Annotated in this window: 95 protein-coding genes, 1 tRNA gene, 3 pseudogenes and 2 other annotated features (1 of these 101 only partly in view); of the genes and pseudogenes, 78 read left to right on the top strand and 21 right to left on the bottom strand. The window is 30.6% G+C overall.

The window, feature by feature from the left end:
* Positions 1-145 precede the first annotated feature (145 nt).
* Together KPL51_RS06110 and KPL51_RS06105 are read left to right on the top strand one after the other, a co-directional pair.
* Complete coding sequence (locus tag KPL51_RS06110; protein ID WP_216158483.1) at positions 146-403, top strand: YkuS family protein; 258 nt, start codon at positions 146-148, stop codon at positions 401-403.
* Between the two features lie 198 nt (positions 404-601).
* Positions 602-1,270, top strand: coding sequence for a LysM peptidoglycan-binding domain-containing protein (locus tag KPL51_RS06105; protein WP_216158481.1), 669 nt, complete (start codon positions 602-604; stop codon positions 1,268-1,270).
* Positions 1,271-1,328: 58 nt separating this feature from the next.
* On the opposite strand, the gene KPL51_RS06100 is transcribed toward KPL51_RS06105, so the two are convergent.
* Positions 1,329-1,985, bottom strand: a complete 657-nt coding sequence (locus KPL51_RS06100; RefSeq protein ID WP_216158479.1) for a PIN domain-containing protein — start codon at positions 1,983-1,985, stop codon at positions 1,329-1,331.
* A gap of 201 nt (positions 1,986-2,186) precedes the next feature.
* Between KPL51_RS06100 and KPL51_RS06095 the strand changes: the two genes are divergently transcribed.
* The 3 genes from KPL51_RS06095 to KPL51_RS06085 all read left to right on the top strand — a co-directional run bounded on the left by KPL51_RS06095 (position 2,187) and on the right by KPL51_RS06085 (position 5,383).
* Positions 2,187-2,930 (top strand): tRNA1(Val) (adenine(37)-N6)-methyltransferase, encoded by a 744-nt coding sequence (locus KPL51_RS06095; protein ID WP_216158477.1) that lies wholly within the window; start codon positions 2,187-2,189, stop codon positions 2,928-2,930.
* 197 nt (positions 2,931-3,127) lie between these two features.
* A complete protein-coding gene (gene rsmI / locus KPL51_RS06090; RefSeq protein ID WP_216158475.1) occupies positions 3,128-3,970 on the top strand; it encodes a 16S rRNA (cytidine(1402)-2'-O)-methyltransferase in 843 nt (280 codons plus the stop codon).
* A 312-nt stretch (positions 3,971-4,282) separates the two neighbouring features.
* Entirely contained in the window at positions 4,283-5,383 is a 1,101-nt protein-coding gene (locus KPL51_RS06085; protein ID WP_216158473.1) for a C40 family peptidase, read from the top strand.
* Positions 5,384-5,543: 160 nt separating this feature from the next.
* Here KPL51_RS06085 and KPL51_RS06080 read toward each other — a convergent pair whose 3' ends face one another.
* Positions 5,544-5,789 (bottom strand): AbrB/MazE/SpoVT family DNA-binding domain-containing protein, encoded by a 246-nt coding sequence (locus tag KPL51_RS06080; protein WP_216158471.1) that lies wholly within the window; start codon positions 5,787-5,789, stop codon positions 5,544-5,546.
* A gap of 673 nt (positions 5,790-6,462) precedes the next feature.
* Between KPL51_RS06080 and fsa the strand changes: the two genes are divergently transcribed.
* Entirely contained in the window at positions 6,463-7,107 is a 645-nt protein-coding gene (fsa, locus tag KPL51_RS06075) for a fructose-6-phosphate aldolase (RefSeq protein ID WP_216158469.1), read from the top strand.
* Between the two features lie 366 nt (positions 7,108-7,473).
* Here fsa and KPL51_RS06070 read toward each other — a convergent pair whose 3' ends face one another.
* Positions 7,474-8,118: a PspA/IM30 family protein gene (locus KPL51_RS06070; RefSeq protein WP_216158467.1), complete on the bottom strand. Its 645-nt coding sequence runs from the start codon at positions 8,116-8,118 to the stop codon at positions 7,474-7,476.
* Positions 8,119-8,419: 301 nt separating this feature from the next.
* Between KPL51_RS06070 and KPL51_RS06065 the strand changes: the two genes are divergently transcribed.
* From KPL51_RS06065 to KPL51_RS06040, 6 genes are all read left to right on the top strand, one after another.
* Positions 8,420-9,010 carry a DUF1836 domain-containing protein gene (locus KPL51_RS06065; protein ID WP_216158464.1) on the top strand — a complete coding sequence of 197 codons (591 nt, stop codon included), beginning with the start codon at positions 8,420-8,422 and terminating at the stop codon, positions 9,008-9,010.
* A gap of 714 nt (positions 9,011-9,724) precedes the next feature.
* Positions 9,725-10,669: a carbamate kinase gene (gene arcC, locus KPL51_RS06060; RefSeq protein WP_216158463.1), complete on the top strand. Its 945-nt coding sequence runs from the start codon at positions 9,725-9,727 to the stop codon at positions 10,667-10,669.
* Between the two features lie 28 nt (positions 10,670-10,697).
* On the top strand, positions 10,698-11,906 hold the full coding sequence (gene arcA / locus KPL51_RS06055; RefSeq protein WP_216158461.1) for an arginine deiminase: 1,209 nt from the start codon (positions 10,698-10,700) through the stop codon (positions 11,904-11,906).
* Between the two features lie 42 nt (positions 11,907-11,948).
* On the top strand, positions 11,949-12,947 hold the full coding sequence (gene argF / locus KPL51_RS06050; RefSeq protein WP_244998016.1) for an ornithine carbamoyltransferase: 999 nt from the start codon (positions 11,949-11,951) through the stop codon (positions 12,945-12,947).
* A 230-nt stretch (positions 12,948-13,177) separates the two neighbouring features.
* Positions 13,178-13,384 (top strand): hypothetical protein, encoded by a 207-nt coding sequence (locus tag KPL51_RS06045; protein WP_216158459.1) that lies wholly within the window; start codon positions 13,178-13,180, stop codon positions 13,382-13,384.
* A 280-nt stretch (positions 13,385-13,664) separates the two neighbouring features.
* A complete protein-coding gene (locus tag KPL51_RS06040; RefSeq protein ID WP_216158457.1) occupies positions 13,665-15,578 on the top strand; it encodes an EAL domain-containing protein in 1,914 nt (637 codons plus the stop codon).
* Between the two features lie 67 nt (positions 15,579-15,645).
* Here KPL51_RS06040 and ispF read toward each other — a convergent pair whose 3' ends face one another.
* Both ispF and rluF read right to left on the bottom strand, forming a co-directional pair.
* Positions 15,646-16,113 carry a 2-C-methyl-D-erythritol 2,4-cyclodiphosphate synthase gene (gene ispF / locus KPL51_RS06035; RefSeq protein WP_280526757.1) on the bottom strand — a complete coding sequence of 156 codons (468 nt, stop codon included), beginning with the start codon at positions 16,111-16,113 and terminating at the stop codon, positions 15,646-15,648.
* A 671-nt stretch (positions 16,114-16,784) separates the two neighbouring features.
* Positions 16,785-17,570, bottom strand: coding sequence for a 23S rRNA pseudouridine(2604) synthase RluF (gene rluF / locus KPL51_RS06030; protein WP_216158455.1), 786 nt, complete (start codon positions 17,568-17,570; stop codon positions 16,785-16,787).
* Positions 17,571-17,885: 315 nt separating this feature from the next.
* Here rluF and KPL51_RS06025 point away from each other — a divergent pair, with 315 nt between their 5' ends.
* Entirely contained in the window at positions 17,886-19,046 is a 1,161-nt protein-coding gene (locus KPL51_RS06025) for an N-acetylglucosaminidase (protein WP_216158453.1), read from the top strand.
* A gap of 52 nt (positions 19,047-19,098) precedes the next feature.
* On the opposite strand, the gene KPL51_RS06020 is transcribed toward KPL51_RS06025, so the two are convergent.
* A complete protein-coding gene (locus KPL51_RS06020) occupies positions 19,099-19,671 on the bottom strand; it encodes an anti-sigma-I factor RsgI family protein (RefSeq protein WP_216158451.1) in 573 nt (190 codons plus the stop codon).
* A 128-nt stretch (positions 19,672-19,799) separates the two neighbouring features.
* On the opposite strand from KPL51_RS06020, the gene KPL51_RS06015 reads away from it, so the two are divergent.
* Together KPL51_RS06015 and KPL51_RS06010 are read left to right on the top strand one after the other, a co-directional pair.
* On the top strand, positions 19,800-21,155 hold the full coding sequence (locus tag KPL51_RS06015) for a GAF domain-containing sensor histidine kinase (RefSeq protein ID WP_216158449.1): 1,356 nt from the start codon (positions 19,800-19,802) through the stop codon (positions 21,153-21,155).
* Between the two features lie 233 nt (positions 21,156-21,388).
* Positions 21,389-22,948, top strand: coding sequence for a hypothetical protein (locus KPL51_RS06010; RefSeq protein WP_216158447.1), 1,560 nt, complete (start codon positions 21,389-21,391; stop codon positions 22,946-22,948).
* 311 nt (positions 22,949-23,259) lie between these two features.
* Here KPL51_RS06010 and cls read toward each other — a convergent pair whose 3' ends face one another.
* Positions 23,260-24,714, bottom strand: a complete 1,455-nt coding sequence (gene cls, locus KPL51_RS06005; protein ID WP_216158445.1) for a cardiolipin synthase — start codon at positions 24,712-24,714, stop codon at positions 23,260-23,262.
* Between the two features lie 218 nt (positions 24,715-24,932).
* On the opposite strand from cls, the gene KPL51_RS06000 reads away from it, so the two are divergent.
* Both KPL51_RS06000 and truA read left to right on the top strand, forming a co-directional pair.
* Positions 24,933-26,471 (top strand): YiiX/YebB-like N1pC/P60 family cysteine hydrolase, encoded by a 1,539-nt coding sequence (locus KPL51_RS06000; RefSeq protein ID WP_216158443.1) that lies wholly within the window; start codon positions 24,933-24,935, stop codon positions 26,469-26,471.
* A 95-nt stretch (positions 26,472-26,566) separates the two neighbouring features.
* On the top strand, positions 26,567-27,304 hold the full coding sequence (truA, locus tag KPL51_RS05995; protein WP_216158441.1) for a tRNA pseudouridine(38-40) synthase TruA: 738 nt from the start codon (positions 26,567-26,569) through the stop codon (positions 27,302-27,304).
* 152 nt (positions 27,305-27,456) lie between these two features.
* Here truA and KPL51_RS05990 read toward each other — a convergent pair whose 3' ends face one another.
* Together KPL51_RS05990 and KPL51_RS05985 are read right to left on the bottom strand one after the other, a co-directional pair.
* Positions 27,457-27,642, bottom strand: a complete 186-nt coding sequence (locus KPL51_RS05990; protein ID WP_216158439.1) for a hypothetical protein — start codon at positions 27,640-27,642, stop codon at positions 27,457-27,459.
* 24 nt (positions 27,643-27,666) lie between these two features.
* Positions 27,667-28,524: a putative ABC transporter permease gene (locus KPL51_RS05985; RefSeq protein WP_216158437.1), complete on the bottom strand. Its 858-nt coding sequence runs from the start codon at positions 28,522-28,524 to the stop codon at positions 27,667-27,669.
* A gap of 210 nt (positions 28,525-28,734) precedes the next feature.
* Between KPL51_RS05985 and KPL51_RS05980 the strand changes: the two genes are divergently transcribed.
* From KPL51_RS05980 to KPL51_RS05920, 13 genes are all read left to right on the top strand, one after another.
* A complete protein-coding gene (locus tag KPL51_RS05980) occupies positions 28,735-29,310 on the top strand; it encodes a nucleoside recognition domain-containing protein (protein WP_216158435.1) in 576 nt (191 codons plus the stop codon).
* 69 nt (positions 29,311-29,379) lie between these two features.
* Positions 29,380-29,898 carry a spore maturation protein gene (locus KPL51_RS05975; RefSeq protein WP_216158528.1) on the top strand — a complete coding sequence of 173 codons (519 nt, stop codon included), beginning with the start codon at positions 29,380-29,382 and terminating at the stop codon, positions 29,896-29,898.
* Positions 29,899-30,125: 227 nt separating this feature from the next.
* Complete coding sequence (locus KPL51_RS05970) at positions 30,126-30,851, top strand: ABC transporter ATP-binding protein (RefSeq protein ID WP_216158433.1); 726 nt, start codon at positions 30,126-30,128, stop codon at positions 30,849-30,851.
* Positions 30,844-32,508 (top strand): putative ABC transporter permease subunit, encoded by a 1,665-nt coding sequence (locus KPL51_RS05965; RefSeq protein ID WP_216158431.1) that lies wholly within the window; start codon positions 30,844-30,846, stop codon positions 32,506-32,508. The genes KPL51_RS05970 and KPL51_RS05965 overlap by 8 nt, the downstream gene beginning before the upstream one ends.
* An 82-nt stretch (positions 32,509-32,590) precedes the next feature.
* Positions 32,591-32,825: a binding site (T-box leader), on the top strand.
* A gap of 151 nt (positions 32,826-32,976) precedes the next feature.
* Complete coding sequence (gene metG / locus KPL51_RS05960) at positions 32,977-34,917, top strand: methionine--tRNA ligase (RefSeq protein ID WP_216158429.1); 1,941 nt, start codon at positions 32,977-32,979, stop codon at positions 34,915-34,917.
* A 244-nt stretch (positions 34,918-35,161) separates the two neighbouring features.
* Positions 35,162-36,679: a DUF445 family protein gene (locus KPL51_RS05955; RefSeq protein WP_216158427.1), complete on the top strand. Its 1,518-nt coding sequence runs from the start codon at positions 35,162-35,164 to the stop codon at positions 36,677-36,679.
* A gap of 97 nt (positions 36,680-36,776) precedes the next feature.
* Complete coding sequence (locus KPL51_RS05950) at positions 36,777-37,544, top strand: TatD family hydrolase (RefSeq protein ID WP_216158425.1); 768 nt, start codon at positions 36,777-36,779, stop codon at positions 37,542-37,544.
* Between the two features lie 282 nt (positions 37,545-37,826).
* Positions 37,827-38,867: a resuscitation-promoting factor gene (locus tag KPL51_RS05945; RefSeq protein WP_216158423.1), complete on the top strand. Its 1,041-nt coding sequence runs from the start codon at positions 37,827-37,829 to the stop codon at positions 38,865-38,867.
* A gap of 193 nt (positions 38,868-39,060) precedes the next feature.
* Positions 39,061-39,624 carry a ribonuclease M5 gene (gene rnmV / locus KPL51_RS05940; RefSeq protein ID WP_216158526.1) on the top strand — a complete coding sequence of 188 codons (564 nt, stop codon included), beginning with the start codon at positions 39,061-39,063 and terminating at the stop codon, positions 39,622-39,624.
* Complete coding sequence (rsmA, locus tag KPL51_RS05935; RefSeq protein WP_216158421.1) at positions 39,605-40,441, top strand: 16S rRNA (adenine(1518)-N(6)/adenine(1519)-N(6))-dimethyltransferase RsmA; 837 nt, start codon at positions 39,605-39,607, stop codon at positions 40,439-40,441. The genes rnmV and rsmA overlap by 20 nt, the downstream gene beginning before the upstream one ends.
* A gap of 77 nt (positions 40,442-40,518) precedes the next feature.
* Positions 40,519-41,670, top strand: coding sequence for a DUF7922 domain-containing protein (locus KPL51_RS05930; RefSeq protein ID WP_216158419.1), 1,152 nt, complete (start codon positions 40,519-40,521; stop codon positions 41,668-41,670).
* A 111-nt stretch (positions 41,671-41,781) separates the two neighbouring features.
* Positions 41,782-42,366 carry a hypothetical protein gene (locus tag KPL51_RS05925; RefSeq protein ID WP_216158417.1) on the top strand — a complete coding sequence of 195 codons (585 nt, stop codon included), beginning with the start codon at positions 41,782-41,784 and terminating at the stop codon, positions 42,364-42,366.
* A 220-nt stretch (positions 42,367-42,586) separates the two neighbouring features.
* Positions 42,587-43,420 carry a YhfM domain-containing protein gene (locus KPL51_RS05920; protein WP_216158415.1) on the top strand — a complete coding sequence of 278 codons (834 nt, stop codon included), beginning with the start codon at positions 42,587-42,589 and terminating at the stop codon, positions 43,418-43,420.
* Positions 43,421-43,534: 114 nt separating this feature from the next.
* On the opposite strand, the gene KPL51_RS05915 is transcribed toward KPL51_RS05920, so the two are convergent.
* On the bottom strand, positions 43,535-43,717 hold the full coding sequence (locus KPL51_RS05915) for a hypothetical protein (protein ID WP_224853912.1): 183 nt from the start codon (positions 43,715-43,717) through the stop codon (positions 43,535-43,537).
* Between the two features lie 206 nt (positions 43,718-43,923).
* A complete protein-coding gene (locus tag KPL51_RS05910; RefSeq protein ID WP_216147183.1) occupies positions 43,924-44,124 on the bottom strand; it encodes a cold-shock protein in 201 nt (66 codons plus the stop codon).
* Positions 44,125-44,681: 557 nt separating this feature from the next.
* Between KPL51_RS05910 and KPL51_RS05905 the strand changes: the two are divergent.
* From KPL51_RS05905 to nrdG, 6 genes and pseudogenes are all read left to right on the top strand, one after another.
* Positions 44,682-45,041, top strand: a pseudogene (locus KPL51_RS05905) (ATP cone domain-containing protein); the annotation flags it as partial.
* A gap of 552 nt (positions 45,042-45,593) precedes the next feature.
* Positions 45,594-47,297, top strand: a complete 1,704-nt coding sequence (gene ltrA, locus KPL51_RS05900) for a group II intron reverse transcriptase/maturase (RefSeq protein WP_216158412.1) — start codon at positions 45,594-45,596, stop codon at positions 47,295-47,297.
* Between the two features lie 86 nt (positions 47,298-47,383).
* Positions 47,384-47,866: pseudogene (nrdD, locus tag KPL51_RS05895) on the top strand (anaerobic ribonucleoside-triphosphate reductase); the annotation flags it as partial.
* Positions 47,867-48,602: 736 nt separating this feature from the next.
* Positions 48,603-50,507, top strand: coding sequence for a group II intron reverse transcriptase/maturase (ltrA, locus tag KPL51_RS05890; RefSeq protein ID WP_216158409.1), 1,905 nt, complete (start codon positions 48,603-48,605; stop codon positions 50,505-50,507).
* Positions 50,508-50,606: 99 nt separating this feature from the next.
* A pseudogene (gene nrdD / locus KPL51_RS05885) lies at positions 50,607-51,905 on the top strand (anaerobic ribonucleoside-triphosphate reductase); the annotation flags it as partial.
* A gap of 76 nt (positions 51,906-51,981) precedes the next feature.
* Positions 51,982-52,482 carry an anaerobic ribonucleoside-triphosphate reductase activating protein gene (gene nrdG / locus KPL51_RS05880; protein ID WP_216158408.1) on the top strand — a complete coding sequence of 167 codons (501 nt, stop codon included), beginning with the start codon at positions 51,982-51,984 and terminating at the stop codon, positions 52,480-52,482.
* A gap of 197 nt (positions 52,483-52,679) precedes the next feature.
* On the opposite strand, the gene KPL51_RS05875 is transcribed toward nrdG, so the two are convergent.
* Complete coding sequence (locus KPL51_RS05875; protein WP_216158406.1) at positions 52,680-53,315, bottom strand: MBL fold metallo-hydrolase; 636 nt, start codon at positions 53,313-53,315, stop codon at positions 52,680-52,682.
* A gap of 340 nt (positions 53,316-53,655) precedes the next feature.
* Between KPL51_RS05875 and KPL51_RS05870 the strand changes: the two genes are divergently transcribed.
* Entirely contained in the window at positions 53,656-55,437 is a 1,782-nt protein-coding gene (locus KPL51_RS05870) for an N-acetylmuramoyl-L-alanine amidase (protein ID WP_216158404.1), read from the top strand.
* 77 nt (positions 55,438-55,514) lie between these two features.
* Here the strand turns inward: KPL51_RS05870 and KPL51_RS05865 are convergent, their stop codons facing one another.
* A complete protein-coding gene (locus KPL51_RS05865; protein WP_216158520.1) occupies positions 55,515-57,413 on the bottom strand; it encodes a type I glutamate--ammonia ligase in 1,899 nt (632 codons plus the stop codon).
* A 576-nt stretch (positions 57,414-57,989) separates the two neighbouring features.
* Positions 57,990-58,208 (top strand) — a binding site (T-box leader).
* 163 nt (positions 58,209-58,371) lie between these two features.
* Between KPL51_RS05865 and ileS the strand changes: the two genes are divergently transcribed.
* The 4 genes from ileS to KPL51_RS05845 all read left to right on the top strand — a co-directional run bounded on the left by ileS (position 58,372) and on the right by KPL51_RS05845 (position 67,536).
* The gene (gene ileS, locus KPL51_RS05860) at positions 58,372-61,473 is read left to right on the top strand and encodes an isoleucine--tRNA ligase (protein WP_216158402.1); all 3,102 of its coding nucleotides are present in this window, start codon (positions 58,372-58,374) and stop codon (positions 61,471-61,473) included.
* Positions 61,474-61,701: 228 nt separating this feature from the next.
* Positions 61,702-62,700, top strand: coding sequence for a LacI family DNA-binding transcriptional regulator (locus tag KPL51_RS05855; protein ID WP_216158400.1), 999 nt, complete (start codon positions 61,702-61,704; stop codon positions 62,698-62,700).
* Between the two features lie 173 nt (positions 62,701-62,873).
* On the top strand, positions 62,874-66,953 hold the full coding sequence (locus KPL51_RS05850) for a PDDEXK-like endonuclease domain-containing protein (protein ID WP_216158398.1): 4,080 nt from the start codon (positions 62,874-62,876) through the stop codon (positions 66,951-66,953).
* 202 nt (positions 66,954-67,155) lie between these two features.
* Positions 67,156-67,536 carry a HipA N-terminal domain-containing protein gene (locus tag KPL51_RS05845; protein WP_216158396.1) on the top strand — a complete coding sequence of 127 codons (381 nt, stop codon included), beginning with the start codon at positions 67,156-67,158 and terminating at the stop codon, positions 67,534-67,536.
* Between the two features lie 123 nt (positions 67,537-67,659).
* Here KPL51_RS05845 and KPL51_RS05840 read toward each other — a convergent pair whose 3' ends face one another.
* Positions 67,660-69,759, bottom strand: a complete 2,100-nt coding sequence (locus KPL51_RS05840) for a peptidoglycan-binding domain-containing protein (RefSeq protein ID WP_216158393.1) — start codon at positions 69,757-69,759, stop codon at positions 67,660-67,662.
* 414 nt (positions 69,760-70,173) lie between these two features.
* Between KPL51_RS05840 and KPL51_RS05835 the strand changes: the two genes are divergently transcribed.
* Positions 70,174-71,241, top strand: a complete 1,068-nt coding sequence (locus KPL51_RS05835; protein WP_216158391.1) for a mannose-1-phosphate guanylyltransferase — start codon at positions 70,174-70,176, stop codon at positions 71,239-71,241.
* A gap of 63 nt (positions 71,242-71,304) precedes the next feature.
* On the opposite strand, the gene KPL51_RS05830 is transcribed toward KPL51_RS05835, so the two are convergent.
* The gene (locus KPL51_RS05830) at positions 71,305-72,279 is read right to left on the bottom strand and encodes a TIM barrel protein (RefSeq protein WP_216158390.1); all 975 of its coding nucleotides are present in this window, start codon (positions 72,277-72,279) and stop codon (positions 71,305-71,307) included.
* Positions 72,280-72,694: 415 nt separating this feature from the next.
* Here KPL51_RS05830 and KPL51_RS05825 point away from each other — a divergent pair, with 415 nt between their 5' ends.
* The 5 genes from KPL51_RS05825 (at position 72,695) to KPL51_RS05805 (ending at position 79,168) form a co-directional block, all read left to right on the top strand.
* Positions 72,695-73,537, top strand: coding sequence for a CPBP family intramembrane glutamic endopeptidase (locus tag KPL51_RS05825; protein WP_216158388.1), 843 nt, complete (start codon positions 72,695-72,697; stop codon positions 73,535-73,537).
* A gap of 362 nt (positions 73,538-73,899) precedes the next feature.
* Positions 73,900-75,300, top strand: coding sequence for a hydroxymethylglutaryl-CoA lyase-like TIM-barrel protein (locus KPL51_RS05820; protein WP_216158386.1), 1,401 nt, complete (start codon positions 73,900-73,902; stop codon positions 75,298-75,300).
* 35 nt (positions 75,301-75,335) lie between these two features.
* A complete protein-coding gene (locus KPL51_RS05815; RefSeq protein ID WP_216158384.1) occupies positions 75,336-77,270 on the top strand; it encodes an aconitate hydratase in 1,935 nt (644 codons plus the stop codon).
* 4 nt (positions 77,271-77,274) lie between these two features.
* On the top strand, positions 77,275-78,279 hold the full coding sequence (locus tag KPL51_RS05810) for an isocitrate/isopropylmalate dehydrogenase family protein (RefSeq protein ID WP_216158382.1): 1,005 nt from the start codon (positions 77,275-77,277) through the stop codon (positions 78,277-78,279).
* 208 nt (positions 78,280-78,487) lie between these two features.
* On the top strand, positions 78,488-79,168 hold the full coding sequence (locus tag KPL51_RS05805) for a pseudouridine synthase (RefSeq protein ID WP_216158380.1): 681 nt from the start codon (positions 78,488-78,490) through the stop codon (positions 79,166-79,168).
* 17 nt (positions 79,169-79,185) lie between these two features.
* Here the strand turns inward: KPL51_RS05805 and KPL51_RS05800 are convergent, their stop codons facing one another.
* Positions 79,186-79,506 carry a DUF1540 domain-containing protein gene (locus KPL51_RS05800; RefSeq protein WP_216158378.1) on the bottom strand — a complete coding sequence of 107 codons (321 nt, stop codon included), beginning with the start codon at positions 79,504-79,506 and terminating at the stop codon, positions 79,186-79,188.
* 892 nt (positions 79,507-80,398) lie between these two features.
* On the opposite strand from KPL51_RS05800, the gene KPL51_RS23380 reads away from it, so the two are divergent.
* Positions 80,399-80,542 carry a hypothetical protein gene (locus KPL51_RS23380; RefSeq protein ID WP_224853915.1) on the top strand — a complete coding sequence of 48 codons (144 nt, stop codon included), beginning with the start codon at positions 80,399-80,401 and terminating at the stop codon, positions 80,540-80,542.
* Positions 80,543-80,587: 45 nt separating this feature from the next.
* On the opposite strand, the gene KPL51_RS05790 is transcribed toward KPL51_RS23380, so the two are convergent.
* Entirely contained in the window at positions 80,588-81,370 is a 783-nt protein-coding gene (locus KPL51_RS05790) for a 3'-5' exonuclease (RefSeq protein ID WP_216158376.1), read from the bottom strand.
* 180 nt (positions 81,371-81,550) lie between these two features.
* On the opposite strand from KPL51_RS05790, the gene KPL51_RS05785 reads away from it, so the two are divergent.
* The 7 genes from KPL51_RS05785 (at position 81,551) to KPL51_RS05755 (ending at position 88,912) form a co-directional block, all read left to right on the top strand.
* Positions 81,551-82,114, top strand: coding sequence for a class I SAM-dependent methyltransferase (locus KPL51_RS05785; protein ID WP_216158374.1), 564 nt, complete (start codon positions 81,551-81,553; stop codon positions 82,112-82,114).
* 121 nt (positions 82,115-82,235) lie between these two features.
* Positions 82,236-84,404: a DNA topoisomerase III gene (locus KPL51_RS05780; RefSeq protein ID WP_216158372.1), complete on the top strand. Its 2,169-nt coding sequence runs from the start codon at positions 82,236-82,238 to the stop codon at positions 84,402-84,404.
* A 131-nt stretch (positions 84,405-84,535) separates the two neighbouring features.
* On the top strand, positions 84,536-85,324 hold the full coding sequence (locus tag KPL51_RS05775; protein WP_216158370.1) for a pseudouridine synthase: 789 nt from the start codon (positions 84,536-84,538) through the stop codon (positions 85,322-85,324).
* A 355-nt stretch (positions 85,325-85,679) separates the two neighbouring features.
* Entirely contained in the window at positions 85,680-86,462 is a 783-nt protein-coding gene (locus tag KPL51_RS05770; protein ID WP_216158368.1) for a CAP domain-containing protein, read from the top strand.
* Positions 86,463-86,699: 237 nt separating this feature from the next.
* The gene (locus tag KPL51_RS05765) at positions 86,700-87,326 is read left to right on the top strand and encodes a CAP domain-containing protein (RefSeq protein WP_216158366.1); all 627 of its coding nucleotides are present in this window, start codon (positions 86,700-86,702) and stop codon (positions 87,324-87,326) included.
* A 201-nt stretch (positions 87,327-87,527) separates the two neighbouring features.
* Complete coding sequence (locus tag KPL51_RS05760) at positions 87,528-87,989, top strand: pyridoxamine 5'-phosphate oxidase family protein (protein ID WP_216158364.1); 462 nt, start codon at positions 87,528-87,530, stop codon at positions 87,987-87,989.
* Positions 87,990-88,069: 80 nt separating this feature from the next.
* On the top strand, positions 88,070-88,912 hold the full coding sequence (locus KPL51_RS05755) for a CPBP family intramembrane glutamic endopeptidase (RefSeq protein WP_216158361.1): 843 nt from the start codon (positions 88,070-88,072) through the stop codon (positions 88,910-88,912).
* Between the two features lie 282 nt (positions 88,913-89,194).
* Here KPL51_RS05755 and KPL51_RS05750 read toward each other — a convergent pair whose 3' ends face one another.
* Together KPL51_RS05750 and KPL51_RS05745 are read right to left on the bottom strand one after the other, a co-directional pair.
* Entirely contained in the window at positions 89,195-89,467 is a 273-nt protein-coding gene (locus KPL51_RS05750; protein ID WP_376770076.1) for a spore coat protein, read from the bottom strand.
* Between the two features lie 24 nt (positions 89,468-89,491).
* Positions 89,492-89,698 carry a hypothetical protein gene (locus tag KPL51_RS05745; RefSeq protein WP_216158514.1) on the bottom strand — a complete coding sequence of 69 codons (207 nt, stop codon included), beginning with the start codon at positions 89,696-89,698 and terminating at the stop codon, positions 89,492-89,494.
* Positions 89,699-89,977: 279 nt separating this feature from the next.
* On the opposite strand from KPL51_RS05745, the gene KPL51_RS05740 reads away from it, so the two are divergent.
* From KPL51_RS05740 to larB, 6 genes are all read left to right on the top strand, one after another.
* The gene (locus KPL51_RS05740) at positions 89,978-91,009 is read left to right on the top strand and encodes a glycosyltransferase family 4 protein (RefSeq protein WP_216158359.1); all 1,032 of its coding nucleotides are present in this window, start codon (positions 89,978-89,980) and stop codon (positions 91,007-91,009) included.
* 4 nt (positions 91,010-91,013) lie between these two features.
* Positions 91,014-92,003 carry a lysylphosphatidylglycerol synthase transmembrane domain-containing protein gene (locus tag KPL51_RS05735; RefSeq protein ID WP_216158357.1) on the top strand — a complete coding sequence of 330 codons (990 nt, stop codon included), beginning with the start codon at positions 91,014-91,016 and terminating at the stop codon, positions 92,001-92,003.
* A 68-nt stretch (positions 92,004-92,071) separates the two neighbouring features.
* Complete coding sequence (locus KPL51_RS05730) at positions 92,072-93,256, top strand: glycosyltransferase family 4 protein (protein WP_216158355.1); 1,185 nt, start codon at positions 92,072-92,074, stop codon at positions 93,254-93,256.
* Positions 93,257-93,329: 73 nt separating this feature from the next.
* Positions 93,330-93,405 (top strand) — tRNA-Ala (locus KPL51_RS05725).
* Positions 93,406-93,573: 168 nt separating this feature from the next.
* Positions 93,574-94,803: a nickel pincer cofactor biosynthesis protein LarC gene (larC, locus tag KPL51_RS05720; protein WP_216158353.1), complete on the top strand. Its 1,230-nt coding sequence runs from the start codon at positions 93,574-93,576 to the stop codon at positions 94,801-94,803.
* A gap of 52 nt (positions 94,804-94,855) precedes the next feature.
* Positions 94,856-95,602, top strand: a complete 747-nt coding sequence (larB, locus tag KPL51_RS05715; protein WP_216158351.1) for a nickel pincer cofactor biosynthesis protein LarB — start codon at positions 94,856-94,858, stop codon at positions 95,600-95,602.
* A gap of 246 nt (positions 95,603-95,848) precedes the next feature.
* On the opposite strand, the gene KPL51_RS05710 is transcribed toward larB, so the two are convergent.
* On the bottom strand, positions 95,849-96,979 hold the full coding sequence (locus tag KPL51_RS05710; RefSeq protein WP_216158349.1) for a glycosyltransferase family 4 protein: 1,131 nt from the start codon (positions 96,977-96,979) through the stop codon (positions 95,849-95,851).
* 184 nt (positions 96,980-97,163) lie between these two features.
* Here KPL51_RS05710 and KPL51_RS05705 point away from each other — a divergent pair, with 184 nt between their 5' ends.
* The 4 genes from KPL51_RS05705 to KPL51_RS05690 all read left to right on the top strand — a co-directional run bounded on the left by KPL51_RS05705 (position 97,164) and on the right by KPL51_RS05690 (position 100,381).
* On the top strand, positions 97,164-98,174 hold the full coding sequence (locus KPL51_RS05705; RefSeq protein ID WP_216158347.1) for a CotS family spore coat protein: 1,011 nt from the start codon (positions 97,164-97,166) through the stop codon (positions 98,172-98,174).
* Positions 98,175-98,178: 4 nt separating this feature from the next.
* Entirely contained in the window at positions 98,179-98,403 is a 225-nt protein-coding gene (locus tag KPL51_RS05700) for a hypothetical protein (RefSeq protein WP_216158345.1), read from the top strand.
* A 71-nt stretch (positions 98,404-98,474) separates the two neighbouring features.
* Positions 98,475-99,239 carry a spore coat protein gene (locus KPL51_RS05695; protein WP_216158343.1) on the top strand — a complete coding sequence of 255 codons (765 nt, stop codon included), beginning with the start codon at positions 98,475-98,477 and terminating at the stop codon, positions 99,237-99,239.
* An 86-nt stretch (positions 99,240-99,325) separates the two neighbouring features.
* Positions 99,326-100,381, top strand: coding sequence for a CotS family spore coat protein (locus KPL51_RS05690; RefSeq protein ID WP_216158341.1), 1,056 nt, complete (start codon positions 99,326-99,328; stop codon positions 100,379-100,381).
* A gap of 123 nt (positions 100,382-100,504) precedes the next feature.
* Here KPL51_RS05690 and KPL51_RS05685 read toward each other — a convergent pair whose 3' ends face one another.
* Positions 100,505-101,632, bottom strand: a complete 1,128-nt coding sequence (locus tag KPL51_RS05685; RefSeq protein WP_216158339.1) for a glycosyltransferase family 4 protein — start codon at positions 101,630-101,632, stop codon at positions 100,505-100,507.
* Between the two features lie 143 nt (positions 101,633-101,775).
* Here KPL51_RS05685 and KPL51_RS05680 point away from each other — a divergent pair, with 143 nt between their 5' ends.
* From KPL51_RS05680 to KPL51_RS05620, 13 genes are all read left to right on the top strand, one after another.
* Positions 101,776-102,780 carry a CotS family spore coat protein gene (locus KPL51_RS05680; RefSeq protein ID WP_216158337.1) on the top strand — a complete coding sequence of 335 codons (1,005 nt, stop codon included), beginning with the start codon at positions 101,776-101,778 and terminating at the stop codon, positions 102,778-102,780.
* A gap of 161 nt (positions 102,781-102,941) precedes the next feature.
* Positions 102,942-103,865 (top strand): sporulation peptidase YabG, encoded by a 924-nt coding sequence (yabG, locus tag KPL51_RS05675; RefSeq protein WP_216158335.1) that lies wholly within the window; start codon positions 102,942-102,944, stop codon positions 103,863-103,865.
* A 308-nt stretch (positions 103,866-104,173) separates the two neighbouring features.
* On the top strand, positions 104,174-104,410 hold the full coding sequence (locus KPL51_RS05670; RefSeq protein WP_164956945.1) for a Veg family protein: 237 nt from the start codon (positions 104,174-104,176) through the stop codon (positions 104,408-104,410).
* 290 nt (positions 104,411-104,700) lie between these two features.
* On the top strand, positions 104,701-106,263 hold the full coding sequence (locus tag KPL51_RS05665) for a DUF3794 and LysM peptidoglycan-binding domain-containing protein (protein WP_216158333.1): 1,563 nt from the start codon (positions 104,701-104,703) through the stop codon (positions 106,261-106,263).
* A gap of 323 nt (positions 106,264-106,586) precedes the next feature.
* The gene (gene ispE / locus KPL51_RS05660) at positions 106,587-107,429 is read left to right on the top strand and encodes a 4-(cytidine 5'-diphospho)-2-C-methyl-D-erythritol kinase (RefSeq protein WP_216158331.1); all 843 of its coding nucleotides are present in this window, start codon (positions 106,587-106,589) and stop codon (positions 107,427-107,429) included.
* A 178-nt stretch (positions 107,430-107,607) separates the two neighbouring features.
* Positions 107,608-107,799: a CLC_0170 family protein gene (locus KPL51_RS05655; protein ID WP_216158329.1), complete on the top strand. Its 192-nt coding sequence runs from the start codon at positions 107,608-107,610 to the stop codon at positions 107,797-107,799.
* A gap of 97 nt (positions 107,800-107,896) precedes the next feature.
* Entirely contained in the window at positions 107,897-109,357 is a 1,461-nt protein-coding gene (locus tag KPL51_RS05650) for a spore germination protein (RefSeq protein ID WP_216158327.1), read from the top strand.
* 30 nt (positions 109,358-109,387) lie between these two features.
* The gene (locus KPL51_RS05645; RefSeq protein WP_216158326.1) at positions 109,388-110,515 is read left to right on the top strand and encodes a GerAB/ArcD/ProY family transporter; all 1,128 of its coding nucleotides are present in this window, start codon (positions 109,388-109,390) and stop codon (positions 110,513-110,515) included.
* Complete coding sequence (locus tag KPL51_RS05640; RefSeq protein ID WP_216158325.1) at positions 110,505-111,680, top strand: Ger(x)C family spore germination protein; 1,176 nt, start codon at positions 110,505-110,507, stop codon at positions 111,678-111,680. Before KPL51_RS05645 ends, KPL51_RS05640 begins: the two co-directional genes overlap by 11 nt.
* A 61-nt stretch (positions 111,681-111,741) precedes the next feature.
* On the top strand, positions 111,742-112,371 hold the full coding sequence (spoIIR, locus tag KPL51_RS05635) for a stage II sporulation protein R (RefSeq protein WP_216158324.1): 630 nt from the start codon (positions 111,742-111,744) through the stop codon (positions 112,369-112,371).
* Positions 112,372-112,417: 46 nt separating this feature from the next.
* Complete coding sequence (gene ypeB, locus KPL51_RS05630; RefSeq protein WP_216158323.1) at positions 112,418-113,788, top strand: germination protein YpeB; 1,371 nt, start codon at positions 112,418-112,420, stop codon at positions 113,786-113,788.
* 280 nt (positions 113,789-114,068) lie between these two features.
* Positions 114,069-115,100: a D-alanine--D-alanine ligase family protein gene (locus tag KPL51_RS05625; RefSeq protein WP_216158322.1), complete on the top strand. Its 1,032-nt coding sequence runs from the start codon at positions 114,069-114,071 to the stop codon at positions 115,098-115,100.
* Between the two features lie 87 nt (positions 115,101-115,187).
* Positions 115,188-115,343, top strand: the start of a protein-coding gene (locus tag KPL51_RS05620) for a tRNA 4-thiouridine(8) synthase ThiI (RefSeq protein WP_216158321.1). Its footprint extends 828 nt past the window's final position; only the first 156 of its 984 coding nucleotides appear in the window; the start codon lies at positions 115,188-115,190; the stop codon falls past the right edge of the window.

Below are 115,343 nucleotides of genomic sequence, written 5' to 3'. Positions count from 1 at the left end.
TATAAATACCGAGTAGATAGTTTAAATAACTACTATTTGGTATTTTTTTATCTGGTTTTTTATTATATTAATGTAAAAGTATAATGGCGACATTTGAATACACTTTTTAAAATTGGAGATAATAACTTTGAAGGGAGTGTGAAATATGAAGAAAGTAGCAGTTCAAAATGGATTAACCGCAATTAGTGATTACTTATGTAAAGAAGGATATAAAGTTAAAGAATTTGATAATAGAAAAAAAAATGCAGGTAATTTTTTAAACAAGTATGATGCAGTTGTTGTTACAGGTGAAAATCAAAACGTTATGGGAATAGAGGATACTATCTCAAATACTTCAATTATTGATGCAACTGGAATGACAGCGGAGGAAGTTGTGCTACGAATAGAGAAAAGTAAAAAATAATATGATAGGAAATATTAGGAAATATAGAGATTGTTAACTTATATTTATGGGTTAACAATCTCATTTTTTACTAGGAATTATTCTAACATATATTGATAATATTATTTGAAACAAAAGAATTACGTGTATGAGATTTTTAAATTGTGTCAATAATTAAAATGTAAATAATTACTAATAAATATGAAAGGGGTTATAAATATGAAAATGAAAAAAGGAATAATTAGTGTTTCCACTATTGTTGTACTAATCTTAGGAGTATTTTTTGCTTTAAGGTTTATTGGAGGACGAGAGAATGCGACTAATATAAAAACACCAGCCGATAGTATAGTGAAAAGTGATAATTTAATACCAGAGGGTAATAATGAGGCATTAACAAATGAAGTAATAACAAAAAAAGTAATAACAAACGAAAATGAAGTCGAAAATATTCAAGGAAAAAGTAGTAATGAAATGGATTCAACTTATATAAATGACAAAACAGATGTTGGAATATATACTGTTAAAAAAGATGACACAGTGTTTAGTATAGTAGAAACATATATGCCTAGTCAGGATAAGATCAAAGTACTTGAATTTATTAAAAATAGAAATAGCATGGATGAAAAATATAAAATTGAAGTGGGGCAGAAGATAGTAATTCCTTACAAAAAATCAAATGAAACATCGAAAGAAACATCAAAAGCTGTAGTTGCAGATGATAATACTAGTAAGTATATGATTAAAAAACAAGATACTTTAACTTCAATTGCTAAAAATAATATGGCTACTTATAATGTAAAACAGGCCATAGAAATGTTAAAAGAAACAAATAAAATAACAGATGAGAATGCTATAAAAGAGGGTACACTTATCTATATACCTAAATAATAGCCATAAAAAAGAAGCATATTTTGAGAAATTCAAAATGGGCTTCTTTTTTAATTTGCTAAATCTTAAGTATTTTCATTTTACTACTTTCAGCAAAAATAAAGTCACCATCTAAAGTCAGTAAAAAATCTATATTATTAAATTCAGCAGTAGCTAGATGATAAGCATCATTTACAGACAATAAATTTTCACACATGAATTTTTTAACTAGAGAGATACATCCTTCAGTAATGTTAAGATATTTTATGTTTATAATTTTTTCAAGTTCAGATATTATTTCTACGGACTTATTGTAATAGATGTTCAATAGCTTTCTTCTCATGGAATTTTTTGAAATATTGTCAAAATATCTTTTATAGGGTATATGAATAAGTCTGTCTTCTTTTTTTTGCTTTAATATTTTTGTATCATGGCGGCTAAAGCTATTTATTATAGACTTAATGTTGTCAATTGAGTTATAGGGCCTAGTATTATTTATTTTGCACTCAATGTCGCTAACAAATAATTTGTAAAGTATTTGATTTAAAACCTCTGCGGATATGATACTAGTAGTGTAAAATTCCGAGCCACCTTCAGAAAGCTGTTTTAAGCAGGATAAACAATCACTATGCTTAATATCGTCATCATATATCAAGCTAAGTAAAAAAGACGCATCTAATAACACAGAATTTTTATTGAAGATTATATTTTTAAAAGGGTACAATATTAGTTCCATTTAAAACCTCATTAAAATCAATTATTATATAATATAATATATATTCAACAATAGCTAGTAATAGTAGTTTTATAAGCTAGGAATTATGAATTTATTAGTTTATAAATATGTACCCTCTTGATTTAGAAACAAAAATTGGGGTATACTTCTCTTAATGCTATTTATATAGTGAATGTAAATTACGTAGAAAGGGGATACATAATGGAGTTTTTAAGAGATGATGAGACTTTGGATGATCTTAATTTAAAGGATATCCAGGTTATTCAAAAGAAAGATGCTTTTCGATTTGGTATAGATGCAGTATTGCTTGCTAATTTTGCTAAAGTAAGAAGAAATGCTAAAGTTGTTGACTTATGTACTGGTACCGGTATAATTCCCTTCATATTAGCAGGTAAGACTTATGCAAGTGATATAATGGGTTTAGAAATTCAAGAAGAACTGGTTGACATGGCTAATCGCTGCGCTCAGTATAATAATTTAGAGCAAAAAATCAAATTTATATGTGGAGACTTAAAAAATACAGAACTTGTTAAAAGCATTCCAAAAGTAGATGTTGTTACGGTTAACCCACCATATAAGCTTCAAAATTCAGGACTTATAAATTTAAACGGTAAAAATGCTATAGCAAGACATGAGATTTGTTGCACGTTAGAAGACGTAATTATTGCAATTAGGATTATACTTAAGGATAGTGGAAGAGTATATATGGTACATAGACCAGATAGGCTAGTTGATATTTTATGCACCATGAGGAAGCATAAAATTGAGCCTAAACGTATAAGAATGGTGCATCCTAGTGTGAATAAGGCACCTAATATTGTTCTCATTGAAGGACAAAGAGATGGAGGAACCTTTTTAAAATGGGATACACCTCTCTACGTTCACACGTCGGATGGCGGATATACTCAGGAAATTAAAGATATGTACAATTCGGATAATATCTAATGATAGGTACAATTATTAAATTAGAACAGTTTAACGACATTTCAGAAGGAAAGTCTCCCGCTTCTATAAGTGGAAGTTACATGTCCTAATAAATAGAAAGCTTCAGTGGAAATATAAATCTCCTTCTGAAGTCGTTAATATTGCAGCTCCGCAGGAGATGATTTAATACAAATATTACATAGTAAAGGATGATAATAATGATAGGAAAATTATACTTAGTTCCAACTCCTATAGGAAATCTAAAGGATATTACCTTAAGAGCATTAGAAGTGCTACAAGATGTAGACATTATAGCAGCAGAGGATACAAGGCAAAGCTTAAAACTATTGAATCATTTTAATATAAAAAAAACACTTATAAGTTACCATCAACATAATGAACAAGGAAAAAGTGAAAACTTAATTGATCAGATTAAACAAGGTAAAAATATAGCTATAATTAGTGATGCTGGATCTCCCGGGATATCAGACCCTGGAAGTGTTATAGTTAAAAAGTGTATAGAGCAGAACATAAAATTTGAAGTATTGCCTGGAGCCACAGCAATCACTACTGCGCTTGTATATTCAGGCCTTGATACTACAAAATTTATATTTAGAGGCTTTTTACCTAGAGAGAAGAAAGAAAGAAAGCCTATTATTGATGATTTACTAAATAGAAGTGAAACTTTAATTTTCTATGAAGCACCTCATAGACTTGTAAGTACTTTAGAATTCTTATATGAGAATATTGGCAATAGGAAAATATCAATGTGCAGAGAACTTACAAAAATTTATGAAGAAATAATTAGGCTAACTTTAGAAGAGGCTATAGAATATTATAAAGAGAAAGCTCCAAGAGGAGAATATGTATTGGTAATTGAAGGTAAAAGTAAGGAAGAGATAGATAAAGATGAAAAAGCTAAATGGGAAATGCTAACTATAGAAGAACATATAGAAAGATACATAAGTGAAGGTATAAATAAAAAAGATGCTATGAAAAAAGTAGCAAAGGACAGAGGAATTCCTAAGTCAGAAATATACAAGCATTCATTAAATATTTAAACATATTTCAGGAGATACCCCCTTGTTTATGCAAGTGTGATTAAAAATTCCCTTTATAAATTCTTAGTATTGCACCGCACAAATCATTATTTAATCTCTAAAATGGTAAATTTATACATATTAATAAAAAAAACAATACATTTACACAAATTATTGTGAAATTACTTGTTTAAATATAGAAATATGTAAAAAAGTTTACAATTTAATCTATATTTTTCATTGAGGTTTGGCATAAAGTAGGTTATAATAAAATTGTTGATTTAAAAACAGCAAAAATGTATAATATTGAATTTGGATAAGGGGGAGATTAGATTGCGTAAAAAAATGATTTCATTGATAGTTACAATTGGATTAGTTACTACACTAAGTACACCGATATTTGCGGATCCATTATCAGATAAGCTTAATAATCAAAAGAGTCAGCTTGAGGAGCAAAAGAGCGCATATAAAAAAGCACAAAGTGTGGTTGACAATATAGAGATTTCTATTGAAAAAATGGATGCAGACATAGAAAAGATTTTCGCAGATGTACATAAAACAGAAGTTAAAATAGGTGAAACGCAGCAAGAAATAGAAAAAACAAAAAAGAGTATACAGGTCGCAGAAGCTAATATTAAAGAAGAGGAAGATTTATTTAATAAGAGAATGCGAAGCATGTATATGAATGGTGTGGATAGTTATTTAGAAGTTTTATTGGACTCAGAGGGAGTAGAAGATCTTATTTCAAGAGTTGAGAATATTAAAAAGATCGTGGAATATGATAATAAAATCATTGGAGAATTAACAGTTAAAAAAAGTAAAATTGAAGATCAAAAGGTAGCACTTGATGCTGAAAAAGATAAGCTAGTCGTTTTGAAAACTGATAATGAAAGTAAAATAGACAAGCTTAAAGCAAAAAAAGCAGAACAAAATGTATTAGTTATAGAAGCTACAAAGCAAGAGCAATTATACTCTAGCAAGATTGGTGATGCAGAGGCAATTGTAAATTCTACTATGAAGCAAATACAAACAATAAGAAATAATGCTCCTAAGTATACTCCATCTAGAGGATCATCATCACTTAGTTCAAGTTCAGTAGTGGCTTATGCAAGTAATTTCTTAGGGACACCATATGTTTGGGGTGCAGCAGGTCCTCAATATTTTGATTGTTCTGGTTTTATGCAATATGTATATGCTCATTTCGGAGTTGATATAAGTAGAACTACTTATACACAGATAAATGATGGAACATACGTAGCTAGAGAAAATTTACAAGCAGGAGATTTAATTTTCTTTGGTTCAGAATCAGATCCTCATCATGTTGGAATGTATGTAGGTAATAACTCGTATATTCACGCACCTCGTACTGGAGATGTGATTAAAATATCTGCATTAACAAGAAGTGATTATCTTACTGCAAGAAGAGTTAAATAATTTTGAACTTGGACAGGCTATTACAAATAGTCTGTTTTTTATTGTAAAAGAAGATCTTGAAATCTTAGTGTTTAGTAATATATGATTTTTAAAAACACTAATAAAAAGGAATCCTATAATTTATAGGATTCCTTTTTATTTATGTAAGTAATTATAAAACCTAATTTTCTTGTTTTAGTTGTTCTAAACAAGGCTTACATATGTTTTTACCTCTGTAGTTGACCACATCTCTTGCATCACCACAGAAAATACATGCTGGCTGATATTTTTTTAGAATAATTAGTTCGCCATCAACGTAAATTTCTAGAGCATCCTTTTCAGCGATATCTAGAGTTCTTCTAAGTTCTATTGGGATAACAATTCTTCCAAGTTCATCTACTCTTCTTACAACACCTGTTGATTTCATAATAATTCCTCCTTAGGGTAACAATTTCCGACATTCTAATATTGGAATATTAATAAATATGACGTATAAAGTCAAAATTTTTACTAGAACAATTTTATTAATATTACAAAATTAATAATTACTTCCATCTAAAGATAATATACTACCATATAATACAAATGTCAATATTTTTTAAAAAAAAATACAAATTTTTACTATACTTAGAAACTCTTTAAAATCAGTAAACAAGACTAAAATTATTCTATAAACCCATAAAATTCAATGGAAGAACCGCTTTTATATTGTAAAAATATATTGAAAGTAAAATAGTAATTTTATGGATATATACAATGATATAAATAATTATATGTCGAAGGCTTGTACTAATAAGTAAATATGTGAATCTCATATCTACATAAAAATAAAAATAAAATATAAATATTGAAAATATAGGGCTTTTTAAATATTAATAAGTACAAGTATAAATAAAAAAATAAAAAAATGGATTTTAAAAATAAATATTGTAAAAATAAAGGAAATTTATTTTTACAATTCATTAATAAAGAAAATCAATAAATATGTCTCTTAATATTAAATTAAAGGGCACAGACAAATTCTCTAATTCTAGTGTTTTCATATAAATAAAGTGTTATAGTTAGGTAGTAAACATATTTAAAATGAGGGAGAGAAAAACATGAAAATTTTCATTGATACTGCTAATGTAAACGAAATCAAAAAAGCTGCAGAATTAGGTATAATAGACGGAGTAACTACGAATCCATCTTTGATAGCAAGAGAAGGTCGAAATCTAAAAGAAGTAATAGAGGAGATATGTGCTATTGTTGATGGACCAATAAGTGCAGAAGTTATAAGTATGACTGCGAGCAAGATGGTTGAGGAAGGTAGGCAATTATCAAAACTTCATAAAAATGTGGTTGTTAAAATACCTATGTGCGAAGAAGGCCTAAAAGCAGTTAATATTCTATCAAAAGAAAATATTAAAACTAATGTTACCTTAATTTTTTCACCTCAACAAGCATTACTTGCTTCAAAAGCAGGGGCAAATTATGTAAGTCCTTTTATGGGAAGATTGGATGATGCAGGTACATCTAGCTCTCAAGTGATTTTAGACATAGCTCAAATTTTTAAAGGGTATAAAATAAATACGGAAATTATAGCTGCTAGTATTAGAAATCCTATACATATTTTAGAATGTGCAAAGGCAGGAGCTAATATAGCTACAATCCCCTACAAAATATTGATAGATATGATTAAGCATCCACTTACTGATAAAGGGATAGCTAAATTTTTAGCGGATTATAGTAATTCATTGAAATAACAGGGAAAACAAATAGCAGAAAAAGATAAAAATTGAAAGAAAAAAAGTAGTTTCATACTCTTTGTTCCACATAAGAATTAACAAGTTATACACAGTCCATAATGTACAATGTGGATAAAAAACTTGTCAGAATAGCTTTTAATATGTAAAACCCGCTAAATAGTGATCTTCAAAATAAATTAAATTGTCCACAGCTTCTGTTGATTAAATGTTAAAAACTGTGGACAACTTTATTATAATGTTCAAAATTTAGCTAATTGCAATATTATCTGTGGGTTAAATCAAAACTAATAAGAAAATATTTATAAAATTGTATAATATTGTTTATAAATAAGGATGACAAATTATTTGGGTTAATAACACTAATTACATGTATTTTTTTAGTTCATTATTTAAATCTATACAAGTAAGATTATTAATTTCGCTGCTTAACTCATTATCAAAACATAATTCTGTCAAAGCATCTACGAAGCATTCTTTTTTATTTATGCTTTTTTCTATGTTTGAAAGGGGGATATAATTATTTTTAGTTGAAATGTTACCAATGATTTCATTTATTTTTTTATGAGCATCAGCAGCATTGTATCTTGCAAAAGCGTCATTTCTATATATCTTTGTTTGATATACATTTTGTTCTAGTTCTCTTAGTTTTAATTTTAAAGCTTCACTCTTAGTATTTGCATTATTATAGCTCGTCTTTAACGAAGTAAAATATTTATCATTATCTAATTTTCTTTGGAGAATTTTTTTTGCAAGAACTTCATTACCTTTATTTAATGCAAGTTTAATTGTCTGGATATATTCATCAGATTCCTTAGATAAGCTTTCTATTCGTCTTTCAATTTCATGGTTATTACCTAAAATTTTAGCTGATGAAAGCCTAGCATCATTTAAGACACACTCCATATCCCTTATTTTTTGATCAAGCAATTCTAAGGGATTTTCAAATTCATCTAAAGTATTATTTATTTTAGATTTGAAAAGATAGGATAGTCTATTAAGAATTGTCATAGTTACCTCCTTATTTATCTGTTTTTATAAATGGTAGAAAATATATTAATAAAATTTAAATTTTAAAATAAAAAATTCATTTATAGTATTATGGTAATATATTTCGCTAGATATACTATAAGTTAAAAATACAATATTATATAAACCATAAGGTTAATTTTGTTTATGTACTTAAAGGAAAAAAATAAAATATAAAATAACTTGTAATAGGGTAATATATACCTTAATATAGATGTATATATCATATGGAGACTGATAAACATATTTTATTTAGGATAATAATTTTGGAAGGTGATAAATAGTGGATGAGGATAAATTTACTGTAGAAAATATAAATTTATTATCAAAAGAAATATCAGAAAACAGTATAATAACATATGAGGAGTTACCTCAGTATGACTTGTTTTTGTCTCAAGTTATTGATTACTTGAATGATAAATTTGAGGCTGATAATTATACTAATAATATAGTACAGAATTATATAAAAAGTGAAGTTATATCAAAACCTGAAGATAGTAAAAAAAGAGGATATACAAAATTACATCTTGCTCAGCTAGTATTACTTAGCTATATGAGGCCTATACTTACATCGGAAGAAATTAAAAAGGTTTTTAGATTAGCTTTTAATGAAATTAATGATAGAGATGATGACATTATTTCATGGGAAAATGCTTATAAAATTTTTTCTGATATGCAAAAAGAGAGTCTTGATGATTTTATAAAAAACAAGTTTTGTGATAAAGAAAAATTAGAAAAAATAATTGATGTACTAGATTTAAAAGAAAGCGATAAGGAAAGAATATCGGTGTTTTTAGTGGTAATGACATTAGTATCTCAAGCTAGTGCAATAAAAAAATTAGTGCAAAAAATCGTAAAAGACTATGAAACTTAAAATTTATAATTTATATAAAAAATAAAAGATCCTATAAAAATAGGAATCTTTTATTTTTTTTGTTATCTACAAGAACTATTTGAAGTATCTGATGTCATAATCTTAAAGGAATCTCCAAATATGCTGTTGGTATACATGATCTTCGTATCTTCAAAAACAAATGATGACTCATTATCTACTATAAAGTTTATTCCATTAACTGATTGTAGAATATCATCTTCTTGTTGTTCATCCAGAACAACTCCTAATATTGGACCACCTCAACCAAAGCCTTTTATAAGCAATCTAACTGAAGATTTACCCTTTTGCAAAAGCTGTTTCTTCAGAGCATTTTTAGTTATTTCATCAAAAGAAATATTCATAAATTGTCCTCCTTGTACCCGTTGGGGGTATACTATATTATTATTGTATGCTTTAAATATTATTATGTCAAACAAATTATATAATTATAAAAAAAGTTTTATAAAATTTATTCATTAAATGTATATATTTATACATTTAATATATAGTTTTATTCAATATTTAATAAGGTTATTAAGAATTTTAATAAGGTTATTAAGAATTTTAATAAATTAACAGGAAATGGGCAGAATACTTATGCAACTATTATGAAATTGCAATGGTTGACAAGGATTGTATAAGAGGATAGTATAAAAATATGGATAATTTAATGAATTGTAAAATTAGAAAAATAATAATGGGGGGGATTTAGTTATGAAAATAGTATTAGCATTAGGCGGAAATGCACTTCAATCAGATCCTAAAGACAAAAGCTCAGATGCGCAACTTAAGACTTGTAAGAGCACAGCTAAATCAATAGTTGATCTTATAGAAGAAGGCCATAGGATATCAATAGTTCATGGAAATGGGCCTCAAGTAGGGCAAATTGTTGCAGCAATAGAAGGTGCCCAAAAATTTGATGAGGGGAATGTATTATTTCCATTTGATGTATGTGGGGCCTTTTCACAAGGATATATAGGATATCATCTTCAAAATGCTATAGGTGAAGAATTAAGAAGCAGAAATATAGATAAGACTGTAGGGACTATAGTGACTCAAGTAGTTGTTGATAAAGACGATGAAGGATTTCAAAATCCAACTAAACCAATAGGTTCATTTTATACAAAAGAGGAAGCAGAAAAGTTACAAGCACAGCAGGGCTATATAATGAGAGAAGATGCAGGCCGAGGATATAGAAGAGTTGTAGCATCGCCAAAGCCAATTGATGTTATAGAGAAGAATTTAATAAAAGAATTAGTAGATATGGGAAATGTGGTTATATCTTGCGGTGGCGGTGGTATACCAGTTATTCGCCAAGATGGAATCGTTAAAGGGGTGGCGGCAGTTATAGATAAAGATTTTGCTGCTGAGAAACTTGCAGAAATACTAGATGCAGATGTGCTTCTAATATTGACAGGGGTAGATAGAGTTTGTGTAAACTATAATAAGCCAGACCAAAAGGAACTTACCCAAATAACTATTGATGAACTTAATAGTTATATTACTGAGGGCCAATTTGCTCCAGGAAGTATGCTTCCAAAGGTTGAGGCTTGTAAAAAATTTATAATGAATAATAAAGATAAAACAGCAATTATAGCATCATTGTCAAAAGCTAAAGAAGCATTAAAAGGGTTGTCAGGAACAAAAATAGTATATTAATTATTTTAAAGTTGGAGGGTAAAAGAAGATGGATAAGAAAAAAATAAATATATACTCAGAAATAGGAAATTTAAAAACCGTTCTTATACATAGACCTGGAGAAGAAATTGAAAATCTTATACCAGAGTATCTAGAAAGGCTTTTATTTGATGATATTCCATTTTTAAAGGTAGCTAGGCAAGAACATGACAATTTTGCTAAGATATTAAAAGAAAATGGTGTGGAAACCCTGTACCTTGAAGATTTAGCAGTAGAAGCAATAAAAGAACCTAAAGTTAAAGAACTATTTTTAGATGAGGTTATAGAAGAATGTGGTATAAATAAGACTGGAATTATAACATCTATAAAAGATTATTTATATTCATTGCCAGAAAGAGAAATGGTAGATAAGGTGATGGCAGGAATAAGAAAGAAAGAAATAGAACTTAAAGAACATTATGATGAATACCCATTTATAATGGATCCTATGCCGAATCTATATTTTACAAGGGATCCTTTTGCATGTATTGGAAATGGAATAAGTTTAAATTCTATGAAAACTAAAACTAGAAGACGGGAAACAATTTTTGGAAAATATATTTTTAAATATCACCCTGAGTTAAAAGATTCAGGTATTCCGTTGTGGTATGATAGGAATGAGGTATATAATATAGAAGGTGGAGATGAATTAATTTTATCAAAAGAAGTTATTGCAGTTGGACATAGCGAAAGAACTGATAAAGAAGCAGTTATAAATATGGCTAAAAACATATTTGAAAAAGGAGAGCATTTTAAAACAATATTGGTTTTTGATATCCCAAAAACTAGAGCGTTTATGCATCTAGATACTGTATTCACAATGATTGATTACGATAAATTTACTGTTCATCCAGGAATAGAAGGTACCTTAAAGGTTACAGCAATAAGCTACGATCACAAGAATAAAGAATTAATAAGCAGAGAAGAAGAAGGAAGTTTAGAAAAAATACTTTCCAATCATTTAAAAAAAGACATCACTTTGATACGTTGTGGTGGTGGAGATAAAGTTATATCAGGAAGAGAACAATGGAATGATGGATCTAATACATTAGCTATATCTCCTGGTAAGGTAATAACCTATGAGAGAAATTATGTTACTAACGAGATTTTAGATAAAAATAATATAACAGTACTTCAAATGCCTTCTGGTGAACTATCAAGAGGTAGGGGTGGCCCAAGATGTATGTCTATGCCATTCTATAGAGAGGATTTAATATAGTTATAAAAAATTAGAAGTAGAGACAGGAGAGGGGAATTTATTATGTTTAACTTAAGGAACAGAAATTTTTTAACACTTATGGATTTTTCACCAAAAGAGATTAATTATTTTCTTGATTTGGCTAGAGACCTAAAAAGAGCTAAATATTCAGGCACAGAGAGGCAAACATTAAAAGGTAAAAATATAGCACTTATATTTGAAAAAAGCTCCACAAGAACAAGGTGTGCTTTTGAAGTAGGTGCTCTAGACCAAGGAGCACATGTTACATATCTTGGACCTACAGGAACTCAGATTGGTAAAAAGGAATCTGTAGCAGATACGGCAAGAGTTCTTGGGAGAATGTATGATGGAATAGAATATAGAGGATATGGTCAAGAAGTAGTTGAAGAGCTAGCCAAATATGCAGGAGTACCTGTATGGAATGGATTAACAACGCAGGACCATCCAACACAAATTCTTGCAGACTTTTTAACAATACAAGAACATTTTACAAAACCACTAAACGAAATTAAATTTGTTTATGCTGGTGATGGAAGAAATAATATGGCAAATGCTCTTATGATAGGCGCTGCGAAGATGGGTATGGACTTTAGAATAGTTGCGCCAACTTCATTATTCCCTGAAGAAGCATTAGTTAGCAAATGTAGAGAAGTAGCTGTGACTACAGGAGCAAAAATAACTATTACGGGTGACGTAGCAAAGGGTGTATTGGATGCAGATGTTATATACACAGATGTTTGGGTATCAATGGGAGAACCAGATGAAGTTTGGCAGCAAAGGATTAGTGTATTAAAGCCATATCAAGTTAATAGTGAAATGATGAATTTGACACATAATAAGGATACCAAATTTATGCACTGTCTACCAGCATATCATGATTTGAAGACTGGTGTGGGTAGAGAAGTATTTGAAAAATTTGGAATGAATGGTGTTGAAGTTACAGATGAAGTATTTGAAAGTCGAGCTTCTATAGTATTTGATGAAGCTGAAAATAGAATGCATACTATAAAGGCAGTTATGGTGGCCACATTAGGAGATTAGTATGGCATCACCTCAGGTGATGATTTAAATGAAGAATTTGAATTATAAACAAGAAACTTTCGGATTAACTCTGAAAGTTTCTTGTTTTATATTTTATATACTCTATTCACATGGGCTATAAAAAATATATATGTGAATATATTAAAGTTTGCAATATTTTTAGCATAAACATCTGTATATAATAATATTTATTAATTTATAGCTAATAAATATAAAAGGGGTAGATGTAAATGCTAAATAAGATACCATTACTAATTTATGATCTTTTTGGAGACAAGGTAGAGGTTATGAATTATACGAAAGTTTACTTCCAAAATAAAAATGTTGAGGGGTATGTACTTCATGTAGAGCAACATGATAGAATTACATCTATAAATGAGTTTGACATAGAAAAGAGAGAAGATAAGTATTATTGTACTAGAAAGTTATTTAGTTAACTAAAATTCAAACATAGTTTTTAACAGGAAATTATTGAATCATACAGGCTTTATAATTATTAAAACTTGTGTGATTTTTTATGCTTGTAGTAATATAATATATTTGTAGTATAATCAAATAATGATGACTATATTTTAGCTTGCTAAATAGAGAACATTATCTAAAAAAAGTTTAAAATTTACGAGAATACATGTAAAATGAAATAAGTCTGGAGATAGGTATGTTTATCTATATTATAAATAGCAGAATAATAACAATAATTGATACAGGGGGTAAAATATGCTAAGCCAGCAAGAGAAGATAATGGTTTTAGAAAATTTTTCGAAGGAAAATCAACCTATAGAAATAATAAATGAATTAAACGATGGAGAATCTGGTGCAGCAGTCTATACTGTAGAATTTGGTGAGTCTCGAAAACTCGGAGTCTTAAAGATTCAGGAAATGAATGAAAGCGGATTACATAATAAAGCATTTTTACAATCAAGAGAGAATTGTGTTGAAGGGTATATACCTAAGATTATTGATGAAGTAGAAATTAAGTGTCAAAATGATTTAAGAAGATTTGGTGTGCTATATGAACTGGGAGGAGACAATGTACTTGGAATTAAAACTCTAAAATATTCATTGGAAAATGAATTGGCGTTAGTTAAGCAAACCTCAGAACAGGTAGCTAAATTTTTATATACTTGGAATAAACCACATACTTCAGAAATTAAATCTCCTATTGATATAATGAAAACATCTCTAGGTTATAGATTTATGGATGAGAAACAAACAAAGGCATTTGAAACATTAATGATTGATGAAGATAAAAAATGGTTAGTTATCGATGGAGTTGATAAATTTTTCCCTAATCCATACAAATTCTTTACAGATGCAGAGGTTTGGGATGGTAAGGAGATAAAGTATTTACATTCTTGTATACATGGTGATTTTCATGGAGGAAATATAATCGTTTCAGTGAAAAAACCCTCTATTATTGATTTTGGAAGTTACCAAATTCATAGTAATATTTTTTATGATACCAGATATTTAGAATTACATTCACTAATGGATTATTTAAAATTTGACAATAATAAACAAAGAAAATTTTGGATTAGTTTGTGTGAGGAATTAACTAAAAATGTAAAGTATGTTGATATACCTGACGGAGATGGGGCCAGTATACTTAGAGATATAATACCTGAATTAAGGCATGGAATAGATTATTTGCTTTCGGATTCTAGAAATAAACTATATGAGCCATCTTTTTATTTAGCTGGAGTTGCTGCAGGATTAAATTTCATTCGTAAAACAAAGGATGAAAATAAAAGACTGGCAGCAATGATATACACAATGTATAATTTAAGAGCTGTTTTAAAGCATGAACTTATAGATCTATATAATCCTAGTCTATCCTCATGTGCAAGTTTTCAATGGTTTTTAGATGAAACCTCAATAAGTGAATATTTAGATAAGGAATCAATATATAAGATTGATCAAAAGGCTTACCATATTTCAGGTATAATAAAAAATAAATCTATAGAGCTTACGGTGGAGCCTATTATAAACTTAAACACTGGCAAGGTTAACTCATTGGAAATATTAGTTAGGGATTCAAGATTAGAATTTTTCCCAGATGAGATGTTTGAAAAAGCTAGGCTTACTGGTGACTTAGAAAAGCTTACATTGCTTGCTTGCGATAAATTGTGCAATTATATAGATAAATTGAGGCCGTTTGTTGAAGGAGGGTTATTTTTTAAACTTCAATCAGATACAACAAGGCATACCATTAAAAAAGTTATAAAAAAACTACAGGGTACAAATTTAGTTTTAGAAATCACTCAACGTATACCAAGAAGTGCATTTTGGAGGAATTTTGCCAAGGAACTAAAATTTAAACTAGCAATGGAAAATTATGGAGAAGGAAATTCTAATATGGTGGAGCTAATAAAGATGAAGCCACATTTCATAAAAATTTCTCAACAAATTGTTAGAGATGTTCATAAAGACGAAATAAAAGCATTAATGGTAGAACATATGGTTAAAATGGCTATAAAAACTGACATGAAAATTATAGCTGAGGGAATAAGAACTTTGGAAGAAAAGAAAAAGTTAATAGAGCTAGGAGTTTCATATGGTCAGGGTACATATTTTTCTTCTGCCATGCTAATTGACCATGCAGACTATGAAATTTGGGAAAGAGGATTTTAATGAGTTAAGGACATTTCTTCATATGAAATGTCCTTAGTTTTTATTCTTTATACACTGTTATAGAAATTTATTTTAAAAGACATATGGCATTAGAAGAAATTCCTTCTAGTCTACCGGTAAAACCAAGACCTTCTTCGGTGGTAGCTTTAATATTAACTTTATCTATAGGCAATTGTAATGCAGTTGCAATATTTTTCACCATATAGGGAATATGTGGTGCCATCTTAGGGCTTTGTGCAATTATTGTAGCATCAATATTTTCAATTATATATTCACTGTCTTTAATTAAACTGCCTACATGTTTAAGTAAGACAATGCTAGAGACTCCTTTATATTTAGAGTCAGTATCAGGGAAATGCTTCCCAATGTCTCCAAGAGCTGCAGCACCGAGTAGAGCATCCATAATAGCATGAATAAGAACATCCGCATCTGAATGCCCCAATAATCCAGTTTCATTAGGTATGTTTACTCCGCCAAGGACTAAACTTCTTCCCTTAACTAATTTATGAACATCGTATCCCATTCCAATTCTCAAGCAAATTACCTCTTTTCAATTTAATTTGTTACTATTGTAGTACTTCAGCTAATGATTTTAATATAGCATTTTCTAAGAAGGTAATCAAGAAGTTTATAATCATTTAAATATGACATAATTTCATCCATGCCTGGTGAGTACCAATATGAGGTCTATGAGTGTAAGGTGGTAAAACTAGAAGAAATATCTGTTTTGATAATACAGAAGGCTCACAAACCACATTTGTGATGTGCAAACCTATAAGTGTAGCCACTCATAGGCTTATAGTAAAAGGTAAAATCACAGAAAAGTAGATAAAAAGTTATCAACATGTTATCAACAAAACTGTGGATAGTGTGGATAACTTTAAAATAATATTTTGAATAAATTTATTTAAAAGGCATATGTTTACATTGAATTTTTAAAAATATCTGCAATTAATACTAATAATCAGTCACAAAGACCAATTCCACAAGTTATGCACAGGGTAATTGTGGATAATGTGCATAAGTCTCCAATAGTATATATTAATTTTTAAAAAAGCTACATACTTTCATTATATTTGTGGATTAGTAAATGTTAATGTGTACAATTTGTTAGTCTAAATAAAAACTGGAATATATTTTAAATAGGTAATAAATTTATAAAAAGTATTGGTAATACTAGTAAAAAAGAGAAACATTTAAGGAGTATTATTTTGAAGCATCTTCAGTTTTAATTGAATCACAGATCAATTCGTTAATACCTAATAGTTCCTTTGAAGTTAGATGTCTCCATTTACCAAGTCCTAAATTATCTATAGAAACATTCATAATTCTAAGTCTTTCAAGTCTTACAACATCATAGCCTAAATACTCACACATTCTTCTTATCTGACGGTTAAGTCCCTCTGTTAAAATTATTCTAAAGATACATTTGCCTTCTTTCTTTACAAAGCAGTTTTTAGTAATAGTGTTAAGTATAGGTATGCCATTTGCCATACTTTTTATAAAAGCAGGGGATATAGGTTTATCCACAGTAACAACATATTCTTTTTCGTGATTATTACCTGAACGCAAGATTTTATTTACAATATCTCCGTCGCTGGTTAGAAAAATAAGACCTTGGGAAGCCTTATCAAGGCGACCAATAGGAAAAATTCTTTTCGGAAAATTTATATAATCTATAATATTGCCATTAATCTTATGCTCTGTAGTACAGGTTATTCCAACAGGTTTATTAAAAGCTAAATAAACGAAATCTTCTTTGTTTTTTAAGGGCTGCCTGTTTATTTCAATATAGTCTGCTGCAGATACTTGAGTGCCCATTTCAGGTATTTTACCATTTACGGTGACCTTGCCTGCATCAATCAGTTTATCTGCCATTCGTCTTGAACAATAACCAGTTTCACTAATGAATTTATTTAATCTAGTTTTTGAAATAATATTTTCATAGTTCTGGGTTATATTTTTCTCTTTTTCATTATGTAGAGTCTTCATTTTACACCGTCCTTTGGAATTATAAAGTAAAATTAAGTTGAATAATTCATATTATATGGTAAAATAGTTATAATATATGGTTAAATAGTCATACAAATATAAACAATTTTATAGTTATTGGACAAACTGCTTCTAAATATAAGTATTATTCTATTTAATTATATTAAATAATAAGCCAAATATAAAGGGGAATGTAAATTAATTAATCATATTTGTAGTAAGCGTGCTTACCAAGCTACATTAATGCACTAAGCCACATTAGTGGATTAAGCCACGTTAGTAGATTTTAAATAAAAAGTATAGGGGGAAGATAAATTGAAGAATAAAATTATTTTAAACAAGTTGAATTTATGCTTAGGTATAATGTGTTGCCTATTTATATTTATTCCAAATACTGTTATAGCGGCTACAAACCCTACCCAGTGGGAACAAAAAACTGTAAATGTGAATTCTGATAAAGTATGGAAGATTAAGTTTAACCAAGATATTAATGTGGACAACCTCGATAAAGGTGTTAAGGTTTATAATCCTGTTGGAATTTCAGCGGATGTAAAGATATCCTACGATTCTATTAATAATACCATAATAGTACAACCGCCAGTTGTTGGATATTTACCTGGGCAAACTTATTCACTACAAATAAGTGATACTATAAGGTCCTTAAATAGTAACCAACTTAAGGCACCTATAATTAAGAGTTTTACTATTGCAGTACCAGATAATGGACAATTAAAAGATGAAGGTAATAAAAAATATGTTTATAAGTCATATGATATCACATTAGATGAAATGGTAGGAGTGCAAAGTAAACAGGCTCCTATTAATTCTATATCTAATTATCCGGCTTTAATCCCTAGTGATATAGATATTCGCAATTATTTGAATCCTAAGAATTATGAATATCATGATTATGCTGTATATCAATTTTTAACACTAAATTATGTTGAAGGAATTACTGCAGAGGAATTGGATAGTACACTAACGGGACAGGGAATATTAGAAGGACAAGGGAAAACAATTTTAGATGCGTGTAAGCAATATGATGTGAACCCAGCCTATATTATTGCTCATGCCATATTAGAAAGCGGTCATGGAAAATCACAATTAGCTACAGGGTACCCAGTATGCATAGTTGCTGGCAAAGCAGTCCCAAGTAAAATTACATACAATATGTTCGGTATTGGAGCATGGGATATTAATCCTCTTAAATTAGGCTCAGAAAAGGCTTATAATGAGAAGTGGTTTACTCCTGAGGCAGCAATAGCAGGTGGCATTAAATGGATTTCTACAGGGTATATAAATAATACTATTTATAAGCAAAATACGTTATATAAAATGAAATGGAATCCAACCACTCCAAGTCATCAATATGCCACAGACATAGCATGGGCATATAAGCAGAGCTATTCTATTAAAGCAATTCTTGATAAATATACAAATGCAAAATTAACATTTGAAATGCCTGAATATAAATAGTAAAAAGGGTATCCTGTAGAGGATACCCTTTTCTGTCCAACAAAGGGTACCCTTATTCCATTGCTGCTTGACCATTATTATTTATGAACACTTTAAAATTATGAGTACCAGCATATTTTTGAAAATCACTTAAATCAATAGGTTCATTGGCTTTATTTCCAGAAATAAATATAGAAATTTTGAAGCCGTCGTCCGCATGTGCTTTAGTTAAATATTTTTGCTTAATAGATTCATCTAAAATCATATGTAAGGCTTCTGATAAGGACTCATTTTCTAATGGTAGGAGTTCTTTTATTTTATAGCCTTTAGAGTTAATACCCTCAACTTTTTTAATCTTATTTGAACTGGATACCTCCATTTTTATAGAACAATTCATGTCTACTATAACTGAAAAATCATATTTATTATCCAGATATAATTTTCTTATTGAGAATATAAGTATTAGCACGAAAGCAGAGGCTAATAAATATTTCCAAATAGCTATTCGTTTAAATTCTTCACCTGCATATAATTCACCTATTTTTGGATCTTCAGTGTGCTTTTCAAGAGTTGCAAATTCTTTGTTTGCGGTTATGATGAAGACTTTGTTTTTTTCAATATTAATTATTTTACCAGCTTTACGCATTAGGCACCTCTTTCATATGATAATAAGTAGTTATAGTAAATATTTAATAATGCTTGACATAAGGTGAAAAAATTGGTATTTTCATTGTAGAAACATACAAAATTGTTAATAATGAATAGAGGTAGATTATGAAAGAATTTTTTTGGAAAAATGCTTTCTTACTCATATGCATAGTAATTATATCAAATATTATATTTATTCATGCGAAAATTAAAAGTGTAACCATTAAAAAATCCAAAGAATTTGATAAAAAAATTAAGACTACTATTGACATATTTAGATCTACAACAAATATAAAAGATATTTTTAATTCATTATTGGAAAACTTATATGAAATTTCAGCCTATGATGCAGCTATAAGTATATTAAAAACTGATAATGAATTTAAACTTATGGCTTGTCATGGTTATGAAGAAAAAATAGATTTAAATAGTTATTTACAAGAGAGCAAATGTATTGAAATTATACAGAAAATTATAGAGTGTGGTAAGCCTAGTTATATTAAAGATTTAAATAAATCTGAATATACAAATTATAACACTTGCTTTCAATTAATATTATATCACATGAGAAGCATACTTATAGTTCCAATAATCTATAAAAAGAATATATATGGAATAGTGATTATGCTAAATAGTAAAAGGTCAGCATACGATGAAACAAAAATAACTAATACTTTTTCCTTTGTTAGTGAAGTAGCTGTAGCTATAGAAAATGCTATGCTTTTTCAAAAACTAAAAGATATGGATAAGATGAAAACAGATTTTTTGTCTACTGTTTCTCATGAACTTAGAACACCATTAACTTCTATTATTGGTTTCGCAGAAATGGTTAAGAGAAAATTTGAAGGTTCTATATTGAAAGGGCTAGATCTTACAATTGAAAAAAATCAAATTGCAGTAGTTAAAATAAGGAGAAATGTAAATATAATTTTATCAGAAGGCGAGAGATTATCTAGTCTTATAAATGATTTGTTAGATATATCAAGATTGGAAGCGGGAAAATTCAAATTAAATATGACGGAAATTGATATAGAAGAACTTATAACCCAGGTAATAACATTAACAAATCCAATTATTAGAAATAAATCACTTCAAGTTATACTAAGCATAAGAGAACCACTTCCCCACATTATGGCAGATAAGGATAAAATAATACAAGTGATAATTAACCTTGTTTCTAATGCTATAAAGTTTACTCAGGAAGGGTGCATAGTATGTACAGCAAGAGTAGTGAAAGAGAATATAATAGTATGTATTAGTGATACGGGTGTAGGTATTAGGGATGAAGATAAAAAGTTTATATTCGAAAAATTTAGTCAAGTTGGAGATATGCTTACCAATAAACCTAAGGGCACGGGGCTAGGACTAGCTATATGTAAGCATATTATTGAAGAGCATGGAGGAGAAATATGGGTCGAAAGTGAAACTCAAAAGGGGACTGATTTTTCATTTAGTATACCTATTTTAAGAATAAAAAAATAAAAGAGGATAATTGATATCACAGCATTTACATATAGAATAAAAAAGGTATTTAATGTATAATATAATCATTGGAAACTTATTGAAGATGTTACGGACTATAGCGAGTGCTGTTTATGATGAACGACTAATGAAGTGGTTAATTTAAAATAAATTAACCACTTCATTAGTCGTTATAATAGTTAAGCATTAGTAAATATAAATCCTTATAAAAGCGATAATGGGGGGGCAAAAAAATGAAGAAAAAAATGTTCATAATTAGTTTTATAGTGTTATTTTTAGCCATAATAGGATTTCAGTATAAAGTGGAATATGATATAAGGTCGCAGGTGCCATCTTCCAAATGGAGTAAAGAGGTTGCTATATCTAGTGGCAATGTTACATCCTTTCCTAAATCATTAAAAAATGATAAAAATAATATAGTAGCATTTAATGACGGTGGTAAGTTACGACTTGTAGAAACAGATGAATTAGGTAAAAAAATTGCGGAGAAAACCTTTGACACTAAGGATACTTTAATTAAAGAAGTTAATTTGTTAAAGGCACAAGGATTTTTTTATCTTAGTTTTAATTCCTATGAGAATGGTGCTAATTCTTTGAAAATCATAAAATTGGATAAAGGATTAAATAAGATAGATGCATCCAGAATAGAAAATATCACTGAGACCTGTCAAATAGGGGATGATATTCTAGTAGTTGGCTATAAGGAGAAAATTCAAGTATTAGATATGGCTAAAAATTCTAAGAAGGATTTTGATATAAAAGGGGCAACCTTATTATCAGGTGTGAAAACTGAAAATGGATTTATGTTTACATATTGCAATGGAGAAGAAGGCTTTAGTTATATAACTATGAAGAATGGAGTGGCATCAGCGCCTAAATTAGCAGGAGTACTTAATAAAAGTACAGCTATGTCATTCATACACACTGCAACCTCTAGCGATAGTAAAAACGGATATTTATTAGTTGAATATAGTGTGCAAGGAGAGATCATAGGGGCTAGAATTTTAGAATTTGCACTAGATGGGAGCAATAAAAATTCTAGTGAATTGTATGTTAATAATAATAAATATATATATAATGTGGTTGGAACCTATTCCAAAGAAGGTGCTAGGTTTTTTGCCACAACGGATAGAATATTTGGAACTAAAGACAAGCAGCAGGCGATAGTTGATTTTATTTTAAAAGATAATAAGGTAGCTAGCTATAGCTATGTAACTAGACTAGTTGGACTTACTACTTATCCTGCAATAAATGGAGATACAATTGCATACTGCAGTTATAATAAACCAAATTTATATGGAGTTTACCTAGCATCTCAAAATGAAGGGTTTAAGGTAGCTAATAATGTCCATCTACCTATAGAAACAAAGCAGGCAACATTAAATACACTGCAGGGGGCAATATACAGCTTAGTTTATATAATATATCCCATTAAATGGTTAATGCCTGTAATACTTCTAATATGCATTTTGACATTTTTTTCTTATAGTTTTTCAGACAAGAAAAAGAAAATATCTTTCATACTTATTTCTGTTGTGAGTTCTGCATTAAAAATATCAGTTGTATTAAGTAATTCCTATGGCGATAACTTGTATTTACTTCCGCAAATTTTAGCACACAAATGGGTTGCAGTACTTATAAGCATTTTTATAAGCACGATATGCTATTTCTTTGGATATAACCTTTACAGTGAAGATTTAGATGAAATGGTTATTAGTAGGTTTGGAATAGCGCTGTTATTAGATACAATGTTAACTATGATGATATTTGTACCTTTCTTTCTTACAATTTAACAACATCTCATCGCTGAAGATACTGATTTAATATTATATAGGAAACAGTTTGCGGAAGTGTCTGTGGATAACGTTTATACAGAACCGTAGGGAGAATTTATTCTTTACACGGTAAAGAAAGTATATATTACGTAAACTTCATTTGAGCAAGCTCTAGTAATTCTTAAATGATTTTAATGGGAGATGCGTTAAGAAAAGTGCATGTTTGAGCTTTTGCGAGTTTGCACTTTTTAGCATCTTTCATTAAAATCAGTTTAGAATTACTTAGCGCAGCCAACAGAAGTTGTAGTAATATATACTTTCTTTTATTTTTATAGTAAGGGAGAGAGTAATCTTGAAACAGATTCCTTAATCTTAACAATAAAACTTCTGTTTGTATATTTTTCTAGAGTTAGCTCATCGCAGAAATTTAGATCATCATTAAAAAAGCCGTCTAACTTAGAGGTTATTTCTTTATCATATATAAAAGCATTGATTTCAAAGTTCAAAGTAAAGCTTCTAATATCTAGATTAGCAGTGCCTACAGAGCTTATTGATCCATCAATGGAAAGAAACTTGCTATGAAGAAAGCCTTTAGTGTAGGTATAACATTTGACACCAGAATCTAGTAGATCTCCCATATATGAAGTGGAAGCCCAATACACAAAGGGATGATCAGGTTTACTAGGTATAATTATACGAACATCTACTCCAGATAGTGATGCTATTCTTAAAGCCTCTAAGATACTGTCATCTGGAATAAAATAAGGAGTTTCTATATAAATATTCTTTTCAGCCTTACTGATCATTTTTAAATATCCATTTTTAATAGAATTGAAAGTGGAATCAGGACCACTTGAAACCATTTGAAGACCGGTTCTACCAAGGTGAGGTCTGTGAGGAAAATACTTACTATCAAAAACGGAATCTTCATTGGCAGCAAATCTCCAATCCATTAGGAAGTGCAATTCTAGTGCATCTATTGCATCTCCTTGTATGAATAAATGTGTATCTCTCCAAAAGCCAAATCGTTTAGAGTGTCCTAAATATTCATCTCCAATATTAAAACCACCTATAAAGGCATACTTAGCATCAATTGTGCAAATTTTACGATGATTTCTAAAGTTTACTCTAAGATTTATATAAGGGAGAAAGGGTGGAAAGAAACAAGCAATTTTTCCGCCGGCTGCAGTTAAAGAAGCAAAAAATGATTTGGGAACCTTAAGGCAACCCATACCATCATAGAGTAATTTTACCTCTACTCCTTGTTCAGCTTTTCTACATAGGATTTCAAGAATACATTTTCCTAAGATATCATTATTAAATATATAATACTCCATATGAATATATACAGTTGCATCCTCTAGGTTTTTTTTGAGTTGATCAAATTTTGACTTTCCATCTATAAATACAGTTACATGGTTATTATTAGTGTAAAAGGCATTATCACTACAAAGGTTAAGCTCCATCATATCAGAATATTTGTTTAAAAATGGATTAGTTTTAATTAAATCTTCATTATTTAAAAATTCCTTTTGTTTGTCGATGATTGAGGTGAGATTTTCTTTTTCTCCTTTTTTTAGAGAAAATAGTTTTTTCTTTTTTAGATTTTGACCAAGAAATAAGTATAAAATAAACCCAACACTAGGTAAAAATAGTAAGACCATAAGCCAAGTCCAAGTGCTTGCAGGATTTTTTCGCTCAATAAATACAACGGCTATGGCGAAAAAAATATTAATAAAAAATAATAGATTAAAAAAACGTAATAATAGTTCGCTTGTAAACATAAGAACCTCCAAAAAAAATTCATTATATATAATAGTTATAGTATACATATAAAAATGCATAAAAAAACATATAAACGAAAATATCCATGTTTTTACTAGAAATTTTCTTGAGTTAATTAGAAATATTTCGATTTTATAATTTATATTAGTAAAGTAACAGCGAGTTCTATGGTATAATAACTATGAATTACTAAAGTGAATTTATGGGGGATAAGGGTATGGGCTTAGTTCATAGAACAGTTGATGAGGAAATAAACCAGTCCTTAAAACTTATAAAAGAATTGGAGCATATAGTGAATGAAATCCAGAAAAACAAAGACCTGTTTAATTCTGATATTCAAAATATGTCCCTAGGTGATAAACAAAATATATTAGATAAATGGGTTAGTTATGTAGGATGCTATAATGGATTGAATGAAATTAGGCAAAAATATAAAAATGAACTTAAATTAAAGCATAGGGAAGATTCACATACTAAATTTAAAAATGTGTTGTTAATTTATGCTTCAACAATAGCAATACGTAAAAACTCTGTATTATTAGCTAATATTATAGACAAAAACAAGTATTTGGAGTCAATGCTTAACGAAAGTAGGTCCGAATATAATATTAATAAAAAACAGTATTATTACATTACACAAGAAATCACAGAAATTTCTCAAATGATATCTTTGTTTAGAAATAAGCATTATTTTTATTTCATGCTAAATTGTTATGAAGTCTATGAGTATGAAAGCTATGAAAGTGAAAAAAAACTATTAGATTATGCAAGTGATAATTATTTGAATCTTATAAAACTTGTTAAAAATCATAGAAATATCGTTTTTAATAATATGATTGATTTCTTTGGAAAAAATGTATTTGATTTTTGGTTCCCATTTCAAAAGTGGGTTGCTATAAGTATTACTGGAGTTGATTATTCTAGTAGAAAACAGAAGTATGTTAGTAATGAAGATATTAATATTATCAAAGGTGAGTTGCAACCAGGCGATGTGCTTTTAAAGAGAAATAATTATCAACTAACCAACCTAGGATTGCCAGGATTTTGGACTCATTCTGCTATTTATATAGGCGAGTTAGGGGTGCTAGATGATTATTTTGTGGACATGCCATTAGGGGATTTTTTGTGCGTGTCAGATTACGTAAAAAAGGTTTATCCTAAAGTATATGATATCTTATGCGATAAAGGTGAAACCAATAGACAATATATTATAGAAGTTATTGCTCCTGGTGTGGTAATAAATCCTCTAGATGCTATTGCAAAAGTTGATTATTTTTCTGCATTACGCCCTAAACTATCTAAAGATGATAAACTAAAAGCACTATTTACAGCTTTTGAATATTTAGGGAAGTTATATGATTATAATTTTGATATTATGACTGATAATGCACTGTTTTGCAGTGAACTAATTTATAAGTCCTATTTATGTTCAAACAATAAGAAAGGACTTAATTTCAAATTAGAACCTAAAGCAGGTAGATTGTTACTTTCGCCTAATAGCATTATTGAAAAATTTGATGCAGAATTTGATAGTGAGGATGCAGAATTTGATTTTGTAGTATTTTATGATGGTAGTGAAAGAGAAAGAAAAGCAATTAGAAAAAGTGCGGTGGATTTAAAAATAACTTGGAAGTTAAATAAGTGGTCAATAGTAAAGCGTAAGATTATTTTAAATACAGAAACAAGGTATCCTATTGTGAAAATTCATTCAGCACTATCAAAGTTAAGAATTATTTTATACGGGATGTTTTACTAATTGTGATATATGTATATAATATAAAGTATGTAATAAAAAAAATAGTTAAAATATTAGATCAAACTCTAAAATAGAAAGTAGGATAAATAATAATTATGAGAAATATTAAAATTGTAATAGAATATGATGGTACTAAGTATAAGGGATGGCAAAGACTTGGAGATAGTGACAATACAATACAACACAAAATAGAAACTGTTTTAAGTAAGATGGCAGGAGAAAATATTGAAATTACGGCTTCGGGTAGAACGGATGCAGGGGTACATGCAACAAATCAAGTTGCAAATTTTAGAACGGAATGTTCTATGTCAGATCACAAAATCCGTAGTTATTGCTACGAGTATTTACCAGAAGACATTGTGGTTAAATCAGTACAAGAAATGGATTTGAATTTCCATGCTAGATATAATGCTAAGGTTAAAAAATATGTTTACAACATTTGTAATAATAGAGAGCACAATGTATTTAATAGAAAATATGAGTATCATATACCGCAATCTCTAAATATTGAAAATATGATAAAAGCATCAGAGATCTTAATAGGAGAACATAATTTTCAAAGTTTTACAACTCTTAAAACTAAGAAAAAATCTACTGTTAGAAATATTTACACTATAAACATTGTAAAAGAGGATGGAAACATAGAAATTAGTGTTCAAGGAAATGGGTTTATGAAAAATATGGTAAGGATCATAGTTGGAACTCTTGTTGAAGTTGGACTGGGTGAAAAAACTGTATCTGATATCAGTGAAATTCTAGATAAAAAAGAAAGAAAATATGCTGGACATATTGCACCAGCTAAAGGATTATTTTTAGAAGAAGTTAATTATTAAGGAATGAAGATAACCAAGTTATAATTTGTAAAATGTATGACTTGGGATTAATATAATAAAAGCACCTTATTTCCGAATATATAGTGTATTTGGAAATAAGGTGCTTTTATTATTCAATAGTTAAATGTGATCTATATAGTTTTATAGGAAAACTACAGTATACCCTCATTTTTCAATATATCTTCAATCTCATCAACTTTTTTAGAAAGAGTATAGAAGCTTTCTTTTAATGTATTTTTTGAAAGAGGAGTTTCTTTTATAGTTTTCTCTAGAGCCTCTATAGTCTCTAATGCATCATCGATACCCTTTTGTGCTAATTTTATATTATCTTCGATCATTTTTTTAATCTCCTTTAAATTATACTATTTTTTATTCTTATAAACTTTATTTTTAAAATCCTTCAAAATAGAATCTAAACCCTTAAATTTTAAGTCAGGAAAAGCTTTTATAAGTCTGGAATAATCAGGATATTTTCTAATAAATAAGGAATCATATTTTATTTTTAACTCTTTTATTATGTTTTCAACTTCAGACTTCTTTTTACTAACTTTCATTTCAGCGCTTTCGATTAATCCATCCAATCTGATTTTAAGTTCGGATATATCTCTAGTATTCCCTAAATTCAATTTAAACTCTGAAAGTTTATCAGTTAGTTCTGTATATGCTGTATTTAACTGAGTTAGCATGGACCTTAATTTAAATATTGTAATTACAGTAATCGTAAAGTCAACAATGAAATATACAAGCATAATATAGAAAAGTATTATGCCGGGTTTAGGTGGTATTAGATTTACTAGATAAACAATGTATGGATGAACTACCTTCAAAACAAACATGGAAACAATTCCCCATATAATAGAGAATGATAAGCAAATCCTTCCATGAAGATTAAAGGGCTCTTCACTGTAATCCCACCAAGTGCTATTGAATGCAGTTTCTAGAATGTATCCTGTTATATATTCTAGAGTAGAAGTCGTAAATACTGAACCTAAAAAAAGAAATAGATAATTAGCCTTTATAGGTTCTAGCAAAACAATTATTGCCAAAGTTCCAAACCCATAAATAGGACAAAATGGACCATGAAGGAATCCTCTATTAACAAATTCTTTTTTCTTTATTGTAGCATAGACTGTTTCAAGACACCAACCCATAAAAGAATAGATAATAAAATAATAAAGAAGTGTAAAAACACTAGAATTTAAGAAAGGTATATTAATCATAAAGTAACTCCTTTTTTATCGTTAATTATATATTCAACAAGAAAATAATAACACAAAAAGTGTTTTTATTATAGTCTGTGTAACGAATTAACTATTAATAGGTGAAATTAATAAAATATTAATATAGGCAATTATAGAGAAATAAATACATATATATTAATATTACAGGACTAAAGGCGATGGTTAATTTAAATTCTAGGAGGAAAAAATATGATAAATATTATCTGGTTTTTAATCTTATTCTTAGGGATAATTATTGGCATTTTTACAGGAAAAGGAGAAATTTTATCAAAGGCTGTTGTTTCTTCTACATCTGGTGCTGTGGAACTTGTAATAGGCCTGGTTGGAATGATGTGTCTTTGGTGTGGGATAATGAAAATTGCTGAAAAAAGTGGACTAACTGATAAGTTGGCAGTGGTACTTAAACCAATTTTAAAAATTATATTTAAAGGGGATGGAAAAACCCAGAAGGCAATGTCCAGTATTACTATGAATTTAACAGCAAATATGATGGGTTTATCTAATGCAGCTACACCATTTGGTATAAAAGCTATGGAGGAGATGCAAAAAACAAATAGTGAAAAAGATACAGCTAGTAATGATATGGCGTTATTTTTAGTGCTAAATGCTGCCTGTATTCAGTTTCTGCCAACAACGGTTATATCTATAAGGGCAGCTTATAATTCTCAAAATCCAGCAATTATTATATTGCCGGCCATAATTGCCACAGGTACTGCTGCAATTTTAGGTGTAGTTTATTGTAAAATTTTACAAAGGTATTTTTAATGAAAATACATGCATATTCATATTGAAATTTAGATAGGGTAGGTGAATAGGTTGATTTTAGGTAATTTAATATCATATATTTTAAAGGGTATAATTCCAATTATTATTGGATTTGTGGTAATATATGGAGTTATTAAGAAGGTAAAGGTATATGAGTGTTTTGTTGAAGGGGCCAAGGAGGGAATAAATATTTGTCTTAAAATTTTTCCATATCTTCTGGCTATGATTATAGCTGTCAATGTATTTAGAGCCTCCGGGGCTTTAGATTTTTTAATTTATTTAGTAAAGCCTGTTGTTGTTTTTATTGGACTCCCACCTGAAGTGGTCCCTCTAGTTTTAATAAAGCCTCTTTCTGGAAGTGGTGCTCTTGGAGTATTTACTGACATCATAAAACAATATGGCGCAGACAGTTACATAGGACGGGTGGCATCTATAATAATGGGGTCAACGGAGACCATCTTTTATACCTTGACAGTTTATTTTGGGGCGGTAAATATAAAAAATATAAGGCATACATTATTTGCAGCTATACTAGCAGATATTACAGCAATTATAATGGCAGTTAACCTAGCTAAGTTTTTCTTTTAACGATTTTTTTAGTATCTTAAGTGATAATTTAAAAGGAATTAATACTATAATAAGTAAGAGAGATAACATATATTGTAAGGAAATAAGAAGTATGGTATCATTAAATGTATATTAATTAGTTGTTAAATGTAAAAAACAGATAAGTACGTAAATAAACCTGAGCAAAATAATGGGGGATTACAATTACCTATTGTTATTTACTCCAGAGAAAGGCAGGAGGATAAAACATGATTGAAATTACAAATGTTAATAAAAGTTACAATGGCAAAATTAAGGCTGTAGACAACATTAATCTAACCATAAGGGATGGAGAAATATTTGGGTTTTTGGGACCCAATGGAGCAGGTAAAACTACTACCATAAAGATGATTACAGGAATATTAAGTGCTGATAGCGGAAAAATCACTATTAATGGGATTGATATAGAAAAAAATGACTTAGAGGCTAAAAAACAATTTGGATTTGTACCAGATAATCCGGATATGTTTTTAAGACTTAAAGGCATTGAATATCTAAATTTTATGGCTGATATTTATGAGGTGACAAGTACTATAAGAAAAGAAAGAATTGAAGCCTTAGGAAATAGATTTGAAATGAATAATGCACTAACAGACCAGATTCAAAGTTATTCTCACGGCATGAGACAAAAAATTATCATTATGGGGGTGCTCCTCCATGAACCAGAAGTGTGGATTTTAGATGAACCAATGACTGGACTTGATCCTAAATCTTCATATGTTTTAAAAGAAATGATGAGAGAACATGCAAATAACGGGAAAAGTGTATTTTTTTCAACTCATGTGCTAGAGGTAGCCGAAAAACTATGTGATAGGGTAGCCGTAATAAACAAGGGGAAAATATTATTCTGTGGAACTCTAGATGAATTAAGGGAGCATTTTAAAGCCAGTGGATCCCTTGAAAAAATCTTCTTGGAGATGACTGAAAATGAGTAAATTTATAGCGCTAACTAAGGTGCTATTAAAAACAGGAACTGGATCATCTAGTAGCAAGAAAAATAAAAAGAAGATAAAGGGATTATTGCTTGCACTACTTTTAGTACTAGCATTCACACCCATGGCAATAGGATTTGGAGAGTTCATATTTGCGGCCTATGATGGATTACACCAAATTGGTCAAGAAGCGGTTATATTGGGATTTGGATTATCCGTTGTTTGCGTTGTTATTTTCTTCTTAGGCATTTTTTATGCTATGAGCATATTTTACTTTTCTATGGATGTAGAAAATTTATTACCACTACCTTTTAAACCGTGGCATATTATGGGGGCTAAATTTACTGTAGTATTAATTTATGAATACATGACAGAAATCATATTTTTTGCTCCAACATTAATTGCTTATGGGCTAAAGAGTGGTGGAGGGGTATTGTATTATATTTATGGAGTTGTTATATTTTTACTATTGCCTATAGTACCATTAGTAATTGCTTCTGTAATAAATATGATTATAATGAGATTTACTAATATTGCAAAAAATAAGGACCGGTTTAGATTAGTAGGTGGGCTTATAGCTATGGGACTTGGTGTAGGAATTAATATATATATTCAAAAATTCTCACAAGATTTAAGTCAATCAGAAATTACTGAAATGTTTTCAAAGGGAAATAACTCCCTAGTTGATTTGGTAACAAAGATGTTTCCAAGTGCTAAGATAGCTGTAAATAGTTTGATTAATACTAATAATATTAAGGGTGTTATTAATCTAATTCTATTTATAGCCATAACACTGGTTGCAGTAATGATATTTATATTGTTAGGCCAAGTATTGTATTTTAAAGGAGTAATGGGAGTATCTGAAACATCCTCAAAGAGAAAGACTCTCAGTAGTAACGAACTTATAAAAAATACAACACAAAGTTCTTCCCTAAAGATATATATAATAAAAGAATTAAGGATTTTATTTAGAACACCAATTTATTTTATGAATTGTGTACTTATGAATTTTTTATGGCCATTATTTTTACTTGTACCAATTTTTGCTCAGAAGGGAGGTTCAGGACAGCTTAAGGAATTAACTGGGTTTTTACAAAGTGGTAAAAGTACAGGCATAGTATTAACTGTTTTTTTTGTATTTATGGTTTTTTCATCTTGTAGTAATTCAATTGCAACTACTGCAATATCAAGAGAAGGTAAAAATCTATTTATATTAAAATATATACCTATGAAATATAAAGATCAGCTTATGGCAAAAGTATTATCTGCGGTAGTACTCGGAGTAGCTGCTATGATTACGATAAGTATAATTGGTTTAATATTACTTAAGTTACCATTAGATTTAGTTTTATTAATGATTATAGTTGGACTTTTGGGAATAATATTTACATCCTTTATAGGAATATTTATTGATTTGAATTTTCCTAAACTTCAGTGGGATACAGAGCAGGAGGCAGTTAAGAGGAATTTAAATGTGCTGATTAGTATGATTGTTTGTATAGCTTTAGGTGCGCTTACGGTATTTATTGTTATCAAGTATGAATTAACTAAATGGTTTGTATTTGCATTAATAGTAGGTTCATATGGAATTTTAGATTTAGTACTATATTATCTACTAGGTACAAAAGGTGTAAGAATGCTAAGGAAAATAGAATCATAAAAATTGATTTTCTAAGTATAATTTTAGAAGTTTAGGAAAAAATATTGACAGAGTACTTTAATTGCAATATACTTATTATTAAACAAATGCGATGATGAGAAGAGTAATGAGCCTAAATGTTAAAAGCGAGCTGAGATAGGTGAAAATCAGTAGCATGGCGACTTATGAATATGGTCTCTAAGCAGATTATCTGAATTTAATTACTAGGATAATACGGTAGCAACCGTTATATTGACAGGTGATGATAGTCACCCATGGAGGTCTTTATAGTGATGTAAAGATGAATTAGAGTGGTAAAACGTTAATACGTCTCTAAACAGAATTTTTTTCTGTTTAGAGACTTTTTTGTATTCCCTAGAAAGCTCTAAGTTTTGGGGATTATTATTGGAAAGTAATATATTGTATTTATTTTCATGTATTTAAAATTAACAATTATAAATAATTATAAGTAAGAGAGGTAGGAGAACTATGACTAAAAAAACTTATTACATTACTACACCAATTTATTATCCATCAGCAAATTTACACATCGGTAATACTTATACGACAGTATCAGCGGATGCAATTGCTAGATTTAAGAGGCTTACAGGCTATGATGTAATGTTCTTAGCTGGAACAGATGAGCATGGTCAAAAGATTCAAAGAATAGCGCAGGAAAAAGGTGTCACTCCAAAAGCATATGTAGATGAAATAGTAGCGGGCATACAAGATTTATGGAATATGATGGACATAAGTTATGACAAGTTTATAAGAACTACTGATGATTATCATAAAAAGGCAGTTCAAAAACTATTTAAGCAGTTATATGACCAAGGTGATATATACAAAGGTTCTTATGAAGGGTGGTATTGTACCCCTTGTGAATCTTTCTGGACAGAAACTCAGGCGGTAGATGGAAAATGTCCTGATTGTGGAAGACCTGTAGAGAAAGCAAAGGAAGAGGCATATTTCTTCAAAATGTCAAAATATGCAGATAGACTTATAGGATATATTGAAGATCATCCGGAATTTATTCAACCAGAATCAAGAAAAAATGAAATGATAAATAACTTCTTAAAGCCAGGTCTTCAAGATTTATGTGTCTCAAGAACAACTTTTAACTGGGGAATACCAGTAGAATTTGATCCAGGCCACGTTATATATGTATGGGTGGATGCACTGTCTAACTATATAACGGCTCTTGGATATAATGGAGAAGATACTTCCATTTTTAAAAAATACTGGCCAGCGGATGTACACTTAATAGGTAAAGATATACTAAGATTTCATACAATCTATTGGCCTATTATGTTAATGGCATTAGGACTTCCTCTTCCAAAGCAGGTATTTGGTCACGGCTGGCTTCTTTTCGATGGCGGAGTAAAAATGTCAAAATCTAAAGGAAATGTAGTAGATCCGGTGATATTAGTTAATCATTTTGGAGTGGATGCTGTAAGGTACTATCTACTTCATGAAATACCATTTGGGTCTGATGGAATATTTACTAATGAAATATTCATAAAGAAAACAAATTCGGATTTAGCTAACGATTTAGGAAACTTATTATCAAGAACTGTAACGATGATAGAAAAATATTTTGATGGAGTTATTCCAGCGCCTAAAGATATAGCAGATGTTGATAACGAGCTTATAGAAATGGCACTTGCAGCACCAGGTAAGGTAGAAAAAGCCATAGATGAACTTAAAATTCCTGAAGCATTGGATTATGTTTGGGAACTTATTAGGCGGACTAACAAGTATGTAGATGAAACCTCGCCATGGATACTTGGAAAAGATGAAACTCAAAAGGGAAGACTAGGTACAGTATTGTATAATTTAGCAGAATCCTTAAGAATAATATCAGTGTTGTTATCAGCCTTTTTACCAACTACTAGTGGTAAAATAAATGCTCAGCTAAATGTAGAAGCAACCACTTGGGACAGTTTGGCATCATTTGATGGAACAAGTGCAGGAACAAAAGTTAATAAGGGCGAAGTAATGTTCCCAAGAATAGATGTGGAAGCTAAAATAGAAGAGCTTAATAAAATTGTAGAAGAGAATCAAAAAGCAATACAAAAACCTACTATGGAGAAAGTAAAAGAAGAAATAACAATAGAAGATTTTGAAAAAATAGATATGAGAGTTGTTAAAGTATTAGAATGCGTGCCAATGAAGAAATCTAAAAAACTTCTTAAGCTAAAAGTAGATTTAGGAGGAGAAATAAGGCAAGTAGTTTCAGGAATAGCCCAGAATTATAAACCAGAAGATCTAATTGGAAAATATGTAGTCCTAGTAGCTAATCTAAAGCCTGTTATGCTAAGGGGCGAATTATCACAAGGTATGATAATTGCTGCTGCGTCGCAGGACGATAGCAAGCTATTTGCAGTATCTATACCAGGAGAATTGCCCACAGGAAGTATAGTGAGGTAATTTAACAAAGCATGAAGTGCTAGCAAAATAGACTTCATGCTTTTGTATTTAAATCTTATATGCTCAAAACATCATAGTCTATTGAATTTTAACAACTATAGATTTATAATTAGATGTTGCAAATACTACAGAAAATTATAGGGTCAAAACAATTGAGAATTGTTTTGTACTCCAGAGAAACAGCAAGGGGCGAAACAATTAATAATTGTTTCGTACTCCAGAGAACTACAAGGGGGAAAATAATATGAAATTTTTCATAGGATCCTTAATTGGAGCTATTATCGGGTTCATAACAAATTGGTTAGCTATAAAAATGTTATTTAGACCACATCATGAGATTAGAATCGGTAAATTTAAAGTGCCATTTACTCCAGGGCTTATACCAAAGGAAAAGTTCAGGATTTCTAAAAGTGTAGGCGAGAGTATAGGGCAGCATCTTTTGACAAAGGAAACAATTATGAAGTCATTATGTAGTGAAAATATGAATGATCAATTGGACTTATGGGTGAAAGGTAAAATAGGATCTATAGAAAATAGTCAGGTTACAGTCGAAAAAGAGATGAAATCAGTACTAGGCCATGAATATTCTGATTTTATTAAGAGTACTAACAATAATCTTTCAAAATTACTTATAGATTATATAAATGAAGATGAGGTTAAAAAAGGGATTGCTAAATATGCAACAGCACAAATAATGTTAGAATTAAAGGCGAAACCACAAGCCATTTATGAAAGTAAATTATATAATTCAGTAAAAAGCAAAGTGCTAAATGCGGCAATTGAATATAAGGATACAGAGAATTTTTATGGGGAAATTGAAAAAATATTAGAAGAAAAGGTTAGTGCCCTAAAGGATTTGGATAAGAATTTCGAGGAAATTATACCTAAAGTCATAACAAACAATTTAAAGGTATATATTTATGGTAAAAGGCATGATATTGCCTTGGAAATAAAAAAAATAATGAAAGAAGAAAAAAACAGGCAGAAATTGAGGCAAATTGTAGGTGAGGTAATATCAACTAAAATAACCCCAATGATAGCAATGTTTATGAATGCAGACAGTGTTTATGAAAAAGTTGTAACTGGTCTAAATGAATTCTTAGATGATGATAAAAACCATAATGATATTGCTTCAATTATTAATGATACAATAGACAAACTTTTACAAAACTCAATATCTAGTGTGTTTTCTGAAATTTCTATTGATGGAATTAATGATGGGATAAAGCCTCTAATTAATTTATTTACAACAAAAATTGTAGATGAGAAACTTATTAAGAGCATTTTTGAAAAGATTGAAGGCAAGGTTAATAACTATGCATCTATTCAAGAGCTTTTAGAAACAACAGGAATAGACTATGAAAATGAAATAGAAAAAGTTTTAAAGGGACGAATAGAAGCATTGAATCAAAGTAGTTCAGTTAAAATAAAAACAACAGAAATAGTATCTGTAATGATTAATAGATTGTTACACATGGAGATGAAATTCATATTTGTTGGGGACACTGATAAAGTATCTCAATCTATTTCTAAAGTAGTTAAAGAATTATACAATAAATTTATAGAAAATAAGGCTGCAGATGTAATTGAAATATTAGATGTAGCTAAAATAGTCGAAGATAAAATCAATGAATTTGATGTAGCTTTTGCAGAAAAAATTATATTAGAGATTGCGAGTAAAGAGCTAAATGCAATAACCTGGCTAGGAGCACTACTCGGCGCAATCATGGGATTGTTATCTCCTATATTAGGTTCACTTTAAAGGTATTTAACAAGGTAATTATATTGCACAATGAAAGGAAGGTGAAACCTGTAATTAAACCTCTGGAACTAGGGGTGGTTAATTACAGGTGTTTATTATGATATTTGATTCGCATGCACATTATGATGATGAAGCATTTAATGAAGATAGAGAAGACGTAATACAGGGGTTAAAGGACAGTGGTGTAATAGGCATTTTAAACTGCGGCGCATCGCTGGAGGGTGCAAGAATGTCAGTAAAATTATCTAGTAAATATGATTTTATATACTCCGCAGTAGGAATACATCCTGAATATGCAGATATGGTTAATGAAGAAATTATTGAAGAACTTAGAAATTTAGCTCAGAATTCAAAAGTTAGAGCTATAGGAGAAATAGGATTAGATTATTATTATGAGGAAAACCCCGCTAGAGAAATTCAGAAGGCATCATTTAAACTTCAAATGGAGCTGGCAAGGGAACTTAAATTACCAGTGGTTATCCATGATAGGGATGCTCATAAGGACACTTTAGATATATTAAAGCAGTTTCCAGGGGTAATAGGTACCATTCACTGCTTCTCGGGAAGTGTTGAATTTGCACAAGAGTGTTTAAAACTGGGTTATTACATTGGGTTTACTGGAGTTATAACCTTTAAAAATGCAAAAAAAATAGCAGAGGTTGCAAGAGTTGTACCAATGGATAGGATACTTGTAGAAACGGATTGTCCGTACATGGCGCCTTCGCCACATAGAGGAAAAAGAAATCAATCTGATTATATTAAGTACATAATAGAAAGAATATCAGAAATTAAAGAAAAAACCATAGAGGAAATTGAAGTTGCAACAACAAATAATATAAAACAATTGCTTAAAATACATAAATAGCGTAAAATGGTTAGAAATAAAAATTATATAAAAAAATACATAAAATATTTGTAATTAAAATTGAAGGAGGTACATATAATTTTATTGGTAAATACTATTTTTACTGATTTACCCTGAAAGACTGGATTTGTTGTTCTATTTTGTAATTATAATTTTATATTATAATTGTATGCACAATGATGCATTAACAGTCAAAACTGAGAGTTGTGGGCTTAAAATTTGACTTATTTCTTGCTTCAAGGTATAATACCCAAGTACTCTTGACTAAGGGAGGGAATCTCTATGATGAAAAATGCGAAAAATAATCTGAAGAACTATTTTTCAAATGGTCCCAAGACAGTTTTTGTGGTAATGTTATTATTAACCTGCATTACGGTGACTATATTTAACATGAAAAAAGTTATATCTGTTATTGTTGATGGTAAATCTATACAAGTTATAACTTTGAAAAGTAATGTTAACCAAATACTAAAAACAAATAATATAGCGCTAGGGACAAAAGACCAAATAACAGTTAGTTTAGACAGTGAAGTAAAAGACGGAGACAAAATATATATAAAAAAAGCTGTAAATGTTAAAGTGAAAGTTGATGGGAAAGAATTAAATATTCAAACTGCTGAAAATACAGTAGCAGATATGCTAAAAGCAGAAAAAATTGTATTAAAGGCTGAAGACAAAATTACCCCATTAAAAAGTGAATCGCTAAAATCAGGGTTGCAAGTACAAATAACAAGAGTAAACACTGATATTCTTCAAGAAACTAAAGCGATTAACTATGCAACTGAATTTAAGAACAGTAATGAACTCGACAAAGGTGTAAAAAAAGTCATTCAAAAGGGAAAAGCAGGTCAGAAGGTTATTACCTCATCTGTTGTCTATGAAAATGGCAAAGAGGTATCTAGAAATTTAGTTAGTGAAAAACTTAAATCACAGCCAGTTAAACAAATAGTTGCCCTAGGTACTGTAGGGGTATACTCACCATCACGTGGAGGCGACGTTCGATATACTAAGAAGCTTAAGGTTAGGGCAACAGCATATACTGCTGATTATAATTGTACTGATAAAGGCCCTGACGATCCTTACTTAGGTATGACTTCCACTGGAGTGATGGCAAAAAGAAACCCTGATGGATATAGTACTATAGCCGTGGACCCTAGAGTTATTCCACTAGGAACGAAACTTTGGGTAGATGGATATGGATATGCCGTTGCAGAAGATATAGGCGGAGCTATAAAGGGTAAAATAATAGATCTTTATTTTGATTCCAGTGATGAAATGTGGGATTGGGGATCTAGAAATGTAGATATTTATATTTTAAAATAGGAGCATAAGCTCCTTTTTTTTGCTTTATAATTCACTATAAATAGTGTTCACTATTAATAATTAAAATGATATTATAGATACAATAATAAAAAGAAATACTTAAGGATATATTTTTTTTATGATGAAATAATAATAAGGAATGCCTTAGATAAATAGTATGGAGGATAACATGAGGGATAATATGAAGGATAATATGATTAAAGAAGTAATAGTAGTTGAAGGAAGAGATGACATTACCGCAGTTAAAAGAGCGGTAGATGCTGAACTTATTTCTGTAAGCGGCTTTGGAATTAACGAGAAAATAATTAATAAAATAAGAGAAGCTCAAAAACGAAAAGGAGTAATAATCTTTACTGATCCAGATTTTGCTGGAGAAAAAATTAGAAAAATTATTTCTAAAAGAGTACCGAATGTAAAACATGCATATATATCTCAAAAGGAAGGTACTAAAGATGGAGACATAGGTGTTGAAAATGCATCACCTGAAACAATTTTAAGAGCCCTACACACTGCAAAATTTGAAGTTCAAGAGAAAAGGAAAGAGTTTGACGTGCAAGATATGATATTTTTTAAATTAACAGCTGACATCAGAGCAAAGGAAAGGCGCCATGCGCTAGGAAACGAATTAGGTATAGGCTATGGTAACTCATCACAATTTATAACTAGGTTAAACAACTATGGAATTGTGAAGGAAGAATTTATAGAGGCCTTAAAAAAGATAGATAAGGAGATGAACTATGGAAAATTTAACTATTAGTGAGGTTGCAAAGAAATATGAATTTAGGTTTAAAAAAGGGCTGGGCCAAAATTTTTTAATAGATGATACTGTTCTTGATGACGTGGTATATGGAGCGGAGGTTAACAAAGAGGATTTTATTATTGAAATAGGACCAGGTTTTGGAACATTGACTAGAGCACTTTTGAAAAGAGCTAAAAAAGTGTGTGCTATAGAATTAGATGAAAAACTTTTTCCTATTTTAGAAGAGGAGCTTAAAGATTTTGATAATTTTGAGCTTATTCATAATGATGCTCTTAAAGTAGATTTTAATGAGTTAATGGGAGAAGAGAAATCTGTAAAGTTAGTAGCTAATTTACCATATTATCTTACAACTCCAATTATAGTTAACTTACTTACGAAAGGTTATAATTTTAAATCCTTAACTATAATGATACAAAAGGAGGTTGGGGTAAGAATAGATTCTGAGCCAAATTGCAAGGCTTATGGAGCTTTTTCAATATTAGTTCAATACTATTGTGATACGAAAATCCTGCGATTAGTTCCCCCTTCAGCATTTATACCAGAGCCCAAGGTAGAGTCTATAGTTATTAGATTGGATAAATTAGCAGAGCCAAGTGTTAAGGTTAATGATGAGGCCTTATTTTTTGCTATAGTAAGGAAATCTTTTAATATGAGAAGGAAAACCTTGTGGAATGGCATTAAAGATATAGGAATTGAGAAAGAAGAGCTGTTAAAATGTTTTGAAAGAGCAAACATTGATCCCGGTAGAAGAGGCGAAACCTTATCACTGAAAGAGTTCGCTGCACTTTCGGATGAAATAGGACTTGTAAAATAAATTTTCAAATGTTGTTCACTTTTTATTATATACTTCATATAGTATAATGAATAAGTTTTATATGGAGGTAAAAGAAGGTGACACCTAAAAAAAGTTATAGTAGGTACTTTATTATATTACAAGAAGATGAAAAAGGCTATTCTTTAGACTCTGATAAGATTCCTTCTGGATATGCAAAGCTTGAGATGAAAAACAATAAATGTAAGATTTCATACTACTTGCAAAACCTAAGGAAAGAAAAACAACCTTATTACATGATTTTAATATGTGGTAAGAAAGATGTAAATAAAATTATAAAACTTGGTAAATTGAACATAGACGATTATGGCAGGGTAGACATTTCTAATGAATATGATATGGAGAATATAGCAGACACTGGTATTTCTGCTGAAAAAATTATTGGGGCTGCAATTGTAAAATTCTTAGATAATAATGTGGTATCAATAATGAGTGGATTTTCAACAACAGACAAACCTAATGAATGGAGAAATTATAAGTTAGCGGATTTCAATAAGGAAAACAAAGAAACAAGAGACCAGAATTCAATAAATGAGTTTGATGAATATGAACAAAGTATTGAATTGATTAAAGTAAAAACTGAAGAAGTAGATGTTGAGCAGAGAAATAATACTTTAGACAGTAAAATACCAGATAAATTAGAAGAAGAGATTAAAGCAGAAACTCCTGAAGGTGTTTCTGATGTAACTAGAAATGAGAATAAGAAACAAGATAAAGAAAACAAAGAAAGCAAAGAAAACAAAGAAAACAAAGGAAATAAAGAAGATAAGTGTAATGACAAAGGTGAATACCCAAAAGGCGCCATGGGAGATTTCTTTAAATCAGTTGCACAAGATTTTGAGGAAGTACATGATTTTTCTAAGGAAATTAAATGGTGCACGTGGTACAAAGTCCATGTTCATAATCTAGAGAATATGTATGATTTCAGTGATTATAATAAATATACAATTGCATATTATCCTATGATTTGTTACTATCCATATATTAGAAACTACAAATCTTTTATGCTAGGATATAAATGTGATTCTAATGGAAAAATGAAGTATATTGTTTATGGAATACCTGGAAGCAAAGCTAAAGCTCAACAGCCTTATGGAGGAAAAACAGGTTTTGTAACTTGGATTTCAAATAATGAAAATGATGGAATGGGTCATTGGCTGATGTTTTATGATTTTAAAAAATCTACAATTGTTGTTCCTATAAAAAAATAATATATATAAAATAAAATGTGTGACTATATGATTTAGTCGCACATTTAATTTTTTAATATTCTTTTAGTTTGTATCATATAGTATATTAATATTAATATATGGAGGGACAAGTTGAGGGTAATATTTATAAATAGAAAAAAAGTTGGAATTATAATAATAATAGTGGGACTTATGATTTCCCTTTTAGGGATATCAAAACAATTTGATAAAAATTTTAAAGATACCATTCTTGTAGAGAATAATATTAATTTGTTAGATGATTATTCTGCTTTAGATGGAAGAATGAGCTATAAATTGCCAGAAGGATGGACAACAAAACAAAGAAACTTTCCTGGTGGTGAGATTTTGTATCATAACGATTTTCAATCTTCAGATGCATTAATTCATGGATTTGTAGAAGTGTGGAAGAGCAAGCAGGAACTAAAAGTATTCTTAGATAATAGCAAGAACATATCAGAGCAGCAAAATGTAATAAAAAATTATAGAATTGACAATGTTATTATAAATGGCAAAAAAACATATGTAGTGCAATACTCAATTAATATAACTGATAATAATTGGTACAAGGCCTATGAATACTTTATTGATGGGGGAAAAGAGTTTTATAGAGTCTCATTTTTCACAAGAAATGTTAATTTTAAAGAAACTTACGGAGCTATTTTTGAAAGCGTAGTAGATACAGTTAAAATCAATTAAAGTTGCTTAAAATGGGCTAAAGTATTATAATTTATTCAATGACATTTCAAAACAAACCACCGCTTCTTTATTGTAAGTGAATAAGGGGCCTTTAATAAGCTTTTAATGAGTTTTTAACTAAGAGAAGCATTATGCTTCTCTTAATATTTTATTGCGCTAGGAAATTGAAATAAAGCACACAAGCATACTTCTCAGAAGAGAGAACCTAGGAGGATAAAAAATGCATAGGAATAAAAATAAGCTCTTTATATTTTCTTTTATAATTATAGCTGCCTTTATATTTACAGGATGTAATAGCTTTGATGGTATTAAAGTAAAGCTTGGATTGAAAAATAATGATTTTGAGTATATTAAGCAGGGCAGAATTAAAAAGATAATAATACAAAGTACTAGGGATAAAAGCTTTAGGTTTGTAGTTACAGATGAAATAGCTATAAAAGATTTGTATGAAATTTTATCATCATCGAAGGAAGTTAGCGCAAAGTCAACACTAGACTCTGATTATATATTTGAAATGTATGAAGGTGTAGATAAAGTTCACAAATTCAACTATATAGCGGGTCTGGATGAAAAAGATGGAGCTAATTTATACAGTGAAGATAAGAGTTATATTGTATCTAAAAGAATTGACAATGATATCATACAGAACTTTTGGAATATTAGGAAGCCTATAGACTTTAAAACTGTATATTATGATTCAATCTCAAAGGTATTAGATGATTATGTAAAGGGTGAAGGTAAAAGTAAAAATTTAGTTCTTGATATAAGTGAAGATAATACAGTATCTAAATTTATACTATCAACGGATTTAGAATCCTATAGGAGTCAGTTGTTAGATAAGTATAATGCGGTATTACTAAAAGATAAAAAGAAAGATTATGATCAGTTAATAGAGGTTAAAACAGAAGGGTATAAAGCTACTATATACAAATCTTCTGTGACTATTAAGAGTTCAAGCAGTGATAAGGAAAAAAAATATTATGTAGTATCCAAATATGAAAAAGGTGCGTGGGTCATTGAAACTTTTGAAGATAAAGAACCTGCTAATTTCTAGGAAGGTTTTTGAAATTAGGAGAGCATCATAAAATAGGATTAATAATTGCATAGGTAATGATTTAATAATAAAAAGATGTATTTTTAAAATACATCTTTTTATTATTAAATTATATTAGAAAAGACTTTCCATTTTATCATTTGTCATATTAATAGGGGCTCCAATATTAAAATCAACTGAATCTCCTACTTTTGAATTTTTAGGTAAGCGAGTTATACTAACATCCATAGTAGTTCCATCTAAAAAATTTATAAAAGCATCTGTACTGTCCATATCTATTATTTTTCCAAACATCATGAAAACATCCTTTCATAAAACATAAACTATCTTTGCTATAGCTTTAGCAAAGATAACTAATATATTCATGAAGTGTTAATATTTTTATGAATGATGTGTAAAAACATTAGATTGACCACCTAACTTAAACTAAAAACCACCTATCACAAGGTGATAGGTGGTTTATCTATAACTAATTTATATTATAAATTAATTTAGATTTTGAATTATATTCTAGTAACGTTAGAAGCTTGAGGTCCTCTAGCTCCAGTAGTTATTTCGAATTGAACTTGTTGTCCTTCTTCTAATGATTTATATCCGTCTCCTTGGATAGCTGAAAAATGTACGAATACATCCTCTTCTCCCTCTACTGATAAAAATCCAAACCCTTTTTCTGAGTTAAACCATTTAACTGTACCTGTTTTCATATAACTTTCCTCCTGAATAAAAAAATTTGTAACATTTGTAACCTAAAACATTTGTAACATAAGTATTATAATACTACACTTTAGCATATTTTTAAATAGTTTTTTGAAAATAAATAAATAATATTGCTTTTATATAATTTATTTACCCAAAACACCTACAAACGCAACTTATTTTATCATTATATGGTTAATCTTAAAATATTTACAGTCTAGCTATTTTAGAAAACTATTAGTACCTATAAAACTATACTATTTATAATTATTTTAATAGAGTTTAATTTAAGTTACAAATATAGTTTGGCTTTTAATATTTTTTTTATACTATTTTTTTATACTATTTTATTTTTAAATTTTATGAGAAGAATATTAGTAAATTATAGTGTAGATAGAGGGTATAATGTCAACTGTACAATGAGGATAAAAAACCATAGAATATTGAGATATTAAAACACAATTGAGTGTATTATATGATAGAAGTTAATTTTGAAATTGATATAAAATTTTTACTAGAGTATAATAATCAAAGCACAAGATATTGTGTTCGGGAGGTTTCAAATATGCTACATGTTGTTAAAAGAGACGGACGAGAGGTCCAATTTGATTCAATAAAAATTACCAATGCCATAAGGGGAGCAGCGGATGAAATTGCTTTCAATTTAAAAGAAAGCGAAATTATAGAGCTAACTCAAAAGGTGCTAGAAAAAATTGAGGATTTGGACAAACAGCAACTTTCTGTGGAAGAAATACAGAATATTGTTGAAGATAAACTTTTAGAAAATGGTCATAAGCCTATTGGAGTAGCTTTTTCCAATTATAGGCGCGAACGTAACAAGATTAGGTCGATAAAATCAGACCTTATGAAAGCGATAGAAAAAATAGGAGTAGAGACAGATAGAGATAATGCTAATGTTGGTAATGTGCGACTTGAAAGCTAATTTGTAGGCTGGTGTGGAATTCACCTATCTTATCTATCTGAGATAACCCTACTGTCACATGCGTTTGGAGTAATCTGGGGGTGTGAAGCTGACAGGACAACGAGGTTGATGGTTTAATCTTAAAATAATCAACAGCTAGGGTGAAGATATATCATGGTTAACGTAAGTGAACTGTTGTTTAAGCATCGTGACGTTTGAACAAGCGAAATAAGATTGATACGCTTGAACCAAAAGGTAAAGGGACTGGAAGTATAACTGTTGCCGTTATATTTCAGATAGACAAAGCTCCCTCGGTGTATAGACAGAACCTAACATATATCATAAGTGGCTACAAATTAAAACAAGGTAAGCCCAATATTCTCCCACAAAGGGTAATGATTCTGTAAAGAAAAATGAAGGAATAGTGGGTATAGGATAGTGGAGAAAGCGAATGACTTTTAGTAATAGAAAGTATAGGAGTTCAAAATTTGCTCCAACCTGAAAGGGTGCAGACTTCCACATACGGTCTTTAATCGTATGAAAGGAGAAATTACTATGAATGAGAACAAGCCAAATTCGGTGACATTGAAAAATGAAGCTGGGGCTAACTTAGACGACAAGAACCTTAAAGTACAATGGAATACTTTCGATTGGAAAGAAGCAGAAAATGTTGTTAATAGACTTCAGACAAGGATTACGAAAGCTACTATCGAAGGAAATTTAAACCTAGTTAAAAAACTACAATACATGTTAGTAAACAATTTCTATGGAAAAGCAATAGCTATTAGAAAGATTACAGGAAACGTGGGTAGTAGAACTTCAGGCATAGATAATGAACTTTGGGATTCGCCTGAAAAGAAAATGAAAAACATATATAAACTTAACGTAGGAAACTATAAACCGAAAGAACTTAAACGAGTTTACATTGAAAAATCAAATGGTAAAAAAAGACCATTAGGTATACCAACAATGTATGACAGAGCCATGCAATCGCTATACACCTTATCATTAGAACCAGTAGCGGAAGCTACAGGAGATAATACAAGTTATGGATTTAGAAAAAGAAGAAACACACAAGATGCTAGAGAACAAATCTTCAGTTGTATGTGTAAAGGTACTAGTGCAAAATGGGTCTTAGAAGGAGATATTAAAGGTTGTTTTGATAATATAAGTCATGAATGGCTTATAGAAAATGTTACTATGGACAAACAGATACTAAGCAAGTTTCTAAAAGCAGGTTATATATATAAAAATACTTCATACAGAACTGACGATGGAACACCTCAAGGTGGAGTCATTTCGCCAATACTAGCTAATATGGCACTGGATGGAGTAGAAACTTTACTGAAAGAAAAATATTGGAAAAAAGGGAAAACAGGAACAACCATAAGTTATAGAAATAATAATAATAAAGTAAACTATATTAGATATGCTGATGACTTTATAATTATAGGCGATTCTAAAGAAAATCTAGAAGAAATAAAAATTATGATAATAGATTTTATGAAAATTAGAGGATTAGAATTATCTGAGGAAAAAACTATAATTACTCATATTGATGATGGATTTGATTTTCTGGGATGGAGCTTTAGAAAATATAACGGTAAATTATTAATAAAACCTAGTAAAAAGAATCAAGCAAAATTCATGGACAACATAAGAACAACTGTAATGAAAAATAGAGCAATGAGTCAAGAAGCGCTAATAAAGAAGCTAAATCCAATAATAAGAGGATGGGGAAAGTATCACCAAGGTGCAGTTAGCAGAGAAGCATATGAAAATATGGATAATGCTATACATGAAACACTATGGAGATGGGCTACTAGAAAACATGGTAAACAATCGTTGGGAGAAATAAAAGATAAGTATTGGAAAACTATAGGAACTAGAAATTGGGTGTTTTGTTCGGAAAATGCAAGATTAATAAAATCAACCGATTATAAAATAATTAGATACCCAAAACTAAAACTAGAAATGAACCCATTCTTATCAGATGGTAAAGAATACTACGCTAAAAGAAAATATGAAATAGGTTTAAAATACATGAGTGGAAAATTCAAAACTATATGGGAAAGACAAAATGGATTATGTTGCTTTTGCAAATTGCCATTAGAACCCCAAGGCGAAAAAGAATTACACCACATAATACCTAGAAAGCAAGGTGGAGACGATACAATAAGCAATTTAGCTTACTGTCACACTTATTGTCATAAAGGTCATCATGGAATCCAAAATATACAAACTGCTTTAGATATCTAAAGTTATAAAGGCTTGAGCTGTATGAAGGGAAACTTTCACGTACAGTTCTTAGACGGGAAAGAAGAAGAAATTTTTCCGACCTAGTCGACAATTTTAGTTCTAAGTTACTTAGAATTGCTAGTGAATCTAATAAATGGCATAATTTATCTATGATGCCTAAGCATTTAGCAAAAGCTCATGAAAATGGCGATGTGTACTACCATGACTTGGATAGTTATAATTTAACTGTAAATTGTTTACATATACCAACAAGAGAAGTTTTAGAAAGAGGTTTTAATACAGGCTACGGGTATATAAGAAAAGCAAAAAGGATAGAGTCAGCGGCAGAGCTTTCATGCATTTTACTTCAATCAACGCAAAATGATATGTTTGGAGGCCAGTCGCATCCGGATTTTGACAATGACATGGCTGCATTTATAGAAAATACAAGAGTAGAAATCAGACAAGAAATTAGAGAACTTGGTGTAGATGAAAATAAGATTAATGAGTTTGCGGAACGTAAACTAAGAAGGGCTATAGAACAATCTATGCAGGGCATAGTATATAACCTAAATACAATGCATGTGCGACTTGTTGGGTAATGAAAAGTTATCCCTTAAACCTACTATAGAGTTTCAGGGTGGTGGGTTAAGAACTAGTATCTCGAAGAGTGGAATGATAAGGTAACGCTTTGAAACGCTCTCTTTAATACTCCGACTTGCAAATTAAAATAGACTAATTATTTAAATGTAAGAAGCTCGGTGAAGTCAGTTGAGAGTCACCGTAATTACACGAAAACTGTCCAGAGGTGGATGGTGTGACCTATAGACTGGAAGTCCGTAAAATACTCATGGTTAGTATATACTAGGCATAGTATCGACGAACCTTCGACGTAAAGCACCTACAGTGTAGCAGACAGAAATGTATGTGTCCCACAAAGCTTTGGGAGCTATATTAGGATAAGTAAAATTGTGCGTTATGAAAGTCCTTTCGCTATTATAGGTAGCGAGCAAGAGTTGTATATAGCAGGTGTATAGAAGGAACCTAAAAGTATATGTAAGGATAGAGATGTTGGAACAAGGAAAGCTAAGAACGTGGAGGTGTAGTCGCCTAAGAAACGTTAATATGGAAAGGTCTAAAGGACTATAACATATTTTAATCTTAGTGAGAGTAGAGGCAAAGTACCAATGAAACCATGATAATAAATGATGGAGGGATAGCCTCAAGTCGGAATATATTAATTTAGTAAAATTGTAATAACCATAAGGTTCGAGTAAGACTAAAAGATGCGTAAACACGAATGTAAAGGAGTGTTGAAACAGACTTATGACGATAGTTAACGAAACCAATAAACCTAAAAAGAAGAAGAAATTAAGACATAATGAATACTATGATATTCAAAGTGTTTTTGATAATCTATATAAAAGAAGTTCAGAGAAGGCTATCTTTAAGAATATTTATGAGATAGTAATTAGTAGAGAAAATATCTTGTTAGCTTATAGAAACATCAAATCGAATAGGGGAAGTAAAACAGGAGGAACTAATAAGAAAACAATACTAGATGTTCAAGCAAATGATACAGAAAGTATAGTTGAGTATGTTAGAAACAGATTAGTGGACTATAAACCACATTCGGTTAAAAGAAAATTAATACCAAAATCTAACGGAAAATTGAGACCTCTTGGAATACCAACCATTGAAGATAGGTTAATTCAACAATGTATACTTCAAGTACTAGAACCAATATGTGAAGCGAGATTTCATAACGATAGTTATGGTTTCAGACCGAATAGAAGTACCCATCATGCCATAGCAAAAAGCTACAATAACATAAATGTAGTGAAAATGAATTATGTAGTTGATGTGGATATTGAAGGTTTCTTTGATAATGTGGACCATGGTAAGCTGCTAAAACAAATGTGGAGTTTAGGAATACAAGATAAAAGAATAATATCAATTGTGAGCAAAATGCTTAAAGCAGAAGTAGAAGGAGAAGGAATACCAACAAAGGGAACTCCTCAAGGAGGTATTTTATCACCTCTACTAACCAATATAGTATTAAACGAACTTGATTGGTGGATATCTTCACAATATCTTGATTTTCCAGCTAAACAGAGAAAAAGTGGCAAAGGTTATGGAAATATTTCTGAAAAGGATTATAAGAATAACTCCAATAGGTTACATTCTCTAAGAATGCATACGAAGTTAAAGCCATGTTTTATAGTTAGATATGTAGATGATTTTAAAATCTTTACTAACAGTTATAATAATGCAAATAAATTATTTATAGCCACCACTAAATGGTTAAAAGAAAGATTAGGTTTAGAGGTAAGTAAAGAGAAATCAAAAATAGTAAACCTTAGAAGTAATTACTCAGAATTCTTAGGTTTCAAAATGAAAGCAGATTTAAAATATAAAGAGGGTAAAACAAAATACGTTGTTAAATGTCATATAAGCGATAAAGCAAAGGAAAGAATTAAGTTAGAGGTTAGAAAGAAAATCCATGAAGTCAAAAACGATAATACACCCAAAAGTATGTATAAAATGAATAGTCTTATACTGGGAGTACATAACTACTATGGGGTAGCAACCCAAGCAAATCGTGACTTCAATGATATTGAACAGTGTGTTTACAGTAGTATTAGATATAATTGGAGAAGAATAGACAAAAGAAGAGGAGAATTCTCTAATACGTATTTAAAATTCTACAAAGATTACAAGCACAGAAAGCAGTTCTTCGTCAGGCAAATAGCATTATATCCTATAAGCGGAATTGGCTTCAAGAGACCTACTGTATTTAATAGGAATATTAATAATTATAGTGAAGTTGGAAGAAGTACAATACATGAAAAACTAAATTTTGAGAACAGCAGTAATCTAAAACACATAATGAACAATCCAATCATACAAAGAAGTGTAGAATACAATGATAATAGAATATCACTGTACTCATCGCAAAAGGGAAAATGTGCTATAACAAAGCTAAACCTAAATTTAGGGAACATGCACTGTCATCACAAAGTACCAAGATGTATGAACGGTTCTGATAAATACCAAAACTTAATCTTTCTAAATAAAGATATTCATCTGCTAGTGCATTCAAATAAAGGAACAACACAAAAGAGAATTATTCAAAAATATGGATTAGACAAAGAACTACTTAAAAAGGTTAATGAATTACGTAAATTAGTCGGAAATTACAATATTACGGAAGTCAAAATGACTTATTAAATAATTAATATATTTCGATGGAACGCCGTATGCGGTGAAAGTCGCACGTACGGTGTGGAGTGGGGGAAAAGATTGAGATAATATCAAAGTCTTACCTATCACTATAGTAGAGCAGGTTCACAAGTACCTTTTAGTTCAATGAATATTGGAATACCAGAATCTGAAGATGCAGCCCTAGTTTGTGAAATATTTTTAAAGGAATATGAAAAAGGACTTGGAAAAGGGGAACAACCAGTATTTCCAAATATAATTTTTAGAGTTAAAAAGGGTGTAAATAGAGAAAAGAATGATCCATATCATTACTTATATAAGCTTGCCTGTCGTGTTGCTAGCAGGCGAATGAACCCTACATTTATGAATTTAGATGCTGATTTTAATAAATTCTATTATGATCAAGGAATTACACCTGCTACCATGGGATGTCGTACTTATATTTGCTCTAATGTAAATGGAGAGGCAGGAACAAAGGGCAGAGGGAATATTGCACCTGTAACTGTTAATCTTCCTAGAATAGGCATATTAGCTAAGGGAGATACAAGTAAATTTTATAAATTACTTTATGCTAAGTTAGAACTTTCTAGAGAAGCACTTATGCATAGATACAATGTATTAAAAAAGTTAAGGGTTAAAGATTTACCGTTTGTAGCAGGCCAGGGGCTTATGATGGGCAGCGAAGGCTTAACGGACAATGATTCTATAGAACCTATCTTAAAAAATGGATCATGGGCTATTGGTTTTATAGGACTTGCGGAGACTATAGTAGCAATAACTGGAAAACATCATGGAGAAAGCGAAGATTCTAGAAAATTAGGTGTTGAAATAATATCCTACATAAGAGATTATACTGACAAGCTGATCCAGGAAACTAAGCTTAATTGGAGTACTTATGCAACACCAGCTGAAGGATTAAGTGGTAAGTTTATAATACAAGACAAGGCTGTATTTGGTGAAATAAAAGGTGTTACTGATAAAGAATATTATACAAATAGTTATCATATTCCAGTAGGATATCCAATATCGATTAAAGAGAAAATAGATATTGAAGCTCCTTATCATAAATTATGTAATGGTGGACATATTAGTTATATTGAACTTGACGATTATCCAACTGCAGAAATTATAATGGACATATTGGATTATGCATATAAGGAAACTAACATTAGTTATATGGGAATAAACTTTCATATAAGGTACTGTAAAGACTGTGGAACATATCTACAAAGTGGAGTTCAAAAATGTAGCAAATGTGGAAGTCATAGTATACAAGGAATTTCAAGAGTAACAGGTTACTTAAGTTTAGATGAAAGATTTGGTAGTGGTAAAACGGCAGAGAGAGCAGATAGAATATCTAATACTGATAATCATACATCTGCTTATTCAGATATACTAAAAGTTTAATTGGGATCATGAGCAATTATATAAAACAATTGCTCATGATTTTCATTTGCTTTATTTTATAAAAGGAGTGTATTTAATGAAACTTCAAATAGGCGGGTTTTTAGATAATTCATTAGTTAATGGTGCGGGACTTAGATCTGTAATCTTTGTTTCTGGATGTTGTCATAATTGTAAAAATTGCCATAATAATGCTATGCAGCATTTTGATTATGGTGATTCTACCTCAATAGATGATATTTTGGAAAAATTAGTGAAGAATATGCCTATAATAAGTGGTGTGACTTTTTCAGGAGGGGAGCCTTTTGAAAGTTCACTAGCACTATCAAAATTGTCAGAGGAAATAAGGACTCTAGGATTAAATATTTGGTGTTATAGTGGGTATACCTATGAAGAAATAATACATAGTGAGGATAGTAATAAACGAAGACTACTAAGCTTAATAGATGTACTTATTGATGGTGAATTTCATGAAGAATTAAAGGAAGATGCTAGCAAGTATACTGGCTCCTCGAATCAGAGAATCATTGATGTTCAGAAAAGTAGTTTAGAAAATGAAATCATTCTATGGAGTAAATAAATATATATAAGAAATGTCCTCCGATTGCGTAAACGGAGGACATTTCTTATATGTATTTATTTGTGTTGAAAAGTCATATGTTGTGTAGAATGCTATTTGAACGAACTTAGCAATTCTTAATTTATTTTAAGAAAATAAGTTTAGAATTGATTAGTGAAGTGAATTAGCATTCCTAGCAATATATGACTTTGTTCTTTTTAAATATAATTTAATATTTTAACAGCCATTGATTCCTGTATTTCATCATTAAGTATTAATTTATTACTATCTATTTTTACGGCATTTTTCATATGCATAAGAAATGTTTCTACTCCATCTAAGGGAAAGGATACTAGTGGAGTTTTATAGTGCATGGGTATAACTATCTTGGGTTGTATTTTTTTAGTAACCTCAGAAGCTTCCTTGCCATCTATGGTATAATTGCCACCCACAGGAATAAACAATATATCTACATTTCCAATAGTATCTATATTATCATTTGAAAGACCGTGACCTAAATCTCCTAAATGACATAAGGCATAGTCATCCATTTTAAAAGTGAATATTATGTTATCGCCACGTTTTGCACCCTTATCTTTGTCGTGATAAGAAGGTATGCCTTTTATAGTTATATCATCTATATTGGACATGCCAATTTTATCTATAATTTTACAATCATCTTTTAAATTTTTAGTATAGTTATGATCAAAATGTTGATGACTTATAGTTACAATATCTGGATTGCCTTTGTACGTTTCATATCCTATAGTAGGGTCAAATGGATCTGTTAAAAGAGTCCTTCCTTTTAAATCTTCAAGTAGAAAGCAAGAATGGCCTAGCCAAGTTATTTCCATATAAATCCTCCTTTTAAAAAATAATTTTTTCTTCTTGTTCTAAATTGAAACAAATAGCTAAATGGGACGTATTTTATAGTGCGGGAACATTTTATACTTGGGATTATCATTTAATTATGACACATTTATTAGAGTAATATACTATTGTATGAGCTAATATATTAAAATTCAATAAATCTTTCAAATTATTTAATAAAATATTTATAAACTATAGAGATGAGAATAAAAATGTAGTATAATTAGCTGAAGAATAATGACATATTTTACAATACTAATCAAAATTATCTAAATAATGATGGAATAATAATCACGAAAAATATTATGGTTTAGGAGGGGCTATATGAAAAAAATATTAAAAACATTTATAATTGCTATTTTAGCTTTTGTATTGTTTGTGCCTATGCAAATAACAGTTAAGGCTGGTACGTATAAAGATATGGGGCCTAAAAATGATGTGGTAGTTAGTAAACCTTGGACAGTTAGATTTAACAAAGCATTGAGCGCCACTACTGTTAACACTGAAAACATTACGGTGGTTGGTGAAAATAATAATTACATACCTATTAATGTAACGTTAGCTAACAACAATAAAAATGTAATAGTAAGTCCTATAAAAAATTATGAAGCTAATAGAACATATACTTTGGTAGTGACGAATAAGGTTAAATCTGAAGATGGAAAACCCCTTCCTAAGGAAGTTAGGATGAACTTCAGTACTAAAACTGAAATTGTAAAACCAAGTATACCCACAAAACCAAGTGAGTTCACTATATGCATTGACCCAGCTCAGTACTATTCATTAAATACTGGTATAAATGGGACTAAGGCTAAAGATATAAATTTAAGTACAGCACTAAAACTAGGAGACATACTAAAAACAAGGGGATTTAATGTAGTATATACTAGAAACAGTGATTCGGTGTCTTGGGACAAGCTTAGCGAGGATGATGTAAAAGCTACAATAGCTAAGAACGCAAATGTATTTTTAAGTATAAATACTAATTCGTATTCGTTAGATACCGCAAATGGTATCGAAACATATTACCTAGCTGATGCGAGTAATAACAACAAATTGTTAGCAAGTTCAATACAAAGTGAACTTATAAAAGCAACAGATGCTAAAGATAGGGGAATACAATCAGCAAATGAAACAGCAACTTTTGGAATATTAAAAAAGACAAGCTGTCCTGCTATAATGTTGGAATTAGGATTCTTAAGCAATCCAGCAGAAGAGATACTATTAAGTAGCGAAAAGTATCAGAATAATGCTGCAAAGTCTATAGCGAATGGGCTGATGAATTATGCTGGATTTGATAATACAGATATCAACTATGATTCTATTTTTGAAATATCTTCAGTGGAAGATATAATGGTTAATGTACAAGCGGGTAGCACATATAACTTCCCTAAAACTGTTGGAGTTACTATGAGTAATGGCTCAAAAAAAGATGTTGAAGTAGTGTGGCCTAATAATTCGGCTTTTCTAAATGAGATAGGTGTTTATACTTATGAGGGAGTTATAGCAAATTATAGTAAGAATGTTAAAATCACAATTAATGTTGCTAAAAAAAACTACAAAGTAGTAATAGATCCAGGTCATGGAGGATATGATTCAGGAGCAATAGGAGCAATGGGAACGCAAGAAAAGATTGTAGTATTATCCATTTCATTTAAAGTAGGCGATATATTAGTTAAAAATGGTGTGGAAACCATATATACAAGAGAAATTGATAAAACCCAAAGTCTTCAAGAGAAATGTGATGTTGCGATTGATGCTAAGCCAAATTATTTTGTAAGTATTCATGCCAATAGCTTTACAAGCCCCACAGTTGGCGGCATAGAGACCTTCTACCTTAGTGGTAGTGCCGCTGGAGCAAAGCTAGCTCAAAGTGTTCAAACTGAATTAATTAAAGCAACTGGAAGGGCAGACAGGGGAATTAAGACTGATGGTCTTTATGTTGTAAGAAATTCAGGGACTACGGCTATATTGGTAGAAACCTCATTTCTTTCCAACCTAGTAGAAGAAAAACTATTAGTTACACCGGAATATCAAAACAAATTAGCTTTGGCAATTGCAACAGGTATTCTTAAGAGCTTAGGAATAACTAATATAGTGCCTTAATAAAATGATTATAAAAAACAACCTCCATAATTTACTATAGAGGTTGTTCTTATGTCTGAGAATATATTATTTGGGGATTAAATATCTAACAAATTCTTTTTATAGTTGGTATAATACATTCTAAGCTCTTCCATATCTGAATCTAACTGTATTTGTAATGCTGAAAGTTCGTCATAGTTTTCAACTTTAGAAGCTTCTTTTATTTTAGTAAATAAGCTAGTCTTAGAATAAGTGTCTTTCATAATAGAATGTCTTAAGTCATTAATTTTCTGCCAATTTGCTAAATCCAAATCCAGTGCATTTTCAGGAATATGAATCATTTTAGCTTTTCGAATCTCTGTTGCATAATCATTTAAAATTCTATTGTTTATTTCAGTAACCCATCTAGTGGTTATTGCCATTTTAAAGCTGTTTATTATGCTAGTAGTAAAAACCCCTGAAACTTTAAGAACATCTAGTTTTTCTGGATATTCTTCTAAGGTACCTAGGTTTTCGTAGATAGTTTTTGGTGCTTTTCCAAAATACTCGCTGCGCTGTTCATCTGTATAGAATTCGAATACGTCTTCCTCACTTCTGTAAGCTCTAGATTTTTCTAGATAATCACTATCTTCACCTGGTGCTTTAGATAACTCTTTCAAAAGGTCATCTTCATTTTTCTTGTTGGTTATGGCATACGTAATCCCATCTAGCATAGTCATATATAGGGTAGATAGTGCTAGGTAGGTATTAGTATGTGGACATGGTGATCTTAGTTCAAATCTTGTAGCAAGAGGATTATCAAGGTCCCTTATTAGCGCCAGTAGTATAGATCTATTTCTTGAAGGGACATCTACACTGTGACCAAGAGAAGTAACTATACAAACTGGAGCCTCAAAACCAGGTTTTAGTCTTCTTAAAGAATCGTTTGTTGCAGAAACAAATGGATTTATTACTTCATAATTTTTAAGTATACCCATTGCAGAAGCATAACCAAAAATGCTTAAAAAGTGTTTCTTAGTTGAAGTAAATAAGTTGATCCTTTTACCACTTTTTAACTTTACAGTTATACCAATGTGAGTGTGTTCTCCACTTCCAGCTACATCATGAACTGGTTTAGCTAAAAATGTGACATCTAAACTATTACGTCTAAAGGTTTCTTTTACTAAATTTCTGACAAATAGCTCATTATCCGCAGATTGAAGTACGTCAGAATATTTCCAATCTAATTCAAGTTGCTCCATAATATGAGTTAGAGAACCATCTTCACCTATTTGAGCCTTTACACCACCCACTTCTTTATGACCCATTTCAGGCTCGAAACCATAACATGCCATTAGGGAAAGGGTTTGTTCAAGGGCAGTTCTAACATTTCCTTTAGTTTTACTCCAATATTGTTCTTTTAATACTTGAGAAGTAGATAGTTCCTCGATATCAGCCTTATCATTAGGTGTTTTAACCCAAAATTCTAACTCGGTAGCAGATGTAAGTAACATTTCATCAATATCTTCATATGAAAAATCAAAAGAAGCTAAAGCTGAAGGATATTCCTTTAATAGATTAAGAAGATTTGTTTTAAAGCACTCAACAGACTTTTTTAAGACAGATCTTGAATCCACTGGAATACTATTGTGTATTAATACACATGGGATTTTTAATGTGCCCACAGGGAAATTAGTTTCAGGGTCAATATTTTCATAATTGTAGTCGATGAACCAATTACAATCAAAGTCTGCAAGCATATCTGTTTTAGCATTGTTTAAAGTTGCGATTCCAGGCAATACTACAGATGAACCATCAGTTTGAATAGCCCCTTTAGCGAAGCCACTAATGTCATCTAAAAATATTTCTATTGGAATTCTTTCATCTGTGTCATTTCCAGCTAAGTCAATACCAACTAGGGAAACGAATTTCACCTCAGAGTGGGCAAGCAGAATTTCTTTAATATCTTTTTCGGAATGGTTTTCTTTAGCAATTACATAAATTAATTTTTTCAAAATAAACTTCCTCCTTTAAAATATATATTTTTTAAAAGCCACGGAAGTGACTTCGTTGATATCTTTAGAAATGTAACATTAGTATTATTCTTATTAGAATAATACTAGTATTTATAGAAAGGGAAAGGATCTTCTTCTATAAATAAATGGTATAAATAAGAAAATTTTATTATATAAATGAAAGTATGTCAATACAAAATGTCACCAATTATCATTATCTAGAAAATAATGATACTATTTTGCAAGTTACTTAAAATGAAGATTCATTTGTGTAAACGTATTCTGTGTTTGTATATACCGTGAATTCTTACAAGATTCAAGTTTATCTAATATTATATCACATAAACCTATAGAAATATGCTTATTTATCAATGAAAGTTATAATTATAGGCATAAAACCATAGAAGTAACGTACAATTTCAATAAAAGTGGATTAATTGTTCGCTAAAATAAGTTTCAATCTTTATTATATAGATTTTATCATGGTAAATATAAGTAAATATAAAAAGAAATTGACAATAAAAATTCATTATTATATAATTAAAGGAAGTTAAAATTAATTCAATTAATTTATGACTAAAAAAAGCATTGATTAGGAAAAGTACTTAAGCAAGTAACTTAAAGAGAGTGGGGAATGGTGTGAACCCATAGTGAAGGTTTAAAGAAAATCACCTAGGAGCTGAGAGCTGAAAATTTAGTAAGCTTATCCGTATTTCTGCGTTAAAGGATAAAGTATGATTGTACTTTAATTTATATTTATAGTATAGGTGGCATAACGAATTTAACTTCGTCCTATTTAGGGTGGAGTTTTTTTATATTTTGAAATATTGCATCGCTGAAGGTTATAAACAGCTGCTAAAGTAATAAATAGCTGCAAGGATGATGATTTAATTAACTGTTCCATAAATTCAATTAGATTTAATTATCTATTATTAAATGCAATAGGGAAAGGAGTTTTATTATGTACAAGAAAAATGATCCTACAAAAAACTTTATGGATATAGAAAAAGATATACTGAAGCTTTGGAAGGAAAAAGACATTATTCAAAAGAATTTTGATTTAAATGAGGAAGGAGAGTTCTTCACTTTTTATGATGGTCCACCAACAGCAAATGGCAAGCCACATATAGGGCACGTTTTAACAAGAGTTATGAAGGACATAATCCCTAGATATAAGGTGATGAAAGGGTACAAAGTTCCTAGAAAAGCAGGTTGGGATACTCATGGACTACCAGTAGAACTAGAAGTAGAAAAGAGACTTGGAATCAATGGTAAACCAGGAATAGAAGCATATGGAGTAGAAAAATTTGTAACAGAATGTAAGAATAGTGTTTTTAGCTACGTTAGTATGTGGAAAGAAATGTCTGAGAGAGTTGGATACTGGATTGATATGGAGAATCCTTATGTAACTTACCATAACGATTATATCGAATCAGTTTGGTGGGCATTAAAGCAAATGTGGGATAAGGAATTAGTATACAAAGGTCATAAAATAATGCCGTATTGCCCGAGATGTGGAACATCTCTATCCTCTCATGAAGTAGCTCAAGGATATAAGGATGTAAAAGAAACTTCAGTTTATGTGAAATTCAAAGTAAAAGGCGAAGAAAAATCTATACTTGTTTGGACTACAACTCCTTGGACTCTTCCAAGTAACGTGGCACTTGCAGTGAACAGAAAATATGATTATGTTGAAGTTGTGCAGGAAGATGAAACTTTAATACTTTCAAAAGAATTATTAGGAAAGTTAGAGGGAGACTATAAAGTAGTACGAGAATTTAAAGGAGAAGCACTTTTAGGCCTTGAATACGAGCAAATGTTTAAATTCGAAACACCCAAAGAGAAAGCCTTCTATATAGTTCATGGAGACTTTGTAACTCTGTCAGATGGTACAGGTATAGTTCACATTGCCCCTGCTTATGGTGAGGACGATAACATGCTTGGAAAACAAAACAATTTACCACTCATTAATTTAGTTGATGTAGAAGGTAAGTTTATAGAGTGTGTTACTCCATGGAAGGGCATTTTTGTTAAAGATGCTGATGCTAAGATAATAGAATATCTAAAAGAAAATAATATCTTATATAAATCAGAAAAATTCACACATTCTTACCCACACTGTTGGAGATGTGATACACCACTTTTATATTACCCAAGAGATAGTTGGTTTGTAAAAATGTCTTCAGTTAGAGATAAACTTATAGAAAATAATAATAAAGTTAATTGGATGCCAGATAATGTAAGAACAGGAAGAATGGGAAAATTCCTTGAAGGAGTTATAGATTGGAGTATAAGTAGAACAAGATATTGGGGAACTCCACTTCCAATCTGGGAATGCAGCTGTGGTCATCGTGAAATGATAGGAAGTATATCAGAACTTAATGAAAAGGGAATTGATGTACCAGAAGGAATAGAGCTTCATAAGCCATTTATAGATAAGGTACATTTAAAATGTCCAAAATGTAATAAATCAATGACTAGGGTAGAAGAAGTTATAGATGCCTGGTTTGACTCAGGGTCAATGCCATTTGCACAACATCACTATCCATTTGAAAACAAGGAAATGTTTGAAGCAAACTTCCCAGCTCAATTTATTTCAGAGGCAGTAGATCAAACAAGAGGTTGGTTCTATACATTACTTGCAATATCTACTACTGTGTTTGATACAAACCCATTCGAAAACTGTATAGTCCTTGGACACGTCTTAGATAAAAACGGACTTAAAATGTCTAAGCACACAGGAAATGTGTTAAGTCCATTTACAGTGCTAGATAATCAAGGAGCGGATGCTCTAAGATGGTATTTTTATACTGCTAGTGCTCCATGGCTACCATCTAGATTTTATGAAGATGCAGTTGTTGAGGCACAAAGAAAGTTCATAGGTACACTTTGGAATGTGTATTCATTCTACATTTTGTATGCTGATATAGATAATTTTGATCCAACTAAATATGAGAACTTTGTGTCGCCGAATATTATGGACAAATGGATGATGTCCAAATTAAATTCATTAGTTAAAAATACAGATGAGCATTTAACAAACTATAGAATAACTCAAGGAGCGCTTGACCTTGAAGCTTTTGTTGATGAACTTTCTAATTGGTATGTAAGACGTAATAGATCTAGATACTGGGTAGAATCCCTTACAGATGATAAGATAGGTGCCTATATGACATTATATAGAGTTATCACAACTTTTGCTAAAATAGCGGCTCCATTTATACCCTTTGTAACAGAAGAGTTATATCAAAACCTAGTGGTACCTTTTGACAAAAATGCACCAGAAAGTATTCACTTATGTTCTTGGCCTGAATATAGAGCGGATCTTGTGGATGCTCTTTTAGAAGAAGAAATGGATAAGGCATATAAGACTGTTAAACTAGGAAGAAGTGCTAGAAATGCTGCTAATATAAAGAATAGGCAGCCACTATCAAAAATGAGAGTTAGTCTTAGATCTCTTCCTGAATATTATGGAGACATAGTAAAAGAAGAACTTAACATTAAGGAAGTAGAACTAGGAGCTGATCTTTCTAAATATGTTAAATTTGAAATAAAACCAAATTTACCTGTACTAGGTAAACCATATGGTAAATTGATACCTGGTATCAAAAAAGCTATAGGGGCTATGAACCAAATGGAGCTTGCTCAAACTATAAATAAGGGCAATGCAGTTACAATAAATGTAAATGGAACAGAAATAGAATTAAATAGTGAAAACTTGCTTGTTACCATGCAAGGGCTTGTTGGTCATGCATTTGCTGGAGAAGGCGAAATGGGAGTAGTTTTAGATACTGATATCACAGAAGAACTTAAAGAGGAAGGGAACGTACGCGAGATCTTAAGTAAGATTCAAAACATGAGAAAAGAAAGTGGGTTTGAAGTCTCTGATAAGATTAGACTTTACGTTTCCGGAAACGAAATGCTTCAAAATGTAATTGTAAAATTTGAGGATCAAATCAAACGAGATACACTTTCTGTAGAAGTTGTGTACAATGATAAAAGAGAATACAACGCAGTTAAGATAAATGGTGAAGATTTAGATTTAGCTGTAGAGAAAGTATAATCAAGAATATTTGGGAAGTATGTGATACTAGTCGCATACTTTCTTTTTTAAAAATAAAGCATGGACACTATTGTAAAATTAACTTCAATGGGAAATACTATAATTATACTATTAGGTTAAAAAATATATTATAGCTTGAAATAACCAGTTTTTATAAGTATAATGGTATGATAAGGGCTTTGTATAGGATAAGAAAAATAATCAGAGAAAAAATAGGAGTTGAGAAATATGGCTGCTTCAATAAAAGATGTTGCAAGAGAAGCGGGAGTTTCCATTGCTACAGTATCAAGAGTTTTGAATGATATAGATGTGGTAAATGAAGACACTAAGAAAAAGGTAAAAGATGCTATAAAAAAATTATCGTATAGACCCAATATAGTTGCTAGAAGCTTAAAGACACAAAAATCTAGTACAATAGGAATAATTATTCCGGATATATCAAATCAATTCTATCCTGAAATTGTTAGAGGATGTGAGGATGTAGCTAATATTTACAATTATAATATTATGCTTTGTAATGCGGATTTGGACGTAGATAAAGAAATGGAATCATTAAGAATACTTAAAGAAAAAATGATAGATGGAGTTATATATATGAGTAATTCCATAGAGGCTAATGTTATAAGTTTAATAAAAGAACTTGAAATGCCAATTGTGCTTGTAGAAACTACAGATGCTGATGATTTATTCCCTAGTGTTACTATTGATAATGTAATGGCAGGTTCGGATGCAGTGAAATATTTGATGCACAAGGGTAATAAAAATATTGCATATGTAGGTACTACAATAGATAAAGTTAATGCACTAACTAGAAGATACACAGGGTATAAAAAGGGCCTTGAGGAAATGGGGATAGAGCTTGTTAAAGACTTAACATATTTTGGTGGAGTTAAGGCTAGAGATGGATATAGAGGAATTAACACTATATTGGATAAAGGCAATAAAGTAGATGCTGTATTTTGCGCTAGTGATGAAATTGCTATGGGTGTAATAAATGCATTAAGAGATAGAGATATTAAAGTTCCTGGTGACATAGATGTTATGGGTTTTGATGATATTTATTCAGCTTCAGTATTTTATCCTAAACTTACTACAGTAGCCCAACCAATGTATGACATGGGATCTGTAAGTATGAGAATGCTTATAAAATCCATAAATAATTTAGTTGTTGATGAAAAACATTTTGTATTACCTTATAAGATAGTGGAGAGAGATTCCTGTAAATAAGTATAAGTCTTGTTAAAACGGATTGAGTTTTAATAAGACTTTTTACATTATTTAAACTTAGGCACATTTGAGTAAATATACAAGCATTTAGACTTGTTATTTATTTTCATGTGCTTTATACATAACGAGGTAATATTATAAATTTGAATTAAGAGGTTGGAGGTAGCGGAGTTTTGAATATTAATAATAAGGTGGAGAAAATTTTTTCGTATTTATTAAGTATTAAAAATATGAACCAAAAAACTATAAGAAATATTAATGAATATGAAAGTGTATATTGGCAAAAGGAAATTCAAAATATAACAGGATGTATTTTTAATATCGATGAAAATAAGGATTATTGGTTAACTATAGATGAAAGAGCAGAAGAGTTATATAGTAAGTTTCAAAAAACATATTTACAATTAGAAAAAAATAGTGAGGATTTAGAAATTATTTGGTCAAATGGACTTTTAACTTGGCAAAAGGATGAAAAAGAAATAGTCCATCCTATTTTTACAACTAAGATGGAAATAAAATTTGACATAGCTAAAAAAACATTCACTTTAAAGCCATATAACAACCAAACTAACGTAGAACTTGAGTTTTTAAATGAATGCTTAGAGGTAAACTTAGATAGTTTAATAAGTATTCGAAATAGTGCAAAGGACATGGCGTTGGACGTGAGGAACATAGAAAGGGCTTCGAAAATTTTTGAAGAGATAGCTATTCTTTTAAAAGCTTATAAAGAGGACTTTTATACTGATGAGTTAAGTTGCGATAGTGATATATTGATACAAAACAATATACAATTTTACAATGCACCTTGCATAATACTTCGCAAGGTTGATACAAGACTTTGGAATATGGAATTAAACGATGTGCTTTCACAAATAAGAGCGGGATTTCCTATTCCTAAAACTATAGAAGCACTGGTTTCAGAGGAAGAAGTGCTGCAAGATATAGAGACTTTTAATGAGTGGAAGGAAGTAGGGGAAGATGTATTATTTCCACTTCCAGCTAATCAGGAGCAGATGGAAATAACTAAAAAACTAGCTGAAAATTATGGCATAGTTGTACAAGGACCACCAGGCACTGGCAAAAGCCATTCTATAGCAAATTTAATATGTCATCTTTTGGCTCATGGAAAAAGGGTGCTAGTTACAAGCCAAACAGATAGAGCGCTAAGAGTTTTGTCTAATAAAATACCGGAAGATGTTAGGGCATTATGTATTAGTATATTAGGGAATGATACAAAATCATTAGAAGAATTGGACGAGTCTGTTAGAAAAATAACAGAAAATTTATCATTGGACACTAAAGAATTACGTAAAGAAATAAAACTTTTAAAATATAAACAAAGTAAGTGTGGGGAAACACAAAAGCAATTATATGCAGAGTTAAAATGCATTGAAGACAGAGAGAATGAGAAAATAGAATATGAAGGACAAGAATACACCTTAATGCATATGGCTAAATGGATTAAAGATAATGAAGCAGAGCATTCTTGGATAGTAGACAAGCTTGAGTTAGATAAACGAGAGCCACTTAGCACTGAAGAATTCAAAAAATTAGTTATCTTGTTAAGTACAATTAAAAAAGAGCAAATTCATGAACTAAATGATATAGATAAGTACATAACAGGTATGCCTAAAGAAATTGATTTATGTGATAAAATTGGAGAGTTATTTAAATTAGAGGGGCTGCAGCATATTTATCAGGAGGATGTAAGAGATTGGAATAACACCAGTTCTATAGACTATGGTAATAGAAGATTACTAAACCTTGTAGATAGTGCCATAGAGAAACTTGAAGGGTTTGAGAATAGTTGGATAAATGATGTTATGAAATATTATTATTCTAATAATATTTCAAATGGTATGTGGCAACAATTAGTAGAAAAATGTAGTGAATATATAAAAGACATAAATAAAATAAGGCAAGAATTAAACAATCACAATTTAGAGATACCAAAGGGAATTGATATAACAAAATTTAAAGTTGATTTTGATGTTGTAGCAAAAACAATAAGAGAAAAAGGAAAACTAGGGCGCCTATTCAAAATTCTCCATGGAAATCTTAAATATATAACTGAGGGATGCAAAGTGGATTATCAGTATATAAATAACAGTGACCAGATAATTGTGGTTGATTTATATATAAAGCTACAGCTACTAGAAAGAGAACTTAAAAATCTTTGGAACAATTCCATAAAAGAGTATAATGGAAATCTTATAGATGATGCAGATGTAAACTATTTAATTCCTCTATCTAAGGATATTGCCAGTATCCAGACTATTATTGATTGGGACAAAGACTTTACAAATAACATAATTAATTTTATACCAGATAAGAATTTGGTTAAAAGTCTAACCTGGTACGGAAAAGAAACATATATTCATCTTAAAAGTGGATTTGAGAGCTTAAAGCACATAAATAGATATAATAAATTGTGCCGAGAAATGGAAGAAATAAAGAAAAAATTTCCTAGGATAGATTGCTTAGAAAAGCTGCACAATGCTATAAATATGAGAAGTATTGATGGGGTGCGAGCTGTTTATATGGAGATAGACTTATTAATGAAAATAGCTCCTCAAATTTTAGAATTAGAAGAGTTAAGTAGTAAACTAGAAGAATGTTGTCCGCTATTACTTAAAAACATCAAAAATGATAAAGAGAAAATCATGGAAAATTTGCATTGCGCAGATTGGAAAAAGGCATGGAAGTGGAAGAAATGGAACGATTTTTTATGTAAATTAGAAGAAGATGATGTAGAGGCAATAGAAAAAAATATAGCACAAGAAAAAATCAAAGAAAAACATATTATAGGCGAGCTCGTTTCTAAAAGAAGTTGGTTTAATCAAATAGAACGAACTACGGAAGTTCAAAAAAGAAGCTTATTTACTTGGATGGAAGCCATAAAAAGGATAGGAAAAGGTACAGGCACACAGGCAGTAAAGTATAGAAAAATTGCACAAAAGGAAATGGAAAATTGTAAGGATGTAATTCCCGTTTGGATAATGCCAATAAACAGAGTTATGGAAAATTTGAAGCTTACAGATAATTTATTTGATGTTGTAATTGTGGATGAGAGTAGTCAAAGTGACATATCAGCTATAACTGTTCTAATGAGGGCAAAGAAGGCGATAATTGTAGGAGACGAAAAGCAAATAAGTCCTGAAGCAATTGGAAAGGAAAATGCAGTTGTAGAAACTTTGATAGAGACATATTTAGAAGGTGTTCCACATGCGGAATGGTTTGATTTAAAAACTAGTTTGTATAATACGGCGCTAAGAGTATTTCCAAGTAGATTATTATTAAAGGAGCACTTTAGATGTGTACCAGAGATAATTGGATTTAGTAATGAATTATGTTATTCGAATGAAATAATACCATTAAGAAGAATTGACGCTAAGGAAAAAGTCGGTGCCCCTATAATAACCTCTAAAGTTGTAGGCGGATGCAAGGATGAAACGAAGGCATTAAATACACTGGAGGCAGAGAGCATCGTAGAGGCCATATTACAGTGCTGTAGTAGCGAGAAGTACAAAAACATGACTATGGGAGTTATATCACTTCTAGGGGATGCTCAAGCTGAATTAATACAAGGTATGTTAATAGAAAGGCTTGGCATGGAGGAAATGTTACAAAGAAGACTTATATGTGGAGATGCTTATTCTTTCCAAGGGGATGAGAGAGATATAATGTTCTTATCTATGGTTATTGCAAATAATGCTAAATTTACAGCGCTAACTAAGGGATCTGATATAAGAAGGTTTAATGTAGCTGCCAGTCGTGCAAGAAATCAAATGTGGTTATTTTACTCAGTAGACATAGAAAGTCTTAATAATAAATGTGTCAGGTATTCTCTATTAAAATATTGCCTTCAGCAGAATGAACCTAAAGGAGAAATTGAATCCTGCGAATATTTAATATTAAATGATTTTGATGAGCGGGTAGCTAAAAGCATAAAGAATCTTGGATATAAAATTACTCCAAAAGTTAAGGTAGGAAAATATATTATAGATTTCGTTGTAGAAACAAACTTATCTTTGGAATTTCAGGAAGATAATTATAAAAAAATAGCAGTAAACTGTATTGGCATGCCTACGGATGAAGATTATAATTGGAAACAGCACTATGAAATGCAGATGTGTCTAGAAAGGATGGGATGGGAGTTTTATAAAATCCGTGCTAGTGAATTCTATAGAAATCCTGATGTAGTCATGGAGAGATTGACGCAAAGACTTAGCAATTTTAAAGGACAAGTGTAACCTAAATGCGCCAATTTTTAATGTTGGCGTATTTTTTTATTGCATATTATGATAAAATACGAGGAAATAAGACAAAGTAAGACAAATAAACTTGACTTTGTGCAGTTTTTTTGGTTTCATATTCAGTATATAGTTATCATAATAACAATATGCTGATAGTATAAATCTTTTTAATAAGAGGGCGAGAGGGATGACTGGCGAAGTGAGAGATATAATTTGGATGACATGGAAAAATAGCGAAGAAGAACCCTTCAAAGTAGGGGAATTAACTAGAAGGGATAAAAAATATTATTTTAAATATGATGCTCCAGGTGTGGAAAAGGCTGAAGAATACGGATTCTCTCCATTGCCAAATTTTCCCAGAATAGATGTGGAGTATTTCAGAGAAGAATTATTTAGTTCATTTTCAGAGCGCTTACCTTGGCATGGAAAAAGGGATGTAAGTTCTGTTTTAAAGGAATATGGGCTTGAAGAATATGATGCCTTCGAATTACTAAAAAAAACGGGGGGTAAGTGTTCAGGGGACAGTTTTGAATTTATTACTCCTTTTGACGAAGAGAGTATTGTATTGGGAGAAAAATAAATATTATTAATTATAAAGTGTGTAAAATGAAAAATAGTTTTCGTTTTACACACTTTATATTTTTAGCGTAAAAATACCCCCTATGTGTTTTTTAGACATAGAGGGTTGTAAAAAGGGTAGTAGCTAATTAGTCGTTAGCATTAATTTTTGTTCTCCTGTTATAGAACTTGTAGCATCCATTTTGAATGTATCTTTAGCTGCTTGAGTAGTGAAACATACATTTCCTACAACTTTGGTGTCTACCAACCCAAAGTTTAATGCTGAAACATAAATGTCGCCTACAAAAATTCCTTTTTGAATACTAGCATCTACACTCTTAATTGTCAATTTTGGAGCTGTTAAAGTAAATTTATGAGTTGTAACATGTTTATCATCTTGTGCATAAAGAGCTATTTTACGTTGTGAAACAGGTGGAACTTTTGTATTCATTTTATTGCCATCTAAAACAAGTTCTTTAGTAGTAGTTAAATCTTTTGAAATAGAAGCAATCCAATTACCTTTTGTGCTAATTGCATTTTCAAAAGCAGCTACATCATTAACTAATGAAGCAGATGTAACGGCATCTATTTGCATTAATTCTTGTTTTCCTGTTATAGAACTTGTAGCATCTTTTGTGAATGTATCTTTAGCTACTTGAGTAGTGAAATATACACTTCCTTCGACTTTAGCATCTACTAGCTTAAAGTTTGTTGCTGAAACATAAAGGTCGCCCTTGAAAGTTCCCTTTTGAATACTAGCATCTGGGCTCTTGATAGTTAGTTTTGGAGCCGTTAGAGTGAACCTAGCAGTTGTAACATGTTTATCGTCTTGGGAATAAAGAGCTATTTTACGTTGAGAAACAGCTGGAACTTTTTCATTTAAAAAGTTGCCGTCTAAAACAAGATCTTTAGTAGTAGTTACATCTTTAGTAATAGCAGCAATCCATTTACCCTTTGTGCTTATAGCTTTTTCAAAAGCAGTTGCATTATCTACTATTGATGCAGTTGTTACTGCATCTACTACTAGTAATTCTTGTTTTCCTGTTATAGAGCTTGTAGCATCTTTTGTGAATGTATCTTTAGCTATTTGAGTAGTGAAGTATACATTTCCTTCAACTTTAGCATCTACTAGCTTAAAGTTTGTTGCTGAAACATAAAGATCGCCCTTAAAAGTTCCATGTTCTATACTACCCATAGGACTCTTGATTGTTAATTTTGGTGCGGTTAAAGTAAATCTAGCAGTTACAACACGTTTATCATCTTGAGTATATAGAGCTATTTTACGTTGAATAAGTTCAGCGCCTGTTATAGTATCTTTTTTACCATTTTTAAATTCGCCTTCTAAAACGAGGTCTTTAGTAGAAGTTAAATCTTTTGTAGTAGCAATAATCCATTTACCATCTTTGCCAATTGATTTTTCGAAAACAGCAGCATTATCTACTAGCGAAGCAGCTGTTACAACATCTACAACTGGTGGAACTATGACAACTGGTGGTGTAACTGGTTTAGTTGGAGTAACAGGTTTAGTTGGAGTAACAGGTTTAGTTGGAGTAACAGGTTTCGCTGGTGTAACTACTATTGCAAATAATTTTGCAATAGTAGCTGGTCCAACTATTCCATCGGCGATAAGAGCATGCTTACTTTGAAAGTCCTTCACTGCAACTAAAGTTTGGTTTCCAAAGATGCCATCACTATTAAGTTTGTATCCATAACTACTAAGTCTACTTTGAAGAAGTTTAACATCACTATCTGTAGAACCTAATCTAAGCATACTGGTTACAACGGTTTTGACTATTACTTTTGGGGTTAACCTCGCTAAAGTAGCTGTACCAGCTAGTCCATCAGCTACAAGAGCATGTTTACTTTGAAAGTCTTTTACTGCAACCAAAGTTTGGTTTCCGAAAATACCATCACTGTTAAGCCTGTACCCATAACTACTAAGTCTACTTTGAAGAAGTTTAACATCTCCTCCAGTAGAACCTAATTTAAGTAAACGGGTAAAATTTGTGGACATATTATTTGTAGATGATGTATAGTGCGTACTTGAGTTACTTGAGTTGCCTGAGTTACCTGAGTTACCTGAGTAACTTGGTTTACTTGGTGTAGTTGGTTTAACTGGAGCTGCACCAGTAGCTGCTGAAACAGCATCTACACCAAAGGGCCCTAGCTTCGGACTATCAACTGCAATTGTAAGTGCAAATATTGCTACTAATGCACAGCTTAATGCTTTTAACCTTTTATTCAATTAAATCCCCCCTATTTTTATTATGTATAAAATATTTAAATGAAATAAAAACAAATTTTCCTGCGATGATAAATTGACAACTTTGTTTGTTAATTATCAAACTAGGAATAAATTGTTATTATTCGTAAAATATTTACAAGAAAATTATAACAATAAAGTATTGAAAAGTAAATACTGTACCTGGCCATTTGCCATATTGTTCATATTGTTCACAATTATATGAAAATTCTCATATAACCTAGTCCAGATTGCGAATTAGTTGAAGAAAAATACAATAAGGGAATTATATTTATAATATATATGACTATTATTTTAACAAAAAACATTGATATACAGACAATATTCTAAATTGTTCTCACAAGATTGCCTTATGGTTCATAAAATGAATTGAGTAATAAGTTGGGGTGGTATTTTTTGCTATATGTACTAATCTTAGCAGGTGGAAAAGGAACAAGACTTTACCCTCTATCTCGTGCACAAAACCCTAAGCAGTTTTTGAATATTATCAATAATAAGAGCTTTTTAAGAAGCACTGTGGATAGAATAAAATGTTTAGTTAGTAATGAGAATATTTATGTAGTTACAAATGAAGATTATTTTGAGAAAATTTGTGATGAACTTCCAGAAATACGTAAATCCAATATATTTGTAGAGCCTAGTAATAAAGAGACTGCTACTTGTATAGGTCTATCTGCTGCCAAACTATTAAAACAGGATAAAGAAGCAACTATGATAGTTTTACCTTCTGATCATTATATAGAGAACGAAAAGGAGTTTAAGGAAACTGTCATGCAGGCAGTTGAAATTGCAAATAAAAAAAGAGGGCTAATCACCATAGGTGTTTTGCCCACAAGACCAGAAACTGGATATGGCTATATAGAAATGGGAGATAGATCAAATGGTGATATACCGACGTTCAAAGTAGAACGTTTTTTAGAGAAACCTAATGCAGAAGTAGCAAAGGATTTGCTGTTAAAAGGAAATTTCCTTTGGAATAGTGGTATGTTTGTATGGAGAGCAGATGTGTTCTTGCGAGAGATGGAGAAATACTTACCTAAGATGTATAAACGATTAATGACGATATACCAAGCTATAGATACTGATGAAGAGGGTGAAGTAATAAAAGAACAGTACAATGAAATAGATGGAATATCAGTGGATTTTGGAATAATGCAAAAAACCAGAAAGGCTTTTGTTATAAAATGTGAGTTTGTATGGGATGATATAGGAACCTTTGCAGCACTCTCAAGGTTCTTAAGCAATTTACGAGGTAACAATGTGCTTGGTAATACATTTATGGAAGAGAGTCAAAACTGCTCAGTATTTGGTAAAGATAGACTGATAATTGGGTTTGGCATAAAGGATCTTATAATTGTAGATGCAGGGGACGTTATATTAGTAATGGATAAAAATAAGGACCAAGAGATTAAACATCTGCTTAATGAACTTAAGGAATATGATGAAACGGGAAAATATATATAATTTAATGATAAGAAATAATTCCATCATATAATGTGGTGGAATTATTTCTTATGATTGTAACTATTAGGGCAATAGTTGTAATGCTTTATTCTGAATTGCGATATACTCCTCTAGTTCTTCAAAAGATTTTGTTATAAACTCATATATAACATATTGTGGATTGATGAAATCAATAAGTTTTTTCGCATCTATATCACTAAAAGGCTTATGCATGTCTATTTTCATTATATGAAAAAGTACATTTTTTTTCATTTCATTAAAAGGTATTTTACATTTATGATTTTCTTTTATTTGCTCTTTTACATATTTACCTGATAAGGAACAGTTAAGATGGATACCCTTTATGAATTTTTTTAATTCACCAAGATTACTTACTGTATCTAAAATGTATTGTATTCCATCTTTCTCATTGGTAAGGGTAAAATTAGTATTCATTAAATGAGCGGTATCTAGCATAAATCCTTTATTAAAGTAATCAACCTGTTCTAATAATCTTAATAGCATATCTTTATTAAGCATGGTTAAACCAGGCAACCATAGATTTTCAAATAATAGTTTTATTTTTGTATTCAAACCTTTGAAGATTTCATTTATTAATTCTGCTGTTGCATCTATAATTTCCTCATCACTATACGTAAAATCATAGGTATATGCATGCTCTACTTGCACATGAGCCACATGAAAAACCACATATTCAGCTCCAATTTTATCAGCCTGCAGTATTTCACTTCTGTAATAATCTATTATACATTCTCTAGTTGTTCCACCGTAATAATTCTTTACTTCTTTCATGCTTCCAAACTGTCTTAATAATTCACTTTCGTTATTGTTCCAAAAATCAAGCCATGTAGGATAGTATTTTAGATGCACACCTCTAACTATACTACTGGGAATAATGTTTTTATTCCACTCTAAAGAATTTAAAAGTTCTACACCATCCATATTATGTTTCTTTAATAAATTTATTATTTCCGAACTATTGCAATGAAACCTGTCCATATCACATTTATAGGTTGAAAGATTTATAAGTTTTAGCAATTAGCAAACCACCTTTTTAAATTTAAATGAATATAATATAATCAAGTATACTCTTAATACCAATGGATTAATTATTTTATTAAAATTTACACAAAATACATAAGATGAACATAAAGTTGACACGGTGTTGACATGATAACTGGGTAAGCTTAAAGATAGAAATATTAAATCCATAAATGAGGAGAGATTAAAATGAAAAGTATATCTTTAAAAACAAAAATAGTAACAGGATTAATAACAGAAGGAGCATGCTAGGTGTAAACTTAGTATGTTCCTCTATTTTTAATTATAATACTTACATATGGCTTGGAAAGTCCATTCGTGTAATTTAACGACATTTTAACAAATATATAGTATACTTAAGATAGTATATTTAAGTATGTTAAGAATAAAACAAGTTAGAGAGTGTGATAGAATGAAATTTTTAAAAAATATAGAAAAAGAAGCTATAAGTATAAATAAAATGAGCATAATAAAAGCATTTCTTGTAATGCTTTTATCTGTTTTATTGGAATCCTTAGGACAAATACCTATAGTGATTATTAATTTATTTTCTGAGCAATTTACTCATTTAGGACCGTATATAAGCTTTGTGCTGGGTGTAATAGTTAAATATTTTGTTATTATTATTTTATTAAATTTGTATAGTAAAAGGTCCTATGAGCAAACACGTAAAAAAAGCATAAGTAAAAAGGACTTTATTTATGCGGCTTTAATAATTATTGGCTTTAGATTAGCTTATGATAATAGCTTAATTTACTGGGTTAATAAAATACCTATGCCTGATTTTATAAATCAAGCATTTGACGAAATAGCTATTTCACCTATTATTTTGATGCTTACCGTTGCAATTATAGCACCTATATATGAGGAGGTTATTTTTAGAGGGATTTTGCTAAAAGGTATGGCTAGCAAAATGAATCCTAAATTAGCACTTATAATATCAGCCCTATTTTTTGCTTTGGTTCATATGAATATTCCACAAGGAATAAACACATTTTTTCTTGGACTGCTTATTGGATCTATATATTTGAATAGAGGTTCTATTTATTTGTGTATATTTGCACACTTTATAAATAACTCTTTGGGAATATCCATTTCAGGGGCTTTCCAGTCTCTAAATGGGAAATATGCCATATTAATTCATGCTGTAGCTTTTATCACGGGAATCATAATTTTAATTCTTGCTTATAGAAGGAATAAATATAATAAACCAGAAGATGTGTTAGATATATATAAAGAATTCATAGAGATATAATATTAAAGATATAATATTAAAAATATAATATTAATTTAAAAACAAAGTCCATCACTATAAAGATAATTTTCTTTATAGTGATGGACTTTGTTCGTTTTACAAATATTTTTATGGCTACTTACTTAAATGTAATGGAATATATTGTTTTGATGGATAAATTAATTAATGACTCAATTCTTATGACTGTTATACTTTAAAAAATGAATCACTAGTAATAAAAAGTTGCATAATAACTTTACAAAAGTACTTAGAGGCTATATAATAAACAATAAATTGAAACTATAATATTATATAAATTCATAAAACTTATAATTGTAAAAATTCACTAAAGATAAAAATAAGCTAAATGTGGAGGTAAATAAATGAAAAAGGTGCATATAACAAATCATAAAGATGTCAATAAGACAGGAATACTAAATTTAAAGGTAAACCAAGAGCAGCATCCCAAGTTGTTCAAAGATATATTCCCATACTCAGAAATTCCAAAGATGGTTTTTGGAAGTGAACAAATTCCAATGTGTATACCTGAAGATATTTGGATTACAGACACTACATTTAGGGATGGACAGCAAGCTATGGATACCTACACTGAGGAGCAAATCATTAGAATATTTGACTATCTACACAAACTAGACAATAATTCTGGAATAATTAGACAAACGGAATTTTTTTTGTATACAGAAAAGGATAGAAATGCTGCTAGGAAATGTTTAGAGCGAGGTTATAGATTCCCAGAGGTAACTTCATGGATAAGAGCTAATAAGGAAGACTTTAAGTTAGTGGTGGACATGTGCCTTAAGGAAACTGGAATGCTTATGTCATGTTCGGATTACCACATATTTAAGAAGTTAAACAAAACGAGACAGCAGGCAATGGATTTATATATTTCCTTGGTTGAAGAATCTTTAGAAAATGGTATAGCTCCAAGATGTCATCTTGAAGATATAACTAGAGCTGATTTCTTTGGATTTGTTATACCCTTGGTACAAAAGCTTATGGAACTTTCTAAGAAATCTGGCATTGAAGTGAAAATTAGGGCTTGTGATACATTAGGCCTGGGGTTACCTTACTCAGGAACAGAGCTACCAAGAAGTGTACAACATATTATAAATGGATTAAGGGTTTATGGTGGGGTTCCTTCTGAATATCTTGAGTGGCATGGACATAATGATTTTTATAATGTAGTACCCAATGCCACGACAGCATGGCTTCATGGATGTTCAGCTATAAATACATCTCTTTTTGGTATTGGTGAGAGAACAGGGAATTGCCCCTTAGAAGCTATGATTATAGAGTATGGTCAATTAAAAGGAAATGTAAAAGAAATGGATCTAAAACTTATAAGTGAAATTGTAAGATACTTTGAAGGGGAGTTTAAATATAGTATTCCACCTAGGACACCCTTTGTGGGTAGTGAGTTTAATGTTACAAGGGCAGGTATACATGCGGATGGGATATTAAAAGATGAAGAAATATATAATATTTTTGATACTGAAAAAATATTAGGCAGGCCTATTGTTGTGGCAGTTAACGAACATTCAGGACACGCAGGTATAACAGCTTGGATTAATACTTATTTTAGATTAAAGGAAACAGACAAAATAGATAAAAAAGACGCGAGAATTCAGATTATAAAAGAATGGGTAGATGAACAATATATGGGAGGAAGAAACACTGTTATGAAAAGTGATGAGCTGGAATTAATTGCGAAACAAGTTATTCCAGAATTAAGTTTAAAAGCGCAAGACACTAAAGCCTGTTAATAAAGTTATATAATAAAAAAAGACGGAGGGATATAATGGTGTATAATGCTACGCAAAAGATAATTAAGGCTCATTTAGTAAAGGGCGAAATGATTACGGGTAGTGAAATCGCAATTAAAATAGATCAAACACTAACTCAAGATTCTACAGGTACAATGGCTTATATTCAATTTGAAGCTATGGGAATTGATAAGGTTAAAACCAAAAGATCTGTGGCATATATAGACCATAATATTCTGCAAACGGGTCCTGAAAATGCAGATGATCATTTATATATACAGACAGTTGCGAAAAAGCACGGTATATATTTTTCTAAACCAGGTAATGGTATTTGCCATCAAGTTCATTTAGAAAGATTTGGAGTTCCAGGAGAAACACTACTTGGTTCCGATAGCCATACTCCTACAGGTGGTGGAATAGGGATGATTGCTGTAGGGGCGGGAGGACTAGATGTAGCCGTTGCTATGGGCGGTGGAGAATATTATATTACAATGCCTAAAATTGTAAAGGTAGATCTAGTAGGGAAACTTAGCCCTTGGGTTTCAGCTAAAGACATTATATTAGAATTATTAAGAAGATTAACAGTAAAAGGTGGGGTTAATAAAATATTTGAATATGGTGGAGACGGCCTGAAAACCTTAAGTGTACCAGAAAGAGCAACTATTACAAATATGGGTGCAGAGCTTGGAGCCACTACTTCAATATTCCCCAGTGATGAGATAACCTACGAGTTTCTAAAGGCTCAGGGTAGACAAAGTGATTACGTAGAGCTTAAAGCAGATAAGGGAGCAGTATATGATGAGATAATTCGAATAGATTTGTGCAAAATTCAGCCTCTTGTGGCTTGCCCTCATAGTCCTGATAAGGTAGTTCTTGTATCTTCACTAAAAGACATGAAAGTAGACCAAGTATTAATAGGAAGCTGCACTAATTCTTCTTATGTAGATATGATGAAAGTTTCAAAAATACTTAAGGGTAAAACTATACCAGAAGAGATATCACTTTCTATAGCGCCAGGTTCCAAACAGGTTTTGAGTATGCTTTCTAAAGAGGGTGGACTTTCTGATATGATTGATGCTGGTGCAAGAATCTTAGAAAGTGCCTGTGGCCCATGCATAGGAATGGGTCAAGCACCTTCAACGGATGCGGTATCTTTAAGAACTTTTAATAGAAACTTTAAAGGTAGATCTGGAACGGTGTCTGCTAATGTTTATATTGTGAGTCCAGAAGTGGCGGTGGCATCTGCACTTACAGGATATATAACGGACCCAAGAGAACTGGGAGAAGCTATTAAAGTGGATATGCCTGAAAAATTTACGGTTAATGATAATTTAATAATAAATCCAGCAGAGGATGGTAAAGATATAGAAGTAAAAAGAGGACCGAATATAAAGCCATTCCCTAAAGCAGAAGAATTAAAAGAAAATGTGCAGGGAAAAGTTTTAACTAAGTTAGGAGATAACATTACAACAGATGACATAATGCCATCTAATGCTAAACTACTTCCATTTAGATCCAATATTCCTTATTTATCAGAATTTTGTTTAACTCCCTGTGATGAGAATTTTCCATCTAAGGCTAAGGAGCAGGGTGGCGGTATTATAGTTGCAGGAGCAAATTATGGGCAAGGATCAAGTAGGGAACATGCTGCGCTGGCACCTCTTTACTTAGGTGTTAAGGCGGTTATAGCGAAATCTTTTGCAAGAATCCATAAAGCTAATTTAATTAATAATGCTATAATTCCATTGGTATTTATTGATGTGAATGATTATGAAGATATATCATTCATGGATGAATTAATCATAGAAGATGTTGCAAATCAGATTAGAAAAGGCATAGTTATTGTAAAAAATATAACAAAAGGATCTGAGTATAATACCCTACCTGAAGTAACCATGAGAGAACAAGACATGCTTATATTTGGCGGATTAATAAATCTTATGAAAAACAAGAAAAAGGATGGCGAGTAGAAGCATGGAACATAATATTACACTTATACCTGGAGACGGAATCGGACCAGAAGTAATTTCTGCTGCCGTTAAAGTAATAGAAAACAGTGGTGTTTGCATTAATTGGGAAATAGTACGAATGGGCGCAGAGGTTATAGAGGAATTCAATACTCCTATACCTTCCTATGTTTTAGAAAGCATTAAAAAAAATAAAGTTGCACTTAAAGGACCTGTAACAACACCAGTTGGTATGGGGTTTAAAAGTGTTAATGTTACATTAAGACAGGAATTAAATCTTTATGCTAATATAAGGCCTATAAAAACATTTCAAGGGGTGACCTCAAGATATGAAAATGTAGACTTAATAATAGTGAGAGAAAACAGTGAAGATCTATATGCGGGAATAGAGCATATGATTACAGAGGATATTGCAGAGAGTATAAAGATAATAAGTAAGAAAGCTAGTGATAGGATAGTTGAATATGCTTTTAAAATAGCAAAAGAGCAGAATAGAAAACAGGTTATAGCGGTCCATAAAGCAAATATTATGAAGTTATCCGATGGATTATTCTTAAGATGTGCAAGAAATATAGCGACCATGCACAGTGAAATAGACTTTGGAGATGTTATAGTTGATGCAATGAGCATGAAGCTTGTTATGAATCCAGAAAAATATGATGTACTTGTAATGCCTAATCTATATGGCGATATTTTATCAGATATGGCAGCAGGTCTAATTGGAGGGCTTGGATTAGTTCCAGGTGCAAATATCGGAGAAGAAGGTGCAGTTTTTGAGCCCGCTCATGGATCTGCTCCAGATATAGCTGGCACCAACATAGCAAATCCTACTGCCTGCATTTTATCTGCTGTTATGATGCTAAGATATATAGGAGAAGCGGAAGCCGCAGATAAAATAGAGAAAGCTGTGGAAGCTGTTTTAAAAGAAGGAAAATACTTAACTTGTGATTTAGGTGGTACTACTGGAACTCAAGAGTTTGCGGAAGCTGTTATTGATAAAATGGGTAAATAAATATGTATTATTTAATAGTTACAAAAAAAGGTGTAATAATTTTAATTTATAATACCTTTTTACGTACTATTTTAAAGAAGCTTGTAGCATTTTGTTGTTAATGAATTATTAGGTTATGAATTCTATTGACAAAGTATTTTTACAATATTACACTAATTTTAAATAATCCATTACAGTAGGTTTTTAAGTGAAAGGATAGAGATATTTTATGAGAATAAATAAACTTCTTAGCAACCATGGTATTTGTTCCAGAACAGATGCCAATAGATTTATTGCGAAAAATAGAATAATAGTAAATGGGAAATTGTGCATACCTGGGCAGTGGGTGGAAGAAGAGGATACTATTCTTATTGATAATAAGCCCATACCGGTGAAGGATAAAATTTATATTGCATTAAATAAACCAGTAGGAATTACCTGCACTGCAGAAAAGAGCGTGGAAAGCAATATAATTAGTTTTATGAATTATCCAGAATATATTTTCCCAGTTGGTAGACTGGACAAAGCCTCACAAGGGCTAATACTAATGACAAATGATGGAGAACTTGCAAATAAAATTTTAGAATCGGAAAATGAGCATGAGAAAGAATATATAGTAACTCTGAATAAGCCTTTTGATGACTGTTTTATGAAAGGAATGTCTGAAGGAGTCAGTATTTGTAGTGTTACAACAAGACCTTGCGATGTTAGTAGATTAACCGAAGATACTTTTAGTATTATTCTTACTCAAGGACTGAATAAACAAATTCGCAGAATGAGCAGTGCATTTGGATACAAAGTTGTAAGACTGGAGAGAATACGAATCATCAATATAAAAATTGATGAGTTAGAGGGTGGAATGTGGCGTTACCTTACAGAGAAAGAGGTATCTGAATTGTGGAATGTATAAACTTGAAAATAATTTGCTTAGTCTGGTTTAAATGTTAAGCAGTTAGTTTCTGAGTAAAGATTAACATTTTTGCCACTGACATCTATGGAATTAGCATTACAGTGATTATTAGAGTTATAGGTGCAAGTGCCAACAATACAGGTAATTGCGTCACATTCATTACCATTCTCGTTAATATTATTTGTAAAATCGCTATAAACCCTGGAATCTAAAAAAGAAGCACAACAAGTGTCAGAATCTTTTTTTGCGCTTGTACCACCAACATTAATTATGTTAGCATAACATGTGTTTTTGTTATTATGGGAGCAGTTCTCTACACTACAGCTAATTTTTGACATAGTATTCCCTCCTTCATGTATCTACTAAGAAGTTTAACCCAAAAGGAAAGAAAATATTTATAATATAGGTTTTAATAATATTTAAAAAAATATTAAGTTTATTGAAAAAATAAGAGCTATTATACTTAGGAATGTGGTATAATTAAAATAATGTAGTAAAATAAACATGTGTGTTCTAGAGAAAATTGAGTTGTTATTAAAAAAAATAGGGAAATATTAAAGTTATATATAATTTTAAATCCCATTAAGGCATATGAAAAAAATAGGCTAGCATGCTGACTGCTTATTTTTTCAAAGATGCCTAAATTGAAGAAAGAGGTGTCCTATTATAAATAAGGAAAATAAAACAGAAGCGACTAAAGTTGAAATTAAATCAAACAAACACCAAACACTTGAAGAAGTTACTATTTTAAAACTAGTTAAAAAAGATGGTACAACTGTTGATGGTAAAATAGATACGCAGGATTTACAAAAGGTATTAGAAAAAGGTCTTTGGTTTGCAGAATGGAATAAAGATCTTAATAATTACTTAGCACAAAACTTAAGTAGTTATTACATCGAAGAAAAAAAATATAGAAGAAAGCAAAGTCTTCAATCTTTTATCTTAGATGTTCATCCTAAAGCACCAGTAAGACATATTAATGGAGATTCTCTAGATAACAGAAAATCTAACTTAGAAGTATATAATCAAAATGCAGTTAATGATTATGAAGAATTAGATGAAGAAACTGTTGCTGTAATATTAAGGGACAGATATGGTAAAGAAAAATCAAGGACGTTCATTGATAAAGAAGATTTAAATAGAGTAGTTAATAATGGCTATACTTGGGTTTTATTTAAGAAAGAAACAGAGCCTTATGCTGTAGCAAACACTCCTGAAGGAAAAATTTATTTGAACAGATTTATAATGAGTACAACTGAAGATATGGTTACTCACCCTATAAATCTTAATACATTAGATAACAGAAAAGCTAATTTAGAAAATAAAACGGCTGAGTTAGAGTTTGTTAAACCTGAGGAAGAAACAGAAGAATAATAAGTATTCTAAATATCAGCATAGAAGGTACCTTCTATGCTGATATTATTTTTTTGATGTGGTTGGAGAACCGATTTTAATTTGAAATTGATTTGTTTTACCCATAATATAAGCTAACTTAATTATAAATTGTTCGTCCTCAGTCATTTGTCTTTTAAACATTTTTTCGAATTGTTTCATTAAATTATACAAATCGATTTTGTGATTTTCACTACTAGATCTCTTTAAGTCTTTGTGGTTATAAAGATCATACACCTTAATTTTAATTTCATTGCTATAAATTATTTTGAAAACCTCTGCGGTATAGTAGGCATCATTAAAAGCATTATGTAATTGACTTTCAATGGGTATATCTAGCAATTGGGCTGCATTACTTAGACCAATGTTAATCCCTCTTTTGCAATTAAGCGCCTTAGAAGCATAGGATTGAATATTTATGTATTCTGTGGGCACGGTGGCCGCATCTAATCCGTGATATTCTATATTACGAAATAATTCTTTTATGTCTGCGGCTCCCCAGACGCATAGCACACAGTGGGCAGGTTGAATAAACTGCATAAATTCACTATACATTTCTTTGAAGGATTTACCTTTATCCAATTCATCCATTGTTAGTCCGGTAATGTTTTTTACAAAAGGATTAAGAGTAGTATATATTTCAGGTTTTATTAATATATCAAGAGTTGAAATTTTCTCAAAATTCTCATTTAGCTTTATCGCACCTATCTGAATTATTTCGAAAGGACATTTAGGGTTTATTATATTTTCACTTTCCACTCCAAAGTTGTAACCTTGATTAAATTCTAAATCAAATACTATATAATTCATTTAATTACCTCTAAATTCATTTTAAAATTTTTAAATATACTCTGAATATTATATCATTTATGAGAATAAAAAGCACTTTATCGATATTTTTGTTATAATAATAAGTAGTATTTAAATATATACAAGAATATGTTGTTATAATTTTTAATTTAATTTAAGAAGAACTTTGGAGGGATAATTATGTTAGATGTAAATATAAAAGAAATTGATATGAAATTTAATACATCAAATGAGGTATTTTCACCTCAAAATGTTGATAAAGGTACTTTAGCAATGTTATCAACTGTTGAATTTAAGGCTGATGATAAAGTATTAGATTTGGGTTGTGGTTATGGTATAGTTGGAATATTAGCTGCAAAAATAGTAGGAGCAACAAATGTAGTTATGACTGATATAGATGTCGCAGCGGTAAAACTTGCAAGCGAAAACATTACATTAAATGATGTTGAAGGAGTTAAGCTATATCAAAGTGATGGATTTAAAAACATGGATGATAAGGAATTTAATTTAATTCTTTCTAATCCTCCATACCATGTGGATTTTTCTGTTCCAAAGGAATTCATTGAAAAAGGATTTAATAGATTAGAGGTTGGTGGAAAAATGTTTATGGTTACTAAAAGAAAAGATTGGTATAAAAATAAGTTGATTTCAATTTTTGGTGGTGTGAAGATAAGCGAAATTGATGGTTATTATGTTTTCATGGCAGAAAAGAAAACTACTACATACTCTAATAAGAAAAAATAATTATTAAGACAAATAATATTAAATTATAGGCAACATATATGTATGTAGCTTATAATTTAATATTAAAATAAACTAGTGTATAATAGTATACACTAGATATATTTGAGAGGAAGTTTTACATATGGGAAAAATATTAGTTTTAGCAGAAAAGCCCTCTGTTGGAAAAGAACTTGCAAAAGTCTTAAATTGTAGTCAAGGCGGAAACGGGTATTTAATGGGGCAAAAGTATATAGTAACTTGGGCACTAGGACATCTTGTTACACTAGCGGGTCCAGAGGATTATGATCAAAAATATAAAAGTTGGAGAATAGAAGATCTTCCAATGCTACCTAAGGATTTAAAACTTGTGATTATTAAAGAAACCTCAAAGCAATATAAAGTTGTGCATGAACTTCTTAAAAGAGCTGACGTGGATGAGCTAGTTATAGCAACAGATGCCGGGCGTGAAGGGGAACTGGTTGCACGTTGGATCATTCAAAAAGCAGGATTTAAAAAGCCTATAAAGAGGTTATGGATATCCTCACAAACTGAAAAAGCAATAAAAGACGGATTTGCCAATCTAAAACCTGGAAGAGATTATGAAAATCTATTTTGGGCAGCTCAATCAAGAGCAGAGGCAGATTGGCTTATAGGTCTTAATGTCACTAGGGCCCTAACTTGTAAATATAATGCTCAATTATCAGCGGGAAGAGTTCAAACACCAACCTTAGCACTTATCGTTGATAGAGAAAATGAAATAAAGAAATTCATTGGAAAAGATTACTGGACTGTAAATGGTAAGGTGAATAATTTTACAGTGCATTGGTCAAGTAAGAATGGAGAATCGCGTAGCTTTGACAAGCAAAAGGCAGAGGATGTAGTTGTAAAAGTGAACAATCAAATGGGTACAGTAGTAGAAGTAAATAAAGCCTCTAAAAAAGAACTTCCACCACTTGCATATGATTTAACAGAGCTTCAAAGGGACGCAAATAGAAAATTTGGGTATTCTGCAAAGCAAACCCTTAATTTAATGCAGAGATTATATGAAAACCATAAGATATTATCATATCCAAGAACAGACTCAAGACATATTACTACAGATATAGTGGCAACACTTATGGATAGATTAAAGAGTATAGCTATAGGACCATATGAAAAAGCTGCTAGAAATATAATAAAAAATAGAATTCATACTACAAGTAGACTTGTGGATAATAGTAAGGTATCGGATCATCATGCTATAATTCCTACTGAGCAGCATGTAGATTTATCTAGCTTAAACAGAGAAGAAAGGACTATTTATGACTTAGTTGTAAAAAGATTTTTAGAAGTCTTAAGTCCAGCTTTCGAGTATGAGCAAACTACTGTAAAAATAGAGGTAAAAGGTGAAAGCTTTTCTGCAAAAGGAAAAACAGTTAAATCAAAGGGTTGGAGAGAAATAAGCAGTTCAGATGATGGGGAAGATAAAGATCAATCTCTTCCACCTATAAATAAAGGGGAAGCTATTAAACTTACTTTGGTAAGGTCCGTAAATGAAAAGACGAAGCCACCAGCAAGATATAATGAAGCGACCTTACTCACCGCTATGGAGCATCCAGGCAAAGATATACAAGATGAGAGTTTAAGGGAAGCTTTGGATAACACCTCGGGGCTTGGAACTTCCGCCACTCGTGCAGATATAATTGAAAAATTATTTAGCATCTTTTATATGGAGAGAAGAGGTAAAGATATTTTCCCAACTTCAAAAGGAATACAATTAATAGGTTTGGTTCCAGAGGAATTAAAATCTCCAGAGCTTACTGCTAAGTGGGAGAAACAGCTTCAACTTGTAAGCAAAGGAAAAGCGAGTTCTATGAATTTCGTAAAAGAGATGAGAGATTATGCTTCAAAGCTTGTGAAGAACGTAGTAAATTCCTCGGAAATATACAAGCATGATAATGCTACAAGAGTTAAATGTCCTGAGTGTAGTAAGTATCTTCTTGAGGTTAACGGCAAAAGGGGTAAAATGCTAGTATGTCCAGATAGAGAATGTGGATATCGTAAAGGTGTATCACAAGTTTCAAATGCACGTTGCCCTACTTGTCACAAGAAAATGGAAATTAGAGGCGATGGAGACAATAAGATTTTCGCTTGTGGTTGTGGCTATAGGGAAAAACTTTCAGCGTTTACTAAGCGCCGCGATAAAGAAAAGGGTGCTTTAGATAAAAAAGATGTTAGTAGATTTTTAAATCAGCAAAATAAGAAAGAGGAACCTGTAAGTTCTGATAATTCGGCTATGGCGGAGGCTTTTGCTAAGTTTAATTTGAAATAGTTGTAAAGAATAACATGATGTATAAGTTGTGTGGCTTATATGTTGTGTTTTTTTTAGTTTAGAAAGGCTTGGAAAACTTACTTAGTAAGAGGGCATAAAATATTTTTTCAAAGGAAGAGAAGTGGTGAGACATGAGATTAGATAAATTTTTAGCAGAATCAGACATTGGAAGGAGAAAAAAGGTTAGGACTTATATCAAAGAAGGTATGGTTAAGGTAAATGGAGACGTGATAACAGAACCTGCCATAGAAATTAACGCAAGTTCTGATGTTGTTGAGTATCTTGGTAAAGTGGTTGTTTATACTGGAAAAGTATATTATATGTTTAATAAACCTAGGGGTTACATTACTGCAAGAGTGGATACAGTTAATAAAACAGTATTTGATTTTTTTGATGATGTTAACATGAACGGGGTATTTCATGTTGGAAGGTTAGACAAAGATACAGAAGGATTATTGCTCCTTACCAATGATGGTGAATTTGAACATCAACTAATGTACCCACAAAAGCATGTGGAAAAAACTTATTTTTTTTGGGCTTTGGGTTCTTTAGATGAGCATCACAAGGAACAATTAGGGAAAGGAATTTACATGGGGAAAGATGAAATGATAACAAAACCTGCAAAAATAGAAGTGCAAAAATGTGGGATTTATAAAGAATTTAAACATGAGATGCCTATTGAAAATTTATGCAATATAGATTCAAACAATTATAACCAATCAGTTGTCTCTGGATATATTACTATTTCAGAGGGTCGGAAGCACCAAGTGAAGCGTATGTTAAAGGCTGTAGGCTGTTATGTGATATATTTAAAGAGGATTTCTATTGGAGGATTAATGTTAGATGAATCATTGAAAAAAGGTCAGCATCGATTCCTTACAGAAGTGGAAATTCAAAAATTATTTGGAAAAACAACATGATCTATAAGTTAGGGGTATTTCTTTTTAAAAAATAGTAATTGTTGGTAGGAGTTGTTGATTTTGTTTATGGGTAAAAGATATAAATTTTGTGAAAACATAGTATGGAATTACGATTTTATACATTTTGATTACAAAAGGCGGTCATTACATGAACAGCATACTCCAACTTATTTCTACTGAAGATTAATTAATTTAAAAAAAACGACATATTAACTAAAAATTCATTTAATTACCACAAAATATTACAAAATAACCATGAATAAAATATGCAAAACTTCCATTTAGATGATAGTATATGAATGCAAAGTGAAAAACTTGCTTTGTATATTAAAATTATGAAGGTGAGGTACATAAAATGAAGAAAACTTTAAGACCATTAATATTAACTTTAGGTATTTTGGTATCAACAGGAATAAGTTCAACGGTATTTGCTGCAGATTGTAATACACCAAACTATAAAGTGGTGAATGCTAAGGACTGTAGCACAATTAATTGCACAGTTAACCCAGAAAAGAGTTTAAAGGAAATATGTGCTAAGTATGGTGTTGATGCTTCAAAGTGTTTAACAGCTAAAGAATGTTCAGCTGTTAAACCTGAGGAAACTAGTCCTTGCAATACAACACCTGCAAAGGCAACACCTGCAAAGGCAACACCTGCAAAGGCAACACCTGCGAAGGCAACACCTGCGAAGGCAACACCTGCGAAGGCAACTCCAGCAAAAACAACAGCACCAGCAGCAAACTTAACTGAGAATAACAAATTAGAAAATGAAGTAATAACACTAGTTAATCAAGAAAGAGCAAAACTAGGACTAGCTCCTTTAAAGGCTAATTCGGCACTTTCAAATGTAGCGAGAACTAAGTCTGAGGATATGAGAGATAATAATTATTTTTCTCATACATCACCAACTTATGGTTCACCATTTGATATGATGAAAAAGTTTGGTATAACATATACGGCAGCTGGTGAAAACATTGCAATGGGACAACCTACTGCAGCTTCAGTAATGAAGGGTTGGATGAACTCTCCTGGACATAAAGCTAATATTTTAAGTGCAAATTTCACTGAAATAGGAGTCGGAGTAGCAAAAGATGCAAGTGGAACTATTTATTGGACTCAACAGTTTATAGGAAAATAATAATTTAATATTGATCTGTGTGTCTTATATTGCATTTTTACAATATGAGAGGCATAGATTTTTTTTTGTGAAATGGGTTAATGGATAAAAAATAATTGTTTATATTTAGAATTTAACACATATAAGACCAAACGTCCCAGTAATAAAAAAACTAAAATACTCCTTAGCATGATAAAATGAACATGCAAATAAAAACTGGAATTTTTATATTTATATAAAAAAGGGGAGGAACAAAGGATGAAGAAAACATTAAGAATATTAATATTAACTTTAGGTATTTTAGTAACAACAGGAATAAGTTCAGCAGTGTATGCTGCAAATACTCTAAATTACACAGTTAAGGCAGGGGACTATTTGTGGAAAATATGCGTTAAGTATCAAGTTGGAGTTTCAGAGGTTTTAGCTGCTAACCCTCAGATAAAAAATCCCGACCAAATAAGCATCAGCCAAATAATAAAAATACCAAATGTATCTGAAGATAATAAATTAGAAAAAGAAGTAGTAATCTTAGTTAATCAGGAAAGAGCAAAAATAGGACTAGCTCCCTTAAAAGATAATTGGGAACTTTCCAGGGTAGCTAGATATAAGTCACAAGATATGGTAGACAAAAACTATTTTTCGCATACATCACCAACTTATGGATCACCTTTCGACATGTTGAAAAATTTTGGTATAGGATATAAGGCAGCTGGCGAAAACATTGCAATGGGTCAACAAAATGCAGCTTCAGTAATGAGTTCTTGGATGAATTCGCCAGGACACAAAGCTAATATTTTGAGTGGAAATTTTACTGAAATAGGAGTTGGAGTGGCAAAAGATGCAAGTGGAACTATTTATTGGACTCAACAGTTTATAGGAAAATAAATAATTGAGTTGGAATCTGTGTTTCTAGATATTGATTTTAACAATATTTAGAAAGATAGATTTTTTTATGGAATTAAATACTTTGAATCGCCTTATAATAGGGATTATATACAATTAAAATTGCCATTAAGTTCATAGATTATTGTATGAAGGTTATGTTACACTTAAAAATATAATATTAGAAAGGATAGTGAGATTACTATGAAAACAATGAGAAGAATTGAGAGAAAAATGAATGATATGGAAGTTATGGACCTTTTAGAGAAGGGTGAATATGGTATACTCTCTACTTGTGGAGAAGATAATCAACCTTATGGAATACCACTAAGTTATGTGATTATAGATAAAAATATATATTTTCATTGTGCAGGGGTTGGAACTAAACTAGATAATATTAGTGTGAATGATAAGGTGAGTTTTACAGTAGTTGGGAAAACTAAAGTTTTACAAGAGCAGTTTAGTACGGAGTATGAAAGTGTAATAGCATTTGGCCATGCAATTGTGCTTCTGGAGGAAGAAAAATATGAGCCACTAATGGAGTTTATTAGAAAATATAGCCCTGAATTTATGGAAGCGGGACAGTTGTATATAGATAGAGCAAAGGAAAAAGTTACGCTAGTTAAAATAGAGATATATAGTTTGAGTGGAAAGCATAGAGTATAGAGAATATCAATTATTGAGGTAAATAGTAATGGGGGTATTAAGTCGATAAAAGAATATAATAAATTAGAAAGTGTGATAGAATGAGATTCTTAAGAAACATAGAAAATGGATCCATAAATATTAAGAAAATGGGAATCATTAAAGGGTTTCTTGTAATAAGTCTATCAATTTTGTTGGAGGGATTGGGACAAGTACCTCAAGAATTTTTGAATTTATTTTCTGGGAGATTTGAAAAAGCTATGCCATATGTAGTTTTTGTTGCAGGTATACTTGTTAAATATTATGTTATTATTATTTTACTCAAGTGGCTTAGTAATTCTAGAAATGAGCAAAAACTTAAATACCACCTGAATTCAATGAGTTTTGTTTTTGCAGCCATCATGATTATAGCATTTCGTCTGATATTTGATAACAGTTTAACTTTGTGGGTTAGTAAGATATCCATGCCGGATATTATAAATGGAGCCTTCGAAGAAATATCCGTTTCACCAGTTATCGTAATACTTAGTGCTGCTGTGGTGGCCCCTATATACGAAGAAATAATTTTCAGAGGAATATTATTAAAAGGAATGGCTAAAAAGATAAATCCAACTATAGCACTTGTAGTATCGGCATTATTGTTTGGGGTAGTGCACTTTAATAGTCCACAAGGCATAAATGCATTCTTATTAGGCCTGGTTATTGGATTTATATATTTAACAACGCAGTCAATATACTTAAGTATATTTGCACATTTTATAAACAACTTACTGGCGCTTTCAGTTTCGTCGCGATTTGCGTTAATTGGTGGAAGGTATGCTATGGAAATTCATGGAATGCTTTTTATTTTAGGAATTATACTTTTAGTTATAGCTTGTATAGGCTATGAGCAAAATAAAATTAAAAATGTACCAGACATATATACGCAATTCATAGAAATATAGATTGGGTTAGATAAATAACTATGTTAAGTAGTCTCCGCTTTATGATAATTCATATTTTCATCGTGCGGGGATTTTTTTATATTGATTCAATTATATAATGAAATTAAAATTCAAAAGACTTTATATAAAAAATAGAATAGAGAGATGCTTTATTTAATAAAAAGTGTAAGTTAAAAAGTCTATCGAAAAATATAGGAAATAAAATTTTATAATTTTAAAATGCCTCTAGCATATTATATATTTTAGAGGCATTTTAAATTATTAAAGCATTACTATGTTATATTATTTTAATTCAGTAAACATTTGGGTAGCATCATTTTTTAATTGTTGAACTTCATTATCAGGAGCATCTTTTGTAGGATACCATCCCTTTTGTTTCATTGCATCAAATATTTTATATTGAATAGTTTGATTGTTTTTAAAGTTATCCATTAGTGTACTTCTCAAATTTTCACAAGAGGATTCAGTTATTCCTGTACTGTAAGCAGATATAACTTGCTTTTCTGTAGCAAGCAGATCCTGCATTAAATCTTTTTCACTCATGCATGTGTTCATATAATATCCCTCCATTTATATATATTATTGATGAGAGTCGAGGTAAGTTTTTAAGGTGTTAAAGTTTTGTTTGTGTGTTTGGCTAGATTCAGTACAAAGATTCTTCAAATTTTGGTCAGTACATTGAGAAGCATATTCACTAAACTTCTTATTTAGCAATGATTCGTAACCTAATTGATCTTTAATAACTTTTAGATTGTTGCTTTCTATTTGTTTATCTGTAGTATTCATCATATTTAATACCTCCAATTTTTTTTTTAGACAACTACAAGCTTATTATTTACTTTTCATCTTAAAATATTACTGGTAATATAATGAATTTTAAATGTCTAATTAAATGATAAATTATGGGTACCATAAGAATATTAATAAAAAAGTGTTATTATAAATTTATTTTTATAATAAATCCGTTAAATTTAAGAAAATTTTAAGGTAACATTAATTTGTATTTAATATTAGTAGAGTACAATAAACTTAGTGAAAAGGTTAATTTAGATGGGAGTGACGATTATGCCTACTATAAACATGCTGTCCTCCGCTGACAAAGTAAAAGGGCAAGGAGTCGGGTCAGCTTATCTCGAACAAGTAAATTTAGTCCAAAAGGGATTAGATAAAGAATTTAAAGTTGTAATAAATAAAAGAGAAAGAACCGAAATAATGCATTATCATACTATTGATTTTAAACATTATTTAAGCATACCTTTTGCAAAAAGAAAGGGTGTAACGGTGGGTTACGTGCATTTTTTACCGGAGACTATTGAAGGAAGTATTAAATTACCAAATTTGATAAAGAAAGTTTTTTATAAATACATTATAAGCTTTTATAATAGTATGGATTTTCTAGTTACAGTAAACCCTAATTTTATAACTAGGCTTGAGGCCTACAATATTGACAGAAAAAAAATAACATATATTCCTAATTTTGTTTCTGAAGAAAAGTTCTATAAGCTTTCAGCTGAGGATAATTACATAGCAAGGAAAAAATTGAAAATCGCAAAGGATGCTTTTGTTGTACTTGGAGTAGGACAAATACAAACTAGAAAAGGTGTAATTGATTTTATTGATATAGCAGAAAAAATGCCTGAAGTACAATTTGTTTGGGCAGGTGGGTTTTCTTTTGGAAATATCACGGACGGATATAAGGAATTGAAAAATAGAATGGAGCATGCACCTAAAAATATTTTATTTACAGGAATAGTTGAAAGAGATTTGATGAATGATATATATAATGTATCAGATGTTCTGTTCATGCCATCTTATAACGAGCTTTTCCCTATGTCAATACTGGAAGCAATGAATACTCACACTCCAATACTGTTAAGAGATTTGGAACTATATGAAGATATACTATTTGATTATTACTTAAAAGAACATGATAATGAAGGTTTCATAAGGGCTATTGAAAAATTGAGAGATGATTCAGCTTATTATGAAGTTGCTAAAGAAAAAGCTATAAGAGGGCACAATTTTTATTCAGGAGATAATGTGCTTGCTATGTGGAAAGATTTTTATGAAAAGGTATGTCGGATAAAAGGTAGGTAAGCCAATGAAAAATTACAAGTTGAATGTTATTTTGGGCATAGCATCTGGAGTTATATTTGTTTTGCTTATTATTTTCACAAATGGGTGGATGGACTTAATTCATCAAATGAAAAATTTGAAAATTCAATGGATAATAATTGCGGTTATTGCTATGATTTTATATTGGGCTTTTGAAGCTAAAACTTTGCAAACTATTATATTTTTAATCAAAAAAGATTATAAATTTAGACAAGCATTTAAAGTCACTATGGTTGGGCAATATTTTAATTCAATTACTCCTTTTGCATCTGGGGGTCAGCCAATGCAGTTATATGCTCTTATAAAACAAAATTTAGGAGCTGGTAGCTCTGGTTCGGTGCTGATGATTAAATTTATTATCTATCAATCTGTATTAACTATATATTCCTTAATCCTTATACTTTGGAAAGCAACTTTTTTCAAAACTAGAATGAGCAATCTATTTTATTTAATAGGGGTTGGGTTTGCAGTTAATGCTAGTGTAATTATATTCCTAATTATATTTTCAAAATACCGTAAATTAACGCATAAATTGATAATAACGTTTTCTAAAATATTAAATAAACTTAGATTGGTAAAGGATATAACAAAATTAGAAATGCATATTAATGATAATTTAGAAAAGTTCCATGATAATATGGAGATAGTAAAACATAGTGGTGTCTTAATGTTTAAAGCTGTTATTTATACAACATGCCAGCTAACAATAATTTTCAGTATACCTTATTTTATCTATCTTAGTTTTGGTATGAGCGGTGCAAGTATAGAAAGCATGATAGCCGGAACTGCCTTTGTAATGATGCTAACGGCCTTTATACCATTACCAGGAGCCGTGGGCGGAGCAGAAGGTGCCTTTTATATGTTTTTTAGCTTGTTTTTTGCAGCTAATAATATAATGGCTGCTATATTGTTATGGAGATTAATTACATTTTATTCTTGTATAATTTTTGGGTTTTATGCGTTTATGAAAGAGTAAGTAGAACTTATTGATGAATATTAGAATAAAAATTTTACTAAAATAATAACCTTTAAAGGGGGATGATTATGAATATTGGAATTTTTACTGATGCTTTTTATCCACAAGTAAGTGGGGTAGTTACGTCTACTTTGATATTGAAAAATGAGTTAATTAGACTTGGACATAATGTAACTATTATTACAGTTGCCCACCCAGATGTAGATGAAGAGGAAGGTATCATGAGATTACCGAGCATACCATTTTTCCTTCTACCTTCTCAAAGAGTTGGGATGATATATTCACGCAAAATTATGATTAAGATAAAAAAATTAGATTTAGATATTATACATACACAAACGGAATTTAGCATAGGTATATTTGGAAGAATAGTAGCTAAAAAGTTAGATATTCCTGTAGTTCATACATATCATACTATGTACGAAGACTATATCCACTATGTATCTCGTGGTATAATGCTTAAGCCTGCTTCGCAATTTGCTAAAAAGGTAAGTAAACTATATTGTAGAGATTGCAGTGCTATAATAGTACCGACAATGAAGGTAAAAGATGCATTGCATGAATATGGGCTAACAAGACATATTGATGTAATACCTACGGGAGTTGACATTGAACCTTTCGAAAGAAGTAATTATGATGAAGACCTTATCAAAGATGAAAAGAAATCTTTTGGAATAAATGAGACTGAGCCAGTTGTATTATTCATTGGGCGGCTCGCAAAAGAAAAAAGTGTAGATGTAATTATAAATAGTATGAAGGAACTAATTGTAAAAATACCGAATTGTAAGCTCCTGGTTGTAGGTGATGGACCAGAGCGAGAAAATCTAGAAGCTTTAGTTTTGGAACTAGATATTGAAAAATCAGTGGTGTTTACTGGCGAAAAACCTTGGTCAAAAATTGGTAGGTATTATCAAATGGGAGACGTGTTTGTTGGGGCCTCACTGACTGAAACACAGGGATTAACATTTACAGAAGCTATGGCAGCACAAATTCCCGTAGTAGCAAAGTACGATAAAAACCTAGACGATTTAATTCAAGATAAAACTAATGGAAGAATTTTTTATAATGATGAGGATTTAGCTGGGATATTGTATGAAGTTTTAATGGATAAAGAAGAATGTGCCACCATGGTGAAAAATGCTTATAATGCAATAGAGCCATTATCCTCTAAGTGCTTTGGGGAAAATGTTGAAAAAGTTTATATGGAGGTTGAAAGACAAAATTATATGCTTCAAAATCAGAGGGTAACTTAATTTGTTTATGATAAGTGAGTTGTCTATTCATTAGACTTATGAGTGGGTAGGCAGCTTAATAATTTTAATATGAGGGGATGTAGCTCAGCTGGGAGAGTACTTGAATGGCATTCAAGGGGTCGTGGGTTCGAGCCCCATCATCTCCACCAAAGAAAACTCGCTATATAGCGGGTTTTTATATTTTGGTATTTACATAATTCTATTAGGCTATAAAAAGCACTGTGGATAAAAAATACATATTTTTTTAGATATTTGTCCTATAATATTTGTTTGTTTGGTACAATGATATAAATACAAAAGAAATGGAGCGAATTAAAATGAAAATACTTTATTATGATTGTTTATCAGGAATTAGCGGAGATATGAATTTAGGGGCATTACTAGATTTAGGTATAGATAAAGAATATTTAATAAAAGAATTGTGCAAATTAAATTTAAATGGATATGATATAAAAGTATCAAGGGATAGCAGAAAAGGGATAGAAGGTACTAAAGTAGATGTAATATTACAAGATGATGCTGAGGATATTGTGAGTGAGCACTCTCACAATCATGAAAGCCATAATAATCATGATCATAGAAATCTAAAGGATATTAAAGAAATTATAGATTCTAGTAAGTTGAGTTCTAAAGTAAAAGAATTAAGCATAAAAATGTTCTTGAAGATTGCAGAAGCTGAGGCAAAAGTTCATGGAAAGCCATTATATGAGGTTCATTTCCATGAGGTAGGCGCAGTAGATTCTATTGTGGACATTGTAGGAGCTGCCATTTGTATAAGTCATTTAAATGTTCATAAAATAATGAGTTCTTCTGTCGAGCTTGGTGGTGGATTTGTTAAGTGCGCTCATGGAATTATACCAGTTCCAGCGCCTGCTACTGTGGAAATTTTAAAGGGAATTCCAGTAAAACTTGGAGCGGTTCCCTTTGAAACCACGACACCTACAGGGGCTGCAATCTTAGCAGCCAATGTTTGCGAATTTAAAGATAACAACAATTTCATTGTAAATAAGATAGGTTATGGCATAGGTAATAGGGATACTGAAATTCCTAATGTTTTAAGAGTAATGCTCGTAGAAGAAAATAATTTGTCTAATGCATTTAAAGTAGAAAAAGAAGAAGAAGTATTTCAAGAAATTATTGAGTGCAACATAGATGATATGAATCCAGAGCTATACGAGTACATAATTGATAAACTTTTTATTGAAGGTGCTTTGGATGTATATTTGACACCAATCATAATGAAAAAGGGAAGGCCTGGCATAAAGATAAGTATTCTATCCAAAGAAGATAAATTGGAAAAAATGAAAGAAGTATTGTTTAAAGAAACAACTACTTTAGGGGTAAGAGGTTTTAAAGTTTATAAAACTATGCTAGAAAGAAAATTTGCAAAAGTTAACACTAGTTATGGAGATATTACGGTAAAAGAAGCCTATTATAAAGGCAAAAAGATAAAAAGCAAGTTAGAGTATGAAGAATGTAAGAAAATAGCTGACAATATGGGAATCTCAGTAAGAGAAGTATATGAGAATCTGAAAAACGAAATCTAAGATATAAGATAAAAATATTTGGAAATTTTAAATTAAAGAAGGTGGTAAATATATGAATTCAGAGGAAATGAAGAAATTTCTTAAATCCATAAAAAACGGTGATATAACTATTGATGATGGCCTAGATAAACTAAAGGATTTATCATATTCTGATTTAGGATTTGCAAAAATAGACAATCATAGAGAATTAAGAGTTGGGTACCCCGAGGTTATATATTGTGAGGGAAAGACAGTGCAGCAGATAAAAGGCATAGTTAGTTTAATGCTCACTAAGGATGTTAATATTCTTGGAACAAGGGCATCTAAGATAATGTACGAAGGCATAAAAGAAATATGTGATGATGCACAGTACAATGAACTTGCAAGAACCATTGTAATTAAAAAAAAGGAAGTGGAACTTCAAAGTACGTATATAGCATTAGTAACAGGAGGAACTTCTGATATACCGGTAGCGGAAGAAGCAGCTATTACAGCAGAGATTTTTGGGAATAGAGTGGAAAGAATTTATGATGTGGGGGTAGCGGGTATTCATAGGCTATTTGAAAATCTAGATGTTATTAGGCATGCAAAGGTAGTAATTACTGTGGCAGGAATGGAAGGCGCCTTAACTAGTGTAGTTGGGGGATTAGTAGATAAACCTGTTATAGCCGTTCCTACCAGTGTAGGTTACGGAGCCAGTTTTAAAGGGCTTGCTGCACTATTATCCATGTTAAATAGTTGTTCTAGCGGTGTTAGTGTTGTCAACATTGACAACGGCTTTGGAGCAGGCTATTTAGCGAGTATTATTAATAAGCTATAAAATAGATTTAATTTTTATATGGTGTGGATTATCCCATATTCTTAAAGTGAGGTATGAAACACCATTTCACATTTAGATCAGAAATTTTACCTCTTATAAAAAAATGTGAATTGGAAAAGTAGATAAATAGTAGTATGGAATTTCTCCGGAGAGACTTGCAATAAGAAGCGAAAAAACATTTGAAATAGAATTTCCAGTTTTAAGCTCGGTTGCAAGGCACGCAGGGGAAGTTCCATACTTTTTAAATTATGAAAGAGATTCACGGTTGTATACACTCTCATAAGATTTAAGAGTATTGATTGCAGTATTTTGCCAAGAATATTCACTAGCTCTTTTTAATCCCTTAGAACCTAATTCTAATCTTAATTTCTCATTACTGAGCAAGTTTCCTATGGCTAGAGATATTTCTGAAATATCATAAGGATTAATTAAAATTCCGCCATCTCCTACTACTTCTGGAATAGAGGTAAGGTTAGAAGCTATCACAGGGGTACCACAATTCATTGCCTCTAGTGGAGGTAGTCCAAAGCCTTCATAGAAAGACGGATATATAAAGGTATCACAAGAGTTATAGAAAATAGGTAAATGCTCTTCTGGCACAAAACCAGTGAAAATAACATTATAATCTATTCCTAATTCATGTGTGAGTTTTAATAGCTTTTGGCTTGAATCTTTATAGCCACCCACAATAACTAGATTATATTTTTTGTCTAAGTCCTTATATACTTTAGAAAATGCGGTTAATACAGAAGACACATTCTTTCTTTCGCTAAAACCACCTAGATAAAGTATAAAGGGATCTGTTAAATTATACATGTCTTTTAGAAAATCATTACAAAGGGTTTTGTCCAAAGGGGCATATTTTTTATCTGCAGCTAGTGGTGTTACAAAGATCTTATTTTCATCTATTGGAAAAAACTTTAGAATGTCACGTTTTGAAAATTCGGATACAGTTATTATTCCATCACAACCTCCAATAATTAAAGGCATTTCTTTTAAAAATTTTAGCAGGTATCCTTTTCCTACTGTTTCGGGCATTACGTAGGGAATCAAATCATGTATAGTGATTATTTTCTTGCAAGAAATTTCCTGAGAGAAACCTATACCGTTTTGGGGCATATGATATATGTCTATTTTTTCCTTTGATAAATTAGCTGGGAAATAATAATCCTCAAAAAAACGTTGATGTTTTTTGGAGGTCATTACTATTTTGCAGTTTTCTCTTTTTATAGTTTCGTAATTATCACCTGACCAAAAAACATGATAGTTATTTAAAGTATCTATGTTAACTAAGTTTTTAAGTACATTTTCTGTATATGTTCCTATTCCAGTGCCACTATAAAAATTGATACCCCTAGCATCAATTGCAATCCTCATAGGATTCACTCCTTAAAATTATTAGAAAAACTTTGTATTTAAAATTGAAATCCCTTTGAAAAGGTAATATATATTAATATATTGTTTTATCTTAAAAAGTGTGCTAGATGAACAAACATAATTGTGCACAAATTATTCGGTGTGTTCATATACTACAATAGAACAATATTGCGGAGGCATGCATTTGGAAATCCAGGAATTAAAGGATTTAGTAAAAAAAAATTATTCTCTTTGTATTAACGATATAGAGAAAATAAAAAATGTATACAGAATAGAAACGAAAAATGAGATGTATTGCTTGAAAATCATTAATTATGACTTTAAGCATTTTTTATTTATCATTGGTGCAATAAAACATTTGCAGAACAATGGTTTTCAAAAAATACCTGAAATTATTGAAACTGTTGATAACAAGGAATATATAACACTTGAGAATAAATATGCTTATTTAACACCTTGGGTAAATGCGAGGGAGTGTAATTATGACAATCCTGTAGAAATAAAATTATGTACCTCAAAACTTGCGCAGCTCCATAAAAAAAGTTTGAATTTTAAAGTTACACCGGACATGTTACCCAGGATAGCATGGCTTAAATGGATAGAAACATTTAAAACCAGAGAAAGGGAAATATTAGATTTCAAAAGAAGAATATATGAAAAAACATGTATTACCGAATTTGATAGTAACTATTTAGCAATAATGGATGAAGAGCTGGCACGATGTAATAGATCAATATATAATTTATGCAAAAGTGAATATGTAAGTAAGATGAAGGAGGAAATAAAACATAAGGGATTATGCCATCATGATTACGCTCATCACAATGTATTAATGGGAAAAAATGGTGAAGTAAATATTATTGATTTTGATTATTGTATCTTAGACACACATTTACATGATTTAAGTAGCTTGCTAATAAGAAGAATGAAAAATGGTAAATGGAGTTTAGATAATGCAGCTTTTATATTGGATAGCTACGATGATACAAATCCAATCTATAAAAATGATAATGTAATAATGGCAGCATTTATGGAGTTCCCTCAGGAATATTGGCAAATAGGAATTCAATATTACTGGGAAAAAAAAGACTGGGGAGAAGAGTTCTTTTTAAAAAAACTTCAGAAGAATTATGAAGATAGAGAGGATAAGCAGATTTTTATTGATAAGTTTAGTCAAATAAAATATGGGAGGTAGTATTGTGGGGAAAAACAAAGATGACTTGTACAATGAAGAGTGCGAAATTGACATGTTGCTGCCACAGGAATCCACTGTAGAGGAATATGATACGAGACTTGATAATATGAAGGAGGAAGTTAAAAAGCTTAAGAAAATAAGAAAAAGACAAAAGAAACTTAGAGAACTAGAATTCGAACAAAAAGAGATATTAAAGAAGATGGACAAAAATTATAAAAAGAATAGATAGTACTTGAAAGTTATATTGCGATTGGGTATTATGTATTAATTAACCAATAGATTTAATTAGAGGTGATGCCATTGGCAATAAGCATCTATAATGAGTTTTCTGACTATATGGTGTTTAGAGGTATTAAAAATGTAGAGCCAAATGAATTTAAATATATAGATATGGACTTCGACATAACTGAGGAATTGGTAATTGAACAGTTTTGTGCCATGCAATCTTTTCATGAAAAATCTTTAGGATTTAACGGATATCTTAGAAATAAGTTAAATAACAATACAGGAAAAGTAATAGAGGAATATAAAATTTCTATTAAAAAGCTAGCTGGGGATATAAAAAATATTAAAAAAGATGAATCTACGGATTCCTTTGAAAAATTAATTATTGAATATGGCGAGGAGGTTATAAAAAGAGCGGAAGGATGTATAAGCGCAGTATACGAATCGGATTATATAGGGATTATAACAAGGAGCATGAGAAGATGCGAAATATGTTTAGGCAATACAGGTTTTCAAAACTTACGGAAAAATCATTTTGTTGAAGTGGTTAGTTTTGAAGATTGTAATTATAACATGGTGGAAATAGATTGTTTCATTTTGCTTAGTAAATTAAAAAGAAAAGGACTGAACCTGGACTTCCGTAAACTTATTAATGAGTTCTGTTACATTGAGGGATTAGATGATAGTAGTTCTAAATTTCTAATTGCCCTAATTTCTTATCCTAATGAATTCATAAAGCATTGTAATAGGTATAGAGAAGCTAAAAAACATGGGCGTGAAGACAAATTTCCAAAGAAACTTATAAAAGCTTTAATTCAAGATGGAGATTCATTACTTTAATGATAGTTCAGAAGGAGATGATTTAACTTAGAAATATTATAATGAAAATTTATAGTACTAAAGGTTATGATTGAAGAGGTGAGAACATGCTAGACGTTAGATATAAAGATAAGACTTATTTAAGTAAATATGATTTAGATGTAAATTTATTTAGCGAATTTGATCTATTAGTTCATGATGTGATTCCAGTAAGAAAAGTATTCATACTTGACACTGATAAGGGGGATAAGGTTTTAAAAAAAGTGAGTTATGGTACCTCCAGGTTAGAATTTATTAATTATGGTATTGAGTATATTAAAAATAATAATTTTAATAGAATTATTGAATTTGAAAAGACAAAAGACAACTTCATATATGTTCCTTGGAAAGATGAGATATATTGTATTATGAGTTTAGTAGAGGGGAGAGAATGTGAGTATAGCAATCCAGTTGATGTTATATTAATTTCTAAAGCACTAGCAGAGCTCCATAGGGCATCATCGGGACTTATAAATGATGAGGCTTTTGAAATGCTAATAGCAAAAAATCACAAGCAATATTTTTGTGGTAAAATGATTGAAAATTTTAATGAAAAATTAAGAGAACTTATATTTTTTAAAAGTATAGCAAATTTATACGAAAATAAAAATGAATTTGACTATATTTTTTTAGAACAGGTACAATATTATGAGGAAAATATAATACAAAGCATAAAAATTTTGCAATCATCAGAATACCACAATTTATGCACAGAAAAAGAAAAGGTTGTATTTTGTCATCATGACTTAGCTCATCATAATATATTGATTAATAAGGAAGAAGTATATTTTTTAGACTTTGATTATGCAATAGTAGATTTAAGGGTACATGATATTTGTAATTTTATAAATAAGGCTGTTAAAGATTTTGCTTATAATATAGAGAAATGCCATAGTATTTTAGATGAATATACACAAGTAAACCCACTAGATTCTAGAGAACTAAAAGTATTGTATGGTCTGCTTAGTTTCCCAGAGGATTTTTACGGTGTATCTAGAGATTATTACACAAGGAAAAAACAGTGGAGCGAAGAAGTGTTTTTAAATAGATTAAAAAGAAAAGTGGAATATAGAGAGGATAGAGAAAAATTTTTAGAGGACTTTAAAAATCATTATAATTGTTAGCTCCAATCCCCCCCCCATATAGTGCAAGCCTCACTATATGGGGGGTGCTTTTATTAGTTAAATAAGTTTATTAAAAAAATACCCAGTCAGTATACTAGGTATTTTATAAGGGATCGAATATTTCTATTTATTCAATAATATATTTCTATAGGCATTTAGAGTAGCTGCAGCGGTATGTTCCCAAGTTAGTGTGGATGCTTTTTTTAGACCTTTAGTTATAAGGGATTGTCTTAAGGAATTATCAAGTAGCACATTATACATTTTTTCACATAAGGCATTAACATCATATGGATTTACAAGTAAAGCAGAACCTTCAAGTATTTCTGGAATAGAAGTAACATTAGAAGCGATTACAGGTACTCCACAAGCCATTGCTTCAATTGGTGGTAGTCCAAAGCCTTCATAAAAAGAAGGGTATACAAAAATCTCACAAGCATTGTACATGAAAGGAATATGGTCCATAGAAATAAAGCCTGGGAAAATTACTTTATTCTCGATGTTCAAATCTTGTGCTCTTTTTTTATAGATATCATAAGATTTACCTTTGCTACCTGCAATGACGAGTTTCATATCTTTTTTTAGTTTTGGTAAGAGTAGACTAAAAGATTCTAGTAATCCAACAATATTCTTTCTAGGACTAAAGCCCCCGATATATAGAATATAGTCTCCTACAATAGAGTAATTTTTTTCAATAATAAATTTACTAAGAGTTTTGTTATAAGGTTTATAAATATCCTCACTAGCTAAGTAAGTAACATATATTTTTTCGCTTGGAAAATTAAAAGTTTCAATAATATCTTGCTTTGAATATTCCGACACAGTAATTATTCCATCGCACAAGGGAATAATATTTGGTAGTTTTTTATTGAAAATTTTCAGATATTGTTCACCAACCGTATCTGGCATTTTATAGGGAATAACATCATGTAGTGTAATAACAAAGGGACAGTCTTTGCTATTTGGTAACCCGATTCCATTTTGAGGAACGTGATATATGTCCATATACTTGTCTACCAATGTGTTAGGGATATTTACTTCATTCCAAAAGTTACTTTGATTTTCTTGCACAATATTATTAATATGAAAATTTTCCTTAAAGGGTATGTCTAACTTACATTCTTCAGGTACAAAAAGTGAATAATTATTATAATTGTCTATTTTATTTAAAGAGTGAATTAGTTGGTAACAATATGTTCCTATACCAGTCCCCCTATACCACTTTGCAGCTCGAGCATCAATTCCAATTCTCATTTTAAGACTCCTTAAATACTAATTTAAAATATGAATATACTTTATTATATTAAAAGAATGAATAAATGTTATTAAAAAATATAATAATATATTCTAAAAAAAAATATTGGTAATATAAATTATAAAGGGGGGGGATGAGTAATATGATGAGGGAATTTGAAATTGAAAGACAATATGGTATTAAAATAGAAAGTATACGTCCAAATAAGGGGGTATATTTCTTGAAGACAGATGATGGAAATAAGTGCTTAAAGAAAATCAATTATGGAACGCAAAAACTTTTGTTTGTATATGGAGCCAAAGAACATCTTGCAAATAATGGATTTGACAAGGTAGACAGGTATTTTTTGAATACTGAAGGAAATCCTTATGCCTTAGTTAATGAAGATATCTATACATTATCGTCTTGGATAGATGGTAGGGAATGTGATTTCCATAATGAGGATGATTTAGTGGAAGCTGCAAAAAAATTAGCTTATATGCATATTGCATCTAAGGGATATGAACCTCCGGAGAATAGTAAGTTAAAAACGGATCTTGGTAGATGGCCACACTTAATGGAAAAACGAATAAAGTCTTTTGATAAAATGAAAGACATGATTAGAAAAAAGAAAAATTTTAAAACTGATTTCGATATTAATTATATTAAGAGTTATGAGGATCAAAAGCAGTTAGCCAAAAGAGCTATGGCAATACTCGATGACTCTATGTATTTTGATATATGTAGGCAAACAGAAGAAGAAAAAGGTTTTTGCCACCATGATTATACACATCATAATATTATTATTGATAAAAATAATGATGTTAATATAATTGATTTTGATTACTGCAAAAGAGAAGTAAAAGCATTTGATCTATCTAATTTTTTGATAAAAGTGCTTAAGAAGCAGGATTGGGACATAAGATATGCTGAGATAATACTCCAGGCATATAGTAGTGTAAATCCTCTGTTAGAAGAAGAGTATAGGCTCATATATGCATTTTTAGTGTTTCCACAGCGCTATTGGAGGCTTTGTAACAGATATTATTATAATGAAGTTACATGGATTCAAAATACCTTTAACAAGAAGATGGAGGAGTTAATTTCTGAAAAAGAAAAGTGTATGGCATTTATTGAAGATTATAAGAAGGTCTTCAGTCAGAGGTAGCAGACAGTATGGTATAAATAGCATATATTATTCTATAAATAGTGTGCACCGTATTGTTTAAAAAAGTTATGTAGATATAATGTTTACATAACTTTTTTACTTTCACCTATTGGGTATATTTTCATAATATATATTATGAGTTTAAATATGGAGATGATATTATGAAAATAGGCGACATTGTAGTAAGGAAATCCTATGGTGGTGACATTACCTTTAAAATAATAGATGTTATGTATGTAGATAACACTGATGTGTATTTACTTAAGGGAATAAATTTAAGGATTGAAGCGGACTCTCTAAGTGAGGATTTAGAATTAGTATCAGAAGATAATATTGGTGAAATCGATAAGGTTTTTAATAAAAAAGTAAATACGGCAATTAAGAGGATATTAGTGAATAGGGTTAAAGGAACTAGAGGGTATAGAGCAGGAACTATAGATATTAATGGTAAAATCAAAGAGATGCAATCGAAACAAGAAAAATACAAGGAATACAAAGAATACAAAAATAAAGATATGGTTTTTGGAAGGCCAGGTAAAATACTACATGTTGATGGGGATCCAGAATATCTAGAGGTTTGTCTGAAAACTTATAAACAGTTATCTTTAGATGCAGTAGGTAGGGTAATATCAGAAAAAGATCAACCAAATGAAATAGTAAATTTAGTTAAAGAAGTTAAACCAGATATAGTAGTAATTACAGGCCATGATGGTATGGTAAAAGGAGTAACTGATTATATAAATTTAAACAGTTACAGAAATTCAAAGTATTTTGTAGAGTCTGTTATAGCTCTTAGATCTTATAATAGTAACTATGATGATTTAGTTATATTCGCAGGAGCTTGCCAATCTTGTTATGAGGCAATTTTAGATGCTGGTGCCAATTTTGCTTCTTCTCCAAATCGTGTCTTAATTCATTGTTTGGATCCTGTTCTAGTAGCTGAGAAGATAGCCTATACAAATGTTGAAAATGTTGTAGCTATAGAAGATGTTATACAAAATACTATAACAGGTCTCAAAGGTATAGGAGGCCTTCAAACTAGAGGAAAATACAGAGAAGGATTTCCTAAATCACAGTATATATAGACAAAAGCCCCATATTTTGTATGGGGCTTTTGTTTCTAAAACTGAATATATATATAATTAAGGGAGATACTATAAAAGTCAGTATATATATAAAATGTTATATAATTAAGATATATTATTGGTTTATAATGTTAGGGTTCATAAAAGGGAGAAAAATCAATTCTGTGCCGAATAATCTGTAAAAATGAATTTTGTTAACATAAAATTAACATTGACAAAATTGTTGTATTAGTGATAAAATAATTAGCTTACTTGACAAAAACAAATATACCGTGTATAATGTATAATGTGGAGAGAAGGTGTTTACTGTGGAACAGATTAATGTATTGACTTCAATAAAAGATGAAATTGAAAGTCATGTTGGCGAAAGAGTAACATTAAAAGCAAATGGTGGAAGACGAAAAATTCTTGTGGATAATGGAGTTATTGAAAAGACATATACAAGTATTTTTGTTATTAGATTGGAAAATGACACCCACAGGACTGTGACATATAGTTATTCAGATGTTTTGACAAAAACAGTTCAAATAGTTTTTGCAGGATAAAACGATACTGTACCATGGTATCGTTTTTTAAATTTATAAATAAAATTTATGAACATGAAATTAACAAAGCATATATTAAATAAAGTGCATGTGGATACTAATAACAGTGCATTTTACAAAATATGTGCTTTTATTTTTTCAAGATTGAAAAAAATGATGGATTTTGCAATACGAATAAAAATATCAAATATCATATTTTCTTCACTATTTCTATATATATTAATAGTTAGTATTTTAGGAGGGTAGCAGTTCGTAAGTGTTACCCCAATAGAAATACAAGGAGGTATAGTATGGATATAAATTTAATAAGAGAAAATATAGAGTATGAACAACTGCTGGGAGAAAATACTGCTGATACAGTAGTGAAAGAAGAATATGTAATACCAGATACTCATCCGGATGTTAGGGAAATTCTTATGCTAGATGTTAAGGCTCTTATAAACTCTAAAGAAATAATTCAAGATAAGGTATATTTAGAGGGTCAAATTCAATACAATGTACTTTATATGACAAAAGATCAAGAACGTACTGATATGGAAAATGTTATATACAGTTCCAAGTTTTCAAATACGATCGATATAATGGGTGCCAAGCCTGAAATGCTTTGTGATGCTGAGTGTTTTGTAGAACATATGGAGTGTAGGGTAATTAATGAGAGAAAAATATGTTTAGAAGGTATTTTGAAATTAAAATCTGAAGTATATAAAAATTTTAATTTTGAAATAGTTAAAGATATTGAAGCTGTGAAGGATGTTCAATATTTAAAAAATCCTACTAGTATTGATAAGGTTATAACAAACTTTAATGGGGAACTTATAGGGAAAGCTAATATAAAAATCCCAATGGAAAAACCAGAAATTGGTAAAGTTATAAAATATGATGTTAATATTCATAAAAAAGAAGTTAAGTTATACGAAGGGAAAATTTCAATTAATGCTTTTGCATGTATTAATATGATATATAAGGGAACAGATAGCAGAGAATTAATTTATATTGAGCAAGAAGTTATGTTAAATAAAGAGCTGGATTTTGAGGATGTAAATCCGTATATGGACAATTATACAGACTTTAGGGTAGATGCTATTGATTTTGATATTAAGGAAGATGACTTAGGGGAAAAAAGAATTATTGATGTAGAATTTCTAATAAAAACAAATACAAGGGCTATGCACAAAGAAGAAGTAGACATGATTGAAGATATATATTCACCAACTACAAATCTTGAGATGGATAAAAAGGATTATGTACTTAATGTAATGCAAGGACAATTATTAACGGAGACCTTGGTTAAGGGGGATATAGAATTAGATAGTAATATGGCAAAGCCAAGCAAGGTTATTATGTGTAATGCCAGTGTCTCTGTAACAGATAAAAAGGTTATTGAGGATAAGGTTATAATCGAAGGCATAATGAATGTAACTGTATTATATAGGAGTGACGATGAAGAAAAATATCTTTCCGCTGTGTCTGAGGAGATTCCTTTTACATGTGGGGCTGAGATATTAGGTACTAAGATAAATATGAGCAGTGTGTGTAAGCTATCACTGGAAAATATAAATGCAGATATTGAGGCAGGAAATATATCAGTTCGAGCTATAGTGAAAGTATATGTAAGAGTAAACTACATGGTAGAAAAGAAATTTTTAGTTGATGTTTATCCTGTAGAAGGTGAACTGCCTAAGAAAACAGCTAGTATTACTATTTATGTAGTACAATCAGGGGACACTTTGTGGAAAATTGCTAAAAAGTATAATACCACCATGCAAGAAGTTGTAAGGGTCAACCAAATAGAAGATCCTAACGTTATAAAAGTTTCACAAAAACTTATAATACCAGGTAGAATAATTATATAGCCATACGTAAAAAAATAACAAGTCAGTATACTAGTATATTGACTTGTTGTTTTTTTTACATGCACCTTATTTTAAATTATATGTAGCAATATTAAATTTGTTGTAATATACTAATTTTATTAGAAATATTTCACAAGAAAAGGCTCAGCTTATATAAGCCTCTGAATTCCTAAGGGTGACTAAACAATTATTGTTTAATAAGTTGTTAGTTAAGCCATTTTAGTGGATAAAGCCACCTTGTGGATAAAGCCACCTTGTGGATAAAGCCACCTTGTGGATAAAGCCACCTTAGTGGATTCTTAATAAAAAGTTGGAGGAAAATTATGTTAGTAAAAGCTTATGGAAAAATAAACATATCTTTAGATATAGTAGGTAAAAGAGAAGATGGATATCATTTACTAAAAATGATTATGCAAAATGTGGATTTATATGATTCTATGTCCTTTCAGAAATGCAATAAGGGTATTAATATAAGTTGTAATAAACCATACATACCCACGGATGATAAGAATTTAGTATATAGAGCTGCAAAACTTTTTATTGATACTTACGATATTCATGAAGGTATAAATATATATCTTAAGAAAAACATTCCAGTCGCTGCGGGTATGGCAGGGGGGAGCGCAGATGCCGCCGCTGTTTTTAAAACATTGAGACATGTATTTGAAATAGATGTAGATGACAATGAACTTATGAATTTAGGTGTAAAAATTGGTGCAGACGTTCCTTATTGCATAATGGGAGGAACGGCCTTGTGTGAAGGCATAGGGGATATTATTACTCCACTAGCTCCTTTTATAAATCAAATTTTAGTTTTGGTTAAACCTAATTTTGGAGTATCAACTAAGGAGGTTTATAAGAACTTAGATATTAGTAAGATCTTTAAGCATCCAAACACAGAAGCATTGATAAAAGCTATGGAAGAAGAAAAATTAGAGGATGTATGCAGTGGGATGAAAAATTTACTTGAAAATGTTACATTAAGAAAATACCCAGTTTTGAAAAGAATAAAAGAAGATATGGTTAGGATGGGTGCAATGGGAGCAATGATGAGCGGAAGTGGTCCTACAATATTTGCTTTTTTTGATGATATGTTAAAAGCGCAAAGATGTTATGACAAATTTAAAACCCAATATAAGGAAGTGTATATAACAAGAACTATTTAGAAATGATTTTATATTTAAACATAAGAACGTGGAAAAACCTTTGTGGCTTTTTCACGTTCTTATGTTTTGCGTCCAGAATGGGCGCAATATAAGTTGTATTTAAATGAATATTTTTAATCAGTGTCGTTAAAACTAGCTTAAGAAGTAAAATGAATTTACTAAAACAGGGAGAAAAACAATGAAAATCTTAGATTTATTTGATGTGTACTTTTTATTGATGATGGTAATTCAGGGTTCGGTAGTACTTATTATAGATACAAAAAACTTCAAAAAATCAGGTGATGATAGTACCAGTAAAAAAGCACGCATATTAGGTTCACTGGCAATTATTATAGCAATAATTTTATTTATGCTGAGGTTCCTATTTTAACTGAATTTCATCACTTAAGGTTATGGGTTAAATGAATGTGAATAGTTATAGGTAAAATTCAATTATTCATATATATATATATAAGGATGTGAAGACTATGAAAGAGATAATTGATGATCAAATCCAGCTTGACGCAGAAAAAAACATAGAATATTTAAAAGAACTTTTGGCAGATAACTCTGATGTTATTTTTAGAGTTTTTAATGTGGGAGAGTGGAAAGCGGCACTAGTTTATATTGATGGGATGGCAGATAAACTGCTATTAGATCATTATGTTTTAGAACCATTAATGTTATGTTCAAAAGGCGTGGAGGATGTTAAGCAAATAAAAGACGAAATACTAGCAGTGACAGATATGCACGAAGTAAAAGAATTAAGTGAAGGAGTTAATTCTGCCCTTTCTGGAGATACATTAATGTTTATAGATGGGTTAGACTGTGCCTATGTTGTTGCAACGCGTTTTTGGCCTGCTAGAGGGGTAGGAGACCCATCTAGTGAAACTGTAATTAGAGGAGCAAGAGATGGCCTTACAGAAACTATAAGATTCAACACTGCTTTGATTAGAAGGAGAATTAGAGATACAAGGTTAAGAATTAAAGCTACAACAATAGGAACTAGATCAAAAACTGACATGGTTATTATGTACATTGAAGATATAGTCAATAAGACAGTGCTTAAGGAACTTGAGGATAGAATAGATAAAATAAATATTGATGTAGTTTTTGACAGTGCCTACATTGAACAATTAATAGAGGATAATAAATATTCACCCTTCCCTCAAATACAAAGTACAGAGAGGCCGGATGTAGTAGCTGCAGCATTATACGAAGGCAGAGTAGCACTGGTTGTAGATAATTCTCCTTTTGCAATTATTGTTCCAACTACTCTGCCTAATTTATTTCAATCGCCAGATGATTATTATCAAAGATGGATGCACAGTTCTATGATTAGATTTATTAGGATGTTTTCTATAATTGTTTCTCTGACGGCACCGGCGCTTTATGTAGCAATTACCTCTTTTCAACCAGATATAATACCAACTAAATTAGCTTATTCTATAGCAGCTTCTAGGGAAGGGGTGCCATTTCCTGCATTTGTAGAAGCTATTATTATGGAATTGTTTTTAGCTCTTCTTATGGAGGCTGTAGTTAGACTACCAAGGCCTATCGGGGCTACTATTGGCATTGTAGGTGGGCTTGTTATAGGGCAAGCTGCAGTAAGTGCAGGAATAGTTAGTCCTATTATGATAATTATTGTGGCAATTACCGCCATTACTACGTTTATATCGCCTAATTATGAAGTTACTACAGCGCTTAGACTTGTACGATTTCTTCTTATCATCGCTTCAGCCATTGTAGGTCTTTATGGGATAGTTATGGGACTTATTATACTTCTCATTCATCTAGTTAGAATGAAAAGCTTTGGAATACCTTATTTAGCACCAGCGGTCAATACTAATTTTGCGGATTTTAAAGATATGTATATTAGAGTGCCCATATCTAAGCTAAAAGAAAGACCTAAATACATGAGAACGGGGGATAAAATAAGACAAAAATAATGTATCATCTTTTTTGTGGAGGGAATTATTATGAGAGATAAAAAAATAATTGGAGATTTTGGGTTATTTACCACTGTAGTGGTGGCTATTGTAGGTATAGGAATATTTTCATCCCCAAAGGATGTCATAGATAAAGTAGGTAGTGATGCCTGGATAGTTACTTTAGCTTCAGGAATAGTAATTTTTTTATTGCTGTATCTTATATACATGGTTATGAAAAAAAATAATTTTGAGGATTTTACAAATATATTACAGAATAATTTTGGAAAATTATTTGGAGGACTATTTGCTATTATCTTTGCAATTTATAGTATATTTATTGTTTCTCTAGGGATGAGGGAGTTTGTTGAAGTAATTAGACTATTTTTATTAAGGCAGACTCCCACAGAATTTATTTTAATGACAACTATTTTAACAGGAAACTATTTAGTTAGAGGTGAAATAGGTGATGTAGTTAAGTTTAATGAAATTTCTTTCTGGATTATGTTCATCTCAATTTTTGCAGTGTTCATACTTATCGCAATAAATGCAGATTTTACAAATTTACTACCAGTGTTAAATAATAAACCCTCTGATTATTTTAGTGCTTCTAGATATGCACTTTTCTGTTTTGGGGGATTTGAAATAGCATATCTTATTCTTCCCTATGTTAAGAAAAAGAAAAACGCATTCCGTGTTTTAAGAAAGAGTATTATGTTTGTATCCATTTTTTATATTATTGTAACGGTACTTGTTTTAGCTGTGTTCTCTAAAGTTCAAGGTAGAATTTTATTGTGGCCAACTATTTCGATGATAAGGTCTTTATATATACCAGGAACATTTGTAGAGCGCTGGGAAGGAATAGTAATGGCGCTTTGGATACTTTTTTATTTCACTACATTTGTCAATACTTATTTTTTTTCCAGTGAGATTGTAAAAAATATATTTAAGTTGAAGGATATTAAAATATCTTCACTTTTAATTATGCCTATTATTTATGCCATAGCATTATATCCAGAAAATATAGCAGAAGTTTATAATTTGAAATTTAAAACTACCGCAGTTTTATACACTGCTATATTTGTTTTTGTAATCTTACCTATACTTATCCTGATCATAGGTAAAGCTAAAGGTAAAAGCAAAGAGAAAGGGAGGTGGAAAAGTACAGATGAAATTTAAGATCGTATTACCCATTATCTTAAGTTGTGTTTTATTTAGTGGATGTTGGGATAAAGTAGAAATAGATAGGCTTAATTTCATATCCACTATAGCTGTTGACCCAGGGCAAGATATTGGTAAAGAAAAGGAATTAAAAAGCATTAATTCAAAAGATTCCTTTGCTGAGGGGCAAATTAAAAAAATTAATGTAACTTATGGATTTCCGGATATGAGCATGCTAGGGTCAGGAAAAAGTGGAAGTGCACAGGAAAAATATATTAATACTGAAGCTTATTCTATGGAAGATGCATCCTCAGAAGCTATGGCTAAAAGTAGTAGAGACATATATATGGGGCAGGCTAAGCTATTAATATTAAGTAGCAACTTATTAGAGCATAAAGATACTGTTAAAGAGATAGTCGATTATCTAGAGCGAAATCCTAACATAAATAGGATGATGGGTATTGTTGTATCGGACGGTAAAGCTGAAGAATATATAAAATTTAAACCTATGACAGAAAACAGTGCTGGATATTATATTTCTGGACTTATGGCTAATAGTAAAAGAAATTCTAGGATTATGAGCATAAATTTAAATGAATTTCTTATTCTTTTGAGTGAGAATGGGAATGTGTTACTACCTAGAATAACTTTAGAAAAGGAAAAAAATGAATTGATTTTGACTGGTGCTGCTATAATTAAAAATTATGAATTAAAAGGTTATTTTACTCCCATAGAACTAATGGATATCCAATTGCTAAGTGACAAATTTAACATTGGGAAAAAAGTTATATACATTGATGGACACCCTATTGATTATATAATTAACGGATATGAGAGGAAAATGAAGGTTGAGGAACAAGGGGGTAAGTTAGTGATCAATATAGATTTAGGTCTTGAAGGTCAGATAAATGGATATTATGTAGGTAAAAAAATACTAGGAAAAGAAGAGCTGCAAAGTTTGCAAAATACTTTTAATCTCTCAATTAGTGATGAGTGTGAAAAAATCATGCAAACAGCTAAAGGTGAGTTTGAAATAGATCCCTTTGGCATTCGCGAACATGTTGAAAAGTTTAAGCCTTCTTTATGGAATAAAATAGAAAAAGATTGGATAGAGAAGTATAAAAATGCAACAGTTGTGGTTACTGTTAAAACTGAAATAAGAAGAATTGGATCAGTTCAGTGAATAAAATTACACAATATGGTAATAATTTTAATATAAAACATGGTATTCAAGGGGGATAATTATGAAAAAATTTATATTAACAAGTATTACCATAATTATTATAATTTCTATAGCTTTAAATAGCGGCAATGTAGCTACAAAAGCCAGTCAAAGTGATATCGCTGCTAAGCTTATAAGATTTCATGTAATAGCTAATAGTGATGATAAAATAGATCAAGGATTAAAATTAAAAGTAAGAGATTCTGTTTTAAAATATGTATCACCGAAACTTGTGGATTGCAAAAGCATAGAGGAATCAAGAAAAGTTATAAATAGTGAAGACAAAAATATTAAAAGAATTGCTGAAGGCATTATAAATAAAAATGGTTTTAAATATATAGTAGATACAACACTTTCACAGGAATATTTTCCGGTTAAAACTTATGGAAATATAACTTTGCCTCAAGGTAAATATGAAGCCTACAGAATAGTTATTGGAAATGGTACCGGCCAGAATTGGTGGTGTGTTATGTTTCCACCACTATGTTTTGTAGATATTACAAAGGGAAATGTATCCTACGAAAAAACTGAGAGTGAAATGAAGGATGTATTATCAGAAGATGAATATAAAATGGTAGATAACACCGTAAATAACAAAAAAATAATTGTTAAATTTAAACTAGTAGAATTTTTTAATGAATTATTTAGTTGAATAAAGTATATAGAAAGCTACTAGGAGGATGCCAGGAGGCAAATATATGAAAATGATAAAGAAAAGAATATTGTATACAAGTGCTGTAACTATAATTGTTGTGTTTTCAACTACGTTTGCTATACTAATGTTTTTGGAGAGATTAGATTATAGAAATTATCTTCAAGGCCAGTACAGTAAAAATATGTATGAGCTTATTAGCTCAGTACAAAATATAAGAATAAATCTTGGAAAGTCTGCTATTGTTGGGTCTAGAGAGCAGAGCATAGTGGTTTTCGAGGAGATCTTTAGATACTCAGCTACTGCAAATGACAAATTGCATTCTTTGCCAATAGACCAAGAAGTTGTTGGAGACACTAGTGAATTTTTAACTCAAGTAGGAGATTTCTCTTATGCATTGTCAATAGCTGCCTCAGAAGGTAAGGATCTTAATGATAAGCAATATGGATTAATTGACGAACTAGAGAAACAATCCTATACGCTCCAGGAGCAATTAAATGGTGTTCTTTCTGATATAAATGAAGGCAAAGTTAAATGGGGAGAGATTAGAAGAAAGAGTACTGGGGTATTTGCAAAAGTAGGGGACGACCTTGTGACTGAGAAATTCAAGGGCATACAAAAACAAATAGTTCAATATCCTGCATTAATTTATGATGGACCTTTTTCTGACAATATATTAGAGATAAAGCCTAAAATAATGACTCAAAAAGAAGTAAGTGTAAAAGATGCAATGCAAACAGTAAAAAATATATTTGGAGAAGATAAAATTACAAGTATCGAAAATAAAGCAGTTTCAGGGAAAACAAGAATACCCTCCTATACTTTTTATATTACATTTAAAGGGCGAAATAAAAGTGAGGCTAAAACAGTAATAGAAGTAAGCAAAAATGGAGGCAAAATAGTATATTTGTTAGACAGTAGGCCTGTAGGAAAAAAAGCTTTAGATATTAATAAGGCAATAGAAGGTGGAAGTGTATTTATTGGAAAATTAGGATATAAAAATATGCAGCCTACATATAATCTTAATTATGAAAATACGGCGGTAGTAAGTTATGTATATAATCAAGGAGAAATAGCTATTTATCCAGATCAAGTAAAGCTTAAAATTGCACTAGATGATGGTAGTATTATAGGAATTGAATCTGAAAAGTTTTTAGTGTCTCATATTGAAAAAAGGGAAATAACTACACCGAAAATAACTGTAGCAAAAGCCCAAGAAAAAGTTGGTAAACGTTTGAAAATAAGTAAAATAAGTTTAGTTATTATACCAACTGAGACTAATAAAGAAGTTCTTTGTTATGAATTCTTAGGTTCATATAAAGAGAAAAGCTTTATAGTATATATTAATGCCAGTACTGGATATGAGCAAAGAATTATGGAAATAATAGATACTCCTAATGGTAAATTAACTATTTAGGGAAATGTTTACTAAGAGGATAAACCTACTAGATTTGTCGGTTAAGAGAGGATATATTGCGTAAAGTGCACATATATCCTCTCTTCTATTGAATTAATTATAAAATACCATTATAATTTATAGTGGTGTTATTATTAAAGATGTTAAGGCTACAATTTAGATCATAGAATTAAAATACAAAGTAATAGATAAAAATGATATAATATAGTAAATTTATTTAGTTCGCATATGTTTTTATTATTCATAAAATAGTTATTATAGTTATAAGGAGAGATGGTAAATGAAAAAGAAAGTTGCAGTATTATTTGGTGGACAGTCTACCGAACATGAGGTTTCAAGGGTATCAGCAGCATCTGTGCTAAAAAATATTGATGTAACAAAATATGATTTATACCCAATAGGAATAACAAGGGATGGATTATGGTTTGAATATACTGGTAAAGTAGATAACATAGAGAGCGGAGAATGGGAAAAGGACCAATTTTTTAAAGTTCCACAGGGTCAAAAGATTTTATTTAATAAAGAAGTAGATGTAGTATTTCCAGTATTGCATGGTCTGTTTGGAGAAGATGGTACTATTCAGGGAATGTGTAAATTATTAAATGTTCCTTGTGTTGGACCAGGGGTAATGTCCTCTGCTATTTGCATGGACAAAGTATATACCAAATACTTATTAGAAAATTTCGATATAAAGCAAGCTGATTATGTGGTGATTAATGCACATGAGTATGTAGAAAATAAAGACATATTAATAGAAAAAATAGAAAAAAAACTTGGTTATGCAGTATTTATCAAGCCTTCTAATAGTGGTTCGTCTGTAGGGATAACTAAAGCTCATAACAGGGAGGAACTAATACTTGGAGTAGAAGAAGCACTGAAATATGATAGAAAAATATTAGTTGAAAAGGCAATAAATGCAAGGGAAATAGAGGTGGCAGTACTCGGGAATGATTACCCAGAGGCTTCTGTGCCAGGAGAAGTAATACCAGCAAAAGAATTTTATGATTATGAAGCTAAATATAAAAGTGAAGCATCGAAGCTTTTAATACCTGCAGCTCTTAGTGAAGCTAAGTTAGAGGATATTAAACAGGAAGCTATAAAAATTTATAGCATATTAGATTGTGCTGGAATGGCAAGAGTGGATTTTTTAGTAGATAAAGAAACTGAAGATGTCTATTTAAATGAGGTTAATACTATACCAGGATTTACCAAAATAAGCATGTATCCTAAAATGTGGCAAGCCACAGGCAAAAATTTCGGCATGCTTATTGATGAACTTATCGAACTCGCTATAGAAAGAAATAATAAATAGTAGTTACTTATTTGAGATTCCCTTATATAGGGATAGATCTATTTTCTTAGTATCGAGTAAAATACAACCAGGAGAGGAGAAGGTTTTATGACAACAGCTTTAGCTATGATTTCCGGAGGCCTGGATAGTATACTCGCAGCAAAACTTGTAAAAGATCAAGGCATAGAAGTTATAGGCATATGCTTTAAATCATACTTTTTCAGTGAGGAAAATGCATTAAAAATTGTCAAACAAATAGATATA

It is taken from the genome of Clostridium bowmanii (genome assembly GCF_018861315.1).
Classification (GTDB): Bacteria; Bacillota; Clostridia; order Clostridiales; family Clostridiaceae; genus Clostridium_AD; species Clostridium_AD bowmanii.
Note: the sequence above shows the minus strand (reverse complement) of the source record. Positions and strands in the feature narration are given on the sequence as shown.

Coding starts and splice junctions, on each gene's coding strand:
- KPL51_RS05915 (WP_224853912.1), bottom strand. CDS start 43,717: ATGATGTTTGGAAAAATAATAGATATGGACAGTACAGATGCTTTTATA.
- KPL51_RS05815 (WP_216158384.1), top strand. CDS start 75,336: ATGGTGTATAATGCTACGCAAAAGATAATTAAGGCTCATTTAGTAAAG.
- KPL51_RS06045 (WP_216158459.1), top strand. CDS start 13,178: ATGCTAAATAAGATACCATTACTAATTTATGATCTTTTTGGAGACAAG.
- KPL51_RS06040 (WP_216158457.1), top strand. CDS start 13,665: ATGCTAAGCCAGCAAGAGAAGATAATGGTTTTAGAAAATTTTTCGAAG.
- KPL51_RS06015 (WP_216158449.1), top strand. CDS start 19,800: ATGAAAGAATTTTTTTGGAAAAATGCTTTCTTACTCATATGCATAGTA.
- KPL51_RS05780 (WP_216158372.1), top strand. CDS start 82,236: ATGGGAAAAATATTAGTTTTAGCAGAAAAGCCCTCTGTTGGAAAAGAA.
- KPL51_RS05680 (WP_216158337.1), top strand. CDS start 101,776: ATGATGAGGGAATTTGAAATTGAAAGACAATATGGTATTAAAATAGAA.
- KPL51_RS05805 (WP_216158380.1), top strand. CDS start 78,488: ATGAGAATAAATAAACTTCTTAGCAACCATGGTATTTGTTCCAGAACA.
- KPL51_RS05645 (WP_216158326.1), top strand. CDS start 109,388: ATGAGAGATAAAAAAATAATTGGAGATTTTGGGTTATTTACCACTGTA.
- KPL51_RS06095 (WP_216158477.1), top strand. CDS start 2,187: ATGGAGTTTTTAAGAGATGATGAGACTTTGGATGATCTTAATTTAAAG.
- KPL51_RS05640 (WP_216158325.1), top strand. CDS start 110,505: ATGAAATTTAAGATCGTATTACCCATTATCTTAAGTTGTGTTTTATTT.
- KPL51_RS05985 (WP_216158437.1), bottom strand. CDS start 28,524: ATGATTAATATACCTTTCTTAAATTCTAGTGTTTTTACACTTCTTTAT.
- KPL51_RS05820 (WP_216158386.1), top strand. CDS start 73,900: ATGAAAAAGGTGCATATAACAAATCATAAAGATGTCAATAAGACAGGA.
- spoIIR (WP_216158324.1), top strand. CDS start 111,742: ATGAAAAAATTTATATTAACAAGTATTACCATAATTATTATAATTTCT.
- KPL51_RS05770 (WP_216158368.1), top strand. CDS start 85,680: ATGAAGAAAACTTTAAGACCATTAATATTAACTTTAGGTATTTTGGTA.
- KPL51_RS05950 (WP_216158425.1), top strand. CDS start 36,777: ATGATATTTGATTCGCATGCACATTATGATGATGAAGCATTTAATGAA.
- KPL51_RS06070 (WP_216158467.1), bottom strand. CDS start 8,118: ATGACAATTCTTAATAGACTATCCTATCTTTTCAAATCTAAAATAAAT.
- KPL51_RS05955 (WP_216158427.1), top strand. CDS start 35,162: ATGAAATTTTTCATAGGATCCTTAATTGGAGCTATTATCGGGTTCATA.
- ltrA (WP_216158412.1), top strand. CDS start 45,594: ATGAATGAGAACAAGCCAAATTCGGTGACATTGAAAAATGAAGCTGGG.
- KPL51_RS05730 (WP_216158355.1), top strand. CDS start 92,072: ATGAATATTGGAATTTTTACTGATGCTTTTTATCCACAAGTAAGTGGG.
- arcA (WP_216158461.1), top strand. CDS start 10,698: ATGGATAAGAAAAAAATAAATATATACTCAGAAATAGGAAATTTAAAA.
- metG (WP_216158429.1), top strand. CDS start 32,977: ATGACTAAAAAAACTTATTACATTACTACACCAATTTATTATCCATCA.
- KPL51_RS05655 (WP_216158329.1), top strand. CDS start 107,608: ATGAAAATCTTAGATTTATTTGATGTGTACTTTTTATTGATGATGGTA.
- cls (WP_216158445.1), bottom strand. CDS start 24,714: ATGTTTACAAGCGAACTATTATTACGTTTTTTTAATCTATTATTTTTT.
- KPL51_RS06020 (WP_216158451.1), bottom strand. CDS start 19,671: ATGCGTAAAGCTGGTAAAATAATTAATATTGAAAAAAACAAAGTCTTC.
- KPL51_RS05665 (WP_216158333.1), top strand. CDS start 104,701: ATGGATATAAATTTAATAAGAGAAAATATAGAGTATGAACAACTGCTG.
- KPL51_RS05875 (WP_216158406.1), bottom strand. CDS start 53,315: ATGGAAATAACTTGGCTAGGCCATTCTTGCTTTCTACTTGAAGATTTA.
- KPL51_RS06080 (WP_216158471.1), bottom strand. CDS start 5,789: ATGAAATCAACAGGTGTTGTAAGAAGAGTAGATGAACTTGGAAGAATT.
- fsa (WP_216158469.1), top strand. CDS start 6,463: ATGAAAATTTTCATTGATACTGCTAATGTAAACGAAATCAAAAAAGCT.
- KPL51_RS05980 (WP_216158435.1), top strand. CDS start 28,735: ATGATAAATATTATCTGGTTTTTAATCTTATTCTTAGGGATAATTATT.
- KPL51_RS06100 (WP_216158479.1), bottom strand. CDS start 1,985: ATGGAACTAATATTGTACCCTTTTAAAAATATAATCTTCAATAAAAAT.
- KPL51_RS05735 (WP_216158357.1), top strand. CDS start 91,014: ATGAAAAATTACAAGTTGAATGTTATTTTGGGCATAGCATCTGGAGTT.
- KPL51_RS05785 (WP_216158374.1), top strand. CDS start 81,551: ATGTTAGATGTAAATATAAAAGAAATTGATATGAAATTTAATACATCA.
- rluF (WP_216158455.1), bottom strand. CDS start 17,570: ATGAAGACTCTACATAATGAAAAAGAGAAAAATATAACCCAGAACTAT.
- KPL51_RS05765 (WP_216158366.1), top strand. CDS start 86,700: ATGAAGAAAACATTAAGAATATTAATATTAACTTTAGGTATTTTAGTA.
- KPL51_RS05910 (WP_216147183.1), bottom strand. CDS start 44,124: ATGAAAACAGGTACAGTTAAATGGTTTAACTCAGAAAAAGGGTTTGGA.
- KPL51_RS05650 (WP_216158327.1), top strand. CDS start 107,897: ATGAAAGAGATAATTGATGATCAAATCCAGCTTGACGCAGAAAAAAAC.
- rnmV (WP_216158526.1), top strand. CDS start 39,061: ATGATTAAAGAAGTAATAGTAGTTGAAGGAAGAGATGACATTACCGCA.
- KPL51_RS05755 (WP_216158361.1), top strand. CDS start 88,070: ATGAGATTCTTAAGAAACATAGAAAATGGATCCATAAATATTAAGAAA.
- arcC (WP_216158463.1), top strand. CDS start 9,725: ATGAAAATAGTATTAGCATTAGGCGGAAATGCACTTCAATCAGATCCT.
- truA (WP_216158441.1), top strand. CDS start 26,567: ATGAGAAATATTAAAATTGTAATAGAATATGATGGTACTAAGTATAAG.
- KPL51_RS05775 (WP_216158370.1), top strand. CDS start 84,536: ATGAGATTAGATAAATTTTTAGCAGAATCAGACATTGGAAGGAGAAAA.
- rsmA (WP_216158421.1), top strand. CDS start 39,605: ATGGAAAATTTAACTATTAGTGAGGTTGCAAAGAAATATGAATTTAGG.
- KPL51_RS06000 (WP_216158443.1), top strand. CDS start 24,933: ATGGGCTTAGTTCATAGAACAGTTGATGAGGAAATAAACCAGTCCTTA.
- yabG (WP_216158335.1), top strand. CDS start 102,942: ATGAAAATAGGCGACATTGTAGTAAGGAAATCCTATGGTGGTGACATT.
- KPL51_RS05855 (WP_216158400.1), top strand. CDS start 61,702: ATGGCTGCTTCAATAAAAGATGTTGCAAGAGAAGCGGGAGTTTCCATT.
- KPL51_RS06110 (WP_216158483.1), top strand. CDS start 146: ATGAAGAAAGTAGCAGTTCAAAATGGATTAACCGCAATTAGTGATTAC.
- KPL51_RS05790 (WP_216158376.1), bottom strand. CDS start 81,370: ATGAATTATATAGTATTTGATTTAGAATTTAATCAAGGTTACAACTTT.
- KPL51_RS05825 (WP_216158388.1), top strand. CDS start 72,695: ATGAAATTTTTAAAAAATATAGAAAAAGAAGCTATAAGTATAAATAAA.
- KPL51_RS06010 (WP_216158447.1), top strand. CDS start 21,389: ATGAAGAAAAAAATGTTCATAATTAGTTTTATAGTGTTATTTTTAGCC.
- argF (WP_244998016.1), top strand. CDS start 11,949: ATGTTTAACTTAAGGAACAGAAATTTTTTAACACTTATGGATTTTTCA.
- KPL51_RS05970 (WP_216158433.1), top strand. CDS start 30,126: ATGATTGAAATTACAAATGTTAATAAAAGTTACAATGGCAAAATTAAG.
- KPL51_RS05800 (WP_216158378.1), bottom strand. CDS start 79,506: ATGTCAAAAATTAGCTGTAGTGTAGAGAACTGCTCCCATAATAACAAA.
- KPL51_RS05710 (WP_216158349.1), bottom strand. CDS start 96,979: ATGAGGATTGCAATTGATGCTAGGGGTATCAATTTTTATAGTGGCACT.
- KPL51_RS05945 (WP_216158423.1), top strand. CDS start 37,827: ATGATGAAAAATGCGAAAAATAATCTGAAGAACTATTTTTCAAATGGT.
- KPL51_RS05625 (WP_216158322.1), top strand. CDS start 114,069: ATGAAAAAGAAAGTTGCAGTATTATTTGGTGGACAGTCTACCGAACAT.
- KPL51_RS06105 (WP_216158481.1), top strand. CDS start 602: ATGAAAATGAAAAAAGGAATAATTAGTGTTTCCACTATTGTTGTACTA.
- KPL51_RS05690 (WP_216158341.1), top strand. CDS start 99,326: ATGCTAGACGTTAGATATAAAGATAAGACTTATTTAAGTAAATATGAT.
- ispE (WP_216158331.1), top strand. CDS start 106,587: ATGTTAGTAAAAGCTTATGGAAAAATAAACATATCTTTAGATATAGTA.
- KPL51_RS05870 (WP_216158404.1), top strand. CDS start 53,656: ATGAAAAAAATATTAAAAACATTTATAATTGCTATTTTAGCTTTTGTA.
- KPL51_RS05920 (WP_216158415.1), top strand. CDS start 42,587: ATGCATAGGAATAAAAATAAGCTCTTTATATTTTCTTTTATAATTATA.
- KPL51_RS05990 (WP_216158439.1), bottom strand. CDS start 27,642: ATGATCGAAGATAATATAAAATTAGCACAAAAGGGTATCGATGATGCA.
- larB (WP_216158351.1), top strand. CDS start 94,856: ATGAATTCAGAGGAAATGAAGAAATTTCTTAAATCCATAAAAAACGGT.
- ltrA (WP_216158409.1), top strand. CDS start 48,603: ATGACGATAGTTAACGAAACCAATAAACCTAAAAAGAAGAAGAAATTA.
- KPL51_RS05965 (WP_216158431.1), top strand. CDS start 30,844: ATGAGTAAATTTATAGCGCTAACTAAGGTGCTATTAAAAACAGGAACT.
- rsmI (WP_216158475.1), top strand. CDS start 3,128: ATGATAGGAAAATTATACTTAGTTCCAACTCCTATAGGAAATCTAAAG.
- KPL51_RS05745 (WP_216158514.1), bottom strand. CDS start 89,698: ATGAATACTACAGATAAACAAATAGAAAGCAACAATCTAAAAGTTATT.
- nrdG (WP_216158408.1), top strand. CDS start 51,982: ATGAAACTTCAAATAGGCGGGTTTTTAGATAATTCATTAGTTAATGGT.
- KPL51_RS05685 (WP_216158339.1), bottom strand. CDS start 101,632: ATGAGAATTGGAATTGATGCTCGAGCTGCAAAGTGGTATAGGGGGACT.
- ileS (WP_216158402.1), top strand. CDS start 58,372: ATGTACAAGAAAAATGATCCTACAAAAAACTTTATGGATATAGAAAAA.
- KPL51_RS05740 (WP_216158359.1), top strand. CDS start 89,978: ATGCCTACTATAAACATGCTGTCCTCCGCTGACAAAGTAAAAGGGCAA.
- KPL51_RS05760 (WP_216158364.1), top strand. CDS start 87,528: ATGAAAACAATGAGAAGAATTGAGAGAAAAATGAATGATATGGAAGTT.
- ypeB (WP_216158323.1), top strand. CDS start 112,418: ATGAAAATGATAAAGAAAAGAATATTGTATACAAGTGCTGTAACTATA.
- larC (WP_216158353.1), top strand. CDS start 93,574: ATGAAAATACTTTATTATGATTGTTTATCAGGAATTAGCGGAGATATG.
- KPL51_RS05810 (WP_216158382.1), top strand. CDS start 77,275: ATGGAACATAATATTACACTTATACCTGGAGACGGAATCGGACCAGAA.
- KPL51_RS05750 (WP_376770076.1), bottom strand. CDS start 89,467: ATGAACACATGCATGAGTGAAAAAGATTTAATGCAGGATCTGCTTGCT.